The sequence below is a fragment of the Gottfriedia acidiceleris genome (genome assembly GCF_002128425.1).
GTDB lineage: Bacteria > Bacillota > Bacilli > Bacillales > Bacillaceae_G > Gottfriedia > Gottfriedia acidiceleris.
In genome coordinates this window covers 1-115343 of sequence record NZ_NESS01000004.1, presented here as the reverse complement: position 1 = coordinate 115343, position 115343 = coordinate 1, and the positions used below count along the sequence as shown (strand labels likewise).

Sequence of the window (115343 nt, the reverse complement as noted above, 5' to 3'; positions counted from 1 at the left end):
ACGTCCAGGAGTTCCAGAACCAATTAAATTTACAATTAAACGCGATGATATTCCAATGTATACAGTGTTTAGTTCAGTGAAAGATGTAAACAATGAAAAAATCGGATATATTCATATAACTTCATTTAGTGAAAAAACGGCTGATGAGTTTAAGAAAGAATTGAAAAAGCTAGAGGGTCAAAACATTCAAGGCTTAACAATTGACGTTCGAGGAAATCCAGGCGGATACTTACAAGCTGTTGAGGGCGTTTTAGAAGAATTAGTTGTAAAAAGCGAGCCATACTTACAAGTTGAAAATAGAAATGGCCAACGTGAAAAGTACTATACTAAATTAAATAAAGCGAAACCATATCCAATCGATGTATTAATTGATAAAGGAAGTGCATCTGCGGCTGAAATTTTAGCAGCAGCATTAAGTGAAGCTGGGCATTATGAATTAGTCGGGGAAAAATCATATGGTAAAGGTACTGTACAATCTACATTAGATTTCAAAGATGGTAGCAATATTAAGTTAACACAATTCAAATGGTTAACTCCGGATGGCACATGGATTCACAAAAAAGGTATTAAACCAGATGTTGCTGTGAAACAACCTGATTATTTCTACGCAACACCTATTGATAAAAAGAAAACATTTAAATTCGATGATAATGATGAGAATATTAAACAAGCTCAAATCATGTTAAAAGGTTTAGGATACGATCCAGGCCGTAAAGATGGATATTTCAGCAAGCAAACAGAGACAGCAGTTAAGAACTATCAAAAAGCTGTAGGTATTACTGTTAACGGTAAGATTGATCCTCTAACTTCAGAAAAACTTGAATCATCATTAATTGATAAAATTAAAGATGAAAAGAATGATCTTCAGTTAGAAAAAGCTTTAGATATGGTAGCCCAATAACAATACACAAAGAGGACGAAACTTATTTCGTCCTCTTTTGACATAATTCCCGGGAAATAGATTTGAAATTACAATCCATGCAGGAGTTTTAGTTTAGTATGTCGAAAGTACACTTTATGGAGAAGTGTGCTTTTTTCTTGTTTTATAGCGTTTCTCTTTGAAAAAATTTCAATAAACCGATAACATAAGTATATCAATCTATTAATAAAAAAAGGTGGTGAATGTTTATGTGGTCAAATTTATTATCTGAACTCTTAGTTGGATTAGGTAAGCTATTTTTAAATCCATTTACTTATATATTTTTCATCGCATCAATTTTATGTGGCAATTTACGTGTGAAACGAGAACGTAAGCATTTTTCAGTCCGAAATTTTAATGTAACGTTTGAATGGAAAACTTCAATATGGTATGGGTTATTGATTGGATTAATGCTTTCCGTTATAGCGTTGATAGCCGGACTTAGTGTTCCAATTGAAATGGTTTATTTATTGAGTGTATTAACGATTATTTGTGCACTGATTTTACAATTCAGATGGATGTCCCCAGCTTATCTTTTTGGATTAGCCTTAGTAGCTTTACCTTTACTTAATAGAGGACAAGATTCATTACCTTTTTTGAAAAATTTTGTTCCAAACAACATGAGTGCTATGCTTCCTGCTATAACAATTTTACTAGCCTTACTTTTATTAGCTGAAGGAATTTTAGTTCAGCGTAATGCTGCAAATCATACAACCCCTTTATTTATAGAAAGTAAACGTGGGAAAAGAGTAGGAGCACATGAAGCAAATAGATTATGGATGGTACCATTATTCTTATTAATACCAAGTGGTTCAATAGTTAGTGACTATTCATGGTGGCCAACCCTTGCTTTAGGTGATAGTGGGTATTCGATTCTTTGTGTACCATTTGGAATTGGGTTTTACCAGTTAATTCAAGGAATGCTACCAAAGGAATCAATTAAACTTGTCGGTAAACAAATAGTAGCGTTAGCAATTATAGTTTTTGTAGGCGGAATCTTAAGTTATTTTATTGGATATGTATCATTTATTGCTGTATCGATCGCAGTAGTAGGGCGAGAAGCTATAAACTATATTCATAAAAATAGAGATAGTAATACACCGTCATATTTTACAGTTAAATCAACGGGGCTTATTGTTTTAGGGATTTTACCGAACTCTGTAGCAGATAAAATGAACATTAAAGTAGGCGAGAGCATTACAAAAGTAAATGGACAAAGTGTCTCTACTGTTAATGAGTTTTATGAAGCACTACAAATTAATCGTGCGTACTGTAAATTAGAAGTAGTTGATTTAAATTCTGAAATCCGTATAACTCAATCTTCCGTCTATGAAGGTGAGCACCATGAATTAGGATTTTTATTCCCAGAAGAAGAATCTAAATATAGTGGACAGGTTGGTTAGGAGCAGTAGGTCCAAAGCTTTAATATCTACAATATAAAATCAAAAGGAACGTATTCATAAATTTGAATATGTTCCTTTTTTATTTCAATACTTTTTAAATAATGTCGATTTATGAGTCTTATGCACTGTTGTTTTTTATAGGTAGTATGTCATGTTTTTGAGTGTGTTGGTAGACCTATTGCTTAGGTGGATGAAATCTAGCATTCTATTAAAAGTAGGGAGATCTTATTTTGTCCTTTTAAATTTTGTCGCATTAGTAAGCGACAAATATGAATATTCATTTCATTGTATTGATACTGTAAGCGTTTTATCATTTAAATATAAGCTTTACAGAGGAGGTAGGATTTTGAATACAGATAAAAATAATAATATAAAAGTAAAAATACAACGCTTTGGTAGCTTTCTAAGCGGTATGGTAATGCCAAACATTGGTGCATTTATTGCATGGGGATTAATAACAGCACTGTTTATACCTACTGGGTGGATACCGAGTGCAAAATTGGCAGTATTAGTAAGTCCAATGATTACATATTTATTACCATTGCTAATTGGTTTTACTGGCGGAAGAATGGTACATGATATTCGAGGCGGAGTTGTTGGTGCTATTGCAACAATGGGGGTAATTGTTGGTGCAGAGATGCCGATGTTCTTAGGCGCTATGATTATGGGACCACTTGGTGGTTTGGCTATTAAGAAATTTGACCAAGCTATACAAGGAAAAGTTAAGTCGGGATTTGAGATGTTAGTTAATAATTTCTCAGCGGGAATTTTAGGAGCAATTTTAGCAATAATTGGTTTAGTAGGTGTTAATCCAGTTGTATCGACACTAACAGAAGTATTAGCTAATGGCGTAGATATGATGATAAAAGCAAATGTCATTCCGTTAGCAAATATATTTATTGAACCAGCAAAAATATTATTTTTAAACAATGCCATTAACCATGGAATTTTAAGTCCAATTGGTCTTGAACAAGCAAAATCAGCTGGAAAGTCACTTTTATTCTTACTTGAGGCTAATCCAGGACCAGGCCTAGGCGTACTACTAGCATATACGATATTCGGAAAAGGCACAGCTAAACAAACTGCACCAGGAGCGGTGATTATTCACTTCTTAGGCGGGATTCATGAAATTTATTTCCCGTATATTCTAATGAGACCTTTATTAATCTTATCGGTTATCGCTGGTGGTGTAGCTGGTACATTTACTTTTAATATTTTAGGTGCGGGTCTAGTAGCAGCAGCTTCTCCAGGTAGTATTATTGCAATATTAGCAATGGCTCCAAAAGGAGGATACATACCAATTCTTGCGGGGGTAATTGTTGCAACAGCCGTTTCATTTATTGTTTCAGCTGTAGTTCTAAAATCATCAAAGTCAGTTGCATCAGATGAAGATTTAGAAAGAGCAGCTCAAAAAACTCAAGATTTAAAAGGGAAAGAAAGTAAAGTAACTAGTCTATTACAGACCGAAAAAGAGGTAGCTAGTTCTCTTGGTATTGATAAAGAAGTGAAGAAAATTATTTTTGCCTGTGATGCTGGTATGGGATCTAGTGCTATGGGAGCATCAATATTACGCAAAAAGGTAAAAACAGCGGGAATAGAATTAGAGGTTACGAATGTAGCAATTAATAATTTACCAAATGATGTAGATGTTGTAATAACTCATAAAGATTTAACAGATCGAGCAAAAGCAAAAGTACCAAATGCAGTTCATATCTCAGTAGAGAACTTCTTAAACAGTCCAAAGTATGATGAACTAGTGAATTCTTTATTAAAATAATAAAAATTTTAAAGAGGTATATATGTATATATCAGCAAGAGAAAGAGAAATCATTAATTTGTTGTTGGAGCATCCAAATGGGATTAATGTTCAAGAAATTGCAGAGAACTTAAAGGTTAGCAGTCGAACCGTACAACGAGAACTAAAAGGAGTCGAAAGTATTGCCTCTGCTCATAGTCTTTTCTTAAAAAAAGTATTAGGTGTCGGAATGTATATTGAAGGGACACCTGAACAAAAAAATGAGCTTCAAATTTCAATATTAAAAAGTGGGCAAGAGTTTACTCAAAAAGAAAGGCAGGAGTTAATTCTATGTTCCTTATTGAAAGAACCAGAATCTATTAAACTAAGCTCGTTAGCAAATGATCTACACGTCACTGTTGCTACAGTTAGTAACGATCTCAATAAAGTAGAAGAATGGTTAAGAGACTTTGGATTAGATCTTATAAGAAGGAAAGGGTACGGTATTGCCTTATTAGGTTCTGAGCGAAAAAAAAGAAAAGCCCTAGGGCATTTGATCGCACAGCAATTAAATGAATATGAGTTTTTATCTGTAGTGGAAGATGAGTATGAGTCAAAGGATAAATTCTCAAATGGATTATTAGAAATAATAAAACTAGAAAAGCTCACCATGATCGGAAAAATGATTCGGGATATTGAACAAAATTTACCTTATTCTCTAGCTGATAGTGCATTTATGACATTTACTATTCACTTATCATTAGCAATAGAAAGAATTATTCAAGGCGAAGTAATACAAATGGATCAAGAGGTTCTTGAGGAATTAAGTACCTCTAAGGAATTTAATTTCGCTGGCCAGATTGTGAATGAATTAGAAGAAGTGTTCAAAGTTAATATACCAAATGCAGAAAAAGGGTATATTACGATGCATTTATTAGGTGCAAGGCAGCGACAAGAGAAAAATGATTGGTTAGAAGGAAGCAGTACGGAAATCGTAGTAGGTTTAAAAAAATTAATCAACTATGTATCTAAAGAACTCAAGATTAATTTTGAAGAAGATCAAGCCTTATTTGAAGGACTAATTACTCATCTTGAACCAGCAATCTATCGAATTCAAAAAAAACTAGATGCAAATAATCCTTTAGCAAGTCAAATTCAAGAGGATTATCCTGTACTATTTAAGATCATTCAAGAAGGATTAATAGAAGCTTTTCCACCGATTGTTTTCCCAACTGAGGAAATCGCCTATCTTGTCCTACATTTTGGTTCATCTCATGTAATCTACGATAACAGTAAAGAAGTTAGAGCGCTTGTATTATGTTCGAGTGGGATAGGTTCTTCTAAAATGTTGGCGAGTCGAATTAAAAAAGAGATAAAAGAAATAACTGAAATCGAAGTATCATCTTTAGCAAACTTAAGAAATATTCAAATTGAACAATATGACATTATTTTATCTACCGTTGAGATGCCGGGATTTTCCAAAAAGTATATTACTGTAAATCCTTTATTGCCAAAAAATGAGGCTGAGAAAATTCGTGATGAAATAAAGCGTAATACACTTACAACAGAAGCGACACTACTAAGAAAGATTCATAGCAAAAAGTATCAAAAACAAGTAAAACTAGAGACGCCAGAATTAATCAAACAAAATCTTGAAGTGGTTCATCAATACTCAGAAACGGTACTTTATATTTTGAATACATTTGAAACGATTTCATTACCGTTTATTCCAATCTCTTCAGTTTTATTATTGGAAGTATGTAAACAAGCAAATGTTAGAGGATTAATAGGTGATTATTTTGAGGTAACTAATCAACTCACTGAAAGAGAAAAGAAGGGTGGCCTAGGGATACCAGGCACTGACATAGCACTGTATCATTGTCGTTCAGAGTATGTCATGCAACCAGTGTTCTTATCCTTTGGGCTTCATGAATCGATGGTAGTGAGAGCGATGGACAATTCATCAATAAAGATTAATACATTATTACTATTACTAGCTCCGATTGATATGCAAACAGGTCAATTAGAAGTGTTGAGCACGATTAGTTCAACAATTATTGAAGATGAAGAATCAATACGGATTTTTACATCTAATAACTATTCAGATATATATAACAAATTAAGCTATGCATTATATGAAAATTTACAGAAAAGATTTAAGAATTGAGGGATTAATAATGATTCAAACAGTATTACCAACAGATAATGTTTTATTAAATCTAGATGTGAAAACAAAAGATGACGCTATTCGTTTAGCAGGAAATCTTTTAGTAAAAAACGGTTATGTAAAAGAAAGTTATATTGAAAAAATGATTGAAAGAGAAGAGTCTTTAACAACTTATATGGGGAACTTTATTGCAATTCCACACGGAACTGAGGAGTCAAAACAAGAGGTAATTTCATCTGGAATTTCAATTCTTCAAATTCCTAACGGAGTAGACTTTGGGAACGGAAATATTGTAAAAGTAGTATTCGGTATTGCAGGCAAAGATAATGAACATCTTGATCTTTTATCTCAAATTGCGATTCTTTGTTCAGAGGAAGAAAATGTACATAAATTGGTTGCAGCAACATCAAAAGAGGAACTAATTTTAATGTTTAGCGAGGAGGAGTAAGATGTTAGCTGTACACTTTGGCGCTGGAAATATAGGAAGAGGATTTATAGGACAATTATTACACAAGGCAGGGTATGAGATTTGCTTTGTTGATGTTAACGAAGAGATTATTAATGAAATGAATGAGAAGAAAGCCTATACTGTCATGCTTGCAGATCGTACTCAGGAAGAAATAAAGATAACAAATGTAAGAGGTATTAACAGCCTGAAGGATCCAGTAGAAGTTGCAAAAGTAATTTCACAGGCTGATATTGTAACAACAGCAGTAGGTCCCTCAATTCTTCCTAAAATAGCAAAGCTAATTGCAGAAGGATTAATTGAAAGAGTTGAGAATTCAGATAAAGCGTTAAATATAATTGCATGTGAAAATATGATAGGTGGAAGTACTTTTTTAAGAGACGAAGTTTATTTAAATATGACATTATCTCAGAAGAAAAAAACTGAACAGTCGGTCAGTTTTCCCGATGCTGCAGTAGATCGAATCGTACCAATTCAAAGTCATGAAGATAAATTATTAGTTGCAGTAGAACCTTTTTATGAGTGGGTTATTGACCAATCAAAAATGATAGGTGAAGTTCCAGCAATTGATGGTGTAACTTATGTAGCGGATTTACTTCCTTATATTGAAAGAAAACTATTTACTGTAAACACTGGTCACGCAGCGACTGCATATTTAGGAAATTTCTACGGATATAAAACGATTAAAGAAGCAATTTCTGATGAGAATATTAGAAATACTGTTAGTTCTATTTTAGATGAAACAGGTAAGTTATTAGTTAAAAAATATAACTTTGACTTAGATCAACATAGCACCTATATAAAAAAAATAATAGGAAGATTCGATAATGAATATATTTCAGATGAATTATCTCGTGTTGCTCGTTCTCCAATACGTAAATTAGGTGCAAATGACCGTTTTATTAAGCCAGCAAGAGAGTTAATAAACTTTGGGGTAACACCTAGCTATTTAGTTAAAGCAATTGCAGCTGCTCTATACTATAAAAATAATGATGATCATGAAGCAGTTGAACTACAAAGATTCCTCCAGGATTACTCTGTGGTAGAGTTGCTTGTTAAATATTCAGAATTATCAGATTACAAAGAGCTAATCAGTTTAATTCTTGATGAATACAATCAGTTAGAGAAGGACTTACTTGTACATTAATTTTACTAGACTCTTTCGAAATCACTGAAGAGGACAGATTCAAAAAGAATCAGTCCCCTTCTATGATTTAGCTATATAGATTTCCCTTAATTACCATTAATAAACATATCTCCAGTATGTACTGCTTTTTCATATTGTTTATTTTTAACATAGTAGTTGTAAAGCAACTTTGCATACTTAATTGAATGTGTGACATGATGATGTTTTTTAAAGAATGGAAATGCTGTTTGTTCCATGTAATTATAATATTCATCATATTTTTCGTTAAAACGTAAAATTAAAAGGGTAAAGAGAATGTTATATAAATCATTCGTCGCCTTTTGTGAGAGAGCAAGTCCTTCATTTGCTTCTTCCAGCAATTCATTTGTTGATAAGAGCTTTCCTTCTTCAGCATTATCTAGATAGTTATACAAACGATTTAAATAAGGTAATGATTGTTTATCAGCTTCTTCAACTGATTTTTTATAAAAGATATGTGCATTTTTGAAGTCTTGCTTCCAAAAATACATTAGACCTAAATTATGTAGGATCATTCCTCTTTTATCTAAAAGACCTAAGGCTTCGCTATGCTCAATCAAACTCTCATACCTGTTTACAATTTCTTCAAAATCTAGTTGTGCACTGTCTTTTAATTGTACTAGCATTAAAGATTCTGCCAAAATTGCTCTTGCGTAATTATTTGTTTTATTAAAATATCTGAATGCTTTTTCGCCATAGAAATAAGCCATTACTTTATAGCGTATCCAGTGATAGGCTAATCCTAAATGATAGTAGTATTCTTTATTTCCATATTCTTCTATGTTGACCTTTTTTAATTCTTGCAATGCATTTTGTTTATTTACATTTTCTAGACGGATATATTGTGCTAAATAATATATTCCTCTGACATGATGAAATAAGTTCTTTTCATAAGATGACATAGGAGGAGAATCTTTTTCAATTCGTTTAATAATGAGATCTGCTTTTTCTATGTTTTTACATAAAATAAAATATCGGGCTAATAAAAGTTGAAAATAGATTGCGTAATTGGATGCACTAATGTAGTGAATGCTTTCTAATTCTTCTTTTATTTTTATAATATCCTTCATTCGCTCTAAAATAATTGCATTGTGCCATTTTTGGAGTTTCTTTTCAATATTTTGAACAGCGTCTATCTCATTTTTAATGTCAATCTGAAGACGTTGAGAGAACAGTTGAATGATTTCTTCAGAATATCGAGTTTCCCCTCTTTCAATTCTACTTACATGGGTAGCGGTACAAATGTCTTTTCCTAACTCCTCTTGGGTCAATCCCGCTTTTTTACGATAAAATTTAATGATCTCGCCTTCAAGCATATGTTTTCTCCTTTTCTAATTCCAGATGATTAACTATGAAGTTTTTTGCGTCAGTGCAAGATTACATTCCTACAATTTGCGAATGTCTATTGCAACGCAAATCTAAGAAACTAGAAAGTACAAAGACTTTGAAATACCTATTAATTTATTATAACTAGAAATTTTTAAAGTCAAATACTTTCAATTTAAATTAAAAATAACACAAATTTTCCAGCAAAATTTCATGCTTTTTTAATATTTAATGAAATTTCCTTTCATTTTTCAATACTTTTTAGTAAAAATATCCTACAAAATGACCGGAATTTCGATTAAAAATAACACAATATGCTTTTTCCCTAAATGCTATTACTATTGAAATAGTAAGAATTTTTTAACTATACAGAGAAAAATGGGGGATGAAGTTTATGAAGGTAACAACATTAGCAAAGCACTCGGCAGTACTTGCCCTTTCAACGAGTCTGCTTATTTCACCTTTCAGTGCAAGATCATACTTAACAGCAAAAGCGGCAACTTCTAAAGCAGAAGATATTTTAACTTCAATTACACCAGAGCAAAGAGAAGCATTAAAAAAATTAGAACTAAACAATCAAGAAGGACTTCAAGGCTTCGGGGAAGGTGAACTGAATTCTGATAAAGATATTTCTGTAATTGTTCAGTTCAACTCGGATCCAAGTAATGTTGCAGTAATAGAAGCAGCGGTTGATGGAAAGTCATTAACAAAAAAATCAGCACAAGCACAAGTTGACAAAGAGCACAAGGTTTTTAAAGAAGATGTAGGAAAGTTCGTTAAGGCTAAGGAAAAGAAAAACGCTCCTTTTATTACAAAAACATATAAAACAGCATTTAATGGTGCAGCGATTACACTTCCTGCAAATCAAGTAAAAGAACTTTTAAAATCAGATGCTGTTAAAACGATTTATAAAGATGTAACTTTTAATATTGATCCAATTAAAGAAGATGTTCCAACAGATGTTGCAAGAAAAACAACTACATCAGTAGATAGTATTCCTTATTTAAACGTGGACAAGCTACATAAAGGAGGAATAACAGGTAAAGGTGTTAAAGTAGGGGTTCTAGATACTGGTATTGACTATAACCACCCTGATTTAAAAGACGCTTTTAAAGGCGGATACGATTTTGTAAATAATGATAATGATCCAATGGAAGCTACTTACAAAGACTGGCAGGCATCAAACCAACCTGAAAGTAATGGTAATGGTACTTATTATACTGAGCATGGTACACATGTATCAGGGACAATTGTGGGTCAAAATAAAGGTGAAAGTGGAGTGTCGGTAGAAGGTGTTGCACCTGACGCTGATTTATATATGTACCGCGTGTTAGGTCCATACGGAAGTGGATCTACTGAAAATGTAATTGCGGGGATTGATAAAGCAGTTCAAGATGGAATGGATGTTATTAACCTTTCATTAGGCGCAGCTATTAATGATCCATATTATCCAACGAGCACGGCAATAAATTATGCAGTATTAAATGGAGTAACAGCTGTAGTTTCAGCAGGAAACAGTGGACCTAATGCTTACACTTTAGGCTCACCAGGTACAGCAGCATTTGCTCTAACAGTTGGAGCTAGTGATGTCCCAACTTCAATTACAACATTTAATGGAAAAGTGGCAGGTGGATGGTCAACGGATCTCGTTAGTATGGCTAGAAGCTTCGCTGATAGTTTTAATAGTTTAGAAGGAAAATCTCTTGAACTAGTAGATGTTGGTTTAGGGACATTAGATGATTACAAGAATAAAAATGTTGCAGGAAAAATTGCTTTCGTTCACCGTGGAAATTTTGCTCTAGTAGATAAAGTGAAGTTTGCAAAGCAAAGTGGAGCAAAAGCTGTCATTATGTACAACAATGTCGATGGTCATGTTGGATATAACTTAGGTGAATCAATGGAATATATTCCTGCATTCTCAATGACAATGAAAGCAGGAGAAGAATTAAAAGAAAAAATTGCAAATGGAAATACAACATTTACATTTTCTAATCTAAAGGAAATCTTAACTGAGGGAGATAAATTAGCTGACTTCAGTTCAAGAGGCCCAGTTAATGGTAACTTCCAAATGAAGCCAGAGATTACTGCACCTGGTGTAAGTGTTCTATCTACAGTTCCTTCTTATATTGCAAATCATGAAACACCAGAAGACTATAGATATGCATACCAAAGAATGGATGGAACGTCTATGGCATCACCATTTGCAGCTGGTGTGGCGGCATTATTAATCGGACAGAATCCAAACCTTGAGCCGACAGATATTAAGTCAATTCTAATGAACACTGCTGATCAACTTAATGGAGACTATAGCGTTTTTGAAGTAGGAGCAGGTCGTGTAGATCCTTATCAAGCTCTTCACACTCAAACAGAAATTAAAGTACAAGATGAAACATTAATCCCAGTCGGCAACCAATTATTAAAAGCAGAGAATGAAACAGGTGGGTTAAGTTTCGGTAAACAAGTGGTTAAAGCTGATTCACAAGTAAAAGTGAAGAAAGACATTGAGTTTACAAATAATAGCAATAAAAAGAAAACATATGATGTAAAAGTAGTAGATAATGCAAATGGAAAGAATGGATTACAAGAGAACGGAGTGGTTCTAGATATAAGTAATTCATTTAAAGTGAACAAGAACACAGTTAAAACAGTAAAAGCAAGCTTAACCGTTCCATCTACAGCGAAAAAAGGTTTTTATGAAGGCTATGTTTTAATTACAAATAGCGAAGATAAAACAGAACAATACCGCATACCATTTAGTTTCAAAAAATCAGATGAAGGCTTTGATATGCTTGATTTACTAACGCCTGCTATTACACCATCTTATTATAATCATGCGTATGACGGCTATCGTAACACCACGGCCTTGTTAAAATTCAACTTAGGTTCACCAATTAATACACTAGATGTAATTTTACAAGATGGAAAAACAAATGAAGATTTAGGCTTAGTCGGTACTCTTAATTTAGAGGGAAGACCAACGGACAAAGACTACTTCCTTCAAGCGTTTGGTGGGGAATATAACAAGTTTACTGGAGATAAAAAAAATCCTATTTCTGAAGAAACAACGATTGCTAAACCTGGACACTACAAATTAAAATACGTTACTACTTTACCTAATGGAAAACAAAAAATATACTTTGACAATGTATTTATTGATATCGATACACCTAAAGTAAAAAGTTCATTAGATGGGGATTCACCGTTTATTGAGTATAAACCTGGACAAAAGACAGTTCCATTTGAAATGGAAATTAAGGATGACGCTTTAACAGAAATGCAGAAGGCTGGTATTGATTTAGACGAAACATCGAATTTTGCAGTCTATACGTATGGTGCTCCTTTTCCAAATGGACCAATTAAAATGGACAAAAACGGCAAGTGGATTGATGAAGTAGAAATGGTTGATACAGTTCCAGTATTACCATTTAACTTAATTGGTTACGATGCTGCAGGAAATCAAGCAAACTGGAAGGAATACTATTTTGTTAAAGAAGGTACACCAGTTGCATACGCTAAACATAATGTAGAACTAGCTAGATCAGGTGACATTCTTTCTGCATCTTTAGTATTAGATAACTTACAAGGTGTAAAAGAAGCTACTTGGAATTTTGATGATGCTCAAACTGTGGGGATTCCTTATGTTAATCTTGTTGATGCTGCTTTAACGGATAAATTCAAGGATAATGCATCCATTCAAGTAACTGGTAATAAGATTAAAGTAGCCTTTAAAGAAGGAATGGTATTTGACCGTGCAGAAATCGTAAATGTAAAAGTAAAAGTACAGGATCAAATTTTCTATCCAATAGGTTATATTAACCCATCTGCTAATATAGTTGATGCTAATGGTCAATCAGTGAAGCTATTAAACGCAGGTAATCGATTCCAGTTAAAACCAAGATTTAATTATGTGCAAGGTTATATTTCACCAGAGGGGTACCTAGTTGAAGGTCAATCATATACTGGATACCGTGACTGGACAAAAGTAGGCGCAATAATGAAAGTAACAGATGGGGCCTATAATCTAGATGCTACTAATTTAATTAGAAGTGGTGGGCGATTTGAGATTGAACCCCTACCTCTAAGCAAAGAGGCATACACATTTGAAGTGAATGTACCAGGACATTTTATTACGAAGAAAACAGAGAAATTCGGTTTTGAATATAAAGGTGAATTATACGGAAAATCGCAATCAACAAACATTAACTTAATTGGTGGAGATGTTAATCAGGACGATGTAATCGATATTCAAGATGCACTTTACATTCAAACATATTGGGGCACAAACAAACGAAGCGCTGATATTAACTTTGATGGAACTGTAGACAGAAAAGATTTTGCATTAGTAGAGAAAAATTATTTACAACAAAATCCATCTGTGCAAAATGCGCCAACACCAAAAACAATCTATAAAAACCAAACGTTAGAAACAATTAAGAGTCAATTAGGCTTATAATCTTAAATCCCAAAGAAACTACTATTAAATATTACTTAATAGTAGATTCTTTTTTTTTTGTGGGGAAATAAGTCATACAAATATATGCATACTCTTTACTGAGTAAAAAAAGAATAATTTCAATTTATTTGAATCAGTCTTTTTTAAAGTTCACCATTCATTTGGTTCGTAATTTAATTCTCTAAATAACTGAGTTTTTTCTTTCTTAGATAAGTCTCTCCATTGACCTATTGGCAGATTGCCTAGATGAATATTCATAATTCGGGTTCTTTGTAATCGATAGACTTCATATCCAAGCGCTTCACACATACGGCGAATTTGACGATTTAAACCTTGTGTTAAAATGATTTGGAAATCAAATTTTGAAAGCTGTTTAACTTCACATGGTAATGTTTTCGTACCTAATATTTTTACCCCTTCAGACATTTTTGTTAAAAAGTCAGGCGTTATTGGTTTATCTACTGATACAATATATTCTTTTTCATGCCTATTTTCAGCTCGTAAAATTTCATTTACAATATCGCCATCATTTGTAAGGAGAATCAAACCTTCAGAATCCTTATCCAATCTTCCAATATTAAAGATACGTAATGGATGGTTTACGAGATCAACAATATTCCCTTTAACACCTTTTTCAGTAGTACTTGTTATACCAACTGGCTTGTTAAGGGCTATATAAACATGATTTCGAGCTAGTCTAATATGTTCACCATTTACAATTACTTCATCACCAGGTTCAACTTGATCGCCGACTTTTGCTACTCTACCATTTAATTTTACGCGTCCTTCACTAATTAACTTATCCGCTCCACGTCTCGAAGCCTTTCCGGATTCACTAATAAATTTATTTAAACGAATGTTAAACAACCCCTTAAATTCTAAATTATACTTTCAGAATAACATATATAGCTTTTTATTGAGAATACCTACTATTTTATCCACATTTATTATATTATTTTCTAAATTATATAACAAAAATGTTTTTTATTGACAGACTTTAAGGCAGGTCGTATGATAGAAAAAATATATTAATATTTTCTCATATAAACTTGAAAATAAGGTTCAAGAGTTTCTACCTAGCGCCCGTAAACTGCTAGACTATGAGGAAGAGCTCTGGATTTTTGTTTTCTTTACAATGTAAAACTGCCTGCTTTTTCTCATGAAAAGCGGGCAGTTTTTTTATTTTAATATAATAAAGGAGTCATCATATGTTTCAACTTAAAGAACGAAATACTTCAGTTAAAATTGAAGTATTAGCTGGTTTAACTACATTTTTAACTTTGGCGTACATCATTATTGTCAATCCAATGATTTTAAAGGATGCAGGTGTACCGTTTAATCAGGCATTTTTAGCTACTATTCTAGCAACAATTATTGGTACTTTAACGATGTCATTAATAGCTAATTATCCAATCGTTATTGCGCCTGCAATGGGATTAAATGCCTATTTTACTTATTCTGTAATTGGGGGACATAATCTCCCATACTCAGTAGGTTTTTCGGCTGTTTTTATTACGGGAATTTTATTTTTACTACTTTCCTTAACATCTTTCCGAACAAAATTGATTCAAGCAATTCCTGCTAACTTAAAGCATGCAATTGCTGCTGGAATTGGATTGTTTATTACATTTATTGGTTTGCGTTTATCGGGTATTGTCGCAGATCACCCTACTAATCTAGTTCAAATTGGTGATTTTAGTTCCCCTAAAGTTGCACTTACATTGATCGGTTTACTAATAACAATTGTATTTATGGCACTTAACTTAAATGGTGCGTTATTTCTAGGGATGATTACGACAGGTCTAATTGGATATTTTACAGGTCAGTTAAATTTTGCAAATGGTTTTGTTGCTATGCCTCATTTACCAAAAGGAATTTTAGTATACAACCCAATTGATTCAGTGAAAGACATTATAGAATATGGACTTTATAGTGTCATTTTCTCATTCTTACTTGTCATGTTATTCGATACAACAGGAGCTTTACTAGCAATCGTTAAACAAGCAGGTCTTATAAAAAATGGTAAGTTAGAAAAGGGAGGAAGTGCATTCTCTGCTGATTCAATTGGAACAATTGTTGGTGCAATGTTAGGAACAAGTCCGACTGCAGCAACTGTAGAATCCTCTGCTGGTGTTGGTGCTGGTGGAAAAACCGGTTTAACATCATTAACCGTTGTAGTTCTATTTGTAATCGCAGCATTTTTTAGCCCAATGATTGGTTCTGTATCAGAAGTTGCCGCAATTACAGCACCTAGCTTAATTATTGTTGGTTGTTTTATGATTAAAAGTATTTCGGAGATTAAATGGGACGATTTTGAAGAAGCATTCCCAGCATTTTTAGTCATCGTTAGCATGCCATTAACATCAAGCATTGCAAACGGTATCGCATTAGGCTTTATTTCATATCCGATCATGAAAATCGTTAAACGTAAATTTAAAGAAGTACATCCGTTTGTTTATTTATTCGCAGTATTATTTTTAGTTCAATTAGTATTTTTTGCACATAAATAGTTTATGGCAGGAAAGGCAAAAAAAGCAGGTAAAAGAGATTAAAATCTTTTACCTGCTTTTTATCATATCAACTTGCTTTATATTCTTCATCACTTTTAATAGTAGACTTTAGTTTCCAATAAACAGGTAAACCAACAATTGCAATACCAATTGATACAAGTGCATCGATTGGTGCATTTATGATCGTACTACAAACGATGTAAAGTGTACCTAAAATTGCCACTATCGGAGTGAAAGGATATAAAGGCACTTTATATAATTTATTTCCACCTTTATCTTGTTTACGTAATATGAAGATTGCATTAAATGCTAGTCCATAAAATAAGAAGACTGCAAATATAGCCATATCAGAAAGTCGATCTGGGTTCCAGAATATCATCATTGCTAATGCCAAAACAATTTGTAATACTGTTGAGGCTACAGGAGTATTAAATTTAGGATGAATACTAGATAATACTTTTGAACCAGGTAGGAAGTTTCGTTCTGCCATAGCAAATGTAACCCTAGGGAATGTTAGAATTTTGCCATTTAAACAGCCAAAGATGGATACTAAAATTCCAATCGCAAGAATTTTCCCACCAATACTACCAAATAGTGAAGAAGCTGCTGCAGTAGCTGCATTAGGACCTAATTCAACAATTTTACTTGCAGATAAAACATGTAACATTGCGATATTAACAGAAAGATAAGCTAAAATAACAATAACAATACCAAAAATAATAGCTCTAGGAAGAGTCTTTGAAGGATTCTTCATTTCTCCTGCCATAAAACCTACGTTCATCCAACCATCATAAGCCCATAAAGTCGCTAATACTGCTGCTCCCATACTAATTGCTTGAGTAGAACTACCACTCTCTGCATTAAAAACTGATGCGTCCCCTTGAAGAATACCAAAAACAGCAATTAAAATAATAGGAACTAGTTTTCCTGCAGTTGAGATTGTTTGAATAAATCCACCAAGTTGAGTACCTAGTATATTTAGACCACCAAGTAATATAATCGTGATAATACCAATAACTTTGCTACTTCCATGAAAACCGAAAAAATCTGCCATTAATGAGCCGAAATAAAGACTAAGTGCGCCCATAACAGCTGGTCCATAAACGAGGGTTTGTACCCAACCGCATAAAAATCCCCACTTCTCACCATAAACCTCTTCTATGTAAGCATATAAACCACCAGTTCTTGGGATTTTTACACTTACTTCAGCGATCGTTAATCCACTTGCTAGTGTAATAACCCCACCGATAATCCACGCTAAAAGAGCCATAGTAGAGTTAGCAGTTGAGGACAGTACGATCCCAGGCTTCATAAAGATTCCAGAACCGATTACTGTACCGATTACTAAAGACGTTGATACGAAAAAGCCAATATTTTTCTTTAAATTTAGTTCTTTTTCCACGTTAAACGCTCCTTCCAGGACTATATTTATAAAATTAGAAAGATTATAGCATATTAATTTTCTAATCTACTTTTTTCTGAAAAGTTAAAATTATGTCTTTTGTATTTTGGGTATAGTGGATAAGGCCTATTAGTTATGATAAATCTTTCAAAATATTTATTCATTAAGACTATATAACAAATTGTTAAAAGGTTATTAGTCGTATAGATAGAACACTATAATGTAGGTTTTTAAGACCGATTTTTATTAAATCATGGAATCGATATAGTCGGAGGTAAAGTCGTGGAAGTTTCTTTTGAGCGTGTAGTAGATAACATATATGCATTAGTTATATGGGATACCGAATGGAAGTCATATAATAATTGCTATTTTATTATTCAGGATAAAGGAGTTACTCTCATTGATTCAGGAAAAAAAATCCATTCAAAGTATCTTGAAAATGCCTTAATTGAACTAGGTAAAACCCCTGAAGATGTGAAACTCTTTTTAGCTACACATGGGCATGCGGATCATATTGAGGGTTCAGCTATATTTAAAAATGCTAAGAAGTTTATTCATTCAAATGATAATGATTTAGTTAATTCACTCGATATAAATCAGTTCAGTAATGACCTGGAAGCTTTTGAAGTGAGAAAGGAGTTTGATTATGCTTTAGTAGGATACCATACTCCAGGTTCTGTCGTTTTTTATCATCGCCCATCAAAAACTGTTTTTACAGGTGATTTCTTATGTTTCTTCGGTGATCCTATATCAAAAGATGGACTAGTCTCTAAAGGAAATGACCTTAGAAATGAGTGGGTAAAATATTTGAGAGATGGTGGAGTCTCAAAAGAACATTTAGATTGTTTTCTTGAGGGACTAAAAAAAATAAATCAGTTTGATAGTATTGTGATGTGTACTGGACATGGTGGTGTACTAGTAGGAAACATGAAAGAGTTTATAAGCGAATTACTAGATGTCGGAGTTCAATATACTAAAAGTATAAATTAGGCTGATTTTTTATAAATCAGTCTTTTTTTATAGATAGTAGTGTATTGAAAGAGCCTAAAATTTTGCACTTTTAAAAGGTTAGAATGGAATATTCTTACCAATAATGAACTATATAAACTGTAAAAGGGTTTCTATAAAATACTAAAATTACTTCGGGAGTGTATTGTAATGAAGTTAAAAACATTAATTGGACTATTATTAGGTTCATTGACAACATTCTTCATTTTAAGTCTTCTAAGTAATAAACTAACTAATAAAGAGTACTGGTTTTATGCATCAATCTATCTAGTCTTTATGGTTATAGCATACTCGGCAATTAATGTAATACGAAAAGTTAAATCATCTAAAAAGACTGATTCATTTTGAATCAGTTTTTTTTTACCTGTTTTGTCAAATTTCTTATTATAAGAAAAATAAATGATTATAATATTGATAATAAGTAATTCTGATACTAGGAGATGGGATATGGATCAAATTCTTTTAGTTTTTATGGAGGTCGCTGAAAAAAGAAACTTTTCAAGAGCGGCAAAAGAGCTACATATGACTCAACCATCCGTTAGTCAGCAAATTCAATTACTAGAGAAGCATATCGGTGCGAAGCTTTTGATTAGAACGAATAAGTATGTTCAGTTAACGAAAGCTGGGGAAATTGTTTATTTGCATGCAAAGGAAATAACTAGTTTATACAAGCGTATGTCGACACTTGTAAATGATCTGATGAATGAGGCTAGTGGTCATCTTAAAATAGGTGCAAGTTATACATTTGGGGAATATGTATTACCTCAAATTTTAGCGGAAATGAAAAGACTTTTTCCGAATGTCATCCCATCTGTGCAAATTGGAAATACTCGAGAAATTGTACAAGCAGCGCTAAGTTATCAAATTGATATTGGTATAGTTGAGGGAGAAGTGACTCATACAAATTTAAATATACAGCCTTTTGCAAATGATGAGATGTACATTATTGCTGGAACTAAAAGTGAAATATATGCAATTGAAGCTGTGACATTGAATCAAATTGAAAATGAAACGTGGATTGTTAGGGAAGAAGGATCTGGAACAAGGGAAGCAACTGAACGATTATTTGAATTATTAAAGATTCGTCCTAAAAATATAATTGAATTTGGTAGTACACAATTAATTAAAGAATCTGTAGAAGCTGGTATGGGTATTACCTATCTATCTGAGCTAACAATAAAAAAAGAAAAGCAGTTAAATACGATAGATTACCTTAAAGTAGAGGGGACACCTATTCAACGAGAATTTTCAATTATAACAGATAAATTTGAACTTCAAACGAAATCGATGGAACTATTTATTGAGTTAGTTAAAAAATATTACGACAATTAGAGTAAGAATCCTTTTTTTATTTAGTTGAACATATAGTAAAAGAAAAGTGTTCAAACGATAAAAAGATAAAGGATAATCAAAATGAATTTCAAAAAACAAAAGAGTAAAACAGTATTAATTACCGGACCAACGGAAGGGATCGGCTATGAGTTAACTTATTTATTTGCAAAAGATCATTTCAACCTAGTTTTAGTTGCAAGAAATAAAATTAAATTAGAAAAAATGGCGATTTCATTAATGAAGCAATTCAATATAAAAGTAATGGTTATTTCAGAAGACCTTTCTAAAGAAAATTCTGCTCAGTCTATTTTTGATCAAGTTTTAAAATCACAAATGGAGATTGATATTCTAGTAAATAATGCTGGAGTTGCCTTATACGGAGAATTTTGTCAGACTGATTTAAATAAAGAGTTAAAGATGATTCAGCTAAACATCGTTACTTTAACAGAGTTAGTAAAATACTTTCTACCAAATATGATTCAAAAAAAATCGGGCCAAATTATTAATATTGCATCAACTTCAGCTTTTCAACCAGGTCCAAAAATGTCTGTCTATGCAGCCTCAAAGGCTTATGTACTATCATTTAGTGAAGCTCTTTCAGAGGAATTAAGACATACAGGCGTTAGTGTTACAGCTGTTTGTCCGGGACCTACTAGAACGGGAATTATAAATTCATCCGGTGGAAATAATTCAAAGCTATTTAAAGGCAAAATGATGACCCCAAAAAAAGTTGCGAAGTTGACTTATGAGGCCGCTAATAAGAAAAAAACTGTTGTTATTACGGGTATTAAGAATAAAATGTTAGCACAGTCTGTTCGATTCATTCCACGATCGATCGTTCGAAAACTTGCAAAAATACTATTAGATGAGAGATAAAAAAATACAGTCTAATTAGGCTGTATTTTTTAGTTACTATTTAATTACGCGTTACCCATAATAATCTGTTCAAGTGTATTTGCTACATCTTGTGCACTATCAGAAACTGATTCTAACATTTCATAAATCTCTTTAAACTGAATTATTTTGATCGGATCTTTTTCATTTTTAAATAACTCTTTAATGGAAGTGCGTAATAAAGCATCACATTGTGACTCATAATCTTTTACTTGAATTGCATGAACGCGCATTTCTAATAATTTCTTCCTTGAAAGTAACTGAATTGCTTTTAATATTTCATTTGCAGCACTACGAATATTTTTAACAAATTTCACCATGAATTCATCTATTTGTACGATAGAGTACATTTCAAACGTTGCTGAACATTGCTCCATTCCGTCTAGAACATCGTCCATTTTATTAGCAAGTTCTAGTATATCTTCACGTTCAATTGGTGTAATAAATGTTTTATTTAATTCAACGATAATTTGATGGATATATGTATCACCTTTTGTTTCATAAGCCTTCATTTCTGTAGAGAATGTTTTTAAATCAGTAGCATTTTTTATTTTAAAGTCATCAAAATAAATCGAACTTTCATTTACATTATTTGCAATATTTAAGAGCATTTCAAAAAATGTATCATTTTTTTTACCTAGTCTCAAGTACGATTCCTCCTAAAAAACAGATTGATTCTATCTTTCCATTATGTTGCTCAAGAGAATGAGATTTTATAAATATTGTCCTTTAAAAAACAGGTCCAGTTCGATCAATTTTTGCTTTTACTGAAGTTTTGAATTTAACATTCTTATATTCTTTGTCCCAATTTATTTTTTTCCATAAATCTGGATAAGAGCTAGCTAAAATTCCTCCAATTCCTAATGCGTCACAATTAGCTTCCAATAATGATTTATTGATTTCATCAGACTGTTTAGTAAGAATTTTTGAAATTTCCTTATTTAATTTGTCCTTATTTATCTTTTCGCCTACCTTACCTGTATAACTAATAATTGTTAAATCAAGAGTTAGCTTTAGCTTACAAGTTATTTTTTTCGTCTTTTTATCTACTTTTACATCGATATCCCTTTTTATTTGTTTTACTCTATAAGAAATTGATCGTCGTTCTCCTAACTCTATAACCATTTCACTATATTTAGCTAGTCGATCCATTAGTAATAATAAAAGGCTTCCTTTTTCATTAGGTAAGCTAATTCCTGAAAACTTATCCCCATTAAATAGGTCCACTCCACCGATTGTAATTTTATCATTTTCGTCTTTTGTTACAAAAGGTAAAACGATATCTCGACCCGTATCTGTAACTTGTGTCCATGCTGTAAAAGCAGTTTCTTTCGGAATCTTTGTTGTATCCTCAGCAGCCTCTAGGCCTTTTAATATGACAAATGCGATTGGGCTAGTTCCAGGGTTGAGTGTAATAATGTCTGAAGCCTTATTTTCTGCAATGACAACTCTAGTAGAAACATAGGCTTGTCTAGGTCGATAAAAAAGCTCTAAATAAGGGTAAATTCCTTTTCTAGCAAGTTCTCTTCCGATTAAAATAATATGTGCTTTACTTACATCAATTAAGCCAGGTAGTTTATTATTAATGTCAACTTCCATTCCAGATACAGTAGGCCGCTTTACTTTAACAAGTTCGTCATTAACTTCAAACTGTCCTCCACCTTTATTTTCAATATTTAATGCTCTAACTGTAGCTAATACATTATCATCTTGATCTAAATCGAAGCTAATGCCATTAACCATTTTTTTATTTACAAGTAGATTTTGGTCCCAACAGCTTGTTAAAAAAAAGGTAAACAAACATAAGGTTATCAAAAATGATTTTCTTATAATTGTTCACTCCTTTCAGTTTTTGAAATAATGAAAGATAGACAAAACAAAATGAAGGGAAGTCCAAATACAACCACATAGCTTAAATAAGTTACATATTTATCAAAGATAACTAGTTGATCCTCATCAAATGGTATGATTGTTATGAAAAAAATTAAGATTCCACTAATAAATACATTTTTTTTAAATGATTTTTCATTGCTGATACTTTTAGCCGATAAAAATAAGTAAGTGATTAGCGAAGTTGTCATTGGAACAATCCAGACCGATAAAAAGATCAAATCTAAACGATCGATCATTTCAAACGAAAGTGCTTTAAATAAATATAAAACGGGCTCCCTAATTTGCAAAAGTTGTGTTGGACTAAAAATTATTAGACAAAGAAAGGTGAAATAGGAATAGAATAATGTCACAGAGAAATTGGCAAGACTCACAGTTTTTAAAATTCCTTTTTCGGAATCAAGTACAAAAGGAAAAATTAATAGAAGACTTTCAAATCCGAGCATTGAGAGTAATGATTTGTGACTTCCTAAAAGGATATTTTTCACACCTGAATGCCCAACCGGTAGTATAAAGCGAAATTCCTTCGGTAAATAAAAGGTAAAGAACGATAACAAAAATAGTAAGATGATTAAAACCGATGCTAAAACAAAAAATCTTGAAATGATTCTTAGGTCACTAATTGTTAAATAAATGCTAGATAAAATAATAATTAGCGATAGTATCCACATAGGTGTAAGCGGTAGTAACCAAAGAGTTATACTTCTTATAAAAAGAGCACAAGCCAGACTTCCAATCATAATAAAATAGATATAGATAAATAAGTTACAGAACTTTCCTACATATTTACCTAAAATTTTTTTTGTAATATCAGTATATGTAGTATATGGATATTTTCTTAGTAAAAGCCAATAAATGATTAGTGTAATTTGGACTGCTACACCTGCAATTAAGGTGGAAATCCACCCATCACCTTTGGCTGTACTTTGAACAGCGTTTGGTAATGCGAGTAGTCCAATACCGATTTGACTTTGCATAATAAAAAAATAGAGCTGCAATTTAGAAATCGAATTACTATTTGTTATCATTTTTCTTCCACACCCTAGATATTCTTTGTTGTGCAATCTTTTGGGGACGTGCATCAGTTGGTCTTGTATTTTGTTTCCATGAAGGGAGTCTAAAGAAAGTATCCTTTATATCTTCCTTCCGAAATGGTGCCATCGGAGAAAAGTAAGGCATGCCAAAAGATTTTAATTTACACATATGCATAAAAATTAACATTAAAGTTAGTGTGATCCCAAAGAAACCTAGTATCGAAGCCATGATCATCGTCGGAAAGCCTAATAGTCTCATACTAGTACCCATTTCACTAACTGGTGCTACAAACGAAGCAATTGCTGTAAAACCAATTACAACGATCATCGTGTTTGATACTAAATGCGCTTCAACAACAGCCGTACCAATAACTAGCCCACCAACTATACCAATTGTTTGAGCGATAGGAGAAGGTAGTCTAATAGCGGCTTCCTTTAGTAGCTCTAATATAATTTGCATTGCAAAAGCCTCGACGAGAGGGAGAAATGGTACAAACTCTAACGAAACTCTAATTGAATAAAGAAGACCTAGTGGTAGTACTTCAGAGTGAAAGGATACGATCGCAATGTAGATGGCAGGTAAGCTAATTGCAATAATAAAGCTAAATACCCTAATAATTCTAAAAAATGAACCAATCAACCATCGATGATTATAATCATCGGGAGCTTGATAAAAAGCAAAAAAGGTAATTGGGACAATAGAAACTGTTGGATTCCCATCTACAAGTAAATTTATTTTACCGTCTAAAAGATAAGATGCAGCCCGGTCTGGTCTTTCTGTATTTAATACTTGTGGAAATGGTGAAAACGTACTATCCTCGATCAATTCTTCTAGTTGTCCTGAAGAACGAAGACTGTCTAATTCAAGACCTGAAATTCTTTCTTCTATGACATCCACAAGTTTTCGGTTTACGATTGAATCGATATAAACCATAGCAACTTTAGTATTCGTAATCTTACCAATCGTAAAATACTTAACCTTTAGATCAGGTGTATGTATTCGTTTTCTTAGTAATTGTATATTTGTATTTATACTTTCTACAAAACCATCATGAGCACCATTAATATTTTGTTCATTAGCAGGTTCAGAAATTGCACGTTCCTTATCATCTGAAGCTGCTGCCAGAATTCCATTAGAACAATTTTCTTCTAAAATTAGACAAAACCCGTCTAATAAACTATCACCTAATTCTGAGATTTTTTTTGAGTTTTTAATCGCATATGATTTGACGATATTACCTGTTTCATCTTTTGTTTCTCTTAAAATAGGTTCGATAATAAAAGATTGAAGTGCCTCAATTTTTACCATCGATTCAAGAAATAAAATAGCAAAAATCTGGACATTTTTATGGATAATCTTAACAACCAAATCTTCTGTATGACTTAAATAATCTTGAATCATTTCAATATTATTTTTAAGATCATTTGATAAAATTTCTTCTTTATTTGACTTAATTGTTGTTGTATTGGTTCGCATATTGATACCTCTTTGATGGAAGGTCTAATTGGGCTTAGTCTTTCCAAAATTAGGTTGTGTATGCAACGAAGACTCCATATGAAAATTATTTTATAGCTTTTTTTAGATTAACAAAAACGTAGGATATCAGTTTTCTAAAAAGTAGAAAAATCGAATTTTGTAGAAATAAACTTGTTGACTTTTTATTTTTTGCATAATAATATAAGGACAATTAATTTAAATAAACATCCATAATTACTTTGCGTTGACGAAGAGTAGTAACGATTACGGAAACTAAAAGAGAGCTGATGGTTGGTGCGAATCAGTGTGAAAGTAATCGCGAATGGACTTCCGAGCATTCAAACCGAACCTTAAATAAGTAGTAGGCTTTGGCGAGTAGTCTTCTCGTTACAAAAGACGGGTATTCATTGGAAAGTTGATTGGATACCGACAAAGTGAGCTGTTAAATCAGCTAATGAAGGTGGCACCACGGGTCTCTCGTCCTTTTTTAAGACGGGGGGCCCTTTTTGTATTTCTTTAAAATTAAATAATAATAAATCGCTGAGTAAGAAGAGTAAATATTGGTGAATGTTACAGAGAGTTAGACAATGGTGGGAGTCTAATACAGGAACCTTTATCGAATGGGCTTACGAGAGGCATCTTGAACATGAAAGTAGGGATGCACGGATTTCCACCGTTAAAAGGATAGGGTATCGGAATTATTTAAGTAACTTATTCCCGTATCCGAAAAGTGGGATTCAGATAAATCTGATCCAATCTGAGGTGGTACCGCGGTAGCAACTAATCGTCCTCTATATGCACAATCTTTGTGCGTATAGGGGACTTTTTTTATATTCAACATTAAATTTTTGGAGGTCGAACAAATTGTCAGTACAAAACAAAGCAGAAATAGTCATTGAAACGATAATGGGGGATTTGTTTACACCGATTTCATTATTTAAGAAATTGACCGCTAGCAAAAAGTTTTTATTTGAAAGTTCATTTAAGCATAAAGATTCTGGCCGTTATTCATTTGTTGGTTCAAAACCTGCTTTTGAATTGATTGGGACAAATCAAAGTGGTCAAATCATCTATAAAAATGGCCAAAAAGAAGAGTTTGTTGGAAATCCTCTTTTAAAACTGAAAGAGTTAATACCAAAGCAGGATTATTTAGAGGAATTGGATATCCCTTTCATTGGTGGGGGAATTGGGTATGTAGGATATGATATGATTCGCCAGTTTGAAGAGATCGGTGATGAGTTAGAAGATGTTATCGGAATGCCAGATCTCCATTTAATGTTTTTTGAAGTCATTATTGTATTTGATCATTTGGAACAGAAAATTCATTTGGTTGGAACAAAGCTTTCTGATGAAACAACATTAGAAGATTTGAAGGGCGAAATTCAAAAGTATAAGCAAGTAATTTTATCCAACTCAAATCAAGAGGAGGAAGTAAAACCAGTTCTATTTTCTACTTTTGAGTCTGAAGTTAGTAAAGCTGACTATATGTCCAAAGTAGAAAAAGCAAAGTTATTTATTCAAAAAGGAGATATTTTTCAAGTCGTTCTATCACATCGAATGGGAGCAAAATTTGAAGGGAATCCATTTGATTATTACCGAAAATTACGAATCCAAAATCCGTCACCATATATGTATTATATCGATTTTGGTGATAGCGTTGTTGCCGGTACTTCCCCTGAAAGTTTAATAAAAGTTAAAGGTAATCAGGTTATAACGAATCCAATTGCTGGTACGAAACGAAGAGGTAAAACAAAAGAGCAAGACTTAATCATCGAAAAGGATTTATTACAGGATGAGAAGGAACTCGCTGAACATAAAATGCTTGTTGATTTAGGAAGAAATGATCTAGGCAAAGTTTGCGAGTTTGGAACAATCAAATTAGAAAAATATATGACCGTTGAGAGATACAAATATGTAATGCATATCGTTTCTGAAGTTAGCGGGGAATTAAAAAAAACACATACTTCACTTGATGCTCTTATTGCTTGCTTACCAGCTGGAACCGTATCTGGTGCTCCAAAGATTAGAGCAATGGAAATCATTAATGAATTAGAGCGTTCAAAGCGAGGGGTATATTCTGGTGCAGTCGGCTATGTCTCTGTTAATGGAAATCTTGATTTTGCATTAGCTATTCGAACGATGATTTTAAAAAATCACATGGCTTATATTCAAGCAGGAGCAGGTATTGTTTATGACAGCAAACCCGAACACGAATATGAAGAAACCATTAATAAATTAAAAGCTTTTTTGGAGGAAAATCATGATTTTAATAATTGATCACTATGATTCTTTTACTTACAATCTTTATCAATTTTTAGGAGAGCTTGGCGAAGAAATGAAAATCGCTAGATATGACAAAATTTCGATTGATGAAATAAAAGAAATGAATCCAAGAGCAATTATTCTTTCTCCGGGACCAGGTAAACCCGAAGAGAAACAGGAAACGAATGAACTCATTCAAACTTTTTATAAGACTATCCCAATACTAGGCATTTGCCTAGGGCACCAAGCAATCGGTTATGCATTCGGCGCAAAAATTATTAGAGCTAGACAAATCAAACATGGAAAAACATCGAAAATTAGGCATGATGGTAGCAATTTATTTGCTTACATGTCTCAACCGTTAGAAGTTATGCGATACCATTCACTAGTAATTGAAAAGGAAACTATACCGCCTTTATTCGAGACTTTAGCATTCGCTATGGACGATCAAGAAATTATGGCGATTAAACATCGAAAATATCCAATCTACGGTATGCAATTTCATCCGGAATCTATAGGAACAGAATACGGAAAACAACTTTTATTAAACTTTTTAAATGAAATAAAGGAGGAATTAGTAGATGAAAGAGTACCTTCAACGCTTAGCTAATCGCGAGTCGTTTACAGTAGAAGAAATGCAAGTAGCTGTCGGGCGGATTCTACAGGATGATCAAATATCAGATAGTGAAATCGCAGCATTTTTAGTTGCTTTAAAAACAAAAGGTGAAACAGTAAATGAAATCGCAGGACTAGTTAATGCGATTCGAAATCATACAGTAGGTTTTACTAGGAAGTTTCATAATGTCATTGATAATTGTGGGACAGGAGGGGATAACTCATCGAGCTTTAATGTGAGTACAACATCAGCGTTTGTTATTGCTGGAAGTGGGATTCCGATTGCAAAGCACGGTAATCGTAGCATGTCCAGTAAAACAGGTAGCGCCGATGTATTAGAACAACTAGGTGCGGAGTTATCGATTCCAACTCAGGCTTCCGAAGAGCTTTTAGACGAAATAGGAATTACATTTTTATTTGCACCATATGTTCATCCAAGATTGAAAAAAGTTATGAAGGTAAGACGCGAGCTAAAAATTCCGACCATTTTTAACTTAATTGGACCTTTAACAAATCCAGTTGAATTAGAGACCCAACTATTAGGAATTTACAGAAGAGATTATTTAGAGGTATTTGCAGAAGTGCTAAATAAACTAGGACGTAAACGAGCGATTGTATTAAACGGTGCAGGGCATTTAGATGAAGCATCGTTAGCTGGTGAAAATCATATTGTCCTACTTGAAAATAGTGAGCTGAAAAAAATGACACTTCATCCAGAAGAAGTTGGATTAACATATTACCCAAATACAGAAATCAAGGGTGGAGATGCAAAGAGGAATGCAGATATTCTTCTTCGAGTTTTAAAAGGAGAAAAAGGAGCTTTTAGAGATACCGTTTTATTAAATGCTGGTTTAGCAATCTATACTTCAGGTATTGTCAACCAAATTACAGACGGTATTAAAAAGGCAGAGGAGAGCATAGATTCAGGCGCAGCTTATGAGAAATTACAAAAACTAGTCGAAAAAACTAGCAAACTAAAAAGAGAGGTTATTTAAATGGAAACCATTTTAGATCGAATTATTTCTCAAAAAAAAATCGAAATTAAAAGTTTAAGAGCGATTAGTCGAAAAATAACTAATCAAAGAAAGAATTTATCATTAATTGAACAGTTAAAAGCTGCAGACCATTTATCGATCATTGCAGAGTTTAAACGAGCATCACCATCAAAAGGTGATATTAATACAAATCTTAATCCCGCAGAACAAGCAAAGAAATATGAAGAAAATGGAGCTGCCGCAATATCTGTTTTAACTGATACAACTTTCTTTAAAGGTTCCTTTAAAGATCTGAAAATCGTACGAGATACCGTTAATATTCCGATATTATGCAAAGATTTTATAATCGATCCAGTTCAAATAGATATTGCGAAAGAGCATGGAGCAAACATTATTTTACTAATTGCTGCTGCATTACCTTTTACAGAACTAAATCATTTATATCAATATGCCAAGCAGCATAACCTTGAAGTATTGATGGAAGTACATGATGAGGAAGATTTAGAAAAAGCACTAAAAATTGGGCCAGCGCTATATGGCATCAATAACCGAAACTTAAAAACATTTGAAGTGAACCTAGGTGTAACAGAAAGATTAGCACCACTTATTCAAGCAGATGGTGGTTTCATTATTAGTGAAAGTGGCATTTTCAATCAGTATGATGCAAAACGTGTGAGAGATGCTGGGGCAAATGGAATTTTAGTCGGAGAGGCATTAATGAGAAGCAATGAATTATCATCAAATATGAGAGAGCTTATGGTTCCTATTCTAAAGGAGGCTAAGCAGTGAAAGTGAAAATTTGCGGCATTACCGATTTAAAAACAGCTAAATGTGCAATAAATGCAGGAGCTGATGCCATTGGATTTGTATTTGCAGAAAGTAAGCGTCAAATTGAAATTTCTGAGGCAAAGAAGATCGTCGAATCACTGCCAGTTTCGGTATTGAAGATTGGCGTTTTTGTAAATGAAACAAAGGAGACATTAGAATCCATTTACCAGGAAGTTGGTTTAACGCATCTTCAGCTACATGGAGATGAAACGCCAGAATTTTGTCGTTCATTATCCTTTCCAGTAATCAAAGCATTACGGGTTCAGTCGGAAAAGGACGTTGAAAAAATCGCTGAATATGATTGTGATTATATTTTAGTTGATAGCCCGAGTGGAAAATATCGTGGCGGAAATGGAACAACATTTAACTGGGAACTTGTTCAATCAAAGAAAATAGATAACTTGATTTTAGCTGGTGGCTTGACGATTGAGAATGTAATACCTGCAACTAGCGTCGTAAAACCAATAATGGTTGATGTAAGTAGTGGAGTCGAAACGAACGGAAAAAAAGATGAAGAAAAAATAAAAAGTTTTATAAAAAAAGTTAAATTAGGAGGAATTTAAATGTCTACGTACACACTTCCAGATGTAAAAGGTCATTTCGGTATGTATGGAGGGAAATATATACCTGAAACGCTTGTCCAAGCCATAACTGAATTAGAAGAAGCATATTCAAATATTAAAGATGATCCAACATTTATTGAGGAAATTGAAAGATTGTCAAAAGACTATGTAGGTCGTCAAACACCTCTTTACTTTGCAGAAAATTTAACTAAGCATGCAAACGGAGCTAATATTTATTTAAAACGTGAGGATTTAAATCATACTGGTGCTCACAAAATCAACAACGCGATTGGTCAGGCATTACTTGCGATTCGAATGGGTAAACGAAAAATCGTTGCTGAAACAGGAGCGGGTCAACATGGTGTAGCAACTGCAACAGTTTGTGCTCTGTTAAATTTAGAATGTGTTATTTTCATGGGTGCCGAGGATGTTCGAAGACAAGAACTGAACGTTTTCCGTATGGAATTACTAGGCGCAAAAGTGATTAGCGTTGAATCAGGAAGTGCGACGTTAAAGGATGCAGTAAATGAAGCACTTCGTTACTGGGTTGCAAATGTAGATGACACTCATTATCTATTAGGATCTGTAATGGGGCCACATCCTTTTCCAATGATAGTACGAGATTTCCAAAGTGTAATCGGAAAAGAAACACGACAACAATTTTTAGCAAAGGAAGGTAAACTTCCTGATGCAGTAGTAGCTTGTATTGGCGGAGGAAGTAATGCGATTGGTATGTTCCATCCATTTATAACGGATGAAAGTGTAAAGTTATTTGGAGTTGAAGCGGCCGGTCATGGAATCCATACAGATAAACAAGCAGCTTCGTTAACAAAAGGTGTGCCAGGCGTATTACACGGTGCACTAATGTACTTACTTCAAGATGAAGACGGTCAAATACAAGAAGCCCATTCAATTTCTGCAGGACTTGATTACCCAGGTGTAGGACCAGAGCATTGTTATTTGAAAGATATTGAGCGAGTGAAATATGAATCGATTACCGATGAAGAAGCACTTGAAGCATTCCAATTACTAGCAAGATTAGAAGGAATTATCCCAGCATTAGAAAGCGCACATGCAGTTGCATATGCAATAAAACTAGCAGCAACTATGAAGAAAGAGGAAAATTTAGTCATTTGTTTATCTGGTAGAGGCGATAAAGATGTGCATACCGTTCGAGAACGATTAAAGGAGGGGAAATAAAATGATGAATCGAATTGAATTCCAATTTTCAGAACGACTTAAAAAAGGTGAAAAGCTATTTATTCCTTATATAATGGCAGGTGACGGAAGTCTAGAAGTTTTAGGAGGAAGACTTGCTTTACTAGAAAAATTTGGCGCATCAGCAATCGAAATAGGTATACCGTTTTCTGACCCAGTAGCAGACGGTCCAGTAATTCAACAAGCGGGAATCCGAGCATTACAAGCTGGTACAACTTTAAAAGCTGTACTTGAAAAAATAAAAGAAGTACGTAAGTTAATCTCTGTACCTTTAATCGTCATGACTTATATGAATCCTGTTTTAGCTTATGGAATTGACAGATTTGTATCTGACCTTCAGAAAGCAGGAGTAGACGGCTGTATTATTCCTGACCTACCAATCGAAGAAGAAGAAATTATTATTCATAAACTTGAAGAATTTGGAGTAGAACTAATACGATTAGTCACAATGACTACACCAAAAGATCGAATCATTAAAATTGCTGAAAAAGGAAGAGGCTTCTTATACACAGTAACAGTAAAAGGGATTACTGGTGTTCGAAATGAACTAGATAAGAGTTTATCATCATTTTTAAAAAGTGTTAAAGAAATTAGTAATAAACCTGTAATAGCTGGATTCGGTGTATCCAACCCAGAACAAGTAAAGGAATTAAGCCAAGATTGTGATGGGGTCATTGTTGGAAGTAAAATTGTTGATTTATTTAATCAAAATAAGATAAATGAAATTAAACTTTTAATGGAATCAAGTCTAATAAGCCAGGAAGTATTTTAATATAAAGTTATATCAGGCTATTTAATGGCCTGATTTTTTTATGGTATTTATGTAGTTGCAGATTTACTATTTTTAATTGTGATTCTCAGCTTTTAATTGTAGATTTGGCATTTTAAATTGTGATTTTCTGATTTTATTTGCAGTACCTAAATAATTGCAGAAAAATATATTTAATTGTAGATTAGGAAAATTTAATTGCGACTCTTCAGATTTAATTTGCACTTAGCACCCTAATACATACCAACTTATCCACAATATTTTACAGTCTACCAAAAAAATCGATTACAAACTATTCACTAATTTTTGCATTTTTCCACAATTTTATGGAAAGTTTTCCACATAATATCGGAGTATCCACAAAAATCTTACTCCAAAAAAATAGATCTACAAATTATCCACAAAAAATTAATACACACAGTATCATCTAAGTTTTCCACAATTGCATGGTTCGTACATTTTTCTCTCTAGGACATATGTCCTTCCCAAACAACCTTCCAATATCGTTTAATAATGAAGAAATCAATATGTCAGGAGAGAAAAATATGAAAGGAATCCTATTAGCAATTGTTGGTGGAGCACTCATTACACTACAAGGAGTTGCAAATTCACAAATTAGTAGTGATATTGGAACTTGGCAAGCTGCTACAATTACGCAGTTTACAGGTTTTATTGTAGCATTATTCGTATTACTATTAATAAAAGATAAAAAATTAGCTGAAGTTAAGAAAGTGCATCCAATTTATTTAACAAGTGGGGCATTTGGAGCATTTATTATTTTTTGTAATGTAACAGCGATACATCTCAATGGGGTTACATTTTCAATTTCAACACTTTTAATTGCACAGTTAAGTTTCACATTTATCAATGATAGTAGAGGTTGGTTCGGTGTGAAAAAGTTAAATATTAGTACGGCACAATTTGTGGGTATTGGTACGATGATCATTGGTGTAATCGTGCTAGCATCTTAAAAGTAATTGCAGGAGGTGAAGTTAACTTGAAAGTCACTAGTGATATTGAACAAATTAATCAATTTTTAACTGAACTTCATATTGAAGAAGTCTTTAATGAGGATTTAAAAGCTCATATGACTATTCATCGATTCATGCAAGGAGAACTTATTTGTTCCCAAGGAGACTCACCACAATCTTTGTTTGTTTTAGTAAAAGGGAAAGTCAAAGTTTATACAACTTCAGCAGAGGGAAAAACATTAATTCTATCATTTAAAAAGCCTCTTGAATTAATTGGCGACATTGAATATGTAAGAGGTTCAAATTATATAAATACGGTTGAAGCTGTTTCTGCGGTTGAAATGATTGCCGTAGATTATCGCTGGCTAAAAAAATTTGGTAAAGACTATGCACCATTGCTTCAGTTCTTATTAGAGATCATAACGGAAAAGTTCCATATTAAGTCGAATGCGATGAGTTTTAATTTAATGTATCCAGTAGAAGTCCGGCTAGCGAGTTATTTATTATCAGTTTCATACGATGAAACGGATTCTTTACTAAAGGACAATTTAAATTCGATTAATATCAAAGATGCAGCGAATCTAATCGGAACAAGTTATCGACATGTTAATCGAGTTATTCAACAGTTCTGTAAAGAGGACTTAGTAGAGAGAAAAAAAGGAAGTATTCTTATTAAAGATCGGGTAGGTTTGAGTATTCTAGCAGGAAATAATATTTATGAATAAGTTTTTTGGAGGTGTAATTTTATGTTTCTTGGTTTAATTTTATCCTTAATTGCAGGAGCACTAATTGGTTTACAAAATATATTCAATAGTAAGGTCAATGAGCGGACAGGAATATGGGTAACGACAACATTTGTATTAGGAATGGGCTTTTTAGCTTCTTTCGTAATGGGTCTAATATTTGATGGTAAGCAATTATTTGTTTTGCATGATATGAAAAATTGGTATTGGATTAGCGGAATTGTCGGTGTAGGTGTTGTATTCTGTTTAACGAAAAGTACTAGAATTCTAGGACCAACTTATGCTATATCAATTGTTCTTACTTCTCAATTAATGTTTGCATTGTTATTTGATTCTAGAGGATGGCTAGGACTTGAGAAAGTTCCGTTTTCTTCTAAGCAATTAATTGGTGTTTTGCTTATTATCAGTGGTATATTAATTTTTAAATTTAGCGGAATAAGTTTTAAACGAATTAAGCAACTAATTTAGTTTAAAATCAATCTAGAAAAATATGATTAAATAAAATAGAGAAGGGGAAAATGTTATGAAAACATACAAAACTTTATTATTAGATGTAGATGATACATTATTAGATTTTGGAGTAGCAGAAAAAGTAGCATTACAATCTCTATTTAAAGATCAAAAATTACCATTAACGGATGAAGTTAAGTCAAGGTACAAAGAAATTAACCATGGACTGTGGAAGTCATTTGAAGAAGGTAAAATAAGCCGAGACGATGTGGTGAATACACGTTTTTCAACTTTATTTAAAGAGTTTGGTATTGAAGTTGACGGTTTTCTGCTGGAACAGACTTACCAAAGTTACTTAGGAGAGGGAAATCAATTAGTTGAAGGTGCATATGAATTACTAACAAGTCTTCAGCATGAGTTCGATTTATATATTGTTACAAATGGAGTTTCAAAGACGCAATATAAACGTTTGAATGCGGCGAATATTTATCCTTTCTTTAAAGACATTTTCGTTTCTGAGGATACTGGTTATCAAAAACCAATGAAAGAATACTTTGATTATGTATTTGATCGAATTCCTAACTTTGAATTAGATAAGACATTGATTATTGGAGACTCACTTAGCGCAGATATAATTGGCGGGGCTGGATCAGGAATCGATACTTGCTGGGTCAATTCAAAAATACTTTCGAATGATTCCGATGTAGTTCCTACTTATGAAATTCAAAAACTTGATGAGCTGTACAACATCTTAAATATTGAACAAAAGGTTTTGGTTACTTCATCTAATCAATGACCGCTTAAAAAGCAAGGTCTGAATAGTTGATGTTTAAACCTTGTCTATGTACTAAAAGCAAAAAGTATTATACTTTTTGCTTTTTTTATTTCGCTTTAAGAAACTATAAATTGACAAAGAGGAAGGTAATTCGACATAGTTACCAATTTTAGAAATAAAGTGTAAGTGCAACTACGCCTCTGTCTTCACCTAAAAGGCTCGCCAATCGGCTATTTTTTAATTTCTAAATTAGAAAATAATGGAATAATAATTATTGACAATGATAATCATTATCATTTAATATGGTAAGGTGTTTAGTTGTGATAATAATTATCATTATCAACTACTTAAACATAAATGAAAATCATTAGAGGATGTGTAGAAATGATTAATATTCAGAACAAAGATGAACTAACAAATTATGATCATTTAGATCAGGAAGAGTTAAAAACTTTGGAGTATTTAAAAAGTGAAAAAACTGAATTATTGGTAGGCTATCTTTCTAATGTGAAAGCAGGAAGAAAAGGAATTTTTCAACGCCTATTCCAAGCATTTATAAGAGAAAAACTAATACCAGAGGAAAGAATTACTTGGATAAATGATGAGGTGTCAAAAATTAATGTTGATCTACCTAGTGGGAGACATCTGCAAGTTTCTGTTTCCAAATTACACTCACTTGGAAGATTCGATCTAACTGGTGATGTAATCGTAATTGACGAAACATTATCTAACGAACTAAACCATCCTGTTGAGCTGATCGAGTTATTAAAAAATGAAGGTATGTTGGAGGAAGCAACTACAGAACAGTATGAACGATTTAAGCATGAAATTCAAAACGGTGTTGCAAACCTAACGTTGGCCCTAACAGGTGCTACGATCAATCATCATGAATTAGCGGAAAAGGCTAAACAATTTTCGGTTCATTCTTCAATAGAATGGGCTATACATCAAAAGAATCAGGATAAAAAATTTAGTCCACTTGCATTTTTTGAACAATGTGTAGTTGAAGGGCATCCTTTACATCCTGGAGCAAAAACAAAGTTTGGCCTTAGTGTCGAAGAGGTAATTCAGTATTCACCTGAATGGGGTGGCAACCCAGAAGTGATCGTAATTGCAGTATCAAAAGACCTTTGTAAAACGACAGCTATTGATCAGACTACTATCACAAATTGGTTATATAAAGAGTATGAAAATTTACAGCCTGCTGTTGAAGCGGTTTTACATAATAAAGGTTTACAGCTTAGTGATTTTGAATTGATACCAGTTCATCCATGGCAATTTGAAAATACACTAAATACATTCTATGAAAAAGAGATTGAGCAAGGAAAAATAATTCCAATCAGTGATTTTATTATTCCAACTCAATCATTAGTGTCATTTCGATCTTTAGCTCCGATTCAAAATTTAGGAGAGAAAAAACATCATATAAAAACGGCGGTTAATGTGCAAACAACAAGTGCCATTCGTACAGTCTCACCTAATTCTGTCGTGAATGGTCCAATGCTTTCAAAAATATTTAAAGCAATACAAGAAAAGGAATACGGATTTGATGGGAAATTTATAGTGCTAGAAGAACGAGCGGGAATACATTTCCAACCCGGAAATCTAAATCTTACTGAGGATGAGCAATGGAAACTTCAGGCAAATTTAGCTTCTATTTTAAGAGAAAATCCCGAAAACTATGTCCTACTTGAGGATGAAATTCCAATGGCTGCAGCATCATTAATTTCGGAATCTCCAATAAGTAAAAAGCCAATTGTTATAGAGTTAATTGAACAATTAGCTAATGTAAATCATTTAAATGATATAAACGAGGCTACTAAACTATTTATTCGTAAATATGCAAGAACTTCTCTAACTGGTTTTTTAACAATGATGGTACGTTATGGAATCAGCCTAGAAGGTCATATGCAAAATAGTGTCACGATCTTTAGAGAAGGTGAGCTAGTACGAATTTTAGTGAGAGATTTTGGAGGAATTCGAGTACTTCCATCAAGATTGTGGAAGCAAGGTTTTGAAGCAGAATTTTATCCTGGCTCTTCAATTGTTACGGATGAGGAAAGCCAGTTGCGTAATATTATTTCGTATTCAGTTATGCAGAATCATTTTGCCGAGTTAATAACTTGTATAGTTCGTACTTTAGAGATCGAAGAAGAAGAGCTATGGGAAGAAGTAGTTCTAGTTAGTAGAGACATATTCAAGGAATTAAAAAAGGATCCCTCGATTAAAGTACAAGCAGCTTCGGATGAAAAAGCATTTTTCCAACCAATGATTAACTTAAAAGCTTTAGCAACGATGCGATTACAAGGAGATAGTACTGCTTATTCATTTATGAAAGTTCCAAATCCAATGAAGCACTAAGAAAGGAGAAATCAAGAGAATGAGTACAAGTTTAACCCAAGTATTAGAAAAAGATTTTTTATATGAATCATTTGAAAAGCTACGTAACGGAGAACTATTGGCTGATGAAGCGGAGAATCTTACTTTTTTAGTAAGCAATATGCCAAACTTAATTCCAAATTTTATGGTAAACCTGGAAAAAGGAAGACGCGGTATTTTAAGCCGTCTCGTCGGTTCGATGTTAAGAGAAAACATACTTAATTTTTCTGCTAATTCACATGATTTATATATTATCGATTCGATTTATGCATTAAATATACCAGCTATCACAAGTTTTTGGAGAATGGTTATCCAACAAGTTCAAGCCTATAACCTACAATCAGGCAAAACTTATAAATTATATGCTCTTAACAATCATGAATGTTTGGTGATTCCAGTAAGTCGTACGTATGCATTTAATCGAATTGAAGTCGATGGTGAAATATTATTTGTTACTGAGAATGAAGTAAAAACTATAAATCACTCGGTTGAACTGCTGGAAATTGTTCGTCACAAAAAAGAGTTTAAAGACGAAATTGAAAAATTTGCTTGGGAGCAGCTTGCAAAGGAACTAATTAATGGAAGTGCGAATCTTACATTATCCTATGCGTATTGGGAGCAAAAGAAAAAAGAGCTTCAAAAGAGAGCTTCAGAATTTAAGATTACGAATGTTTTGGACTGGGTGCTGTTGCAGAAAAAATTAGATTCAGCATTCGACAGTAGCTTATTTTTTGAACAACTTTCGGTTGAGGGGCATAATCTTCATCCTGGAACAAAGACGAAAATAGATATGAAAGCTGAAGACGTTTTTCAATATGCACCGGAGTTTGATGGAGTAGCTACAATTCAATTTGTCGGCGTTTTAAAAGAGCATGCTGAGTGGTGTGTGAAAGATGAATTTGAAGAGGATGCAAATAAATTTCTATTTAGTGCATACCCTGAATTAAGAAAAGCAGTTGAGCAGCAATTTCAGCTACAAGGCCATCAAGTAGAAGAATATGTAATCGTACCAGTTCATCCATGGCAACTAGAAAACGCCATTCCAGTGGTTTATAAGCAAGAATTGATTGATCAGATTGTTGTTCCAATCCGTTCATTTCACGTTCCTTGTGGTTCAACGTCTTCTTTCCGAACTGTTGTACCACTTGAAGGTGATAATGAAATGAACTATGCAATTAAAGTTGCAGTTAACAGTCAAATGACCTCAACTGTTCGTACAATATCTGCAAATACAACAAATAATTCTACGATTTTTACTAGATTAATACAGTCCATTATGGAAAAAGAACAAATTTTAAGCAAACAGTTTGTACCAGTTTATGAAGTTGCTGGCTACAATTTCAAAAAAGAAAATGATAAGCAAAAAAATAGAAATTTATCTGCCGTATTACGTGAAAATATTGATTCGTTTATTAGCAAAGATGAAGTTGCAATTGTCGGCAGTTCATTATTTTCAGAATCACCATTTTCAGAAAAGAGGATCGTCACTGAATTAATTGAACAATATGCGAAAGCTACAAATGAATCCTCAATTAGACAGGCTGCTTACCAATTTGTTTTTGAATATGCAAATATTGCGTTACCTGGGTTTTTGACATTGTTAGTTAAGTATGGCATCGGTTTAGAGGGACATTTGCAAAATAGTGTGATGATATTTAAAAACGGTCAACCTATCCGGATGCTATTCCGTGATTGGGGTGGTCTTCGAATTTATAAGGAAAGACTTAAGAAAAGCAATCTACATGTGGAGTTTTACCCCGGTTCGATAACGGCGACAGATAACTTAAAGGAAGTGCATAATAAATTATTTTATACGGTATTTCAAAACCATTTTGGAGAGTTAATTTTACAAGTTTGTAAGGAATTTGGTCTTAATGAGAGAGAACTATGGCATGAAATCCATCAAATATGTAATCGAGTTTTTGACAAATTAAAGTCAGACCCGACGTACGCAGAAAATGTGGCATGTGACCGAGAAGCTCTTTATCAAATGAAGGTTGAGCACAAGGCACTTGCAAAAATGCGACTAGATCCTACGAAGAAAGGATATTCTTACGCAATAGTTCCAAATCCTCTTCATGAATTTAAGTAAAAGGGAACGAATTATAATGGCACAAATCGAAGCACAGAACATAAAAAATCCACGTTTTGCTTTTCAATCAAAAACATTCAATATTTTTATGTTGGGAAGCTTAGTTTCAAGAGTTGGTGATTGGATGGATTTAGTTGCATTAAATTGGGCTGTCTTGCAATTTACAAATTCTCCAGTTCATTTAGGCATTATGAACGCTTGCAGATTAGTTCCAACATTTTTATTAAGTGTTCCAGCGGGGATAATGGCTGACAGGTTTGATCGTCGAAAATTGTTAATATGGCTTCAAGTAGTAATGATGCTGTTAACATTTGTGATAGGGTTTATTGTTGCAAAGGGTCCGTCATTTTGGCTTTTTGCACTAATTGTGACGATACGATCAATGTTTGCAGCTATGGATCCACCAATTCGAAATGCGCTAATTCCAAATCTTGTACCTGAGAGTTCAATGGCGAGCGCACTTGCAGTTAATACAATGATTATTAATTTATCACGAATTATTGGACCTGCAATTGCAGGTATCTTGTTAGGCATTACAAATATAGCAAACTTATTTTATATCAATGCTTTGGGTACATTTGCTGTCTTAATCTCTTTAGCTATTATTCGAGCAGACTTCCAATCGATTAAAAATAAAGATAAAGATGAAAAAATAACAATAAAAGAAGCTGTCGATTTCGTAAGGAAAAAGCCATCTGTCCAATCTTTACTTATATTAGCAATTGTTCCAATGGTATTTGGTTTTCCATATACGACAATGACGCCACTGTTTGCTAAAGAGTTATTGCATCTCGGTCCTGAAGGATTTGGTATTTTATTATCGATTTCTTCCATTGGTGCAATAATTGGGACAAGCTGGTTATCCATTGGAAAAGAGATGATCGAAACGGGTAAATGGCTAATTTATTCAATTATAGGATTTGGTATATCACTGCTATTATTTATTGGAACAAGTAATTATCTAATTGCAGGTTTAGCAATGTTTCTTGTTGGATTAACGAGTCAAACATACAGAACGTTGAGTCGGATTACACTTCAAAAGCAGGTACCAGACCATCTCAGGGGAAGAATTATGAGTATAGCTTTAATGGATCGGGGATTTATTCCATTAGGTGCATTATTAATTGGAGCAATAGCCTCAAATTTGGGAATTCTTTGGGCGGGAAGTGTAATGGGGTTTGGTTGTATCTTAACTACTTTAATGATTGTGTTAAAAAGAAGAGAAATCTTAAAAATATAACTTTATTATCCTTAGGAGAGTATGAAAATGATCGCAAATATTGTGCAATCACAAAGTCGGGAGCAAGATAGTCCTTTTTGTGCATATATATATGACCTAACAAAATTACGAAATCATGTAAATGCATTAATGACAACTCTTCCTTCAAGCTGTCAATTATTTTATGCAATAAAAGCAAATTCTGATGAAATGATTCTTAAAGCATTGGCACCAATTGTAAATGGTTTTGAGGTGGCCTCTTTAGGAGAAATCGAAAAGGTAAGGAATATTGATCGTAATATACCAATCTTATTTGGTGGCCCTGGAAAAACACGTCATGAAATTGAAATGGCAATAGAGTACGGAGTAACCTTGCTTCATGTTGAAAGCTTACATGAGTTAAAACTAGTTAACTATGTAGCAAAACAAAAAAGTGTCTCCGTTTCAATTTTATTACGCGTTAATTTACGTCATTCTGTACCATCAGCTAAATTAAAGATGGCTGGTGTACCAACACAATTCGGTATTGATGAGACAGATATAGACATGGCAATTTCATTAATAGAAGGATTACCGAACTTAAAATTACAAGGGTTTCACTTCCATGCTATGTCGAATAATACGGATTCAAAATCGCATGCTTCTTTTGTAGATCATTGTTATGGATTGACAAAAGAGTGGAGTAACAAGTGGAATTTAGATATTACATACGTAAATGTCGGTGGAGGAATTGGGATTAATTACTTAGAATTAGATGAGCAATTTGATTGGGCAGATTTTATGGAACGATTAGAAAAAGTACTTGAAAAGCATAATGACACAAGTTGGACTACTTTGTTTGAGTGCGGACGATATATTACTTCTTCATGCGGCTATTATGCAGCTGAGGTCCTAGATATTAAGCAAAATCACGGCGAATACTTTTGTATTCTTCGAGGTGGAAGTCATCATTTAAGACTTCCTGCAGCTTGGAAGCAAAGTCATCCATTTACTGTAATCCCAACAGAAAAGTGGCCTTATACTTTTGAAAGACCTGAAGTAAACGATGCAAAAATTACAGTAGCCGGAGAACTATGTACACCTAATGATGTATTAGCTAGAGAAGTTATCATTTCTAAATTACGGGTAGGTGACATTTTACTATTTAGCTATGCCGGAGCATATGGCTGGGCAATTTCACATCATAATTTCCTAAGTCATCCACATCCAGAACGAATTTATTTAGACAATGATTCTTTATTTAGACAGTATGATTTTATAAACGAAGGGATGTCCTTCGAAGCACTAAGTTAACTAATACGTAATACCGAATGTAAGCAAAGTTGGGGGATTTTTCCTCAACTTTTTTTGTTTGTCGAATGTTAACCTAAATATTAAAAATAGTTAATAAAAAAATAATTGACTATAATCTGAAATAACCTTATTATCAAGAGGTGATAATGATTATCATTTATATTTAAGGGGAAAACCAACGATGAAGCAGACTCTTATTAAAGTAACTTTAACAGCTTTACTATTACTAGTTTTACCATTTAAAACTTTTGCGGCAAGCCCTGAAGAGGATTTAACACATGCAAATTCTTTTGTAGAAAGTGCAATCCAAGCTGCACAAAAAGGAGATTTTAAATCTACTGAGCATGAATATAAAAAATTCAACGACGAGTGGCTTGATAAAGAGGATGGAATAAAAAATAAGTCGATTGATGCGTATGGCAAAATCGAGGAAGCTATGGGAATGGTTCAGTATAACCTAGCACAAAAAACAGTAAATCAAAATGCACTCGTTATTGCACTTAAAGAATTAGAAGAGGTAAATGAAAAATTTATTTCTCATCAGTTCGCTAGTTCAAAATTAGATTCAAAAAGTACAGGTAGTGTAGAAGATTTAATCGAAATATTAAACAAAGCATTATCAGATTTAAAAGATAATAATGTATCAGGAGCAACTTCGGAGATTAATCAATTTAGAAAATCTTGGATCAATATTGAAGGTGTTGTATTAACACAATCTCAAACAGTTTACACTGATGCTGAAAGAGATATGGTTACGTCCTATGCAATGCTTACTGCTAAAACGCCAGATGTGAAAGCGGCAACAAAAACAATTACAGATATGCGTGATTATCTTTTACCATTGGCGTCAAAAACTAGTTATACAATGTTAGATGCTATTACAATCTTACTGAGAGAAGGATTAGAAGCATTACTAGTAGTTGTTGCATTACTAGGATTTATTAAAAAATCTGGACAAGAAAAGAAAAGCAAGTGGATCTGGTTTGGTGTTGGTGCTGGATTATGCGTCAGTATTATACTAGGTGTTATTGTAAATATATTATTCTCAGCAGGTGCATTTGGAAGTAATAACTTCTTAATCGCTGGCTGGACTGGAGTATTTGCTGCTGTCATGCTTTTATATATGAGTTATTGGTTACATAGCAAATCTAATACGAAGCAATGGCAACAATATATTAAAACTAAGAGTGATAAAGCATTAAATACAGGTAGTTTATTATCTTTATCAATTCTTGCGTTTTTAGCAGTTTTCCGTGAGGGAACCGAAACTGTATTATTCTTTATTGGAATGGCGTCATCAATAAAACTGTCGTCATTATTACTAGGAATTGGGTTAGGATTCGCAATTTTAGCAATACTAAGTTACTTAATCTTAAAGGTTGGCCTTAAAATTCCAATGAGACCGTTTTTCCTTGTCTCAAGTATTTTAATGTTCTATTTATGCTTTAAATTTGCTGGCATGGGCATTCATGGTTTACAACTTTCAGGATTACTTCCGGCGACGCAAGCCCCTATTCCAACAATTGATTTCTTTGCGATTTATTCAACTTGGGAGAGCTTTATACCTCAAATGATTTTGTTATTAATAGCTTGTATTGCTGTTATTTATAATAGATTCTCAAATAAAAATAATAAAAAAAGTAGTAAAAATTCAGGGGGAACGAAAAATGTTATCTAATAAAAAACTAATCGCTGCAATGGCTTTAGGATTATCTCTAACATTATCTGCATGTGGAACGAAAACAGACGATGCTATTAAAACTGGTTCTGATGATATGATCAAAACAATTTCAGAATTAAAAACACAAATTTCAAATAATGATGAAGCAAAGGCAAAAGATAGCGGAGAGGCCCTTGAAAAATCATGGGAAAAATTCGAAGACTCGGTAAAAGATAAAGACAAAGCACTTTATGAAAAAGTTGAAACGCCACTTCATATTATTGAAGCAGGAGTAAAAGTATCCCCATTGAATGCAGATACACTTAACCAAGCTGGTGACCAATTAGAAAGTGTATTAAAAGAAGTTAAAGATTTAAAATAATAAAGATAAATAAATCATCGTTTTCTAAAAAAGCCTACATAGAGTTTATCTTTGTGGGTTTTTTCTGGGCTTTTTATTCACACGGTTTTGGGAATTTTTTCTTAAGTTAACCTTTTCATAAAAGCAGGTAGACAATTAACTTGTATTAACTTAAGATAAAGATGTTGATAAGGATTATCATTATTGATTGTTTATATATAATAAGTTTTGATCCGGGGGAATCACTTATGTTACTTTCAGAATTAAAAAAAGGCGAAAAAGCAAAAATAACAGATTTGTCATCACTAGCTGAGGCAGTGAAGAGACGTCTTTTAGATCTAGGGATAAGTGAAGGGTCTATGGTCTGCCTGCAATGTACAATGCCGTTTAAGGGACCTTGTATGATTGAAAATTGTGGACAATCACTTGGTATTCGATTTCTAGATGCATCGGGGATAAAGGTAGAAAAAATATGTTAAATATAGCGCTTATTGGAAATCCAAATACAGGAAAAACTTCTCTATTTAATAATTTAACAGGTACATACCAATACGTAGGAAATTGGAGTGGCGTTACCGTTGAAAAAAAGGTAGGGACTATTAAAAATAAACTTGGAAATCTAATTGATTTACCAGGTATCTATTCTCTAAGCCCTCTTTCAAAAGATGAGGCCGTTGTTTCACATTTTTTTGTAAATGAAACATTTGATGGGATGATTAATATTGTTGACGCGGCTCAATTAGAAAGAAATTTAATGCTCACTCTTCAACTTCTAGAGTTTAATAAATCAATGATTATTGGTCTAAATATGGTTGATGTTGCTAAAAGGAGAGGTATTTCAGTTGATCCTTCCAGTATCTCAAAGATATTACAAGTACCAGTTATTCCAATTGATGCTAGATCGGGTAAGGGAACAAACGAGGTAAATGAATTAATAGAGACAATTCCTCAATCTGAAGTTGAGTTTGAAATTGATTACGGAATTATTATTGAAGACAGTATTAAAAATATTATGACTCTATTACCTTCAACTTTATCTATTCCTAAAAGATGGACTGCGATACAAATCTTAGAGGGTAATAAAGAGGTAATAGAATTTATAGCTTCATCCTACGATTTTAGTAAAATTGAACAAGTAATTAACATAACAGAGGAACAATTAAACAGTGAACAAGGTGTATCACCCCCAAAATGGATATATTCTGTAAGAAAAGAAGTCATTTCAAATTTAATTGGTAAATCTGTGGAGAAAGAATCTAATGAAGCAGTTACATTAACTGATCGCATTGATCGATTTGTGACACACCCGATTTTAGGTATTCCTATTTTCTTAGTGACAATGTTTTTAATGTTTAAGCTTACTTTTGATTGGTTGGGGCTACCCTTATCTGATGCATTAGATGGGTTTTTATCAGGACCTGTAACAGGCTGGCTAACAAACGGCTTAAATGCAATACATGCATCTGATTTTATAAAAGCAGTTGTTCTTGATGGTATTGTTGCTGGTGTTGGTGGAGTTTTAGTCTTTGTTCCACAAATTTTTATTTTGTTTTTACTAATATCATTCCTTGAGGATTTTGGATATATGTCTCGAGCGGCTTTAGTAATGGATCGTTCGATGGAAATGGTTGGTTTAACCGGAAAGGCATTTATTCCAATGATTATTGGATTTGGTTGTAATGTACCTGGAGTTATGGCTGCTAGAACGATTGAACAGCCTAGAGAGAGACTACTTACGATTTTGTTAACACCATTAATGTCTTGTTCAGCGCGTTTACCGGTATATGCACTATTCGTTGGCGCTTTTTTTGCCAAAAATCAAGCAATAGTTGTTTTTTCACTGTATATACTCGGAATAGTAGTTGCATTAGTATTAGCTAAGGTTTTTTCATCTACTATATTAAAAGGTGAGTTTTCATTATTTGTCGTAGAGCTCCCACCATACCGTATGCCACAAGGTAAAGCTTTGTTTAGAAGCACATGGGATAAAGGTAAAGGGTTTATTCGAAAAGCAGGTACGTTTATTTTTGGTGGTTCTGTAGTTATATGGTTATTATCTTATATGGGACCAAGTGGTTTAGGTGTTTCGATGGATGATAGCTTTTTAGCGATGATTGGTGGCATACTTACACCAATACTTGCACCTTTAGGCTTCGGGACATGGCAAGCAGGTGCTTCTTTACTAACAGGATTTTTGGCTAAAGAGGTTGTCGTATCTGCTATGAATATTATCTATCACGTACCAAATGCAAACTCTTTACAAGGAATATTGTCAACACAGTTTTCTGCACTTTCTGCTTTTAGCTTTATGGTATTTGTCTTATTGTATGTACCATGTCTTGCAACTGTTGCGACAATTCGTAAAGAGACAGGTTCAGCTAAATGGACGTATTTTTCAGTTGGATATGCATTAGTTATTGCGTATATATTAGCGCTAATTATCTATCAAGTTGGAAGTCTATTAGGCTACTAAGGAAAGGGGTATCTACTTATGATTGTCAATATTATAATAGGGGCTCTAATTTTTGGATATGCAGGATGGACACTTTTACGATATGTAAACAAAACAAAAAAAGGTAAATGTGGTTCTTGCTCAATCGCAAAAACTTGTAGTTCAAATTGTGATACAAATTATTCAAAATAGAAATATAGCGTTAACTAAAAAGATAAAATTTAAAGTAATCTGTCTAAATACTTGAATAAAGTAGAAGGATTAATTAAGATGATAAAGTAATTAACTTTAATAATTGAATAGTACTAGGGGTGCCGTAAATGGTCGGCTGAGATTAAGACACGGGAAGTCTTTGACCCTTTAACCTGATCTGGATAATGCCAGCGTAGGAAAGTGAACGGTAGAATACATATTTTGTATTCATAACATTGATTTGTTCGAGCACAAGTCCTTATGGGATTTGTGCTTTTTTGTATTTGAAATCAAGTTTCATCTTCTATCTGTAAGATCAAAGAGTTCTATTCATGAAATAGGGGGAAGAGAATTGAAGAAAGTATTAACGATAGCAGGCTCTGATTCAAGTGGTGGTGCAGGTATTCAAGCGGATTTAAAGACGTTTTCAGCTCATCGTGTTTTTGGAATGAGTGTTATTACAGCAGTAACTGCTCAAAATACGCAAGGAGTGTTTGCAGTACAAGATATGACACCAGAGATTATTGCTAGTCAGTTAGATGCAATTTTTACTGATATTGAAGTAGATGCTGTAAAAATAGGAATGGTATCTCAAATAGAGACGATTAAAGTAATTGCTGAGAAACTAAAGCAATATAAACCAAAGCAAATCGTAGTTGATCCAGTTATGGTTTCAAAAAGCGGATTTGACTTATTAAGTCCGGATGCAAAGGAAGCTTTAATTCAAGAATTGATTCCGTTAGCAACTGTTATTACGCCAAATCTTCCAGAAGCAGAAGTTATTACTGGAAGTAAAATTACAACGATTAAAGAGATGAAAGAAGCTGCTATTCAAATTCACTCATTAGGTGCTAAAAACGTCCTTGTAAAAGGCGGTCATCTAGAGGGTGAGGCTACTGATATTTGTTTTAATGGTGAGGAATTTTCAAGCTTTAATAGCGTGAGAATTAATACAATTAATACCCACGGTACAGGTTGTACTTTATCTTCAGCCATTACATCTAATTTAGCAAATGAACTTGAATTAAATGAGGCAATTAGAGAGGCGAAAAACTATATAACATTAGCAATCCAACATTCCTTTTCAATCGGAAAAGGGGTAGGTCCTGTACATCATTTCTACTCATTGTATGAAAAGGCAGGAGTTCAATATGTCTAATCAAAATGCAAAAATGACTAAGTGGAACTTTACAACACTTTGGTTTGGAGCGGCAGTTTCTGTAGCAGAAATTATGACTGGTGCCCTAGTAGCACCACTAGGTTTTAAGAAAGGTTTGACGGCCATTTTAGTAGGGCATTTAATTGGAACATTATTACTGGTATTAGGTGGAGTCATTGGTTCTCAGCAAAGATTGTCAGCCATGGAATCTACAAAAATTTCATTTGGTAGCTATGGTAGCTATTTGTTTTCGATTTTAAATGTTCTACAGTTACTAGGCTGGACAGCAATTATGATTTTAACAGGAGCTCGCTCAATCAATTTAGTTACAATAAAAGATTATCGGTTTGACCACCTATGGGTTTGGTGTTTAGTAATTGGAGTATTAATAGCAATCTGGTTGTACTTTGGACAAAATGCTTCAAAAAAACTAAATAGCTTAGCTGTTTGTTTATTATTTGTTCTAACAATTGTACTTTGTTTTGTTATTTTTAAAAGTGATAAAATCTTAACTCAACCAAGCACTTCTGGATTATCTTTTGGGGAAGCAGTTGAATTATCGGTAATTATGCCATTATCGTGGATTCCTTTAATTAGTGATTATACTCGATTTGCGAAGTCAACAAAGGATGGTGCAATTGGTAGTTTTATAGGTTATATGTTTGGTAGCTCATGGATGTATATTATTGGGCTAGGCGCAGCATTAGCATTTAATGAAGTAGACCCGGTTGCTGTTTTAATGAGCGCAAATCTTGGATTATTCGCAGTTGGTATCGTCGTCTTAGCGACTGTTACAACAACTTTTATGGATGCTTACTCTGCAGGAATATCGGTTACAACCATTTTTCCAAAACTAAATGGAAAACATATAGCTCTTATTATTACTGCTATTGGAACATTATTGGCCGTTATTTTCCCAATTGAGAAATATGAAGGATTTTTATATACCATTGGTTCATTTTTTGCACCGCTATATGCAATTTTATTAACGGACTATTTTATTCTAAGAAGAACAAGTATAAGTAAATCATTGAAAATTGATTGGATCGCGTTTATCACATGGATTTTAGGCGTTTTTATTTATCGTAAGTTTGTACAATTAGACTTTTTCCTTGGAGCTACTGTTCCAAGTATGATTTTAATTTGTGTTATTTATATTGTTGTTCAATTTGTCATAAATAAGTTTGTTCCAAAGCAAATAGGGGGAGAAGAAAATGTTAACTATAAATGAAATGAGTCAAATACTTGAAAGCGTGAAAGAGAAAAAGCCTTTAGTTCATCATATTACGAATTATGTAACTGTAAATGACTGTGCAAATATGGTGTTAGCTCTAGGTGGATCACCTGTTATGGCAGATGATTTAGCCGAAGTAGAAGAAATGGTATCTTTTGCTTCAGCTCTTGTTATTAATATTGGTACATTAAATGAAAGAACTATTGAATCAATGATTAAAGCTGGTAAAAAGGCTAATCAATTAGGTGTGCCAGTTATATTAGATCCTGTAGGAGTAGGAGCAACAACTCTACGTACAGAAACGGTTGCTAGATTATTGAAAGAAGTACGTTTTGCAGTTGTTCGTGGAAATATGTCAGAAATTAAAATGATTGCTGGTTTAAATGTTCAAATTAAAGGTGTCGATTCTGTAGCTGATGAAGAAGACGGTATTGAAATTGCTAAATCTCTTTCAGCAAAATTAGGCTCAGTAGTCGCAATCACAGGTGCGGTAGATATTGTTGCAGAACAAGAGCGAGTATGTACAATTTCAAATGGAGATAAAATGCTAGCTGATGTAACTGGAACTGGTTGCATGAGCACATCATTAATCGGAACTTATGCTGGTGCAACGAATGATTATTTCCTTGCAGCTGTATCGGGTATTACTACAATGGGGCTATGTGGAGAGCTTGCTAAGGCACGCCTAACTGAAGGGCAAGGAATCGGTACATTTAAAGTAAACTTATTTGACGAAGTATCTAAAGCTTCCGTTAATACACTTCTAACAGGAGGAAAAATCGAATGGCTATAACAAAAAGTAAAATAGATTATAAGCTTTATTTAGTGACTGATCGAGATGTATTAGGATCAAGAGACTTAGTTCAATCTGTTGAGGAAGCCATTAAAGGCGGAACAACAATTGTACAAATAAGAGAAAAGAATTGTAGTAGTCTAGATTTTTACAAAATTGCTATGCAAGTAAAAGAAGTAACTTCAAAATATAATGTTCCATTGATTATTAATGACCGATTAGATATCGCCTTGGCAATTAAAGCAGATGGCTTACATATCGGCCAAGAAGACTTACCTTTATCTGTAGCTAGAAAGATTGTTGGTGACGATATGATTATTGGCGTATCTGCAAGAACCTTGGAAGAAGCAATGCTTGCACAGGAACAAGGTGCAGATTACGTCGGTATTGGCTCGGTGTATCCAACGAGCACAAAACTGGATGCGAAGTATTTAACGCTAGACGAATTACGAAGCATACGCGAAGCAGTAAAGATTCCAATTGTAGGAATCGGAGGTATTAATGAAGAAAATGTTTCAGAATTAATAGAAACAAATATTGATGGTGTTGCGATTGTTTCTGCGATTTTAGGGAAAGAAGATATTAAATTGGCTGCTGAACATTTGAGTATGTTGGTTAATAAATAATAAATTACTGGGGGTATCTATTACATCGTGATTTGATGGATAGATACCCTTTTTTGTATTTCTAAGGGTTAAATAATTTGTAAGGGAATATACAACTTTTTGATAATTAATGTTAGGACTTACCGATATAATCGCCTCTTCCTTTAAGTAAATCATAATAAGGTTTACGCTTTACAAGATCATCTTTATGAATCCCTCTTTCAGTTACAAGTTAAGATTTCACATTTAATAAAAAAGGTGTAAACATACCTATTTTCAAAATAATATTATTTTTCATTAACATACCGACGGTCGGTACATAATATAATCTTATAAAAAACAAACCAACAGTCGGTCTTTCTAAAAATAGCTTAAGAAAAATTTTATTTATGAAAAAAACAAAACAGCATTCGTATCAAAATTCTTTATTAAAAAATAAGTTTAAAGGGATGATCTTATGTCTAAAAGAATGTATATTATTTTCACATTAGTAATTAACGGTATTTTACCTTGGGTTATTTATGTAGTGTTATCTGATTATATGAGTAGTATTTTAGCTCTTTCGATTGCAACTCTTATTCCATTAGTTGATAATGTAGTTCATTTATGGAAGCATAAGAGGCTCGATGCTTTTGGAGGTTTAATGCTTTTTACACTTATTCTAACTCTTTTATTAGTCTTCCTTGGTGGCAGCGAAAAGATTTTACTAGTAAGAGAATCATTAATAACGGCTTCAGTCGGTATCATCTTTTTAGTATCGCTATTCTTTAAACGACCTATAATGTTCTACTTAGGAATGCGATTTATCCAAAATAATCGATTTGCTGAAAACTGGAATATTAAATATTTTCGTTTTGTTATGCGATTAATGACATTTGTTTGGGGGATTATGCTGTTAGCAGAAGCAATCGTTCGAATCATTATGGTTTATAATCTATCAACTGAAAGATATCTACTTTTCTCAAATTATGTCCTTTATGGATTTATAGGTGCTGCAATTTTATGGACTATAATTTATCGAAGAAAGTCAGCATCAAGGCTTCAAGAAATTAAATCACAGTTAACAAAGTAATCTATAAAAGGAGTGCAACAGAGATGGAAATTATTCCTATTCAAAGGGCACATCAAAAAAGTGTCTTAAGCCTTTATAAAACCGTCACGAAACACTTGCTTAGCATTAATAATGATCAATGGAACCTACTTTATCCAAATAGATTTGTTATTCAAAGCGATTTAAGTAATCATAATTTATACGGAATAGTAGAAAATCATGTCATTATTGGAGCTGTTGTACTCGATGAAAAACAAAGTGAAAAATATAAACAAATCGATTGGAATGATATAAATGGAAACCCGGTCTGTATACACAGACTTGCTGTGAGTCCTGATTACCAAGGAAGAGGAATTGGAAAATTACTATTAAATTATGTGGAACATTTGGCGGTACTAAGAGGCTATACAAGCATTAGATTAGATGTTTATTCTGCTAATGAAGGGGCAGTAGGTATGTATACCAAATATGGTTACGTCAAAAAGGGAGAAATCGAATTTCCTTTACGTAAATATCCCTACTACTGTATGGAAAAACAATTAAATAGATAACAATGGTATTGCCACAGGAGGTAAACATGAAAGAAAATCCACAGCTAAATTCAAGTTTTCAATTGATATTATCAGCTACAGAACAGCTCATCGAGGAAAAAGGCTGTAGACAAACAACGATGCAAGATATTATTGATCGAACAGGACTTTCTAAAGGGGCCATTTATCATTATGTTACTGGAAAAGATGAACTGTTTGGATTGATATTGAAAGCAAGAATCGAACAAGTTAATGCAAAATTTTTTGAAGTAGTTTCGAGAGAAGAAACAGTAGGAATTAATGACCCACTCAAAGTAATAGCAAGTGGCGTAGCTAAACATTCTACAGAACAAGATGTAACCACTAAAATATTTATTTATTTACTAGGTCGAATGGACAGCCAGAAGGTGGAAGAAATCTTAAAAGATGTATATTCGCATAGTCTAGCGACGTCAACAAAATGGATTGAAGTAGGGCAAGCAGAAGGTGCGATTCCGTTAGTAGTTGACGCAGAAAAAATGGCTACTATATTTCTAACATTCATGTATGGTTTGCGTGTTCAAAATACAGTTATTAAAGACAGTTCTAAAATAGATATGAGTGATATATTTCAAGTTATGTTCCGTTCTTTACAATAGTAAATAATTGTAATTAATAAGTCCATCTTATTAGAACTCATAATAAATTGTTATTTTCCGTTACTTTATTCTTGCAGGTAAAATAGTAGTAATGAGTATAAGTGAGGTGGAGATTGTGAAGGCAGTTGTTGTGACTGAGTTTGGAAAACCTGAAGTTTTAAAAGTTGTTGATATGGATGTACCATCAATTAATTCTAAACAAGTATTAATTAAAGTGGAAAAAGCCAGTGTAAACTTTGCAGATGTAAAGGCAAGATACGGGAAAAAGGGTAAAGGAAATTTTCCATTTATCCCTGGTCTTGATGCAGCTGGAACAATTGAAGCTGTAGGTACCGATGTGCAACGGTTTCAGGTTGGACAACGGGTTGTCGCTTTTCCAGTAGGTGGTTCATATGCTGAATATGTTGTAGCAAATGAAAATTTAACATTTCAAATCCCTGATTCAGTTGAATTCGATGTAGCTGCAGCTTGTCCGACTGTATCATTTCTTTCTTATAAACTTTTGGCTGATATAGCTAGAATTGAAAAAGGAGAAACAGTATTAATTCATTCTGCTGCAGGTGGTGTAGGTACAACGGCTATTCAAATGGCAAAGATTTTAGGTGCCGGGAAAATTATTGGAACAGTGGGAAGTGAACAGAAGATAGCGTATGCTTTAAACGCTGGGGCAGATCATGTGATTTGTTATGAAAAAGAAAACTTTTCAGAGAAAGTAAATGAGTTAACAGACGGTATTGGCGCTAATATCATTTTAGATTCAGTTGCAGGTAGAATTTCAGAAAAAAGCATAAATTGCTTAGCTAAATACGGGCGCCTAGTTCATTTTGGAAATTCAAGTGGTGAAGTCGGCCATTTTAAAACAAGTGAATTACATTCAAGCTGTCGATCTGTCCTTGGCTTTAGTTTAGGTACGACAAGGAAAGAACGGCCAGAATTATTAAGAGAAACAGCGGAACAAGTATTTAAGTATATTAATGAAGGACTTTTAAACATAAAGATAGGGCATCATTTTTCTTTAAAAGACGCTGCCAGTGCACATAGATTAATAGAAAGTAGACTAAGTACTGGTAAAATTATATTAGATATAATTGATTAACGAAAAAGACCCTAATTGATAACGGAGCCAATTACTTTGCACTTAATATGGAAGTCTCTTTTTTATTTGTCCATTTTATAGGGAATGCATTTCTAATCGCATAGAATAGATCAGTCTTATAGGATCTCATAGCTAGAATTAAAAAGGGGCCATTGGTGGCCCTTTTGCTCTTATTATTCACTTAACATCATGAAACCATAAGAATAAATAGACTTCCCTCTTTTTTGCGCTTGATTCATAATCTCTTTTATACCTGTGATTTCTTGTTGTGCTACTTGTTTTCCTGTTTGAAGATTATAAACGTCTATTGTATACTTTTCGCTTTTTGGATTAAATCTAAAATAATAAACATGTTCATCTTGGAAGTACACTTGCTCGTTATAACCTACTCTAGTTTTATCAGCATCAATAAGTGAGAATTTTTTTTGAATTTGTTCTGTTTTTGTATTAAATGTATAAACATCACCCAGTCCATCAACAAAATAAAGCTCATCTTTAAAGATGTATGCAGACTGCCTAACATTAAATACGATTGTTTCTATTACATCATTCACTCCAGTATAGTGAACAAGTGGAAATAGATCTTGTTTCTTTGTTTGTTTATTTATTCTTATTAAAAGGTCGTCTTTATTGTGGTCATCTTTTGTAGCGCCCATAATGACATAAAAATAATTTTGATCAGCTAACACTTCCGATTCTGCAGCTACTTCACTAGGTGTTTCAATCTTAGCCAAATCCTTAACGCCAAATTCGTTCTCTAAGATTACTTCCTTTAATTCAAACTCTTTAGGTTTAGATTGATCGTTAGCTAAAACGTAAACATTGTCTCCCTCTATACCAGAAGATACAATGTAATTAGGTATCGTTCCTGTTTTAAAACCATTTGCATTTCCATATCGAACATCGGAATCATATCCGCCGTTTTTATTAAATCCCGTATTATAAATGCTAAAGAATAAATCTTTACCGTGTAAATAGCCAGAGCGTTCTCCTGTATACTGGCTTTTCTTTATATGAAAATCCTTGTATTTCTCACCTATAAGTTGTATTCGATTTTTATCTTCTAAAAATACTTGATTCGAACTTTTAGAAATGTTCCCCAACTCTAAACCTTCCATTTTAATACTGTTTGCTTGTCCTTTCTCATCAACGAACATTGCATAACTCATACCCCCACCATTTGAGTCCTGGTCAGCGGTAGTTGAAAAGTAAATTACAGCTCTTTTATCTTTTAAGAAATTAGCATTTGTCAATTCATCTTCGTTTACAGCAGTTTTTTCACCTTGGTCCCATGCGTACACATAAAATCCATAACCTCCACCTAAAATGAGAGCAACTATTAGACTAGTAAGTATCATTTTAAATTTCATAATTCCTCCAACATATATTGGTAATAAACGGACTAAATATTCGCTACTCCTATACTTATGTTTTAAATTTAGTAGTTTCCTTCGCACCGCACAAATCTCGTGGACTATTTCTCCTTAATTAAGAACCATAGAATGCACTCTCAGTAAGAACATTTACTATTATATTTAGTATATTTCAATAAAACTAGCAATTTTTAACAATTAACCTAATATTCCCTTCCTATTTCTGTCTAAATTTGTCGAAAGTAGATTAAAGGGAAATAGTAGAAAATATCGAATATTATCAATTGTAAGACTAAAATATTTATTTCTTATAGATGAAATATGGGACTCCACTGCTATTTGCTGCAGTTGGAGACATTCTTACGTTTATTAAAATGTACCTAAATATTAGAAGGAGAGTGACTAACACATGGATTTTTTATTATCTAAAGAACAGCAAATGATTCAAGAAATGGTACGAGACTTCGCAGCGAAGGAAATAGAGCCTTTTGCAGAGGAACTTGATCGTGATAGCAAATTCCCGATTGAAACGTTCAAAAAAATGGGTGAATTAGGTTTATTAGGAATTCCGTTCCCTGAAGAATACGGCGGTAGCGGTGGCGACACAATTAGTTATGCGTTAGCTGTAGAAGAAATAGGGCGTGCATGTGGAGGAACAGGTTTAAGTTTTGCTGCAACTTGTTCACTAGGAGCTTCTCCAATTTACTATTTTGGTACAGAGGAACAAAAGCAAAAATATTTAGTTCCAATGGCGCAAGGAAAAACACTTGGAGCTTTCGGTTTAACTGAGCCAAATGCGGGTTCTGATGCTGGTGGAACACAAACAAAAGCAGTTTTAGAAGGTAATGAGTATGTGATTACTGGTGAAAAATGCTGGATTACAAATGCTCAGTATTCTAACACAATTATCGTAACTGCTTATACTTCTATTGATGAAAAAGGAAAGAAAAATATTTGCGCGTTTATTGTACCAACTGACTCAGAAGGATTAACAATTACAGATCCTTATGACAAGATGGGTGTTCGTGCATCTAATACGACTCAAATTGTATTAGATGGTGTACGTGTTCCAAAAGAAAATATTCTTGGCAATCCTGATAAAGGTTTTGGCCAATTCTTATATACATTAGATGGTGGTAGAATTTCAATTGCAGCACTTGCTGTAGGTATTGCACAAAAGGCTTTTGATAAAGCATTAGTATATGCAAAAGAACGTAAACAATTTAAACAACCTTTATCTAGTTTCCAAGCTATTCAATTTAAATTAGCTGACATGGCTATGGGAATTGAATTAGCAAGAAATATGGTGCATAAAGCTGCTTGGTTAAAAGACAATGGAAAACCTTTTACAAAAGAAGCGGCGTTCGCTAAGTTATACGCATCTGAAATCGCTTCCAAAATTGCGAATGAATCATTACAAATTCATGGTGGATATGGCTATATGAAAGAGTATGGTATCGAACGTTTAGTACGAGATGCTAAGTTACTTGAAATTGGTGAAGGTACATCAGAAATTCAACGTATAGTAATTGCACGTCAATTAGGATGCCGATAAGGAGTGAGACTATGATCAAAATACTTATTGCAAACCGCGGGGAAATCGCATGTAGAATAATCGAAACATGTAAAAAGCTTCGTTATCAAACTGTAGCAGTTTATTCAGATGCTGATAAAGAAAGCTTACATGTTAAGTTAAGTGATGAAGCCTTTTCTTTAAAAGGGAATCATACAAAAGATACGTATTTAAACGCAGATTTAATTATAAAAATTGCAAAAGAAAATAATGTAACAGCAATTCATCCTGGATATGGCTTCTTATCAGAAAATAGCGATTTTGCTAGAAAATGTAAAGAAGCAGGCATTTTATTTGTTGGTCCTAAGCCAGAGCATTTAGAGATGATGGGCGAAAAAATTAGAGCTAGACAAATAATGGAACAATTAAACATTCCAGTAATTAAAGGGAATTCTCACCCAATCCAATCTGTTGAAGAAGCAAAGGAAATAGCAGAACAAATTGGCTATCCTGTTATGTTAAAAGCTTCTAGCGGTGGCGGCGGAATTGGTATGAAGTTAATCGAAAACGAAGCACAGCTAGAAAAAGAATTTTTAACAACACAAACTAGAGCTCTTCAATTTTTTGCGAATGATGATGTATTCATTGAAAAAGCGATTATTAAACCTAGACATATTGAAGCACAAATCGCTGCTGATTCTCATGGCAACGCTGTTTTCTTATTTGAAAGAGACTGTTCAATTCAAAGAAGAAACCAAAAAGTTGTTGAGGAAGCACCATCGCCATTCCTTTCTCCACAAGGTAGAAAGAAACTTGAAGAATATGCGCTTACGATTGCTAATCAAATGAAATATGTAAATGTGGGAACAATTGAATTTTTAGTTGATGAAAAAGAAAATATTTATTTCTTAGAAATGAATACTAGATTACAAGTTGAGCACGGTGTAACGGAAGGAATTACAGGAATTGATCTAGTTGAATGGCAGTTCCGTATCACATTTGGTGAAACACTTCCAATTCGTCCTACTCATGTAGAAATGAATGGTCATTCTATCGAAGTAAGGGTATATGCTGAGGATCCTAAAACTTTCTTCCCATCGCCAGGAACAGTTCAACATTGTAACTTCCCAGAGGAGATTGGTGTACGTATTGATACACATCTTTATGATGGTTGGGTTGTATCACCATTTTATGATCCACTATTAGCAAAAGTGATCGTAACTGCAAATACAAGAAAAGAAGCAGTAATTCAACTGCACAATTATCTTAAAAAAGTAGAAATTGAAGGTATTAAAACAAATGTGCCGTTTTTGATTGATATTCTATCAACGAATGCATTCCAAGAAGGTAACTATACAACAAGCTTTATTAGTGAATATCAAAAAGTGAAATGAGGTAATTAAATATGGAAAACTTAACTGCAATGATGGCTGGAAGCGTATGGAAATGTCTTGTATCTGTAGGGGACGAAATTAGTAGTGATCAAGATTATGTAATCTTAGAATCTATGAAAATGGAAATTCCGCATGCTGCTCCTTATAAATGTAAAGTCGTAAATGTGTTCGTTAACGAAGGTGACTTTGTAAACGAAGGCGACTCTTTAATTCAAGTTGAAAAACTAGGTTAGGAGTTATTAGTGATGAAGCTACCTCAATCGGCTTTTATAAGAGAAGTAGGTCCACGCGATGGTTTGCAAAATGAAAAACAGTTTGTTTCAACTGAAAAGAAGCTTGAGTGGATCAATTTATTAGTAGAAAGTGGTTTGTCTTATATTGAAGTTTCTTCGTTTGTGAGACCAGACTGGATTCCTCAATTAAGTGACTCAGTAGATCTATTTACGAAGCTTAAGAAAAAAGATGGGGTTACTTATGCAGCTCTTGTACCTAATAAAAGAGGGTTAATGAGTGCATTTGAAGTAAATGCAGATGAAATTAACTTCTTTGTATCTGCTAGCGAAACACATAATTTAAAAAACAAGAACGCGAGTATCGAGCATTCAATGAACGATATTCGCTCAATGATTACAGAATGTAAAAATAATAAAAAAACGACTAGAGCATATATTTCAACTGTATTTGGTTGCCCATATGAAGGTGCTGTAGACCAAATGAAGGTGATTAAACTTGCAAATCAATTACTTGAATGTGGAGTAGATGAAATTTCCTTAGGTGACACAATTGGAATTGCTAACCCGCTTCAGGTAAATCAGTTTTTAGAAAATCTAGTTAAAGAAGTACCAGTTAATCGAATTGCGATGCATTTCCATGATACATATGGTCGTGCTGTTGCAAATCTTTATACTTCTTTACTATTTGGAATTGAAAAATTTGATTCATCAAATGGTGGACTAGGTGGTTGTCCATATGCACCAGGAGCTAGTGGAAATGTAGCTACTGAAGATGTTGTTTCATTACTTCACAGTTTAGGTATTTCAACGAATGTGGATGAAAAGAAACTTCAACAAGCTACTTCATATATCTCTGAACAAATGAACTTAACACCAGTTAGTAAGCTATTTTCCGTATGGAATGGTTCAAAGGAGAGTATTTAAATGGAATCAAGTTTATTAGTAAGTGATATCGGTCATATTAGAATTCTTACATTAAATCGTACAAATGCAGCTAATTCATTATCACGTGAGTTATTAGATGCTCTTCATAGCCAAATGGATGAGTTAAAGAAATCATCTATACGTGCTGTCATATTTACCGGTAGTGGATCATCTTATTTCTGTAGTGGTGCTGATTTAAAAGAAAGAAGAGGCATGACTGAGAGTGAGGCTCGAGAAACTGTTGAAAAAATCGGGACACTTTTTGAAAAGGTTGAAAGATTACCTATGCCAACAATAGCTGCAATTAATGGTGTTGCCTTAGGTGGAGGACTGGAGCTTGCTTTAGCTTGCGACTTAAGAATTGCTCATAAAGAAGCAATCGTCGGTTTACCTGAAACATCTTTAGCGATTATTCCAGGTGCTGGTGGTACTCAAAGGCTTCCACGATTAATTGGACTTGGAAGAGCGAAGGAACTAATCTTTACTGGCAAACGCTTAAATGCACTTGAGGCTGAAGGCTACGGCATTTTAGAACATGTTGTTGAAATAGATGAATTACAAAATAAGGCGCTTGAAATGTGTGAAACGATCGCAAGTAAAGGTCCACTTGCTATCCGTGCAGCGAAAAAAGCTATTCAACGCGGTTTCGATCTTCCCCTAGATTTAGGGCTAAGATTAGAAATTTATGAGTATGAAACTTTACTGCATACAAACGATCGTATGGAAGGTTTAGTAGCATTTCAAGAAAAGCGTAAGCCGCAATATAAAGGAGAGTAATTGCATGTCAAACGAAGCAACATACCAAGCTCGAAAAGAACAAATACTTTCTGGTGGGAAAGAAAAATATCATGAGAGTAATGCCAAAATTGGAAAGCTCTTTGCAAGAGAAAGAATTAATCAACTTTTAGATAAAGACAGTTTTGTAGAAGATGGTTTCTTTGCAAACTGTATGAATGACGAATTTCCAGCAGATGGTATCGTAACAGGAATCGGTAAAATTAATGGCCGTACGGTTTGTGTAATGGCAAATGATTCAACTGTAAAAGCAGGTTCATGGGGTGAAAAAACAGTAGAAAAGATCATCCGTATTCAAGAAACATGTTTAAAAATGCTAGTACCTCTAATTTATTTAGTTGACTCAGCAGGAGCACGTATTACGGATCAAGTATTCATGTTCCCAGGTAGACGTGGTGCTGGACGTATATTCCACAACCAAATTAAGCTATCAGGTCAAGTACCTCAAATCTGCTTGTTATTTGGACCTTCTGCTGCAGGTGGAGCTTATATTCCTGCATTTTGTGATTCTGTATTTATGGTCGAAGGTAATTCTTCAATGTACTTAGGATCACCTCGTATGGCTGAAATGGTAATTGGTGAAAAAGTTACACTCGAAGAAATGGGTGGAGCTAGAATGCACTGTTCGGTTTCAGGCTGTGGAGATGTATTGTGTGAGTCAGAAGAAGAAGCGATTGCTAAGTTAAAAGATTATTTATCTTACTTACCAACTAACTTCAAGCAAGGAGCTCCTGTTGTTGAGGCTAAAAATCCTGTACAAAAGGAGAAGTCTTTATCAGAGATTATTCCAAACAATCAAAACGTGCCATTTTCTATTTATGAATTTATTGACCGAGTAGTTGATGAAGATTCATTCTTCGAAATTAAAAAGCTATTTGCACCTGAACTAGTGACTGGTTTTGCTAGATTGGATGGCCGTAGTGTAGGAATTATCGCTAACCAACCGAGAGCTAAAGGCGGCGTATTATTCCCTGATTCAGCGGATAAAGCAGCTAAATTTATTAATTTATGTGATGCTTATCATATTCCTTTATTATTCTTAATGGATGTACCTGGTTTCATGATCGGTACAAAAGTAGAACGTGCAGGAATTATCCGTCATGGTGCAAAAATGCTTTATAGCATGAGTAATGCTTCTGTTCCAAAAATCTCAGTTATCGTTCGTAAAGCCTACGGTGCTGGACTTTACGCAATGGCAGGCCCTGCATTTGAAACGGACTGTGTAATTGCATTCCCATCTGCTCAAATCGCAGTAATGGGTCCTGAAGCAGCTGTAAACGCAGTATATGCAAATAAAATTGCAAGCTTACCAAAAGAAGAACAAGCTGCCTTTATCCAAGAGAAACGAAAAGAGTACGCTGAGGATATCGATATTTACCGCTTAGCATCTGAGCTAGTAGTAGATGTAGTCATCCAACCAGAAGAGCTACGTGCAGAGCTAATTAAACGTTTTGCATATTACTCAGAGTCTTATGAAACGCCTGCTACAAAAAAGCATGGTGTTTATCCGGTTTAATAGATGATGAAACAGTCCTAGAGATAGGGCTGTTTTTTGTATGCTTACGTATGGGGTTAATATTCGTGAATTTATGGAAAATTAATTACATAAGGTTGTTTTGTGAAAGTGACAAAATCGTCACTTTAGTTCATGTTAAATCGATGGTTTGCGATATGAAGTCGGTTTATAGTTAACATGAACAGGAGGTATTAAGGATGAAAACGGTGATTCAAGCTAAAAACTTATCAAAAAACTATGGAAAAACAACTGTATTAAAAAATGTTGATTTAACAATTCAGTTAGGTGAATTTACAGCACTGCAATTTTACGTCTTAACCGAACCTCATACTGCCATTTCCGTAATGTTTCCGAGACAATTTTACGTATTTTTTCATCATCTTCTACAATCATGATTTTAAACAATAAAGAATCCTCCTTAATGAATGTATGTGCAATACGAGATATATGTTAGTCCAGAATATATAAACTGTTTGAATTTATGAAAAGACTAACATATTAAGAGCGGGTGGACAATATGGACAATATTTCTAAAGTTCTTAGTGTGGAATCTGAATTAAACAAACGTTTGATTAAACATATTCACCAAAATTTTTGAATTAGAGGTAATTTATGTTTTATTAAGAAATTATAATAATAAAGAAGTAGATTTATAGGTTGCTACTAAAAGGGGGGAATATAAATGAGCAAATTAGACCAAAAGCTAAAAGAATGGCACAAACATAACTTACTAGATGAAGACTCATTAAATCGAATACTGGAGTATGAAAGGCACAGAACGAAAGCTGAAAAGCAATCGTTTTTAGGGGATATTGTGCCATTTTTAATTGCACTACTCGTAGCATTTTCAATCCTAGCACTTGTAGGCAGTAACTGGAACGATTTTAGTCAAACCATGAGACTAATCATTATTTTTGGAACACTATTAGTTTTCCATGCAGTTGCATTTATAAGCTATCAAAAGGGTAAAGAGTTGTTTGGGCATTGTTTAAACTTTATTAATGTAATTGGATACGCATGTGCTTTTGTTTTAATTGTACAAATGTATCAATTTACTAGTGATAGTCCAGTATTTCTAATCACTTGGACAATACTCGCGTTCCTTTACTATTATATGTTAAAGCACAATATGTTTTATTATCTTTTCTTAGGAATCGGATTGTTTAGTTTGAGCTATAGTGCTGGAATAGAAACGGCACATGTTTATCTTCTTCAAGTTCCTTTGTTGCTTTGCTCAATTTTTTTCTTAAAAATAATGAAGAGTCGATGGAATGCTAGCTTTAATTACACATTTCTAAGTTATATTGTAATAATGTTTTTTCAGACATTTTCAGATCGCCAGTATATGACTCCGATTATACTAGTTGTGTTTATTCTTTGGTATTTAAATGAACGTGGGATTATTGATTATGTTCTTTTACCTGTATTTACTCTATTCATATGGCTATTCACATTTTTCACTTCATTATTTGGAGGATCTTATGATGCAGTTCACGAGTTACAAAAGGAATTTTCACATGGATTTTTAAAGCCGATTGCAGTGCCACTGTTTAATACAATTATTCTATTAATCCTTATATTAGCAATCTATACTGCGTACAAGAAGTGGAAGGACAATGTATCGTTTAATAATTATCTTTGGATCTTCTTATTTATATTCTTATTACCAATATTAGGCATTAAAGATACATTAGCGAATATGATTGTAGGCGTATTAATATTGTTTGCATATTCATGTATACGTTTATTTAAAGGTGTATCAAGCCAGGAAAAAGGAAGCATTATTATCGGGTTTATTACATTTGCCACACTCGTTATTGGAATTTATTCAGGATTCGCCATTTCATTTATAAGTAAATCAATTTTGTTTATTATCCTTGCAGTAGTTTTATATTTTGTCTATACCCAATCGAAAAAAGCAAGAGGTGATGAACATGCAAAATAAGAAAAAATTACTTTTGCTTTCAATCGTTCAATTGATCTTATTACTAGCTTTACTTGGAAACATTATGTACTTTAAACAATCAGCCGATACGTTTAAAATAAAATCACAAAGTTTGGATCCAGTAGAACCTTTATTAGGACATTATGCAGCCTTATCGTATGATTTTGATTCAATAACAATGAAGGATTGGAAAGGTGAAGCTAAGCCGAAAGATGGGGAAAAAGTTTATATCGTCTTTCAAAAGGGACAAAACGATATTTATCAATTAGATTATGTAACGGATCATCGTCCAAAGCATTCAAAATACATTAAAGCAACTATTCAATACACATATATTGGAGTAGAAGAAGAAATTGTAATCAACCATAATCTAAGTCGTTTTTATATTCCGGAAAGCCAAATGGACAGATACAATCAAGGCGGAACTAAATACATCGTTACTATCCAACATAAGGGAGATCGAGCAGTCGTTAAAGCTGTTGATGTTCAATAATACAATCTTTTAAAATAAAAAAGAGCTCAAAAATGAGCTCTTTTTGTATTACGCTGAAATTTCATCACGTTTTAATAAATTAGCTTTTGCTAAGCGTTTTCCAATAATAACACCTAATGCAGATGCTACATATGCTTTAACTAATCCAAGAATAATGAAAGGATAAAAACCGAAAGCCATTGCATCATGCCAGCTTAGAGAAGCCGCAATTTTTAACCACACAGTACCAAAAATTAGCGTAACAAACATTCCGATCGTGTTTGCAATCATCGCATTTAAAACCGTGAATCTTGTTTTTTCAATATAGTAAGCGATTATGAAAATAGTTGGAATAAATCCAATTAAATAACCACCAGTTGAACCGACTAGTACGCCAAATCCCGCAGCACCACCTGCGAAAACCGGTATTCCGATTGCGCCAAGTGCTAAATAAAGTAGTAACGAGATTGTTCCGTATTTTTTACCTAAAATCGTAGCTGCTAAGCCGATTGCTAATGTTTGTCCTGTGATTGGTACAGGAGAAAAGGGCAAAGGAATAGATACTTGAGATAGAATACCAATAATTGCTGCAAATAAAGCTGAATTAATAAGCATTTTTAATCTTTCTTGTTGCATTACTAAATCTCCCTTTCTTTATGTTAACTCATTTTATTAATTAGTTAACATATTATAAATTAATTATATTTTATATAAGAAGATTGTCAATATGTATAAATATTAAGGGGAATAGAATCTATAATTTTAAGGTGGAATTTTTTATGAATAGAAAAAAATATTAGTGAGGAAGAGGTGAAAATTGTGACAAGAACAAATGTGTTGATAAAAAATTATGATCCTAATTGGGAACTACAATTTGAAGAGGAAAAGGGGAAAATCCTATCCGTTATACCCAAAAAAATAATTCAGATCGAACATATTGGTTGTACCTCAATTAAAGGTTTAGGAGCAAAACCAATTATTGATATGATGATTGGCGTAACAAAATTAGAGGATTTTGAAGAGCTAATTCAACCATTAAGTACAATTGATTTCGAATATGTCTCAAAGCCGGAACTTACAGATAGAAGATTTTTTAGAAAAGAATTATGGGGACATGGTACATGTCATTTACATATTTGTGAACATAAAAGTAAGGAATGGATAGAAAAATTATTATTTAGAGATTACTTGAGAGAGAACCCTAAAGTTGCAAAAAATTATTTGAATCTAAAAAAGAATCTCGCTAAGGAATATCAATATGATTGTCAAACTTATACAAAGAAAAAAGAACCATTTATTAGAGAAGATATTAAGTGCGCTAAAAATAAGTTTTATTAAAATAACATTTTTGTTGAGTCCTATGTGGGAGTGAGATAAATATTAAAATGAAAATATAACATTTTAATACTATTAACTCCGTATATTGAGTGTTAAATCACTGTATAGGCTGTAAAGAGTAAGTGAATAAATGTGTTGTTTTTATCTAAATTAAGATAAGATTTCCATAATTAATTCTAAAGAGAATAATTTTAATTATATTAAGATAGTAAAAATCTCTAAAAAAACAAAAGAAGAAAAGTGTTGACATTTACGAAGAATAGGAATAAAGTATGTATTAATTGAATCGCGAAAAGCAATGATAGGAATTTTAGTAGTGGAGTTTTCCCTGTAACAGAGAGCTGGTGGTTGCTGCAAACCAGTACATAGAACACATGAATTACGATCCTAGAGCATCTTCTTCGAAACGAATTGTGAGGGGAAGACGGTGAAGAGCCGTTATGAAATGAAGATATTAGTATAGTTTTTTATACTAATAATTTAGGGTGGTACCGCGAATAGACTATTTCGTCCCTACTGTGCAAACAGTAGGGACTTTTTTAATTTTAAAAAAATAATTTAAATAAATAATGTTAAGCAATGAATGGAACTAAAGTAGTGAAGTTTTCCCTGTAGCAGAGAGCTGATGGTTGGTGCAAATCAGTACATAAAACGACATGAATTACACTCCACGAGCATCTTCTTCGAAACGAATTGTGAGGGGAAGACGGTGAAGAACCGTTATGAAATGAAGATATTAGTAAGTTTTAGTAAAACAGCTAATAACTAGGGTGGTACCGCGAATTTATAGTTCGTCCCTACTGTGCAAACAGTAGGGATTTTTTTATGTTCAAAAATCTTGGATGCATGTATAGATGGAACTGAATAAGCTACAAGAGTGAGAAGAACTTAGGTGAAATACAAGCTTGTCTTGTTTTGAGTTGTCTAGTTCCAGGTGTTAGCCCCTCGAGGTCATAAGCCAAAATCCAATAAAGGTAAAAACCAACCTTTATCGGCCTTTGTCTTATGCTTGTTGGGGCAGAGCAAACGCCTTCCATATTTCGGATTTGAAAGGAGTGATGTGTTTGGTTGATTACGACTATATACACCGAATAAAAAAAGATTTTGTAGAAAGAAGGAGTAATTTGGAAAAAGTAGAAATGGTTAAATGATGGAAACCTGCTTAAAAATGCTCAAAAAAGCTTTTAGCAAGATATAGATAGAACGGGTATTTTTAAGAAAGTAGAGTAATAGATTTTTAAGTGAAATAACTTTAAAAAAGGGGAATTGATGACATGAAAGAAGCAGCTTTTGAAACAAAAATAATACCACCTCATTTGAAGCAATACTTATCGGAGCAAAATTATGATCTTTACACGCCAATTGATCATGCTGTATGGCGTTATGTAATGAGACAAAATCATCATGAGCTAAAAGATAGAGCACATTCCGCATTTGTCGATGGACTAAAAATGTCAGGAATTGAAACGGAAAAAATTCCAAATGTAGCTGAAATGAACGAGTGCCTTTCAAAAATCGGTTGGGGTGCAGGAATCGTTAATGGATTAATTCCAGGCGCTGCATTTTTTGAACTTTTAGCAAATGGTATTTTACCAATCGCTACTGAAATTAGACAAATAACGAATATAGAATATACACCAGCTCCTGATATTATTCATGAGGCTGCAGGACACGCGCCAATTCTTTTTGATCCTGTATTTAGAGAATACGTACAAAAAATTGGTTCAATTGGTGCAAAGGCATTTGCTACAAAAGAGAAACAAGAACTATTTGAAGCAGTTAGAAATTTAACGATTGTAATGGAAGATCCGAAATCGACTCCAGAAGAAAAAGCTGCTGCACAAAAATTAGTTGAAGAAAGACAAAAAGCAATTGTTGGCATTTCAGAAGCTGAAAAAATATCACGCGTATTCTGGAGAACAGTTGAATATGGACTAATTGGTGAAGTAGACAATCCAAAAATTTACGGTGCTGGTTTATTATCATCAGTAGGTGAAAGCACACATTGCTTTACAGATGCGGTAGAAAAACTTCCATTCTCAGTTGAAGCTTCTACAACACATCCGAAAAATATAACTGAAATGCAAGCACAACTATTTGTATGTAAAGACTTTGATGAGTTAATGCAAGGCGCTGAAGAATTAGCAAGCACTATGGCATTCCGTGTAGGTGGAACAGAAAGCTTAGATAAAGCTCTTAAATCGAAAAGCGTTGCTACATTTGAATTAAATTCTGGATTAAGTGTAACTGGTATTGTTCATGCAATCATAAAAGACGCAAATGGTGAAGCAATTTACGTTAATACAACTGGCGAGACAGCACTTTCTATTAACAATAAACAATTAGAGGGTCACGGAAAAGACTACCATGCTAAAGGATTTGGCACACCGATCGGACTTCTAAAAGGAAATATTGAATTAGAAGAATGTGATGATGCTGCACTTAAAAATTTAGGAATTGTCATAGGAAACTTTGTTGATTTAGAATTCTCAAGCAATGTAAGCGCTTCCGGTAGAGTTGTGAATATCGTTAAAAATGAAGACAAAGTTGCATTAATCTCATTTGAAGATTGCACTGTTACTTACGAAGGAAAAGAGTTATTCAAAAAAGAGTGGGGAACTTTTGATATGGCAGTTGGTTCTCGAGTTGTATCGGCATACCCTGGAGCAGCTGACCCAACGTCTTACTTTAGTGATTCAATTAAAGAAGTAGAGTTCGTAATGGAAACACCTGCACCATTAACTGAATTAGAAAAATTATATAAAGAAGTTAGAGTAATTAGAGAAAAGAATACATTCTGTGATGACTGTATTTCGAAGCTAATTGCTGTGCATAACGAGCTCAATCGTGAACACCAAAATGATTGGTTATTACGATTAGAATTACTTGAAATTGCAACAGTTAATTCTAAATTAGAGCAAATTGTTGAGCCGCTAAAAGCTGAATTGGAAGCATTAAGAAAAGAAGACTCTTTAAAGAATCTTATTACAAATGGCTTAAAGCTAGTTTGATAAATTGGAAAATTGGGAAAAGCGTTACTTTAAATAGGTAATGCTTTTCTTATTTTTTAGATCTGGTAATCTAAAGATATAAACTTTTCATAATGAGAGAGATGTGTTATCGATGGAATTTGAAATAAAAGGAATTGATCATATTCAATTAGTTTGTCCAAAGGGTGGAGAAGAAGAAGCTAGAAGATTTTATAATGAAATTTTAGGTATGAAGGAACTGCCGAAGCCGGAAAATTTAAAAGGCAGAGGTGGATGCTGGTTTATTTGTGGTAATCAAGAAATTCATATTAGTATACAAGAAGATTTTATAGCACCTAAAAAAGCTCATCCTGGTTTAATTGTCACAAATATTGAGACGCTAAGAGAACGACTAATTCAACTCAACTTAGAAATTAAGGAAGAACCACCAATAGCAGGTAGAACTCGCTTTTTTGTAAATGATCCGTTTGGAAATAGAGTTGAGTTTTTGGAATTTCATTAAGAAATATTATTTTACCACTGTACTTTGACAGTGGTTTTTATTTTTAATTGAATTAAATTGTTAATTTTAAGAAAAATGGTGTATTTAATTATCAAATACAAAAGAAGGTGCTCTATGGTTAAACAATTATAATTACCTAAAGAGTTACAAATTTATAAAGAAGCAATTGAGTCTACTGTTAAAGATTCAGTTGAAATTGAACCAATAGTAAGAAAGACTTCTTTAAAAAAGAGGATCTAGTAAAAAAGGATTTCACTAATGTCCTATACACATGGGATTGTTGTTGAATATTACTAGATGAAAAAGAGCATTATCCCGCTATAAGCAGGAAGTAATGCTCTTTTTATGGAACTAGTAATGAGTGAATGAAAAGATAATTTAAGTAGTTTCACTTGTAAAAGTTGCAAGGAGGTTTGTTATGAAATTTATTGCGTTCGAAAATATACACTTAGATGAAGCGGCTAGTCTTTTGGCTATCCGTCATATGTATGACCGAAGTATAAACCCTGAATTACCATCTAAATTTGAAGAGGCTAAGTATGCGAAGAAAGCTATTGAGGCGCTTTTTAATGAAAAGAATAGTTTTGGTATTGCAGCGATGAATGATTCCGAGTTAGTTGGCTATATGATTGGGTCAATTCAAACAGATAAAAATCGAGAGCGTCATACTTGGATTAAGTATGCAGGAATGGCCATAGCAAAAAGTGAAGATGCAGAATTATATCGTGAATTATATGCAGAGTTTGCCAAGAAAATGGTAGAGCTTGGTTCATTTAATCATTATGTTATGTTACCAAGTGGAAATAAATCGACTTTAGATGCTTGGCTTCATTTAGGATTTGCTTATGAGCAGGTTCATGGAATACGTGATCTGTCAGTTTCGACGGATAAAGTATTTGAAGATATACAGATTCGAGTGGCTACTAGTGAAGATGAAAAAAGAATACGTGAATTAGCAACTGTGATCATGGAACATCAAGCTAGGTCACCGGTATTTGCACCAGGTTTTATTGAAGAAAGAGGAGACTATCAGGAAGGTTACGCAGAGATCATCAATGATGAAGCTGCAACTTTATGGATAGCGCTCTATAAAAACGAGATTGTAGGTTTTCAAGTATTTGAGCCAGCGGCAGCATCTGACGAGAATTTATTAACACCTGAATCTTGCATTAGTTTAGTAGTAGGAGCAACAGTCGAATCTTCTCGTGGAATGGGTGTTAGCACGGCCTTATTACAGCATGGACTTGCTTTTGTTGAAAAAGAAGGCTATAAACTTTGCGAAACAGATTGGAGAATAACGAATTTAGAATCCTCGAGATTCTGGCCAAAAAATGGTTTTAAACCGATAGCGTATCGTCTAGTCCGTAAAATCGATCCAAGAATACTATGGGCAACAGGCGTTTAAAAAGTTAGGAAAAGCAAGGAGTGCGAAAAAGATGAAATTAGTTGGGAATAATATATATTTAAGACATTTAGAAGTAGCAGATGCTGAGGAATTTTTATCATACGAAGTTCGAAATAGAGAGTTTTTTAAACCTTTTACATATATAAAAGACGAGAGTTTCTACACTTTGGAAGCTCAGCAGGAACGTATTAAGTCATATAAAGAGAAAAGCGACAATGATCTGTATTATGGCTTTGGTATCTTTTTAAAGGAAACGAATGCCTTGATAGGTTTTTCAATGCTTTCAGAGATTTTAAGGGGAGATTTACAAAGTTGTTTTGTTGGCTATTCTTTAGATGAACAGCAAAATGGTAAAGGATATACAACTGAAGCTGTAAAGCTAACTGTAGAATATGCCTTTAATGAATTGGCACTACATCGCATTGAAGCAGGTGTAATGCCGCATAACATTGGTTCAATAAGAGTATTGGAAAAAGCGGGCTTCCATAAAGAGGGAATTGCCAAGAAAAATGTCCGTATAAATGGGAAATGGGAAGACCACCAAGTACTAGCTATTATTAATGAAAATGAATAAAAAATGATTTCTGGAGGTATTGTTATGAATATTATTAGTTACCCAGATTTATCGAGCAGACCAAATAGTCTCACGGTGGAACGAGTAATGGAAAATTCATTAGATGTATTGTATGAAGCTTGGACAAAAAGATTCGGTGATTGGTTTGCTGCGCCAGGTTCGGTAATTATGAAGGCAGAGGTTAATTCTGTATTTTTCTTTGAGACGCATTTTGAAGATAAACGTCATCCTCATTATGGCCGCTTTTTAAAGCTTGAGCACAATCAACTTGTTGAGATTACTTGGTTCACATCAGGTTCAAAAACGGAGACTGTAGTTACTGTAGAGTTTTCTACAAATGAAAGTGGAGCAGCAGTTATTAAATTGACACATGCAGGTTTCCCGGATGAATTATCAAGAGACCAACACGAGCAAGCGTGGCCAATGGTGCTTGAACAACTTGATCGTAGAATGACGGAATTAGCATAGTCATGAAAAAAGAATCATTTCTTTTAGAGCTACAAGTATTAAAAGAAATTGCGGAAATATTAAACGAGGGTACTGATTTACACAGTACCCTCAATTGTGCCTTAGCCAAATTAGTTCAAGTCACGGGTCTAGATACAGGATGGATTTTTTTAATTGATAAAAATGGGGACTTCGAATTAGTCGCTTCACATGAATTACCTCCAGCTCTTATGAACGAAGAAGCTAAGCCAATGTGTAATGGAGATTGTTGGTGTGTAAATAAATATAATACCGGTAGACTCAATAAGGCTTCAAACATAATGGAATGTAAAAGATTAGAAGACTCCGTTATTTATAATTGGGGAGAAACAAATAGTGTCACTCACCATGCGACTGTACCATTGCAAGCAGGGGAAGAATCGTTTGGTTTATTAAACGTTGCTGCTTCTAATAAATTAAAATTTGATCAAGAAGAATTGAATTTACTAGGTGCAGTTGCGTTGCAAATTGGAACGGCAATTAAACGAATTCAATTAACTGAGAAGGTAAAAGAGTTTGAGTTGATTCAAGAAAGAAATCGTCTTGCGAAAGACTTGCATGACTCAGTTAGTCAATTATTGTTTTCGATTAATGTAACTGCTAAAGCAGGTGCAAATGTATCCGACAGCCCGAAGTTAAAAGATACATTTAATCATATTCAACAAATTGCCCAAGAAGCACAAGCAGAAATGAAAGCTTTAATATGGCAACTTAGACCACAGGGTATTGAAAAAGGAATAGTTAGTGCATTAATTAACTACGGTGAAATGCTAGGATTAAAAGTAATTAGTAATGTAAAAGGTACAACAATATTACCATCTAATATAGAAGAAACGTTATGGCGTGTAGGTCAGGAAGCGTTTAATAATTGTAGAAAACATTCAGGACAAAATACAGTATATTTACAGTTATCAATCAGTACAAAGAAAGCAAAAATGACGATTCGAGACCAAGGTGTAGGATTTATATGCCCAAAGGATGTACAAATCCCAACATTAGGTTTGAGAAGCATGAAGGAAAGAGTTGAATCGATAAAAGGGTCGTTTTTAGTTGAAAGTGATTTAAATAAAGGAACTAAAATTACAACGAGTATTCCTTTTTGAGAAGGAGGGTTTTATGTCTATTAGAATATTAATTGCTGATGATCATCATGTAGTGAGGAGAGGACTTAGTTTCTTCTTAAATACGCAAGATGATATCGAGGTCATTGGAGAGGCATCGAACGGAGAAGAGGCATTAAACTTAGTAAAAGAATTAAGACCTGATATTGTCATCATGGATTTAGCGATGCCAGTTCTAGATGGAATTGAAGCAACTAAAAGAATAAAAATAGAGGGCATAGCTGTTAAGGTGATGATATTAACTAGTTTTTATGATCAAGATCATATTTTACCTGCTATTGAAGCGGGTGCAGCAGGATATTATTTAAAAGATAGTGACCCAGATGAGCTCGTTTCCGCAATACGAAAGATACACGATGGAGAAAAACAGTTTCATTCGAAAGTTACGACTCAACTAGTTACTGCTTTGACTGGGAAAATAGAAACGAAGAATGAGACATTTCAAGATAAATTAACGAAACGAGAAATGGATGTTTTGAAGGAAATTACGAGAGGAAAGAGTAATAAAGAAATAGCAGCATCTTTATTTATTACAGAAAAAACTGTAAAAACCCATGTTTCGAATATTTTAGCAAAGACTCAGCTTCAAGATCGAACCCAACTGGCACTTTACGCAGTTCGAAACGGAATTTTGAAAGAATTTTGAAATAGACATTAGCGAGTTACAGATTTTTAATTTTTAATAGAAAGGAAGAGTGTTATGCGAATTCTTGTATTAGGAGCTGGAGGAGTTGGCGGTTATTTTGGAGGACGCTTAGTAGAAAAAGGAGAAGATGTCACTTTTCTAGTACGCGCTAATCGGAAAAAACAGCTAGAGGAAACTGGCTTGGTCATTCGTAGTGTTAATGGTGATTTTTCATTTCAACCGAATCTAATTACAGCAAACAGTCCTGCCGAAGTTTTTGACATCGTACTTTTCTCGACTAAGTCATACCATTTAGGCAACGCTATTTTGGATGTAAAACCGTTCGTAGGTGATCACACTGTTATTTTACCTCTTTTGAATGGCATTGCTCATTTAAATCTTTTAAAGCAGGCATTTGGTGAAGAAAAGGTAATCGGTGGTTTATGTTTCATTGAGACAACTTTGAATGAAGCTGGGGAAGTTGCTCAAACAAGTAAAGCAGCTAGACTTGTATTTGGCGAATTCTTAAGCAAAGAAACTGACCGTATTAAAAGAATTGCTGATGCATTTAGCGGTTCAAAAGCTGACTTTGTCCATAGTAAACAGATTGAACGTGATATGTGGCATAAATATTTGTTTATTACCGTGATGTCTGGCGTTACGTCTCTTATGCGTGCCCCAATTGGTCCAATTAGAGAGAGTGAAGGTGGAAGAGCTACTATCCGCGAATTATTTGAAGAATGTGCCAATATTATGAGGTCTCATGGTGCACCTATTTCTGAAAATATTGTTGATGAGCACATGAAATCAATCGATGCAATTGGTTATGATATGAAGTCCTCTTTGCAGAGGGATATGGAAAAAAGTTCATTGGTAGAGGGAGATCATTTGCAAGGGTATTTACTAGAACTTGCAAATAAAAATGGTCAATCTGCTAAATTGCTTGAATTGGTTTACCAAAATATTAAAGTTTATCAAAAAATGTACGAAGATAATGGTAATCGAGTAAACGAAAGGCTGTCAGTCTGAAAACCAAGTTTTTAGGACTTTGTCTACACACCTAAATCTACAACTTTAGTTGTAGATTTTTTTTATTTTTATATACACCTAAACGTGTAGAAAAGTTCTATCAAACGACTGAAGTTTGGACTTTATCAATTGACTATACTAAAAGTACAAATCAAAGGAGTGGAAAACATGAATATTATAATGATTAATGGTAGTCCAAGAAAAGAAGGACGTACGGGTAAATTAACGTCAATTATCTCGAAAAAATACAATGTAAAAACAATTGATTTAAGTGAATTAGTATTGCCAATCTACAATGGACAAGAAGAGCAAAATGAAATAGCAAATATCCAAAAACTAAGATCACAATTAGAAAATGCTGATGCTGTAATTGTTGCAACACCAGAATATCATGGTGGAATGAGTGGAGCATTAAAAAACGCCTTTGACTTTTTAGGGAGCAAACACTTTAAAGATAAGCCAGTTGCAATATTAGCTGTATCCGGCGGAGGAAAGGGTGGAATTAATGCACTTAACAATATGAGAATTGTTTTAAGAGCATTATATGCAAATGTATTATCGAAGCAAGTTGTGATTGATCCATCAGATTTTATATCAGAGGGTACAGCGTTAGGGGAAAATACATCTTATTTAGTGGATGGCTTGATTCAAGAATTGAAGCTCTACACACAAATATCCAAAAAGCTAAATGATGAATGGGCAGCATCAAGTTATTAAGGGATCAGGTGATAACAATGAAAAACTGGGTTCAGTTTAGAATTGCAAGACCTACAAACAAATTACAAGAAATAAGTAAGTTCTATGGAGACGGGCTAGGCTTAAAACGTGTAGGCGGTTTTCAAAATCACGATGGGTATGATGGAATCATGCTCGGATTACCCGGTGTTGAATACCATTTAGAATTTACTCAACATATTGACGGAAGTCCTTGTCCTGCTCCAACAAAGGATAATCTATTAGTATTTTATATAACTAATAAATCTGAAATAGATCTAGTCAAAAACCGATTAAATAATTTGGGGTATTTTGAGGTTGAACCAGAGAATCCTTATTGGCTCGAAAAAAGTATTACATTCGAAGACCCGGATGGATGGAGAATTGTGTTGATGAATACTGAAGGATTGAGGAATACTTAGGATTTCATAAAAAAGGGTGTCCCAAAAATCTAACTTTTTAGGGAACCCTCGTTTTTATAACAGAAATAATTTGAAAAATAAAAGAGGGGTATCTAGCCGTCAGTTAACCTGACTTATGAGACAGCCCCTTAATTTATTCAGAATAAAAATTATGTATATTATTTTTAATGAAATATACATAAATTGATTTTTATGATTTCTTATACTAATGGTCTATCAATTAAAGTTGCGAATTCAAGATTGTGTTCATGATCATCATTGATCGTTGTCATTCCTTTTACAAAATGAACATGCTTACCGTTTCCTACCGGAATAGGGGGACCTGTTTCAATAATAACCTCGTGATGATGATCGAGAAAATCTGTATTTACTATAATTCGATGTATATGACTGTGTCTTCCTACTGGAATAACCTCACTTGTAACGCCAGCAAAACGATGATTATGACGGTCGTCACCTTCCTCTGCCAATTTAGTACTTGCCACAAATTCATGTACATGTGTTTGTGGTCTTTCTTCTTTTTGTTTTACTTCTTTCTCTTCATTAGATTCTCTTTCATTTTCTTCATTAAACTCTCTTTCTCTTTCTCGTTCTCTTAGTCTTTTTCGATATTCAAACGGGTCTCTTTTCATAAAATGACGCCCCTTTCGAAAAGATTGTCTTCCTTTTTCATCTTATTAAGATTAGTAAATAAATATGTTTATTAAAATCTAATAATTAGAAAGATTTGTATTTGAATATATTGAATTACTTTCATAAAATAAGTAAAATTAAATAAAACTTATAATAAGAAGGTATTTTAAAATGGATTCTTACGATTTGAAAATTATTAATCGATTGATGGATAATTCTAGAATAAAGTGGGCGGATTTAGCTAGTGAGGTTGGATTGTCAGCTCCAGCTACTGCTGAACGTGTAAACCGATTAATTGAACAGGGTGTACTTAAAGGATTTGGTGTGCTAGTTGATCCTGAAAAAGTTGGAAGTGAATTAACTGCGTTTGTAGCTGTCTCACTTGAGCGACCTGACAATAGAGCTCCTTTCTTAGAGCTTGTTAATCAATTAGAGGAAGTACAGGAATGTCACCATATTGCAGGTGAAGATGATTATTTATTAAAAATAAGAAGTAGAAATACAAAAGACTTGGATCGCGTAATTAGTCTTGAAATCAAAGGTTTAAAGGGTGTAATAAGAACAAAAACAACAATTGTAATGGATACAACGAAAGAAACTTTTCGACTACCACTACAAAAACATAAATTTTCTATAGAGTAAGGAGTGTAATATGAATCTTGAATTTTATATTAAAGGATTATTAATTGGCCTATCAATTGCCGCACCTGTTGGTCCAATTGGAGTACTGTGTATACGGAGAACTCTAGCGTATGGAAGAATGGTTGGTTTAGTTTCTGGTCTTGGTGCAGCTACAGCTGATGGTATTTATGGTTTAATTGCAGGCTTTGGATTAACTGTCATTATGAATTTTTTAATTGGTCAGCATTTTTGGATTCAGTTAATCGGTGGTTTTTTCCTCTGTTATTTAGGTGTAAAAACACTTATTTCAAAAGCTAGCTTTACTCAATCCGATACGCAGAAGAAAAATATTATTAATGCGTTTTTATCAGTGTTATTTTTAACGCTGACAAACCCAATGACGATTTTATCATTTATCGCCATTTTTGCCGGATTAGGAATTTCGAATTCAGATAGTAATATTGTTTCATCTGTCATTTTAGTAGTAGGTGTTTTTTGTGGTTCAAGCTTATGGTGGATAATATTAAGCAGTGGAGTCGGACTATTTAGAACTCGTATTAATGATCGGTCTTTAACATTAATTAACCGTTTATCTGGTATTATTATCATTATTTTTGGTGGCATAGCTTTATATGGATTAATGTAAAGTAAGCGTAAGAGGGCAAGTTTGTTTCGAAATAATGTCACAACTCACTTAGGATTAGTAAATAAAATTGCTAGTTTTATTGATAGGTGTTTTAGGAATTATGTCATTTATTGCGTAAAGAAAGAAGCTATTTTTTAATAGCTTCTTTCTTTTTAAGTCTTTTTATTTAGTGTAAAAAAACATTACGTACCAAATTCCAATCGTTAGGAACGCACCTAAAGCAATAAATATCGATTTATATACCCAATGAGGCAAGAAGAATAATATAGCACCTATTCCACTAACACCATTTCCTCCAACTCCACTATTTTTTAAACCCGCATGTGCTTCTTTTTTATACATGATTCCAAAGACAAGTAAAAACAAACCTATTAACGTAAAGCAAATTAGATAAGCGATATCATTTCCATTCATGTTTTTCACCCTTTTTATTAATCTTCGTACAAGTTAATGTTAAATTATTTACTAATGTTGCACAACCAATTTTTTCCATTTTTGCTAGTTATTCTGGCTACTGAGGCACTAATCTAAGTGCTTTATTAAATAAAAAAATATATTCGCTCAAAAGTTAGTGTAAAATAAATATTATTGACAATTAATAATAGTTGTAACTATAATGGTTACATCGGAGGTTGAATCCTATGAAAATCAGTAGTCGTTTTACCGTTGCTGTTCATATTTTATCTTTGGTCACGATTGAGAATAGTACGCTTTGTACTTCCGAATGGATTGCAGGAAGTGTGAATACTAATCCGGTCGTAATTAGAAGAGTGATGGGAAAACTTAAGAATGCTGGCTTAATTCAAGTCCGTCGAGGAACCGGTGGAGCTTCACTTCAAAAGCCTTTAAATGAAATTACTCTTTTAGATGTTTATAAAGCAGTTGAAGTTGTAGAAGAAGGGGAACTTTTTCAATTTCATGAGAAACCGAATCCGAATTGTCCAGTTGGTGCAAATATTCAAGCAGTGCTAGAACTGATCTTAAATCGAGCACAAGAAGCAATGGAAAAAATACTGGATGAAATTACTATGGAAGAATTAATTACAGTATTAAGCAAAAAAATTGGATAATATCATTCAATTTTTTTTGTAAGCGATGTAACTGTTTTTGTTACATCTTTTATATTTTTTCAAATTAGTTGTAACTACTTTAGTTATACGATACATTCAAAAAAATTTAGGAGGAAGAAAAGATGAAAATTGGTATTATTGGAGCAACAGGAAAAGCAGGGAGCCTTATTTTAAAAGAAGCAGTGGACAGAGGGCATGAGGTAACAGCAATCGTGAGAAATTCTTCTAAATTAACAAATAAAACAGTATCAGTATTGGAGAAGGATTTATTTGATTTAAATTCAAATGACATAAAGCAATTTGATGTTGTAGTCAATGCATTTAAAGCAGCTGATGGTCAAGAGCATCTTTATATTGAAGCTGGGAATGTCTTAATTAATGCTTTAAAAGGTGCTAAAGACACTAGACTAGTCGTAGTGGGTGGTGCAGGAAGCTTGTATGTTGATGAAGAAAAAAAGATTCAATTAGTTGACACTCCTGAATTTCCGAAAGAATATTTTGCTACTGCTTCAAATATGACAAAAGGTCTTTATGATTTACAAAAAGCAACTGATATTAATTGGACGTTTATTAGTCCAGCGGCATTTTTTGATCCGAACGGTAAACGAACTGGAACTTATCAAAAAGGAAAAGACAATTTTATTGTTAATAAAAAAGGTAACAGCTACGTAAGTTATGCTGACTATGCCATTGCATTACTAGACGAGGTTGAAAATCCTCAGCATTTAAATGAACGTTTTACATTAGTTTCTGAAGCAGAATAAGATTTTATAGACAGTCTTATAATCAATCAATGTATACACTCTGGAGCGATTCTTTAAAAGAGAATCGCTTTTACTCTTTAAAAAAATAAAAAGGACCCCGTAAATTGAAGTCCATTTAGCTAATAAACGTATAATTATTATCTATATTTGTTTCTTTTTATAACTATAAAAATACATACTTAAAGGCCACCAAATGACTGCAAAAATTGGATATACTGCCCAAATTGTATCTGGGGATGAAATGACATTTACAATGATAAAGAAAATACTAATTAATATGCTAGCTGTAAATGAAAATGTTACAAACGATTTTCTTTTCGCATGATAAATTGCTAATGGCCACCAAATAATTGCAAATGCTGGATAAATGACCCAGGGATACTCTGGGGAAGCAATCAAATTTAAAAAGCCATAGTATGCGATCGTAATAATACTACCAAGGAGAGCAATCGATAATGTTCTAGCTCTTTTACCTAAATGCATGAGGATTGGCCAGCTAATAATTGGAAAAGCTGCATAGAAAAACCAAAGATAATCTGGTGAGTGAATTAAGTTCTCCGTTAACAAGAAAGCTAGAAGTATAATGCTACTAAAGAGTGAGAATTGCTTCATCGATCTTTTTCCAATGAAATATAAACTAATTGGCCAAAATAAAATGAAAAAACATGGGTAAATGAACCAAATTGTGCTAGGAGATGTAATAAAATTAACAAGCATAAAAAAAATCATCGTCATAATACAGCCTGCAGTTGCAAAACCGATATAATTTTTCACTGTTTTTCACCTCACTTTTTACGTTGCCAGTAGAAATACATTGAAAGAGGCCACCATAATAGACCAAACGTTGGGTACACAAACCAAATAGTCTTTGGAGTATAGTAAAAATTAATAAATAAGAAGAAAGCGATTAGTAAGCCACTGCCCCAAATTGAATAGGATAAATTTAGCTTTGCGAAATTTGCTTTTTTGCTATCAGGTTTTTTAACACCAAGTTCTTTCTTTAACTCCTCAATGTCACCAAAATCTACGATTGCTTTGTTTATAGCATCTTCTTCTTCCTTACCATTTTCCATTAAAAACATGACTTTTTCTTCTAAGTTCTGAATGATCTCCTGTTTAACTATTTCTGTTTGCTCTATCTTAGGAACATCCTTAAATAGTTCTTCAATATGGTTTCTAATTTTTTTCATTGTAACTCCTCCATGAATAGATCAATAATTTCTTTTACTTCCTGCCATTCTTTTACTAATTCACTTAAATATGCTTTTCCTAATGAAGTAATTTTGTAATATTTTCTTTTTCCACCATGCGTAATATCACCAAAATATGCTTCCACTAGTTCCTTTTTTTCTAAGCGTTGAAAAACAGCATATAGTGTTGCTTCTTTAATTTGAAACCGATTGTCTGTCCGTAACCCAATTTCTTGAGAGATCTCATATCCATAGCGGTCTTTCTCAGAAATTAGTTTTAATATGATCGAGTCAAGATGTCCCCGTATGATGTCACTTCTAACCATAAATCCACCTACTATATTATTATTCTACCTGATAGAGTAATGTTAACAATAATTACTCTATCTGTCAAAGTAATTTTATGTTTTGATGCAATTGACTATTCGTTGTAAGTGAAGAAAAGCCTGTCGAAGCCTAAATAAAAAATTATTTTCATCATTTCTAATATTTGTCTTTGTCCTGCTCTACTTTATGTCACATTTTTTGAGATTCATTCGTCTTAATTAGTGAAGAAAACGAAAGGGAGAGATAATTTATGAATTTAAATCAAATAGATGGTCAAAAATGGGATGTTACTGTATTAGGTGGTGGCATTGCTGGATTAACTGCATCAATCTATTTAGCTCAATCAGGTAAAAAAGTACTTTTATTGGATAAAGCATCTAAATTAGGTGGGAGAGGTATTTCTAATTCAATTGGAGATGCACATTTAAATCTTGGAGCACACGCATTATATACAAACTGTATCGATATTTTAAATGAAGTAGGTGTTAATGTTTCTGGCAAGTTTCCAAAATTGAGTGGTGCATTTATTCTTGGAGATCAATCTAATCAAATGAAAGTAGTCGAGGCATTTAATTTATTTTTAGGTAATCATTTAAAATGGAAAGAAAAAATGGAATTTATACGTTTTTACCGACATATTCGTAAAATGGATTTGGATGCAATCAATCATATTAGTTTAGAAGAATATTTAAATAGTAAAATAACAAGTCGTCGTGTAAAGAATTTAATTTTAGCCTTTATACGGGTAACTACCTTTACAAGTAATTCAGAAATGATAAGTGCTGGAGTAGCAATTGGTCAGCTTCGTAGTGCAAAAGTAATGTATATAAACGAAGGATGGCAATCAATTGTTAATGACCTAGTTAAAAAGGCGAATCAACTTGGTGTTACGATTCAAAATAATACAATAGTGTCTAAAATTACGGGCTCTTATCCAAATATTAATCTAGTCTTGAAAAACGATACTAGGATCAACACTTGCTGTTTGTTATCAACAATTAACCCAATTGATTTAGTTAAGTTAATAGATGAGCCAATCGCAGATTCATTTTTACAAAAATGTAATCAAATGATTCCAGTAAAAGCTGCCTGCCTTGACCTTGTGATGAATAGTTTACCAAATCCAAAACTCAATTTTGCTGTAGGTGTAGATGAACCATGGTATTTTTCAAATCATTCTGCAGTAGCTAAATTATCGAATAACGAGGGCGAAATTGTAGTTCATATAATGAAATATTTAAACTCGGTCAATGAAACAGATTCAGCAAAAGATGAGGAAGAACTAGAAGGTTTACTTGATTTACTTCAACCAGGTTGGAGAGACTATGTGATTTCACGTCGTTATCTTCCAAAGCTTGTTGTTTCTAACGATATAAAAAAGCCATTTAATAAATTAGACAACAATTTATCAAATAATGAAGTAGGCATAGAGGGCATTTATGTTGCAGGAGATTGGGTAGGGAAAACAGAACTTTTATTGAATGCATCACTAACGAGTGCAAAAAATGCTACTAAATTAGTAAATGAAAAGCTTGAACTTCAACTAATTTAAAATAGAGGAGAAGATACTTCATGGAAGTAGATGATTTATATTCTCAATATAAACCACTATTATTTTCAATTGGATATAGTATGTTAGGATCGGTTGAGGATTCGGAGGATTTAGTACAGGATACTTTTCTCACAGTTCAAAAGATGAATCAATCCACCGTAAAAGAAGAGCCGAATAATATAAAAGCATTTCTATGTAAAATTATGACAAATCGTTGCTTGGATCTATTAAAATCCTCAAAAAATAAACGGGAAGTCTATATAGGACCGTGGCTTCCTGAACCGATTATTCAAAACTTACCTGAAGTTTTACATGATGGACCGATGGAGAAGATGATTTTAGATGAAATGATAACCTACGCATTTTTAGTTTTACTAGAACAGTTAAATCCAACTGAAAGAGCAGTATTTGTGTTACGAGAAGCCTTTGAGTTTGACTTCCGTACAATCGCAAATATTTTAAATAAAACTGAATTAAATTGCCGGAAAATATTCAGTAGGCTTAAACGCAAAATCCAAAGTAAGGATGTAGCTGAAAAACGAAATCTAAATCAAGAGCTAACTATTGCAAAACGATTTATTGAAGCTGCAGAAACAGGTAATTTAGATATGCTAATATCACTTTTAACTGAAGATATCGTACTAATTACTGACGCCGGTGGTAAAACGAAGGCTGCGCTACGTCCAATCAATCTACAGAAAAATGTTGTTGCATTCCTTGCTGGGGTAAGGAAGAAAATAAAATCTCCTTCCGAAATCGAAATTGCTTTGATCAATAATCAAATTGGTTTAATTATTAAAAGTGAAGACGAAGAGCCAACCGTAATTTGTTTTGAAATAGAAGGAAATCGTTATCGAAGTATTTACATGGTTCGAAATCCTGAAAAGATAAGATTTTTAGGTTGAGTAGTAAGAACATATTAAAACTTAGAATAGGGGTCCCACTTTTTATGGGATCCCTTGTTTTTATAAAGCAAGAAGATGAAATTCATAAATGGAAAATGAGTAATTAAAAAAGTAGGAAGATGAAATATAGTAACTAATAGAGGGGTTATGAGTAAGGAAAAAAGCAGGAATATGTAATATAGTAACTCATGAGGGGTTCATGAGTAAGTAAAAAAGGAAAAATATGAAATATGGTAACTCATAAGGGGTTCATGAGTAAGTAAAAAGCAAAAGTATGAAATTTGCTAACTTATTAGAGGATTCACGAGAAGGTTAAAAAGGAAAAATTCTTTATATATAAAATAAAAATCTGCTAATTATCTAAAAAAATATGGAGGCGCTAATTTGTTTGTTAACCTGACTTATGAGATAGCTCCTTTTTTATTTTTGGTTTTTTTTACAAAAGGCATTATAGTTTTAGTAGGCACTATGTTTAGATTAAAAATTTTAGGAGTGTTTATGGAAACGAAAGAGTATCTAATAACGCAGCTTAATGAAATTGAAAAATGGGAAAAAGACCAAAAAAGCGTATTTTTTTGGGAGAAAATCGGTAGGATTCCATTTATGCTCTTGGATAAAATTACACCGAAGTTTATTCACGATAAGATCGGAGTTATTTTAGATGAACTATCAAAATATGTGAATGCTGGTGGTCAATATTTAGTTAGTGTTCCGGCAACTTTATCTAGGATGAGTAAGGAGCTTTCTATTCAAGAATTAACCGAAGTGGAAATGGTCAATCAACTTAGTCTTGAACAAATGGATCTTGTTTCGAATAGTTTTATTGCTAGTCGTAAACAATTTGCAAAGGTTCAAGGAGCAACGACAGGTATTGGTGGAATGTTTACGATTGCGATAGATATTCCAATTTTATTAGGACTGACATTAAAGACGCTTCAAGAAATAGCGATTTCTTATGGATATGATCCGAATGATCAAATGGAGAGAGTTTTCATTATTAAATGCTTACAATTTACCTCGGCTGATATAGTTGGTAAAAAGGCGATATTAGAAGAGTTAACAAATATCGAAGGAAAAAAAGCCTTTTCTCAAATTGAAGGTTGGAGAGAAGTATTCTATACATACCGTGACAACATGGGCTGGAAGAAGCTGTTCCAAATGGTTCCGATTGCTGGTTTAATATTTGGTGCATATGTTAATAAACAATCAATAGAGGACGTTGGCGAAGCTGGAAGAATGCTCTATAAAAAAAGACGGATTATGGAAAGATTGCATGATTTAAAATAAGCAAAAAAAAGATGAATTTAGTAAGAGCTAAATTCATCTTTTTTGTTAAATTCATAAATCAAACGTTTGTTTAAGATTTAAATTTATTTGGGAATTGCTTAATGATGCCTGAAGACAGTGCATCTGCTAGAACGATTATGTGGTGAAGACCATCATCAAATGCTTTTACATTCCCGTCCCAATCCATTTTTATTCTTGTTACAACTTCATTTGTGATTATTTTTAAATGTGTATAAAGTAAGTTTTTTAAAGCTTGATTTGTCCAATTTGGATTTGCTTTACTTAAAAATGCAGCAATATCGTCTGCATTTTTAAACCATTGATCATTTAATGTTTTTAGAGTTGCCATATCATTCACTTTGGCAGCATCAATAATTTTACCTGCCAGTACAATATGGTCGGTCAATAGTTTAGCAAGCTGATCTCCTGCTGCAGCACCATAATAAGGTTTAACTGCATTTCCAATATCTTGCTGATTTCTTAAAAGTCGAGTAAGTACTTTGTCCTTATCTGGTAATCCAGCAACCGCGCTAACAATATACTTACTTGTCCAAATTGTATGATCCATCCAAAGCTTTCTCATATCACCTTGGAATTTACACGCGGATTTACTTACACAATTTCCATGAACTCGAGTATGAATTTCCTCTGCACTTGATTTTAATGGCGATAAAATTAGTGCAAAACATAATATAAGAGTAGTTATTTTAAGTAATTGTTTCTTCATCTAGATGCCTCCTTTGAGACTTTTTCAAAATGTTCCAATATTATTTTGGATTTTTTTTCAAGTTATATTCATCAGATTTTATATTCATTTCATTTTTGAAGTAAATATTCTAGTGAAAAAATCGAAGAACTCAAGAATGATTATATTTTCATATATATAAAATAATGATTTTAATATAATATTAAAGTGTTAATGGTTAAAAATGGAAAAAGATTTTAAGAGTAGTATTTAATCCTTGGAAGGTGAAAGGAGGAAATCTTTGTTAAATTATTTATATCCTAGTATTTTTATAATGGCTTTTTTCATTTTATTCTTTGGATATCGATTCCTAAAGAGTAATATTACTTTACAAAAATATTCCTATTGGATAATCTTTGGAATCTACTTTACATTCCTAGTAGATCTAACTTTGTTTCCATTTCCTTATCAAAAATATTTAATAAAAATCATGATAGAGGGTAACTTGGGTTATTTAAATAATTTTGTTCCTTTTAAAGGAGTTATCGATTTAATAAAGTATGGCTCATTTACAATTGCTTTAAAACAACTTGGTGGAAATATTTTATTATTTATTCCATTTGGATTAGCATGGCCGATTCTCTTCCCAAAGATCATGAAACTTAAAACAATCTTAATTGGTTTTTCTGTGAGTCTAGTAATTGAATTAACTCAAGGGATTACTGGATTATTCTTAGGATACAATTATAGATCTTGTGATATTGATGATTTGTTATTAAATACTTTTGGAACGGCAATAGGGGTTTTACTCTATCGTTTAAGTACTAATTCTTATATTAAATCAGACTTAGTTGAAGAAAAAAGTTAACGCGAAATTAAAAAGACAAGTTGCATAATGCTACTTGTCTTTTAATTTCTGAAGTTCATTCACTGTGACAAACTTATATCCATCTTTTGTTAATAAATCTAATATCTCTTTAATTGTTTCTAATTCTTTACCGGTATCATCATACATCGGATGAATTAAAATGATTGAACCCGGTTTTATATTTTTCTTTATATAATTTAATTTTTCTTCAGGACTTGTGTAAAAAGTATCTGGTTCGATATTCCATGTAATCGTTTCTCGATTATGTTTATGTAAGTAATATGGTAATCCGAATAATTTTTTTCCATTCGGTGGACGGAAGTCAATTTCACCTTTATAGCCTGCTTTTCGAATCAACTTGTCTGTCTTTTCGATTTCACTTTTGATATATGAAGGTGATTTAAGCACCATTCTGTTATGAGAGTATGTATGATTTCCAACTTGATGTCCGGCAGCCACAATTTTTTTAGCTTCCTCAGGATTTTTTTCGATTTCATTACCGACTAAAAAGAAAGTTGCCTTTGCATTGTATTCATTCAAAAGTGGAAGAATGTCATCAACATTTTTTGTTGGACCGTCATCGAATGTTAAAGCCACTACTTTTTGATTAGTATGTACTTCGTTTGTTAATCCTCCAAAAAGCTGAAAAGATCTAGCATTCATTAGCTTATACAATCCAAATAAGATAAGAAATAAAATTAGAATACTTGCGCATATTTTCAGTAGTCCTTTTTTCACATACTTTACCTGTCTTTCTAGTTATTGAAATTAAACATAATTATATCATTACTAAATAAAAAAAGAATAAAGGAAGGAAATTAAAGGGAATTTAAGAGCGTTGAAAGAAGTAGTGTAATACAGAAATTTAAGTTATGAAATTGATAAGATAGTTAAGACCGAGACGATTTTCTTTTTCGAAAGAAATTTTTTATAACAGGTATTTATTTAGACAAAACCATTTACTTGCAAAGTTATCAGTTTAGTATTAAACTGATAACAAGATCGATCAAAGAGGTGCAAAAATGTTAAATAGTCATAATGAAGCTTCTTCGAATAAATCAAAAAATTTGGCAGTATTACTTTGGTTTCGATTAGCTCGTTTTTATCTTAAAAATGTTAGAGAATCAAATAATCAATTGAAAAAGTGGGGACTGACGACTGCTCAATTTGATGTAATTGTTCATGTTGGGAGAAATAAGCGTCTTACTCAGCAAGAGTTAGCTGATAAATTAGTTGTTACAAAAGGAAATGTGACTCATCTATTAAAGAAAATGGAAGAGCTTCAGTGGATTAAAAGAGAAGTAGAATGGAAAAACAAATATCTCTCTTTAACAGAGATAGGTCAAAAACTGTATGAAGAAATTGTTCCTACACAAGAGGAGTTTCAACAAGCTCAATTCAGCAAATTAACCGAAGAAGAGCAATTACAATTACTTACGTTATTAAGGAAATTAAATAAATAATAGAACGGAGGATATTTATGGAAAAAATGAAAGGCATACATCATATCACTGCAATAGTTGGTGATCCACAAGAAAATATGGATTTCTATGCTGGAATTTTAGGCTTACGATTTGTGAAGAGAACAATTAATTTTGATGATCCGGGTACGTATCACTTTTATTTTGGAAATGAAGGTGCCGAACCAGGAACGATAATGACGTTTTTCCCTTGGGCAAATGCATATAAAGGAAGAGTCGGAAGTGGTCAAGTAGGAATTACAACATTTTTAATCCCAGCTAACGCTATGGCATTTTGGGAAACTCGTTTAGCCTCATTTAATATAAATACAAAAAAAGTAAGTCGATTTGGAGAAACATTTCTTCAATTTGAAGACTTTCATGGTTTACAGCTTGAATTAGTAGAAAGAGAAGCTGGTCAAGAAAATAATTGGGAATTTAATGGTGTTACAAAGGATGTAGCGATTAAAGGGTTTGGTGGTGCAGTTTTATATTCTGGAGCACCAAATAAAACAGCTGAACTGTTGGAAAACATAATGGAATTAGAATGCTTAGGCCAAGAGGGTAACTATTTACGTTTTAAGGCTGCTAGTGAAATTGGAAATATAATCGATATTGAATTAGCAGCAGTAGGAAGAGGCGCTATGGGAGTAGGAACTGTCCATCATATTGCATGGAGAGCAAGTAATGATGAAGAACATGTTAAATGGCAACATAAGTTATATGACAATCATTATGGAGTCACTGAAGTAAAAGATCGAAATTACTTTAATGCAATTTATTTTCGTGAAAATGGTGGGTTATTATTTGAAATTGCAACTGATCCACCAGGATTTATGATCGATGAGAATAAAGACCATTTAGGAGAACAGTTAATGCTACCAAAGTGGCAGGAACCAAATCGTGAAATAATAGAAAATAACTTACAACCTATTGTTGTTAGAGAAGTTAAAGGAGAATGAAGATGAAGCACGTATTTAATAAAGGTAGTAATCCATCAAAGCCAACATTCTTATTATTACATGGTACAGGTGGGAATGAACTTGATCTATTACCAATTGCAGGTATGATCGATGATGAAGCTTCTGTTTTATCTGTAAGAGGAAATGTGAGTGAAAATGGAATGCCACGTTTTTTTAAGCGATTAGCTGAAGGTGTATTTGATATGGAAGATTTAGTTTTCCGTACAAAAGAATTAAAAGAGTTTATTGAATCAGCGGCCACAGAACATGGATTTGATTCAAACAATATGATCGTAATTGGTTATTCAAACGGTGCAAACATTGCTGGAAGTCTACTATTCCATTATGAAAATGTATTTAAAGGAGCAATGCTACTGCATCCAATGGTACCGATTCGTGAATTAGAATTGCCAAATATGAAAGATGTGTCAGTCTTCATTGGAGCTGGCAAAAATGATCCGATCTGTTTACCACAAGAAACAGAAGAATTAGCATCATTGTTAGACGGTGCTGGTGCAAAAGTCGTAACACATTGGGAAAACATGGGGCATAGCTTAACTAGATCAGAAATTGAAGCAGCAACTGATTGGTACAAAAATAACTTTTAAGGAGTAGCAAATAATGATGAAATCTTTTTCTCCAGCAGATTTAAGTGATCGTGATAATTACAAGTTCTTAATTGGTGGAATTATTCCAAGACCAATTGCTTTTGTTACAACTGAATCAAATGAGAATGTCTTAAATGGAGCACCATTTAGTTATTTCAACATCGTAACGTCTAATCCACCTATGATATCTGTATCTGTTCAACGACAAAATGGTCAACAAAAAGATACAGCTAGAAATGCGATAGAGAAAAAAGAGTTCGTCGTCCATATTGTTGATGAATCAAATGTTGAAGCGATTAATAAAACAGCAGCAGCTTTGCCACCTACTGAGAGCGAAGTTAAATTAGCAGGCTTAACACCAGTGGAAAGTGTAATGGTTTCAGTTCCAGGAGTGAAAGAGTCAAAAATTCGAATGGAATGTATTTTAGAACAGGCAATTCCATTAGGGAAAGATAATGAGGCTTGCGATTTATTGATCGGCAAGGTTGTTTATTTTCATATAGAAGATGAAATTTATGAAAATGGTCGTATCGATGCTAATGGCTTAAAAGCAGTTAGTCGTTTAGCAGGGAATGACTATGCTAAAGTTGGAGAAATGTTTACGATTGATCGTCCGAAATAAAGTTATTTGGAAAGAAGGGTGAAGCAGAAGGTGCTTTACTCTTCTTTTTGTATGAAAAAAATTATTTAAATAATGCTTATCACAAAATGGTAAGTTTTACCATTAAATTGAATACTTTTTTCTCGCACGTAGCTTGTACAACTCGCATTTATTATATAGATAGTTAATTTAGGAGGTGAGAAGTTTGTCAGGAGATTCTAAGAAGAAGCACCACGACAAAGAACATGGTCATAAGAATGAACCAGTCCTCGGTTATGTCTCATTTAGTGCGACTGGTGGAATAGTACTGGGACCAAATACAATTATCCCATTAACCAACGTAATTATTGCAGAGAATATTGATGTTTCTCCATTAGGAGGACTTGTAATAAAAAAATCTGGTATCTATGGAATAACTTTTAATACAAATTTAGCTTCTGGTGTGACAGCAGAATATGAAATCTACGCTAACACTAGACTTATTGCTTCGGTTTCAAACCCGCCTGGGTCGACTTTGGCTAAAGTTGCAAAAATTGTAGCCCAATTGGAGAAAAATGAGGTTCTGCAGGTTAAAACTACTGCAACAATAAATCTTTTTGACGCTAATCTTACTGCTGCAAAGTTAGACTAGAGCTTTGACGGTCACATTACTTTTTATTTTAGGAGGTGAAGTCTAGATGTCTGATTCTAAAAAAGAAAAAGAACATCATCATCATAAAACATTAGTACTAGGATACGTATCGTTTAGTGCTCCTACTACTGGTGGCACAATCTTTGGACCAGATGCACTGATCCCGTTAAACAATCAAGTTTTTGCATTGAATATTGATGTTTCTCCTCTTGGTGGACTTGTGATAAGAAAATCTGGAACTTATGGTATTACGTTTAACGCTAATTTAGCAGACGGTGCACAAGTGACTCCAGTAATTTTTGAGATATTTACGAACGCGCGTTTTATTACTTCAGTTACTGTTTCACCTGGGTCAACTTTAGCAAAAGTAGCTATCATAACTCATTTAGAGGAAAATGAGGTACTGCAAGTTAAAACAGTTACTAGTGTTAATCTGTATGATGCTAATTTAACTGTAGCGTTGTTGTCCTAATGGAACTGGTTAATAATATATAGCAATAGAGACTGTCAATATTTGATAGTCTTTTATTTTTGTACAAGCCAACATCGATTTTTAATAATTTTTCATAGCCATTAGTTTACGAAAGAAAAAAATAAAAGAAAAATGAACGATTTGTAGAACCTAATCGTATAACAAATGAAAACTAAATAAATATTGAATAAGTTAGCTAGGAAGGAGGAAGAAATGGTTGATTTAGATGAACTAGAAATTATAAAGCATGCTCAGCAAGGTGACCAAGACGCATTTGCTAAACTTTTTCAAATCCATTATTCCTTTTTATATAAATATGTTTTAAAGATGACGCTAAATCAACAAACTGCTGAAGATTTAGTGCAGGATACGATATTGAAAGCTTATGACAATATAAAGAAATACAACGGTTTATCCAAGTTTTCAACTTGGCTAATTACAATCGCTACTAGACTTTATTTAGATCAACAAAGAAAGAAAAAGCGCGAATGGTTTTGGCAAAAAAATGAGTCTGAAAAGCTATCACGCTCCTTAAATTGGCAGCTAGCTTATAAAGGGTTTGAGTGGAGTGATGTTATGGAGGGTTTTGAAAAGCTTAAATCAGAAGTCCGAGCGGCCATATTATTAAAGCATTACTACGGCTATACGAATGAAGAAATTGGAAATATGATGGGAGTTCGAGAAGGAACGGTTAAATCAAGAATTCATAATGGAATGAAGGAATTAAGAAAGGAGTTAATAAAAGATGGATAAAGAAGAAATTGTTTCAGCATTTAAGCAGTTTGATGAATTAACGAATGTACAGGAACCTTCAATCAGTGCGATGACAGAAAAAATTAAATTACATCAGGAAAAAAAGAAAACCATATTTCTCAAGGAACTAATCGTATTCATCTGTGTAGCATGTAGTTTGTTCATCGGTGCACTTCTTATAGCTTTAAAGGCACCAGTAAGCATTGTCATTATTCAAGGTTTAGGTTTTATTGCACTACCAATTATTTTTAAACGAGATAAAAAGAAAATAGAAAGTGAGTGGATGTAAAGTGGAATGGACAACGGAAAATATCATCATTTTAGTTTTAGTCTTTATAATTTTAATAACTCAAAGTATCACACTTTTTACAAACGCTAAAAAAAGAAATCGTTCAGCCTGGTTATGGGGGCTGTTAGGAATGATTCAATTCCCTTGGCCAAGTGTTTTCTTTTACTTTTTAGTTGTACGAAAAGATCGAAAAAAACTAACTTAATTAAGCGAGCGTTTATGTAAAATACTAGACTAATTGGAACGGTTCAACTTTAGTCTAGTATTTTTAATTTTGTAATTGACAATTTTAGTGTATTACATGTATAGTACACATATAAGGTGTATCAATTGAGTAATACACATAATTATGTGTTAAGTGTATGAACTAAGTAGTACACACACGAACTACAAAGACGTATAAAGAACGAGGAGGTGAGTTGATGGAATTTATAGTGAATAATCGTGAACCGGTTTATCTACAGGTCGTTAGGCATTTTAAACAACAAATTGCAAAAAGATTATTAGAAGCCGGTCAAGAAATACCATCAAGAAGAGAATTAGCTGTTCAATTTAATATAAATCCCAATACTGTACAAAAAGCATACAAGGAAATGGAGGAACAAGGATTGATTACGACTGAACGAAATTTCCCTAGTAAGATTACGACTGATGTAAACGTGTTAAATGGTGTACGTAATGAATTGATTATGGAAGCTGTAAATGAATTTGTAGATTCAATTAAAGTGATAAATGTTCCTGTTGAAGAGTTACTTACAATGGTCAAACAAAACTATGAACAAAAGATAAAAGAAGAAAAGAAAGGAGAGGCTTAAATGATACAAGTAAAGAATGTTTCAAAAAAATATGGTCGGAAAAATGTTTTACGTGATATTTCTTTCACTGCAAATAAAGGAGAAATCACATGCTTAATTGGTATTAACGGTGTTGGTAAGTCTACAACGATGAAGGCGATTATGGGGATTACGCCAATCGATCGTGGTGAAATATTAATAGATGATAAAAAAATGAATCATACAATGTATGAAAATATCACGTTTATTCCAGATACACTTACAATGCTTCCTAGTTTTACAGTTGGAGAAGCAATGCAGTTTATGAAGGATTTTTATGTAAATTGGAATCCAGTACGTGCAAAAGAATTACTTGGATTTTTCCGTTTAAAGGAAGATGAGAAACTAGGTGAGCTTTCAAAAGGGAATGCTGCAAAAGCCAATTTACTTTTTGGATTAGGTCTAGATGTAGATTATGTTCTGATGGATGAACCTTTTTCTGGTATCGATATGTTTAGTAGAGAGCAAATTGCAAAAGTGTTTACGAGTCACTTAATTGAGGATCGAGGCGTGATTATAACAACTCATGAAATTAGTGATATTGAGCATTTAATCGATAAGGTCGTCTTATTAGATAACGGCGAAATTCTGAAAGAGTTTTATACAGAAGAGATACGATTAGAGGAAGGTAAGTCAGTGATGGACGTAATGAGAGAGGTGTACGAATCATGAATCGATATTTAAAACTAGTTAACTTTGAAGTTAATCGATTTTTTAAATTATATATAGGGTTACTTATTATAGTAGCTATTTCACAGTTTGTAAGTTTATTTTTAGTAAAGTCCAAATATATGCAAGCTGCTAACGATGCAAACTATGCAAGTTCTATGAAAGCAACAGAGCAGTTTATCTCTTCAAATGGGTTACTTACCTTTAATCAGGTTGCTAATCATTTTCTATTTATTGGTCCAATTGTCATATGCATAGCTTTAATGATGTTCTATGTTTTTATCATTTGGTACAGAGATTATTTTGGGAAAAACACGTTTATTTACCGTTTATTTATGCTGCCAACTTCAAGAATGACAATTTACTTTGCGAAAGCAACTACAATCTTAATTATGGTGTTGAGTTTGCTCGCATTTCAATTAATACTTTTACCGATTGAAATAAAAGTATTTCAACAAATAGTTCCAAGTGAACTTTTAGGAAAAATGAATATGGTTAGTCTTGTTATGGGTCCTAATATTTTTCAAATGATTTTACCAAGTAATTTTATGGATTTCATTTTTAGGTATCTTATTGGAATGGGACTAGTGTTTACCCTCTTTACATTCATATTATTGGAGCGTAGTTATCGTTGGAAAGGCATAATTTTTGGAATTTTATACGTGATTGCAATTGCAGGTTTACTTTTTATACCAGCTTTTATTGAATCTTATTTGTTAGGAGACGATTTTTCATTTTATCCTAGTGAAGTGTTCTATATGGAATTAGGCCTTTTTACAATCATCATTACAGGTTCAATCTTATTTAGTAAATATTTATTAAAAAACAAAGTATCGGTTTAAGGAGGAGTTAGAATGAAGCGATATCGTAATTTGGCAGTAATAGCCGTTGTCACGACAATTAGTTTAGGTACGTTTTTTACGAAAGTGGCTATGTCAGAAAGCAAGTTGCCTAAATTTTATTTAAAGACTGAAAATGGAGATTCAAAATATGTTAAAGATTTAATTATTAGCGCTGGATATGGTCAGAGTGGAGGTAGAAGTTTAACTATTACTACTGATGGAAGTGATTATATAGACAGAAATTCAATGCTTAGTGAGCTTGATAGTGACTATTATGATTTAAAGAAATTAGATGATTTAAAAAAGAAAGAAAGAAACTTTATGCGCGGAAAACTTTCTTCTTCTCAATTTTATATCGATAAAGATTACGCATGGCATGCTGATGTAAAAGGTGGAAAACTTGGTGGTACGTATGAGCACCAAAATAATCATTTTAAAATGTATATAGATGGTCTTGATCTTCATAATAAAGACCGTTTTAAATTTAAACTCGATATTCCAGAGGAAGAAAACTACTCATATATTTATGTACAAGATGTACAATTAATCGGTAAAGATTTAATTGTCACTACTTATCAAAATAAAACGGAGGTAGTAAAGGATAAAACTACAAATTCAAATATAAATGTCGATCAAAATGAATTAGTCATGTATCGAATTAATGTAAACCAAAAGAAAATTGTTGATCGTACAGTCATTAATAAATCATCCAATGATCAAAATACTCATACACATACTGACATACAAAATCTGATACAAGAATCAGATGAAACTATTCCTTCTAAATTCAATGTATACAAAAAAGTAAAACTAAAGGATACAGTTCAAGCAAATGGAGAAACGGAAACTGAAGAACTTAGTAATGAAGTAATCATATTTAATTTAGAAACTGGTAAAGAAGAAAATTTAAATTTATCGAATGATCAAAAAGAGCAATTAATGCAGAGTAATGTAATTCTTGATAAAGATAACTTGTATTTTATAACGCAAAGTGATAAAGATCATTCAGTTTTAAAGTATAATCTAAACAATAAAAAGGTCGAAGGTGAAACAGTACTCATAAAAAAAGTAAATGGTAATAATCTTTCAAATTATAAAGTCATCGACGGAAAACTATATGCAATTACGAATAGTACTGAAAATCCTGGCAAGTACAATAAAGATTTGATTGTTGCTGATTTAGCAAATGGACAAAGTGTTTTCGAAGGCAGAATTGAAGTGAAAAATGGTAAAGGAAATACTAGTAAAGCATTAAAAAAATTAGAAGTTTATGATTTTCAGTTTAAATAAATAGGGCAGGAAAAAGAAAAGAAGTGGGTTATAGGAAAGAATTTTATAAATCTTATAAAATTTTTCCTACTCCTTCTCTTTTTTTATTCCTGTTCTTTTTTCTATAATTTCCTCCTTCTTATGTACTTTTTTCTTCACTTTAAGAATATACGTTCTAGTTTAATTACTTGAATTCGTACTAAAACATCGATAATATGTAAAGATGATTAAATTTTAAAGGACGTTTGTTCTGTTTTTGATTGATTTTTGAAATTTTGTGGTAAAATAGAAGGATAGGTATGTTTTGGAAATGGAGGCGGGGAAGATGGAGCAGAAATTCGAGGTAGTTTCTAATTATTCACCTCAAGGCGACCAGCCAAATGCGATTAAGCAGCTAGTTGAGGGGGTTAAAAATGGTAAAGAGCATCAAGTTTTATTAGGTGCAACAGGTACGGGAAAAACATTTACCATTTCAAATGTAATTAAAGAAGTCGGAAAACCAACATTAGTATTTGCTCATAATAAAACGTTGGCAGGGCAATTATATAGTGAATTAAAAGAGTTTTTTCCTAATAATGCAGTTGAGTATTTCGTTAGTTACTATGATTATTTTCAGCCAGAAGCATATGTACCTCAAACGGATACTTATATTGAAAAAGATTCAAGTATTAATGATGAAATTGATAAATTACGTCACTCTGCGACTTCCTCCCTTTTTGAACGTAAGGATGTCATTATTGTAGCGAGTGTTTCTTGTATTTATGGTTTAGGTTCTCCTGAAGAATATCGTGAATTAGTTTGTTCTCTTCGTATTGGAATGGAAATTAGTAGAGACGACCTATTACATAAACTAGTAGATATTCAGTATGCGCGTAATGATATTGACTTCTCACGTGGTACATTCCGAGTTCGTGGAGATGTTGTAGAAATATTCCCGGCATCACGAGATGAGCACTGTATTCGTGTGGAGTTTTTTGGCGATGAAATTGAGAGAATTAGAGAAGTGGACGCATTAACGGGTGAAATTTTAGGCGATCGTGAACACGTTGCAATTTTCCCGGCTTCCCACTTCGTTACACGTGAAGAAAAAATGAAAATTGCCATTAAAAATATTGAAGTTGAGTTAGAAGAACGATTAAAGGAAATGAGAGATAACGGTAAGTTACTGGAAGCTCAAAGACTTGAACAGCGAACTAGATATGATTTAGAAATGATGAACGAGATGGGATTTTGTTCAGGAATTGAAAATTATTCCCGTCATCTGACGCTGAGACCACCAGGTTCAACGCCTTATACATTATTAGACTATTTTCCGGAAGACTTCTTAATGGTAATTGATGAGTCACATGTTACGGTTCCACAAATTAGAGGAATGTTTAACGGGGACCAAGCTCGAAAGCAAGTATTAGTAGATCACGGGTTCCGATTGCCTTCCGCATTGGATAATCGACCTTTAAAGTTTGCAGAGTTTGAGGAGAAAGTTCAACAAACTATTTATGTAACTGCGACACCTGGGCCATATGAGTTAGATTTGTGCCCTGAAAAAGTAGAGCAAATTATTCGTCCAACGGGTCTATTAGATCCTACAATAGATGTTCGTCCAATTGAAGGTCAAATTGACGATCTAATCGATGAGGTTCGTAATCGTATTGCTAAAAATGAGAGAGTACTAATTACTACTCTTACGAAGAAAATGTCTGAGGATTTAACGGATTATTTAAAAGAAATCGGAATTAAGGTTAACTATTTACATTCTGAAATTAAAACACTTGAACGAATTGAAATTATTCGTGATCTTCGTTTAGGTAAATATGACGTATTAATTGGTATTAACCTTTTACGTGAAGGGATTGATATTCCTGAAGTTTCATTAGTCGTGATTTTAGATGCAGATAAAGAAGGATTTTTACGATCTGAACGATCATTAATCCAAACTATTGGTCGAGCTGCAAGGAATTCAAATGGTCATGTTATTATGTATGCTGATAAAATGACGAATTCGATGGAAATTGCTATTAATGAAACGAAACGTCGTCGTGAAATTCAAAAAGAATATAACGAAAAACACGGAATCACGCCTAAAACGATTATAAAGCAAGTACGTGATGTGATTCGAGCTACTTCTGTTGCTGAGGAAGAAGAAGTTTATGAAAACGGCATTAGTGCTAAATATAAGAAAATGAACAAAAAAGAACGTCATTTATTTATTCAATCAATTGAAATGGAAATGAAGGACGCAGCGAAGGCGCTTGATTTTGAACGAGCAACAGAACTTCGTGACTTAATATTAGAATTGAAGTCTGAGAGGTGAATAACTTGAAAAGTATGAATGAAATAATTATTAAAGGGGCCAGAGCACATAATTTAAAAAATATTGATGTAACGATCCCGCGTAATCAATTAGTAGTTGTGACTGGTTTATCTGGATCAGGTAAGTCATCTCTAGCATTTGATACGATTTATGCAGAAGGTCAACGCAGATATGTAGAATCACTATCTGCGTATGCTCGTCAATTTTTAGGTCAAATGGATAAACCTGATGTTGATTCAATTGAAGGACTTTCTCCTGCGATTTCTATTGATCAAAAAACGACTAGCCGAAATCCTCGTTCGACAGTTGGTACTGTAACGGAGGTTTACGACTATTTACGACTTCTATATGCTCGAATTGGAACTCCGATTTGTCCAAATCACGGCATCGAAATTACTTCTCAAACAGTTGAACAAATGGTAGACCGTGTGATGGAGTATCCTGAACGAACGAAAATTCAAGTACTTGCTCCAGTAGTATCTGGTCGTAAAGGTACTCATGTAAAAGTGTTTGAAGAGATTAAAAAGCAAGGGTTCGTTCGCGTTCGAGTTGATGGTGAGCTATATGATGTATCTGATGAAATAGAATTAGAGAAAAATAAGAAGCATTCGATCGAAGTTGTAATTGACCGAATTGTTGTAAAAGATGGTGTAGCATCTCGACTAGCTGATTCTCTTGAAACTGCATTAAAACTAGGAGAAGGTCGAGTCATTATTGATGTAATAGGTGAAGAAGAATTACTTTTTAGTGAACATCACGCATGTCCACTGTGTGGTTTCTCAATTGGTGAATTAGAACCGCGCATGTTTTCGTTTAATAGCCCGTTTGGAGCTTGTCATTCTTGTGATGGTTTAGGAACTAAATTAGAAGTCGATTTAAGTTTAGTCATCCCAAATGATGAATTAACACTCAAGGAAAATGCTATAGCACCGTGGGAATCAATTAGTTCGATGTATTATCCTCAATTACTAGAAAGTGTATGTAATCATTACGGAATTGATATGAATATTCCATTTAAAGACATACCAAAAGATCAACAAGATAAAATTCTTTATGGTAGTAATGGAGAACAAATCTATTTTAAATATGATAATGAGCAAGGGCATGTACGTGAAGCGATGATTGAATTTGAAGGTGTTATTTCTAATGTAGAAAGACGTTATAAAGAAACATCTTCAGATTTTATTCGTGAGCAAATGGAAAAATACATGGCGCAACAAAATTGTCCAACTTGTAAAGGGCATCGTCTAAGAAAAGAGGCTCTTGCAGTATTTATTGGTGGCTTGCATGTCGGTGAAGTAACGAAAATGTCAGTTAAAGAAGCGTTTGATTTCTTTGGATCACTTGATTTAACACCAAAACAAGAAAAAATTGCAAATCTAATCCTTAGAGAAATTAGAGAGCGTTTAGGCTTTTTAGTAAATGTAGGCTTAGATTACTTAACACTAAACCGAGCAGCTGGTACATTATCAGGTGGTGAAGCTCAACGAATCCGTTTGGCAACTCAAATTGGCTCGAGACTGACTGGGGTATTATATATTCTGGATGAACCATCAATCGGATTACACCAACGTGATAATGATCGTTTAATCTCAACGTTGTTAAATATGAGAGACATCGGAAACACATTAATTGTTGTAGAACATGATGAAGATACGATGCTAGCAGCAGATTATTTAATTGATATCGGACCGGGAGCTGGAATTCACGGTGGACAAGTCATTTCACAAGGAACACCAAGTGAAGTAATGAATGATCAAAATTCATTAACAGGGAAGTACTTATCTGGAGAGAAGTTTATTCCTGTACCGCTTGAGCGTAGAAAAGGCGATGGACGTGAAATTAAAATTGTTGGAGCAAAAGAAAATAATTTAAAAAATGTATCAACTTCATTCCCATTAGGTACGTTCGTTGCAGTAACAGGTGTATCAGGTTCAGGGAAAAGTACATTAATTAATGAGATTTTATATAAATCGTTAGCTCAAAAATTAAATGGTTCGAAAGTACGTCCAGGGGAGCATAAAGAAATTAAAGGGATTGAACAATTAGAGAAGGTTATTGATATTGATCAGTCACCAATTGGTCGTACTCCTCGTTCAAATCCAGCTACTTATACTGGAGTATTTGATGATATTCGCGATGTGTATGCCGCTACGAATGAGTCAAAGGTACGTGGTTATAAGAAAGGTCGTTTTAGCTTCAACGTCAAAGGCGGTAGATGTGAAGCATGTCGAGGCGATGGAATTATTAAAATAGAAATGCATTTCTTACCTGATGTTTACGTCCCGTGTGAGGTTTGTCATGGTAAGCGATATAATAGAGAAACTTTAGAAGTAAAGTATAAAGATAAATCAATATCTGAAGTTTTAGATATGACAGTTGAGTATGCAGTTTCATTTTTTGAAAATATTCCAAAGATTAAACGTAAACTTCAAACGTTAAATGACGTAGGTTTAGGGTATATCACATTAGGTCAACCTGCCACGACTTTATCGGGCGGAGAAGCACAGCGAGTAAAACTAGCTTCCGAGCTTCATAAACGTACGAATGGAAGAACTTTATATATATTAGATGAACCTACTACAGGGCTTCATGTTGATGATATTGCACGGTTATTAGTTGTTTTACAAAGACTAGTAGATAATGGAGACACTGTACTTGTAATCGAACATAACTTAGATGTCATTAAAGCAGCCGACCATTTAATCGATTTAGGACCAGAAGGTGGAGACAAAGGTGGTACGATCGTAGCAACCGGTACACCAGAGAAACTATGTAAAGTCGAATCATCTCATACAGGGAAGTATTTAAAAGCTGTATTAGAGCGTGACAAAGCTAGAATGGAGAAAAGATTGGCATTGATGGAATCTTAAAAAAGCCTCTTTTTATAAGTGTATAGTTATTGAAATATTGATGTGATAGAGTAGTTGATTGAACGAAAAGGGTGCACAACTTCAGTTGAATTAGCTGGATAGCGAGCATTCTGGAACAGAAATCAACTATTCTTCTTTTTATTTGTCAAAGTGTTGAAATATAAAAACGGTCAATAGGAAAACGTATTTTAAGTGATCATTACTGATGATAATAAAATCAATTTTTAATGAGTTGAAATAAATGTTTATATGTTTGAACAATTTTATTTTACCAACAAACTCTAGTAATCGTTTATTCTTGAGAAGTTAAAAATATTTATGAGCAATAGCTATAATGCTATTCTAAGTAAAAACTATTTGATTAGGATTTATTGCAGACTTTTTTTTGATGAATAAGTTGATTGGAACGGAGGGGTGCTCGACTCCTATGGGATAAGCGGGAAGGCTAGACCCCGCAGGCTCGCCGAGGAGGCTCAGGTCTCGCCCCATGGAAAGCGAGCATCCTGTAGTGGAAATCAACCTCACTAAACTCCTTTTAAGAAAATTTGGTCAATAATTGACAAGGCTGTTTTTGATCAGCATGACAAAAAATAGGAGCTAAACTCCTTTTCTTTGTATTTGTTTTTATTTAGGATTTGTTAATGATTCTTGTTCCTTTTACTTGAAAAGTAGTCCACATTTCTTTAATGTTTTAACATAGAATAAATAATGAAATAGAAAAACTTGTATTGATAAAAAAATGATGGCGTATCGATAGAGAGGAGATTTTTGTGAAAAAACTATATCGATCTTCTAAAGATTCTATGCTTGCGGGTGTCTGTGGTGGATTAGGGAAGTATTTTAATTTAGACAGTACATTAATCCGTTTACTTTTTGTTATATTATTTTTTGTAGGTTTTGGAGCACTTCTATTTGTTTATTTAATTTGGATTTTTGTTGTTCCAGAAGAAGGTGACGTGAAATAAATGAGATGGTTATTTTCATTAGCTATTAATAGCTTAGTTTTTATTGTAGTAGCAGGGTTTCTGCAACCTGACTTTTATGTAAAAAATGTTCCAACGGCTATAATTGCTGCGTTGGTATTATCAATCTTAAATACAATTATTCGCCCAATCTTAATTTTAATAACTTTACCTGTAACCATTTTTACAATGGGACTATTCCTGTTTATCATTAATGCATTTACACTAGAAATTACTGATTATTTATTAGGTGATGCATTACGAGTAAATGGTTTTGGAACTGCTATTATCGCATCGGTACTTATTAGTACATTCAGTATGTTAATTCAATATTTTGTGTTTGGTTCAAAAGACAAAAAAAAGAATAGTCATCGGTAAAAAAAGAGGAGTCTCTTAAGTTAAAGTACTTTTGAGAGTCTTTTTTTTGTTTTCTTAGATTAATGAGAAATTTGAACAAAATGTGAACTCCGTTGTTATATGACTGTTGATTGTTGCTATAATCCTAAAACTAGTAGATAAGTTACTAAATACCGTTCTTAAATTCTCTTTTACATTAATGATTTTTAATCGTTTAAGCGCAGTTAGTGACTTGTCGACATTTTCCCACAAAGTTTAAAAATGGTACAATATGAGAGATAATACATAATTATTAATCCTTAGGAGGCTTGTATGGCTAAATTACGTACAAAGAATTTAGTTGAGTATTTTAAATTAGAGGTCATTAGTGGAAGTGCGGGTTTGAATCGTTCGATTAACACGACTGACTTATCTCGCCCAGGTATAGAGGTTGCAGGATTTTTTACATACTATCCATCTGATCGAGTACAAATATTAGGGAAAACAGAATTAACTTTTTATCATAACTTAACTGACGAAGAAAAACACAATCGTTTAAGAAAGCTTTGTGCAGAGGATACACCTTGTATCATCGTAACACGAGGTTTAGAAATTCCACCTGAATTAATCGAAGCAGGTGAAGAAACTGGAGTACCTATTTTACTATCAAACAGTAAGACAACTAAAATGTATAGTAGACTTACGAGTTATTTAGAGGCTAAACTTGCTCCAACTACAGCATTACACGGTGTACTAGTTGATATTTACGGCGTCGGTGTATTAATTACTGGAAAAAGTGGCGTGGGTAAAAGTGAAACAGCTCTAGAGTTAGTAAAACGTGGTCATCGATTAGTAGCAGATGATTCAGTAGAGATTCGTCAAACTGATGAGGATACGCTGATTGGTTCATCGCCAGAATTGATTGAGCATTTATTGGAAATTCGTGGGTTGGGAATTATCAATGTAATGACTCTTTTCGGAGCAGGATCTGTACGTAATTACAAACGTATTACGTTGAACATCGATTTAGAGACTTGGGACTCTCAAAAAGTTTACGATCGAGTTGGCTTAGACGATGAAAAACTTAAAATATTAGATACAGATATTTCGAAAATCACATTGCCAGTTCGACCTGGTCGAAATTTAGCTGTTATTATTGAAGTAGCAGCGATGAATTTCCGTTTAAAAAATATGGGTGTAAATGCAGCACAGCAATTTGCAGATCGTTTAGAGAAAGTAATTCAAGGTGGTAATAACGTTAGTGATTTAATTTAATGATAAAGTGGGGAAATTGGAATGGAGTCAAATATTCAGCCATTAGATAAAGTATTTTTACACTTAGGTCCTCTTTCAATAAAATGGTATGGGGTATTGATTGGATTAGGTGTTGTGTTAGGATTATGGTTAGCAATTCGTGAAAGTAAACGTCGTGGAATACCTGATGACACATTTTTGGATCTTATTTTAGTAGCTCTACCTTCAGCGATTATAGGGGCTAGAATTTACTATGTTCTCTTTGAGTGGAGTTACTATTCTAAGCATGTTAGTGAAATACCTGCTATTTGGCATGGTGGATTAGCTATTCACGGTGGTTTAATTGGAGCATTTATTGCTAGTTACTTCTTTGCGAAGAAAAGAGGTATTTCATTTTGGAAGCTTGCAGATATTGCAGCACCAAGTATTTTAGTAGGCCAAATGCTAGGACGTTGGGGGAACTTCATGAACCAAGAGGCTCATGGTGGACCAGTAACTAGATCATTTTTAGAAAGTCTTCATTTACCTACTTGGATCATTAATCAAATGTATATTGATGGAACGTATTATCATCCAACGTTTTTATATGAATCATTATGGAGTTTATTAGGGATTATCTTCTTACTAATTTTAAGAAGAGTGAACCTAAGACGTGGTGAAATGTTTTTAACTTATTTGATTTGGTATTCAGTTGGACGTTACTTTATTGAAGGGTTAAGAACAGATAGTTTAATGTTAACAAATACAATTAGAATGGCTCAATTTATTTCAGTCGTAATTATCGTACTATCTATTATTATTCTTGTTTATCGTAGAGTTAAAGGGTTATCGAATGAGCGTTATTTAGACGCATAAGTTTGTAAAACAGGAGTGGGGAGCACGTTGGAAACTTTAAAGAGAGGGTTACTTGTTGGTTTACAAACTTCTTGGAAAATAGGGAAAATTATTTTCCCTATTTCTTTCATTTTAACGCTTGTAAAAGAAACTGCACTAATGGACTGGTTTGTTAATATTCTTGAACCATTAATGAGTTTTATCGGTTTAAAAGGTGATGCAGCATTAGTATTAGTTTTAGGAAATGTATTAAATTTATATGCTGCTCTTGGAGCAATGCTACCGATGGATTTAACTGTTAAAGAGGCATTGATTCTTGCAGTTATGTTAAGTTTTTCTCATAATCTATTTGTTGAAACGACAGTAGCAACTGCTGTAGGGGTTCGAGCATCTTTTGTTGTTTTAGTAAGAATAGGATTTGCCATTTTATCTGCTATTTGTATCCATTTCTTTTGGTCTGGTGGTACAGAAATTGTTCATAAAGGCATAGCAGTTGCAGAAGTGACTAACCAGTCAGGATGGGATATTGTTTATACTGCCATTATTTCGTCATTAATGGGTATTTTAAACCTTATTAAAATTGTTTTTCCATTAATGTTAGTTATTCAAATTGCAAAAGATTTTGGATGGATGAAATATATAACAAAAGTACTGTCTCCATTTACTAAATTAATTGGTGTTGAAGCAAAAGCTGGAGTTACATTAGCTGCAGGATTGTTTTTTGGATTAGCTTTTGGAGCAGGTGTTATGATTCAAGCTGTTAAAGAAGACGGTGTTTCGAAACGTGATTTATATCTCGTTTTCTTATTTTTAGTAGCTTGTCACGCTGTAGTAGAAGATACACTTCTCTTTATTCCTTTAGGGATTCCGGTTTTATACTTATTTTTAATTCGTTTCTTGGTAGCGTTAGTTGTTACTTGTATAGTTGCAAGAATAGTAGGAAGAGCTAGAAAAACTGAATCAAGTTTAAAAGTTGAAGTGAAATAGAAAGGAAATTCTTATGAAAATAAATACGATACTATTTGATTTAGATGGTACTTTAATCAATACAAACGAATTAATTATTGCTTCATTCTTGCATACTTTGAATAAATATTATCCTGAACAATATAAACGTGAACATGTTATACCTTTTATGGGACCAACTTTAACTGAATCATTCTCTACGGTAGATGAAGAAAGAGTTGATGAGTTGATTGCCGAATATCGCCGTTTTAATATGGAGATGCATGATGAATTTGTTGAAGAATATGAAACGGTTTATGAGACGATTGAAACTTTACACAGATTAGGCTATAAAATCGGAATTGTAACAACAAAAGCACGAAACGTTGTTGAAATGGGCTTAAGTTTTAGTCGATTAAAGCAATTCTTTGATACTGTTATTACAATTGATGATGTGCAAAATGCAAAGCCACATCCAGAACCGATTCAATTAGCTTTAAAAAAATTAAATTCTATTCCTGAAGAGAGTATAATGGTGGGGGATAATTACCATGATATTGAAGGTGGACAAAATGCTGGAACGAAAACAGCAGGCGTCGCTTGGTCACTAAAAGGAAAGGAATTTTTAGCAACTTTTAAACCTGATTTTATGCTTGAAAAGATGAGCGATATCTTACCAATTTTAGGAATTGATGAGAGTTGAGGAAAACGAAACGATACTTAATTGAAGGTGAGAATTCACTTTGGCAAGTGTACAAGACTGTTTCATTTTGGAAAACATTTCGAAATGTCATTGTAATTGAAATTGCACGTTATATTCCTTTCTTTAGACTGAAAAATTGGATGTATAGGAATCTGATTGGAATGAAGGTAGGAGAGTATACATCCTTCGCGTTTAAAGTAACGCCTGATTTAATGTTTCCAGAATTAATTTCAGTTGGTAGGAATTCGATTATTGGCTATAATACAACAATCTTGGCGCATGAATATTTAATTAATGAATATCGATTAGGAGAAGTCATTATTGGTAATAATGTGTTAGTTGGTGCAAATACGACAATCCTGCCAGGTGTCACAATTGGTGATGGTGCGAAAGTTTCAGCTGCAACACTTGTTAACAAAGATGTTCCAGCTGGTGCATTTGTTGGAGGCAATCCTATGGTTATTATATCATTACCTAAGTCTGAAACTACTATTTAAGCTCTTTAAAAAAGTGGTTTTCAATGTTTTTTGTATCGGTTAAAATAATACTTTGACAACTTATTTAGATAATGTGGAAATTGGACGTTCGTTTAAAATTCTTATAATTTGGACGGCGACTATTTCCTCTTTTTATGTGATATACTGTGATAAGCTTGAAAAACTGGAGGATCGAATGTCTGAAAATTTGGGGAATCAAACAAATCAATTTCATAATGTCGTTTCGTTCTCGTTACCGAAAGACTATTTCTACGAAAAAGGTATGAAAGCTTATAATAGTAACGATTCTGAGCAAGCGATTTATTATTTAAAAAAAGCTGCTGAAAATGAAGAAAATCAAACAGTTCTTATAGATATTTCTAGAAAGCTTTTATCATTACATCAATATCAAACTACTATTACAATTTTAGAATATATTTTAGATAAATATCCAACAAATGAGGATGTATATTATTTATTAGCATTTGCATTTTTTGAATTAGGATTGTTCCAAAAAGCCAATTTGTATGCGCAAAAGTATTTAGAAATTGGTACGGATGAAGAGCAATTAGAAGAACTAGAAGACTATTTAGATATTATTCATAGCGAAGAAGATGATGATTTAAGTATTAATGATGATTTATTAGTGCTTCAAGAGCGGGTTACAAGCTATTTGGCAAATCATGATTGGAAATCAGCTAAAACAACTTTACTTAGTATTGTAGATAAGTATCAAGAGTTTTGGCCAGCTTATAATAACTTAGCTTTAGTAGAGCTTCATTTAGGTAATCCCGAGGAAGCTGAAAGAGTATTACAATATGTTTTAGAACAAAATCCAGGTAATTTATCAGCTTTAATTCATTTAACAATGCTAAAAAGAATATTAAATGAACAAGAAATTGCTATTCAATATTTGGAAAGCTTATCAAATATTGTTCCGATCTCTGAAGAGCACCGCCACAAGCTTGGTGTACTTTTCTACCAATTCAAAAAGTATGAAGAAGCCTATAAGTTATTTAAATTACTTTATATGGAACGACCAGATCGTGAAATACAGTTTTATTATATGTTCTGTGATGCAGCTTACCGTTCTGGAAGAATTGAAACAGCGGAGCGCATTTGGAATTTAGAAATGACAAATGAATTTGATGATCATGAGGAATTAGCACCTTGGGCTGAAAAGAAACATACATCAAATGAAATCGAACAATTAATGGCTGAAACAGAGTACCAAGCAAAATACTCCAATTCGAATAGTGAGAGATGGGGATTAATCTATTTTATGAAGGAATATTATTATGAACAAAAATTTAGTTCAATCCTTCAAGATTTAGAGCCATTAGAAAATATTGGTCTCGATGAACAATTAGAACAAGTTCTTCTAAATAATATGTGTTATCTAGAGCCCCATCCATCATTGAATATTGCGATTAACGGTGCAAAGAAAGTACAGGCAACTTGGGAAGAAGATTATATAATACTACGTAATCATCTTCAATTATGGTTTTTCGCTACTTGTGAGCTTACATTAAAATATAAAGAATTACCTGTAGATGAAGATGTTTTATTAGCTGCTACACATTATCTTGTTGAAAATGAAGTAAAACGTGTATCACAAAAGAAAATTGCAGCAAACTATAATATCTCTACCTATTTATTAAATAAAGGCATTAGCGCCATTCGAAGCTTGTTTTAATACCAGATGGTGTTAATGCAAGCTTTCTTTATTTCAGATTAAGGTAAGTATAAATTGGCAACAAGGATCCAATTTTAAGAATTAAGTATAAGTGCAACTAAGCCTCTGAATTAGCCTAAAAGCCTGTCAGTCGGCGAGTTTTCTTTATTATGAGCATATGATTTGTTGTTTTATGTCGTCGCGTATTAGGATAGTGATAGTTAATGAAGTAGGGCAATTAGCCATTTAAATACAAGGAGTGATTAAGACATGGAAGAAAAAATTTATGATGTTATTATTATTGGAGCTGGTCCTGCAGGGATGACTGCAGCTGTATATACATCTCGTGCAAATCTTTCTACATTAATGATGGAACGTGGTATTCCTGGTGGACAGATGGCAAACACGGAAGAAATTGAAAACTACCCAGGTTTTGATAGTATTTTAGGTCCAGATTTATCAAATAAAATGTTTGATCATGCGAAAAAATTTGGTGCTGAGTACGCTTATGGAGATATTAAAGAAATTATCGATGGTAAAGAATATAAAACAATAATTGCTGGTAAAAAAGAATACAAAGCACGTGCAATTATTATTTCAACTGGTGCAGAATACAAAAAAATTGGTGTACCAGGTGAGCAAGAGCTTGGAGGACGTGGTGTATCTTACTGTGCTGTTTGTGATGGAGCATTCTTTAAAGATAAAGAATTAGTTGTTATTGGTGGTGGAGATTCAGCTGTAGAAGAAGGTGTGTATTTAACTCGATATGCTTCTAAAGTTACAATCGTTCACCGAAGAGATCAATTACGTGCTCAAAAAATTCTTCAAGACCGTGCGTTTGCCAATGAAAAAATTTCATTTATTTGGAACTCAACAATTAAGGAAGTTAACGGAACTGATGGTAAAGTAAGCAGCGTAACGCTTGTAGATACTAAAACAGGTGAAGAATCTGATTTTAAAACAGATGGCGTATTTATCTATATTGGAATGCTTCCATTAACAAAACCATTCTTAAGTTTAGGTATTACAAATGAAAATGGATATATCGAAACAAATGATGTAATGGAAACAAAAGTACCAGGTGTTTTTGCTGCTGGTGATGTTCGTGAAAAAACTTTACGTCAAGTTGTAACTGCAACAGGAGACGGAAGTATTGCTGCTCAAGCAGTACAACATTATATTGAAGAATTAAAAGAAGAATTAGCTAAAACTAACTAATTTAAATAAAAAAGAAAAATAAATTTACAAAATTTAGTTTTAGATAATTGTGAACGAAATTGTAATATTCTGAAACTTACATGTAATTAGGGTGTAACTCTACTGAAATATAGTTGCTGTAATATAGACAATAACCAGAGAGCCCCCTAATATATATAGGAACATGGATATGCGCTTGTCCATGTTCCCTTTTTTTGTCTTCAAAAGTGTAGAACTTATTCCTCTTTTCTAATTCCAGCTCACAAAATCTTTTCCTATAGCTTAGACTTTTCTACCCATAATTCCTACTCTTAACAAGTTGTTGTCTGACTAGTTTAACGGTATAATATAGATTGGGCAGTTTCAACCAACTGCAAGTCCAAATTGTAAGTGAGGTATAAGAAATGCAAAGAGTTACACATTGTGTTTTGGTAAATGAAAATAATATCCTCTTGCTACAAAAACCTAGAAGAAACTGGTGGGTTGCACCCGGCGGTAAGATGGAGCCAGGTGAAAACATTAGAGAAGCAGTTGTTCGTGAATATCGTGAAGAAACAGGTGTTTACTTAAAAAACCCAAAATTAAAAGGTGTTTTTACAATTATTATAGAAGAAGATGCTAAGGTAGTAAATGAATGGATGATGTTTTCATTTTTGGCTACCGAGTTTGACGGTGAAAATCAAAATGAGTGTGAAGAAGGAATTCTTCGCTGGCATGCAATAGATGAAGTGAAAAATCTTCCTATGGCAGCAGGTGACTATCATATTATTGATTATTTATTAAAGGGTACAGAAATTTTACATGGTACCTTTGTATATACACCGGATTTTGAATTATTAAGATATCGTTTAAATCCTAGTTAAGTTAAATTCATAGAAAGGGTTGAGTTAAATGCCTACAAGATCACATGTAAAAATGGTTATTATAACTGGAATGTCAGGTGCTGGAAAAACTGTTGTCGTTCAAGCGTTAGAAGATATCGGTTATTTCTGTGTTGATAATCTTCCTCCTGCTCTACTTCCAAAATTTGTAGAGCTATTAAAGGACCCGGACCACAATACAACGGATAAAGTTGCTCTTGTAATGGATTTACGAGGAAGAGAATTTTTTGATCAGTTAGGGAATTCATTAGATCAATTAATGTCTACTCCTTCAATCATCCCTCAAATATTATTTTTAGATGCAACGAATGCTGCACTTGTTACTCGCTACAAAGAAACTCGTCGTTCACATCCTCTTTCTCCAACAGGATCTCCATTAAAAGGAATTGAGATGGAACGTACCCTTTTAGCTGATGTAAAAGGGCGTGCACAATTAATTTATGATACTTCAGATTTAAAACCTAAAATTTTACGAGAAAAAATAATTGAACAGTTTAGAGAAAATGAACAAGAAGGTTTCTCAGTAAATATTATGTCATTCGGTTTTAAGTACGGAATACCGATTGATGCGGATTTAGTATTCGACGTACGTTTTTTACCAAACCCATTTTATATTGAATCAATGCGTCCTTTAACTGGCTTAGATGAAGAGGTTTCTTCATATGTTCTTAAATTTAATGAGACAACTGAATTTATGTTGAAATTAATAGATTTAATTAGTTTTATGTTACCTCAATATAAAAGAGAAGGTAAACGACAACTAATCATTGCGATTGGATGTACAGGTGGTCAGCATCGCTCTGTTACTTTAGCAGAGTATTTAGCTAACTACTATAAGGATCAATATGATACGAATATTAGCCATCGGGACGTTGAAAAAAGGAGTCATAAGTAATGGTTAGTCAACGTTCGAAAATAGTAATAATTGGAGGCGGAACAGGACTATCTGTTTTAGTTCGTGGGTTGAAAAAACATCCCGTTGATATTACCGCTATCGTTACAGTTGCAGATGATGGAGGTAGCTCTGGACGCTTACGTGACGAGTTGAAAATTCCACCGCCTGGCGACGTACGAAATGTACTTGCAGCATTATCAGATGTGGAACCGATGTTGGAAGAACTATTCCAACATCGATTTGCAACATCTGGAGACCTTTCTGGACATTCTCTTGGTAATTTAATGCTAAGTGCAATGACTGCGATTACAGGTGATTTTTATCGTGCTATCATTGAAATGAGAAGGGTATTAAATGTTAGAGGGAAAGTTATACCAGCAGCTAATCAAAGTGTCGTATTAAAAGCTGAATTAGAAGATGGTACAATTGTTTCAGGTGAATCAAAAATTCCGTATTCTGGTAAGAAGATTAAAAGAGTCTTTTTAGCACCAGGAAATGTTGAACCTTTAAAAGAGGCGCTTGATGAAATTAATCGTGCTGACTTAATTGTAATTGGACCGGGCAGTTTATATACGAGTATCCTTCCTAATCTGTTAGTTACTAAAATTGGGAAGGCTGTTGTAAATTCTAAAGCTAAAAAAGTATATGTATGTAATGTGATGACTCAAGCTGGTGAAACTTTACATTATACCGCTAGCGATCATGTAAAGGCTCTATACCAACATTTAGACTCGAGTTTTATCGATACAATTATTGTAAATGAAGGCACAATGCCTAAAAATATTTTAGAACTTTATAAAGAAGAACACGCTCAGCAAGTAAAACTAGATATAAATGAGCTAACATCTTTAAATCTTGAAATTGTTCATAAGTCGATCGTTAAATATGATGATAATGTGATTAGGCATGATACAGTAAAGTTAGCTGAAATCTTATGTGACCTAATCCCGACAAAGATAAAAGAATAATGAAAAAATAGAAGGAGGGGGTGATTCAAATGTCCTTTGCATCAGAAACGAAAAAAGAATTAACAACGATTGAGATTAAAGATTGTTGTTCAAAATCTGAGCTATCCTCTTTAATTCGAATGAATGGTTCATTATCAATTGCGAATCGCCAATTTATTGTAGATGTAGTTACTGAAAATGCAGCTATTGCTAGAAGAATATATGTATTAATTAAACGTGTTTATGATGTGGACGTTGAATTGCTCGTTCGTAAAAAAATGCGTCTTAAAAAGAACAATGTATATATTGTTCGTATAAAAGAAGAAGCGAAACATATTTTAAATGATCTTTATATAACTGGTGAAGGATTTACCTTTACGAATGAAATAGCGAAGGAGCTAATCGCAAAGAAATGTTGTAAACGCTCCTATTTAAGAGGTGCATTTCTAGCTGGTGGTTCGGTAAATAATCCAGAGACGTCTTCATATCATTTAGAAATTTTTTCACTATATAAAGAGCATACTGAAGAAATTTGTCGTCTAATGAACGAATTCGGATTAAATGCTAAAACACTGGAGAGACGTAAAGGTTATATTACTTACTTAAAAGAAGCAGAAAAAATTACTGAGTTTTTAAACGTTATTGGTGCACATTCAGCTTTATTAAAGTTTGAAGATATCCGCATTGTAAGAGATATGAGAAACAGTGTTAATCGTCTAGTAAATTGTGAAACTGCGAACTTAAATAAAACGATCAGTGCAGCCTTCAGGCAAATTGAAAATATACGTTATATCCAAAGCTCAGTTGGTTTAGATATATTACCGCCAAAGCTACGTGAAATTGCAGAACTTCGAGTAGCGTATGAAGATGTGACATTAAAAGAGTTAGGTGAAATGGTGTCTAGCGGTGCAATTAGTAAATCAGGAATTAATCATCGACTACGTAAAATTGATGAATTAGCTGATAAACTAAGAGCGGGAGAATCAATAAAAATAAAATAATAGTTAAGAGGGAAGAAAAAATGATTGAGAAAAAAGGGAGAGTACTATTAGAAACTGGTATACAGGCTCGTCCAGCAGCACAATTTGTTCAAGTTGCTACGAGATTTCGTTCAGAAGTATTATTAGCTTACAAAGGTAAGCAAGTAAATGTTAAAAGTATCATGGGCGTTATGAGTCTTGCTGTACCATACGGAGAAGAAATAGTAATTACTGTTACTGGCGACGATGAGGTTGAAGCAATGGAAGCAGTAATGGATTTTATTGGAGAAGAAATTTGATGTAATTGGACATTCACAAGATGGATGTCCATTTTTTTTCATAAAAAAACTAGCCGAAAAATTACGGCTAGTTTTTTATCATTATTTAATAGCTGCAGTATTAGAAATTACTTTATCAATTAATCCGTATTCTAATGCACGGTCTGCAGTCATAAAGTTATCACGCTCTGTATCACGCTCAATCGTATCTAATGGTTGACCAGTACGATCTGCAAGAATTTTGTTTAATTTATCGCGTAAGAACAAGATTCGCTTAGCAGCAATTTCGATTTCAGTAGCTTGACCTTGAGCACCACCTAATGGTTGGTGAATCATAACTTCTGCATTTGGAAGGGCATATCTCTTACCTTTTTCCCCAGCAGCTAATAAGAAAGCACCCATTGAAGCCGCCATACCGATACAAATTGTAGATACTTGAGGCTTAATAAAATTCATCGTATCATAAATAGCCATACCAGCAGTAATACTTCCCCCTGGACTATTTATGTATAATGAAATATCCTTATCTGGATCTTCTGCTGCTAAAAATAAAAGTTGTGAAACAATCGAGTTAGCTACGTTATCATCAATTGCACTACCTAACATGATGATGCGGTCTTTTAATAGACGAGAGTAAATATCATACGCACGCTCACCACGACTTGTTTGTTCAATAACTGTAGGAATTAAATTCATTTTTTCTCCTCCTTGTTTAAAACAAATGAATGATTAATACAATAATACCTTTAAGGTCAGAAAAGGTCAAATAAAAGAGATGATATATTTAATGTATTATTTAAACTAAAAAATATTGACCTTTTATAACATATTTATTTATCTAATACTTCAACATCATTAACGACTTTTCCTATTATTAAACGTAACTTTATGTAGTTTTTCTTTTGATAAGTTGAAAAACTAGTAAAATGATTGGAGCTTATTTTATGTTTATGGACTGAACGTAGTCCTTCCAAGATGAGAACGAAAGAAAGAAGCAAACCATAAAAAAAGTCCCCTATAAACAGAGGACGTCATGAATTTATATTTTTTTGTTTAAATTAAATTTTTGCTTAATTTTTCTTATTAATTTCATACATAAATAAACTATACCACTTAAAATACCAAGTATAATTATTAAATTTAATAAATTTATAAAGCCCATTTTTTATCTCCTTTAGTTTTAAAAAGCATACAAATTAAAACTACCTGATGTGGTATTAACTGTAACATACGCATTTGTATATGTATATACAACTAACGCAGCACTATATTTTTTAGTTTTATCCATAGCTATACTTTTTCCAGTTAAACTAGTACTAAGATTAGAATCGTGTACTAATCCAACATAAGTACCCCCACTACCTACTACTCCATAAGCAGAGTGTGTTGTAACCAATTTCATACTTTTTACTTTAGAAGAACCTGATGCAATACTAGCCTTAATATTTCCTTTATACGAATTTGTTAACAAACCTGAAGTATAATATACCTTGCCTGAAAAATTAACATTTACTCCTTGTGATGTTTTAGATTTATTAAAAGATTTATTAACTGTGCCTCCCAATGGCACCCATTTTATAGAACGGCCTTGTATAGTAGGTTCAGCTGAAAATTGAGCATAATTTTTTATAAAATCTGTATCAGAATTATTAAATGGTTCCCCAACCTTATAAGTAGAATTAATTAAATTAAAACGTTCTTCAATTTGTTCAGGAGTCAAATCAAGATTTTCAGAAAAAAGTCGCAAATCTACTGAGCTATCATTATTTTCTGCATGAGATGAGTTAGGAAACAGAAAGAAAAAACCACATAAAATTAAAATAGGAAATAAATATAATATTTTTTTCATACAAAATCTCCAATTCAATTAATTTGGAAACGTTCCCTAAAATAATTTTAGCAAAATTTAACAAAAAAAATGGAGATAAATGTGTCAATATATCAAAAACTAAACATTCGTTATTAATGAGTAAGCTAGAGGTAATGAAAAAATGATCCGTATATATACTAGTCAAAGACAACGAAGAAAAAGGCACATAAAACGTCTCAAGAAAAAATGATTTTACAGGTATCAACAAGTCATCAAAAAACGGAAAAAACCTATAAAATAATGATCATCAAAGATAATTTCGTACTCAAATAGAAACCTAAATTATTGCGGTCAGAACATTCTAACGATATAATAAAACATAAGATTTTCTTATAAACTTACGAATAAGCTACAAAGCGAAACATTAGCGCACCAATCGAGCCGCTCCTTGCATAAACCTACTGAGATTGGGGCGACCAAACGATATACATATTTACCTATATATTAAAATGCGTTCGTAGCTCAGTGGATAGAGCACGATCGAATAAGCTACA

At 33.2% G+C, this 115343-nt stretch carries 115 protein-coding genes, 2 riboswitches and 4 other annotated features (1 of these 121 running past the window's edge); of the genes, 97 read left to right on the top strand and 18 right to left on the bottom strand.

Going from position 1 to position 115343, the window contains the following annotated elements:
• From B6K90_RS09160 to B6K90_RS09135, 6 genes are all read left to right on the top strand, one after another.
• Window positions 1-901, top strand: partial view of a S41 family peptidase gene (locus tag B6K90_RS09160; protein WP_088012441.1) — the 3' portion only. It extends 533 nt beyond the left edge of the window; only the last 901 of its 1434 coding nucleotides appear in the window; the start codon falls outside the window, past its left edge; it ends in the stop codon at window positions 899-901.
• Window positions 902-1128: 227 nt separating this feature from the next.
• On the top strand, window positions 1129-2322 hold the full coding sequence (locus tag B6K90_RS09155; RefSeq protein WP_088012440.1) for a PDZ domain-containing protein: 1194 nt from the start codon (window positions 1129-1131) through the stop codon (window positions 2320-2322).
• A 343-nt stretch (window positions 2323-2665) separates the two neighbouring features.
• Entirely contained in the window at window positions 2666-4099 is a 1434-nt protein-coding gene (locus B6K90_RS09150; protein WP_268875890.1) for a PTS mannitol transporter subunit IICB, read from the top strand.
• A gap of 22 nt (window positions 4100-4121) precedes the next feature.
• Complete coding sequence (locus B6K90_RS09145) at window positions 4122-6224, top strand: BglG family transcription antiterminator (protein ID WP_088012438.1); 2103 nt, start codon at window positions 4122-4124, stop codon at window positions 6222-6224.
• A 10-nt stretch (window positions 6225-6234) separates the two neighbouring features.
• Window positions 6235-6672: a PTS sugar transporter subunit IIA gene (locus B6K90_RS09140; RefSeq protein WP_088012437.1), complete on the top strand. Its 438-nt coding sequence runs from the start codon at window positions 6235-6237 to the stop codon at window positions 6670-6672.
• Between the two features lies 1 nt (window position 6673).
• Window positions 6674-7837 (top strand): mannitol-1-phosphate 5-dehydrogenase, encoded by a 1164-nt coding sequence (locus B6K90_RS09135; RefSeq protein ID WP_088012436.1) that lies wholly within the window; start codon window positions 6674-6676, stop codon window positions 7835-7837.
• An 86-nt stretch (window positions 7838-7923) separates the two neighbouring features.
• Here B6K90_RS09135 and B6K90_RS09130 read toward each other — a convergent pair whose 3' ends face one another.
• Window positions 7924-9171: a helix-turn-helix domain-containing protein gene (locus tag B6K90_RS09130; protein WP_088012435.1), complete on the bottom strand. Its 1248-nt coding sequence runs from the start codon at window positions 9169-9171 to the stop codon at window positions 7924-7926.
• Between the two features lie 404 nt (window positions 9172-9575).
• Here B6K90_RS09130 and B6K90_RS09125 point away from each other — a divergent pair, with 404 nt between their 5' ends.
• On the top strand, window positions 9576-13634 hold the full coding sequence (locus B6K90_RS09125) for a S8 family serine peptidase (protein WP_088012434.1): 4059 nt from the start codon (window positions 9576-9578) through the stop codon (window positions 13632-13634).
• Between the two features lie 150 nt (window positions 13635-13784).
• Here the strand turns inward: B6K90_RS09125 and rluF are convergent, their stop codons facing one another.
• Window positions 13785-14501 (bottom strand): 23S rRNA pseudouridine(2604) synthase RluF, encoded by a 717-nt coding sequence (gene rluF / locus B6K90_RS09120; protein WP_170927383.1) that lies wholly within the window; start codon window positions 14499-14501, stop codon window positions 13785-13787.
• 152 nt (window positions 14502-14653) lie between these two features.
• Window positions 14654-14755: riboswitch (purine riboswitch) on the top strand.
• Window positions 14756-14842: 87 nt separating this feature from the next.
• On the opposite strand from rluF, the gene B6K90_RS09115 reads away from it, so the two are divergent.
• Window positions 14843-16144, top strand: coding sequence for an NCS2 family permease (locus tag B6K90_RS09115; RefSeq protein WP_088012433.1), 1302 nt, complete (start codon window positions 14843-14845; stop codon window positions 16142-16144).
• A 67-nt stretch (window positions 16145-16211) separates the two neighbouring features.
• Here B6K90_RS09115 and B6K90_RS09110 read toward each other — a convergent pair whose 3' ends face one another.
• Window positions 16212-17546, bottom strand: coding sequence for an APC family permease (locus B6K90_RS09110; protein WP_088012432.1), 1335 nt, complete (start codon window positions 17544-17546; stop codon window positions 16212-16214).
• 282 nt (window positions 17547-17828) lie between these two features.
• Here B6K90_RS09110 and B6K90_RS09105 point away from each other — a divergent pair, with 282 nt between their 5' ends.
• The 4 genes from B6K90_RS09105 (at window position 17829) to B6K90_RS09090 (ending at window position 20762) form a co-directional block, all read left to right on the top strand.
• Window positions 17829-18536: an MBL fold metallo-hydrolase gene (locus B6K90_RS09105; protein WP_167555322.1), complete on the top strand. Its 708-nt coding sequence runs from the start codon at window positions 17829-17831 to the stop codon at window positions 18534-18536.
• 168 nt (window positions 18537-18704) lie between these two features.
• Window positions 18705-18902, top strand: a complete 198-nt coding sequence (locus B6K90_RS09100; RefSeq protein ID WP_088012430.1) for a hypothetical protein — start codon at window positions 18705-18707, stop codon at window positions 18900-18902.
• A 99-nt stretch (window positions 18903-19001) separates the two neighbouring features.
• A complete protein-coding gene (locus B6K90_RS09095; RefSeq protein ID WP_088012429.1) occupies window positions 19002-19886 on the top strand; it encodes a LysR family transcriptional regulator in 885 nt (294 codons plus the stop codon).
• Window positions 19887-19967: 81 nt separating this feature from the next.
• Window positions 19968-20762 carry an SDR family NAD(P)-dependent oxidoreductase gene (locus B6K90_RS09090; RefSeq protein WP_088012428.1) on the top strand — a complete coding sequence of 265 codons (795 nt, stop codon included), beginning with the start codon at window positions 19968-19970 and terminating at the stop codon, window positions 20760-20762.
• Window positions 20763-20806: 44 nt separating this feature from the next.
• On the opposite strand, the gene B6K90_RS09085 is transcribed toward B6K90_RS09090, so the two are convergent.
• From B6K90_RS09085 to B6K90_RS09070, 4 genes are all read right to left on the bottom strand, one after another.
• The gene (locus tag B6K90_RS09085) at window positions 20807-21427 is read right to left on the bottom strand and encodes a DUF47 domain-containing protein (protein WP_088012427.1); all 621 of its coding nucleotides are present in this window, start codon (window positions 21425-21427) and stop codon (window positions 20807-20809) included.
• 82 nt (window positions 21428-21509) lie between these two features.
• Window positions 21510-22595 carry a Ger(x)C family spore germination protein gene (locus tag B6K90_RS09080; protein ID WP_268875884.1) on the bottom strand — a complete coding sequence of 362 codons (1086 nt, stop codon included), beginning with the start codon at window positions 22593-22595 and terminating at the stop codon, window positions 21510-21512.
• Between the two features lie 11 nt (window positions 22596-22606).
• Window positions 22607-23698: a GerAB/ArcD/ProY family transporter gene (locus B6K90_RS09075; protein WP_167555320.1), complete on the bottom strand. Its 1092-nt coding sequence runs from the start codon at window positions 23696-23698 to the stop codon at window positions 22607-22609.
• Window positions 23685-25181, bottom strand: a complete 1497-nt coding sequence (locus B6K90_RS09070) for a spore germination protein (protein ID WP_088012424.1) — start codon at window positions 25179-25181, stop codon at window positions 23685-23687. The genes B6K90_RS09075 and B6K90_RS09070 overlap by 14 nt, the downstream gene beginning before the upstream one ends.
• Window positions 25182-25416: 235 nt before the next feature.
• Window positions 25417-25669: a binding site (T-box leader), on the top strand.
• A 43-nt stretch (window positions 25670-25712) separates the two neighbouring features.
• Window positions 25713-25976: a binding site (T-box leader), on the top strand.
• Between the two features lie 111 nt (window positions 25977-26087).
• Here B6K90_RS09070 and trpE point away from each other — a divergent pair.
• From trpE to B6K90_RS08930, 28 genes are all read left to right on the top strand, one after another.
• The gene (gene trpE / locus B6K90_RS09065; RefSeq protein ID WP_235821773.1) at window positions 26088-27458 is read left to right on the top strand and encodes an anthranilate synthase component I; all 1371 of its coding nucleotides are present in this window, start codon (window positions 26088-26090) and stop codon (window positions 27456-27458) included.
• Window positions 27442-28053, top strand: a complete 612-nt coding sequence (locus tag B6K90_RS09060) for an anthranilate synthase component II (protein WP_088012422.1) — start codon at window positions 27442-27444, stop codon at window positions 28051-28053. Before trpE ends, B6K90_RS09060 begins: the two co-directional genes overlap by 17 nt.
• On the top strand, window positions 28025-29053 hold the full coding sequence (trpD, locus tag B6K90_RS09055; RefSeq protein ID WP_088012421.1) for an anthranilate phosphoribosyltransferase: 1029 nt from the start codon (window positions 28025-28027) through the stop codon (window positions 29051-29053). The genes B6K90_RS09060 and trpD overlap by 29 nt, the downstream gene beginning before the upstream one ends.
• Window positions 29054-29842, top strand: coding sequence for an indole-3-glycerol phosphate synthase TrpC (gene trpC / locus B6K90_RS09050; protein ID WP_088012420.1), 789 nt, complete (start codon window positions 29054-29056; stop codon window positions 29840-29842).
• Window positions 29839-30444: a phosphoribosylanthranilate isomerase gene (locus B6K90_RS09045; RefSeq protein WP_088012419.1), complete on the top strand. Its 606-nt coding sequence runs from the start codon at window positions 29839-29841 to the stop codon at window positions 30442-30444. The genes trpC and B6K90_RS09045 overlap by 4 nt, the downstream gene beginning before the upstream one ends.
• Complete coding sequence (trpB, locus tag B6K90_RS09040; protein ID WP_088012418.1) at window positions 30445-31644, top strand: tryptophan synthase subunit beta; 1200 nt, start codon at window positions 30445-30447, stop codon at window positions 31642-31644. It begins immediately after the preceding gene.
• A gap of 4 nt (window positions 31645-31648) precedes the next feature.
• A complete protein-coding gene (gene trpA / locus B6K90_RS09035; RefSeq protein ID WP_088012689.1) occupies window positions 31649-32434 on the top strand; it encodes a tryptophan synthase subunit alpha in 786 nt (261 codons plus the stop codon).
• Window positions 32435-32976: 542 nt separating this feature from the next.
• A complete protein-coding gene (locus B6K90_RS09030) occupies window positions 32977-33402 on the top strand; it encodes a DMT family transporter (protein ID WP_088012417.1) in 426 nt (141 codons plus the stop codon).
• A 26-nt stretch (window positions 33403-33428) separates the two neighbouring features.
• Window positions 33429-34127 carry a Crp/Fnr family transcriptional regulator gene (locus B6K90_RS09025; RefSeq protein ID WP_088012416.1) on the top strand — a complete coding sequence of 233 codons (699 nt, stop codon included), beginning with the start codon at window positions 33429-33431 and terminating at the stop codon, window positions 34125-34127.
• 21 nt (window positions 34128-34148) lie between these two features.
• Window positions 34149-34613 (top strand): DMT family transporter, encoded by a 465-nt coding sequence (locus B6K90_RS09020; RefSeq protein ID WP_088012415.1) that lies wholly within the window; start codon window positions 34149-34151, stop codon window positions 34611-34613.
• A 55-nt stretch (window positions 34614-34668) separates the two neighbouring features.
• Entirely contained in the window at window positions 34669-35391 is a 723-nt protein-coding gene (locus B6K90_RS09015; protein WP_088012414.1) for a YjjG family noncanonical pyrimidine nucleotidase, read from the top strand.
• A gap of 363 nt (window positions 35392-35754) precedes the next feature.
• Window positions 35755-37731 carry an IucA/IucC family protein gene (locus B6K90_RS09010; protein WP_167555319.1) on the top strand — a complete coding sequence of 659 codons (1977 nt, stop codon included), beginning with the start codon at window positions 35755-35757 and terminating at the stop codon, window positions 37729-37731.
• Between the two features lie 19 nt (window positions 37732-37750).
• Window positions 37751-39841, top strand: a complete 2091-nt coding sequence (locus B6K90_RS09005) for an IucA/IucC family protein (protein WP_088012412.1) — start codon at window positions 37751-37753, stop codon at window positions 39839-39841.
• A 16-nt stretch (window positions 39842-39857) separates the two neighbouring features.
• On the top strand, window positions 39858-41081 hold the full coding sequence (locus B6K90_RS09000; protein ID WP_088012688.1) for an MFS transporter: 1224 nt from the start codon (window positions 39858-39860) through the stop codon (window positions 41079-41081).
• 27 nt (window positions 41082-41108) lie between these two features.
• Window positions 41109-42353 (top strand): type III PLP-dependent enzyme, encoded by a 1245-nt coding sequence (locus tag B6K90_RS08995; protein ID WP_088012411.1) that lies wholly within the window; start codon window positions 41109-41111, stop codon window positions 42351-42353.
• Between the two features lie 181 nt (window positions 42354-42534).
• Window positions 42535-44031 (top strand): FTR1 family iron permease, encoded by a 1497-nt coding sequence (locus B6K90_RS08990; protein WP_088012410.1) that lies wholly within the window; start codon window positions 42535-42537, stop codon window positions 44029-44031.
• Window positions 44021-44395 (top strand): hypothetical protein, encoded by a 375-nt coding sequence (locus tag B6K90_RS08985; RefSeq protein WP_088012409.1) that lies wholly within the window; start codon window positions 44021-44023, stop codon window positions 44393-44395. The genes B6K90_RS08990 and B6K90_RS08985 overlap by 11 nt, the downstream gene beginning before the upstream one ends.
• Before the next feature lie 227 nt (window positions 44396-44622).
• The gene (locus B6K90_RS08980) at window positions 44623-44853 is read left to right on the top strand and encodes a FeoA family protein (RefSeq protein WP_088012408.1); all 231 of its coding nucleotides are present in this window, start codon (window positions 44623-44625) and stop codon (window positions 44851-44853) included.
• The gene (feoB, locus tag B6K90_RS08975; protein WP_088012407.1) at window positions 44847-46847 is read left to right on the top strand and encodes a ferrous iron transport protein B; all 2001 of its coding nucleotides are present in this window, start codon (window positions 44847-44849) and stop codon (window positions 46845-46847) included. Before B6K90_RS08980 ends, feoB begins: the two co-directional genes overlap by 7 nt.
• A gap of 18 nt (window positions 46848-46865) precedes the next feature.
• Entirely contained in the window at window positions 46866-47018 is a 153-nt protein-coding gene (locus tag B6K90_RS08970) for a FeoB-associated Cys-rich membrane protein (RefSeq protein WP_088012406.1), read from the top strand.
• A gap of 105 nt (window positions 47019-47123) precedes the next feature.
• A riboswitch (TPP riboswitch) is annotated at window positions 47124-47235 on the top strand.
• 135 nt (window positions 47236-47370) lie between these two features.
• On the top strand, window positions 47371-48177 hold the full coding sequence (gene thiD / locus B6K90_RS08965) for a bifunctional hydroxymethylpyrimidine kinase/phosphomethylpyrimidine kinase (protein WP_088012405.1): 807 nt from the start codon (window positions 47371-47373) through the stop codon (window positions 48175-48177).
• Window positions 48170-49408, top strand: a complete 1239-nt coding sequence (cytX, locus tag B6K90_RS08960) for a putative hydroxymethylpyrimidine transporter CytX (protein WP_088012404.1) — start codon at window positions 48170-48172, stop codon at window positions 49406-49408. The genes thiD and cytX overlap by 8 nt, the downstream gene beginning before the upstream one ends.
• The gene (gene thiM / locus B6K90_RS08955; RefSeq protein ID WP_088012403.1) at window positions 49392-50204 is read left to right on the top strand and encodes a hydroxyethylthiazole kinase; all 813 of its coding nucleotides are present in this window, start codon (window positions 49392-49394) and stop codon (window positions 50202-50204) included. The genes cytX and thiM overlap by 17 nt, the downstream gene beginning before the upstream one ends.
• A complete protein-coding gene (gene thiE / locus B6K90_RS08950) occupies window positions 50195-50830 on the top strand; it encodes a thiamine phosphate synthase (RefSeq protein ID WP_088012402.1) in 636 nt (211 codons plus the stop codon). Before thiM ends, thiE begins: the two co-directional genes overlap by 10 nt.
• A gap of 436 nt (window positions 50831-51266) precedes the next feature.
• Window positions 51267-51881 (top strand): VC0807 family protein, encoded by a 615-nt coding sequence (locus tag B6K90_RS08945; RefSeq protein WP_088012401.1) that lies wholly within the window; start codon window positions 51267-51269, stop codon window positions 51879-51881.
• 23 nt (window positions 51882-51904) lie between these two features.
• On the top strand, window positions 51905-52411 hold the full coding sequence (locus B6K90_RS08940) for a GNAT family N-acetyltransferase (protein WP_088012400.1): 507 nt from the start codon (window positions 51905-51907) through the stop codon (window positions 52409-52411).
• Between the two features lie 26 nt (window positions 52412-52437).
• Entirely contained in the window at window positions 52438-53028 is a 591-nt protein-coding gene (locus tag B6K90_RS08935) for a TetR/AcrR family transcriptional regulator (RefSeq protein WP_167555318.1), read from the top strand.
• Between the two features lie 115 nt (window positions 53029-53143).
• The gene (locus tag B6K90_RS08930; RefSeq protein WP_088012398.1) at window positions 53144-54124 is read left to right on the top strand and encodes a quinone oxidoreductase family protein; all 981 of its coding nucleotides are present in this window, start codon (window positions 53144-53146) and stop codon (window positions 54122-54124) included.
• Window positions 54125-54297: 173 nt separating this feature from the next.
• Here the strand turns inward: B6K90_RS08930 and B6K90_RS08925 are convergent, their stop codons facing one another.
• On the bottom strand, window positions 54298-55494 hold the full coding sequence (locus B6K90_RS08925) for a hypothetical protein (RefSeq protein ID WP_088012397.1): 1197 nt from the start codon (window positions 55492-55494) through the stop codon (window positions 54298-54300).
• 412 nt (window positions 55495-55906) lie between these two features.
• On the opposite strand from B6K90_RS08925, the gene B6K90_RS08920 reads away from it, so the two are divergent.
• The 9 genes from B6K90_RS08920 to B6K90_RS08880 all read left to right on the top strand — a co-directional run bounded on the left by B6K90_RS08920 (window position 55907) and on the right by B6K90_RS08880 (window position 64310).
• On the top strand, window positions 55907-57052 hold the full coding sequence (locus B6K90_RS08920) for an acyl-CoA dehydrogenase family protein (RefSeq protein WP_088012396.1): 1146 nt from the start codon (window positions 55907-55909) through the stop codon (window positions 57050-57052).
• Between the two features lie 11 nt (window positions 57053-57063).
• The gene (locus B6K90_RS08915; RefSeq protein ID WP_088012395.1) at window positions 57064-58404 is read left to right on the top strand and encodes an acetyl-CoA carboxylase biotin carboxylase subunit; all 1341 of its coding nucleotides are present in this window, start codon (window positions 57064-57066) and stop codon (window positions 58402-58404) included.
• 11 nt (window positions 58405-58415) lie between these two features.
• The gene (locus tag B6K90_RS08910) at window positions 58416-58637 is read left to right on the top strand and encodes an acetyl-CoA carboxylase biotin carboxyl carrier protein subunit (protein ID WP_025568303.1); all 222 of its coding nucleotides are present in this window, start codon (window positions 58416-58418) and stop codon (window positions 58635-58637) included.
• A 12-nt stretch (window positions 58638-58649) separates the two neighbouring features.
• Complete coding sequence (locus tag B6K90_RS08905; protein WP_088012394.1) at window positions 58650-59561, top strand: hydroxymethylglutaryl-CoA lyase; 912 nt, start codon at window positions 58650-58652, stop codon at window positions 59559-59561.
• Window positions 59562-60338: an enoyl-CoA hydratase-related protein gene (locus B6K90_RS08900; protein ID WP_088012393.1), complete on the top strand. Its 777-nt coding sequence runs from the start codon at window positions 59562-59564 to the stop codon at window positions 60336-60338.
• A gap of 4 nt (window positions 60339-60342) precedes the next feature.
• Entirely contained in the window at window positions 60343-61872 is a 1530-nt protein-coding gene (locus tag B6K90_RS08895; RefSeq protein ID WP_088012392.1) for an acyl-CoA carboxylase subunit beta, read from the top strand.
• Between the two features lie 197 nt (window positions 61873-62069).
• A complete protein-coding gene (locus B6K90_RS23930) occupies window positions 62070-62267 on the top strand; it encodes a hypothetical protein (protein WP_088012391.1) in 198 nt (65 codons plus the stop codon).
• A gap of 287 nt (window positions 62268-62554) precedes the next feature.
• On the top strand, window positions 62555-63817 hold the full coding sequence (locus tag B6K90_RS08885; RefSeq protein ID WP_088012390.1) for a DUF2157 domain-containing protein: 1263 nt from the start codon (window positions 62555-62557) through the stop codon (window positions 63815-63817).
• A complete protein-coding gene (locus B6K90_RS08880; protein WP_167555317.1) occupies window positions 63807-64310 on the top strand; it encodes a GDYXXLXY domain-containing protein in 504 nt (167 codons plus the stop codon). The genes B6K90_RS08885 and B6K90_RS08880 overlap by 11 nt, the downstream gene beginning before the upstream one ends.
• Before the next feature lie 48 nt (window positions 64311-64358).
• On the opposite strand, the gene B6K90_RS08875 is transcribed toward B6K90_RS08880, so the two are convergent.
• Window positions 64359-64925: a biotin transporter BioY gene (locus B6K90_RS08875; protein ID WP_088012388.1), complete on the bottom strand. Its 567-nt coding sequence runs from the start codon at window positions 64923-64925 to the stop codon at window positions 64359-64361.
• Window positions 64926-65108: 183 nt separating this feature from the next.
• Between B6K90_RS08875 and B6K90_RS08870 the strand changes: the two genes are divergently transcribed.
• The 11 genes from B6K90_RS08870 to B6K90_RS08820 all read left to right on the top strand — a co-directional run bounded on the left by B6K90_RS08870 (window position 65109) and on the right by B6K90_RS08820 (window position 75495).
• Complete coding sequence (locus tag B6K90_RS08870; protein ID WP_088012387.1) at window positions 65109-65627, top strand: GrpB family protein; 519 nt, start codon at window positions 65109-65111, stop codon at window positions 65625-65627.
• 289 nt (window positions 65628-65916) lie between these two features.
• Window positions 65917-66145: a binding site (T-box leader), on the top strand.
• A 52-nt stretch (window positions 66146-66197) separates the two neighbouring features.
• Window positions 66198-66429, top strand: a binding site (T-box leader).
• Between the two features lie 472 nt (window positions 66430-66901).
• Complete coding sequence (locus B6K90_RS08865) at window positions 66902-68638, top strand: aromatic amino acid hydroxylase (RefSeq protein ID WP_088012386.1); 1737 nt, start codon at window positions 66902-66904, stop codon at window positions 68636-68638.
• 112 nt (window positions 68639-68750) lie between these two features.
• On the top strand, window positions 68751-69119 hold the full coding sequence (locus B6K90_RS08860; RefSeq protein WP_088012385.1) for a VOC family protein: 369 nt from the start codon (window positions 68751-68753) through the stop codon (window positions 69117-69119).
• Window positions 69120-69537: 418 nt separating this feature from the next.
• Complete coding sequence (locus B6K90_RS08855) at window positions 69538-70524, top strand: GNAT family N-acetyltransferase (RefSeq protein WP_088012384.1); 987 nt, start codon at window positions 69538-69540, stop codon at window positions 70522-70524.
• A 31-nt stretch (window positions 70525-70555) separates the two neighbouring features.
• Window positions 70556-71098 (top strand): GNAT family N-acetyltransferase, encoded by a 543-nt coding sequence (locus B6K90_RS08850; RefSeq protein ID WP_088012383.1) that lies wholly within the window; start codon window positions 70556-70558, stop codon window positions 71096-71098.
• A 24-nt stretch (window positions 71099-71122) separates the two neighbouring features.
• Window positions 71123-71566 (top strand): SRPBCC family protein, encoded by a 444-nt coding sequence (locus B6K90_RS08845; protein ID WP_139840704.1) that lies wholly within the window; start codon window positions 71123-71125, stop codon window positions 71564-71566.
• A 2-nt stretch (window positions 71567-71568) separates the two neighbouring features.
• Window positions 71569-72687 carry a GAF domain-containing sensor histidine kinase gene (locus B6K90_RS08840; RefSeq protein ID WP_088012382.1) on the top strand — a complete coding sequence of 373 codons (1119 nt, stop codon included), beginning with the start codon at window positions 71569-71571 and terminating at the stop codon, window positions 72685-72687.
• Between the two features lie 13 nt (window positions 72688-72700).
• Complete coding sequence (locus B6K90_RS08835) at window positions 72701-73351, top strand: response regulator (protein WP_088012381.1); 651 nt, start codon at window positions 72701-72703, stop codon at window positions 73349-73351.
• Between the two features lie 54 nt (window positions 73352-73405).
• The gene (locus B6K90_RS08830; RefSeq protein WP_088012380.1) at window positions 73406-74359 is read left to right on the top strand and encodes a ketopantoate reductase family protein; all 954 of its coding nucleotides are present in this window, start codon (window positions 73406-73408) and stop codon (window positions 74357-74359) included.
• Between the two features lie 168 nt (window positions 74360-74527).
• Window positions 74528-75076 carry an NADPH-dependent FMN reductase gene (locus B6K90_RS08825; protein ID WP_088012379.1) on the top strand — a complete coding sequence of 183 codons (549 nt, stop codon included), beginning with the start codon at window positions 74528-74530 and terminating at the stop codon, window positions 75074-75076.
• 17 nt (window positions 75077-75093) lie between these two features.
• Window positions 75094-75495: a VOC family protein gene (locus B6K90_RS08820; RefSeq protein ID WP_088012378.1), complete on the top strand. Its 402-nt coding sequence runs from the start codon at window positions 75094-75096 to the stop codon at window positions 75493-75495.
• 200 nt (window positions 75496-75695) lie between these two features.
• On the opposite strand, the gene B6K90_RS08815 is transcribed toward B6K90_RS08820, so the two are convergent.
• Window positions 75696-76127: a YmaF family protein gene (locus B6K90_RS08815; RefSeq protein WP_088012377.1), complete on the bottom strand. Its 432-nt coding sequence runs from the start codon at window positions 76125-76127 to the stop codon at window positions 75696-75698.
• A 172-nt stretch (window positions 76128-76299) separates the two neighbouring features.
• Between B6K90_RS08815 and B6K90_RS08810 the strand changes: the two genes are divergently transcribed.
• Window positions 76300-76770, top strand: a complete 471-nt coding sequence (locus B6K90_RS08810) for an Lrp/AsnC family transcriptional regulator (RefSeq protein WP_088012376.1) — start codon at window positions 76300-76302, stop codon at window positions 76768-76770.
• A gap of 10 nt (window positions 76771-76780) precedes the next feature.
• The gene (locus tag B6K90_RS08805) at window positions 76781-77395 is read left to right on the top strand and encodes a LysE family translocator (protein ID WP_088012375.1); all 615 of its coding nucleotides are present in this window, start codon (window positions 76781-76783) and stop codon (window positions 77393-77395) included.
• A 162-nt stretch (window positions 77396-77557) separates the two neighbouring features.
• On the opposite strand, the gene B6K90_RS08800 is transcribed toward B6K90_RS08805, so the two are convergent.
• Entirely contained in the window at window positions 77558-77809 is a 252-nt protein-coding gene (locus tag B6K90_RS08800) for a hypothetical protein (RefSeq protein ID WP_088012374.1), read from the bottom strand.
• Between the two features lie 227 nt (window positions 77810-78036).
• Between B6K90_RS08800 and B6K90_RS08795 the strand changes: the two genes are divergently transcribed.
• Window positions 78037-78465: an Rrf2 family transcriptional regulator gene (locus B6K90_RS08795; RefSeq protein WP_088012373.1), complete on the top strand. Its 429-nt coding sequence runs from the start codon at window positions 78037-78039 to the stop codon at window positions 78463-78465.
• A 122-nt stretch (window positions 78466-78587) separates the two neighbouring features.
• Entirely contained in the window at window positions 78588-79229 is a 642-nt protein-coding gene (locus tag B6K90_RS08790; RefSeq protein ID WP_088012372.1) for an NAD(P)-dependent oxidoreductase, read from the top strand.
• 141 nt (window positions 79230-79370) lie between these two features.
• Here the strand turns inward: B6K90_RS08790 and B6K90_RS08785 are convergent, their stop codons facing one another.
• From B6K90_RS08785 to B6K90_RS08775, 3 genes are read right to left on the bottom strand one after another with little or no spacing between them, the layout of a single operon-like run.
• Complete coding sequence (locus tag B6K90_RS08785) at window positions 79371-80003, bottom strand: hypothetical protein (protein WP_088012371.1); 633 nt, start codon at window positions 80001-80003, stop codon at window positions 79371-79373.
• Between the two features lie 11 nt (window positions 80004-80014).
• Window positions 80015-80419: a permease prefix domain 1-containing protein gene (locus tag B6K90_RS08780; RefSeq protein ID WP_088012370.1), complete on the bottom strand. Its 405-nt coding sequence runs from the start codon at window positions 80417-80419 to the stop codon at window positions 80015-80017.
• Window positions 80416-80745, bottom strand: coding sequence for a PadR family transcriptional regulator (locus tag B6K90_RS08775; protein WP_088012369.1), 330 nt, complete (start codon window positions 80743-80745; stop codon window positions 80416-80418). Before B6K90_RS08775 ends, B6K90_RS08780 begins: the two co-directional genes overlap by 4 nt.
• 251 nt (window positions 80746-80996) lie before the next feature.
• Here B6K90_RS08775 and B6K90_RS08770 point away from each other — a divergent pair, with 251 nt between their 5' ends.
• The 3 genes from B6K90_RS08770 (at window position 80997) to B6K90_RS08760 (ending at window position 84490) form a co-directional block, all read left to right on the top strand.
• Window positions 80997-82298 (top strand): NAD(P)/FAD-dependent oxidoreductase, encoded by a 1302-nt coding sequence (locus tag B6K90_RS08770; RefSeq protein WP_088012368.1) that lies wholly within the window; start codon window positions 80997-80999, stop codon window positions 82296-82298.
• Window positions 82299-82318: 20 nt separating this feature from the next.
• On the top strand, window positions 82319-83203 hold the full coding sequence (gene sigJ, locus B6K90_RS08765; RefSeq protein ID WP_088012367.1) for an RNA polymerase sigma factor SigJ: 885 nt from the start codon (window positions 82319-82321) through the stop codon (window positions 83201-83203).
• Window positions 83204-83701: 498 nt separating this feature from the next.
• Window positions 83702-84490, top strand: coding sequence for an EcsC family protein (locus tag B6K90_RS08760; protein ID WP_088012686.1), 789 nt, complete (start codon window positions 83702-83704; stop codon window positions 84488-84490).
• Between the two features lie 70 nt (window positions 84491-84560).
• Here the strand turns inward: B6K90_RS08760 and B6K90_RS08755 are convergent, their stop codons facing one another.
• The gene (locus B6K90_RS08755) at window positions 84561-85217 is read right to left on the bottom strand and encodes a glycosyltransferase (protein WP_088012366.1); all 657 of its coding nucleotides are present in this window, start codon (window positions 85215-85217) and stop codon (window positions 84561-84563) included.
• Window positions 85218-85476: 259 nt separating this feature from the next.
• Here B6K90_RS08755 and B6K90_RS08750 point away from each other — a divergent pair, with 259 nt between their 5' ends.
• Window positions 85477-86043 carry a VanZ family protein gene (locus B6K90_RS08750; protein ID WP_088012365.1) on the top strand — a complete coding sequence of 189 codons (567 nt, stop codon included), beginning with the start codon at window positions 85477-85479 and terminating at the stop codon, window positions 86041-86043.
• Window positions 86044-86073: 30 nt separating this feature from the next.
• On the opposite strand, the gene B6K90_RS08745 is transcribed toward B6K90_RS08750, so the two are convergent.
• The gene (locus tag B6K90_RS08745; protein ID WP_088012364.1) at window positions 86074-86781 is read right to left on the bottom strand and encodes a polysaccharide deacetylase family protein; all 708 of its coding nucleotides are present in this window, start codon (window positions 86779-86781) and stop codon (window positions 86074-86076) included.
• A 284-nt stretch (window positions 86782-87065) separates the two neighbouring features.
• Here B6K90_RS08745 and B6K90_RS08740 point away from each other — a divergent pair, with 284 nt between their 5' ends.
• The 29 genes from B6K90_RS08740 (at window position 87066) to B6K90_RS08600 (ending at window position 113000) form a co-directional block, all read left to right on the top strand.
• Window positions 87066-87506: a MarR family winged helix-turn-helix transcriptional regulator gene (locus tag B6K90_RS08740; RefSeq protein WP_088012363.1), complete on the top strand. Its 441-nt coding sequence runs from the start codon at window positions 87066-87068 to the stop codon at window positions 87504-87506.
• 17 nt (window positions 87507-87523) lie between these two features.
• Window positions 87524-88465 (top strand): ring-cleaving dioxygenase, encoded by a 942-nt coding sequence (locus B6K90_RS08735; RefSeq protein ID WP_088012362.1) that lies wholly within the window; start codon window positions 87524-87526, stop codon window positions 88463-88465.
• 2 nt (window positions 88466-88467) lie between these two features.
• Complete coding sequence (locus B6K90_RS08730) at window positions 88468-89073, top strand: alpha/beta hydrolase (protein ID WP_088012361.1); 606 nt, start codon at window positions 88468-88470, stop codon at window positions 89071-89073.
• 16 nt (window positions 89074-89089) lie between these two features.
• Window positions 89090-89695 carry a flavin reductase family protein gene (locus B6K90_RS08725; protein WP_088012685.1) on the top strand — a complete coding sequence of 202 codons (606 nt, stop codon included), beginning with the start codon at window positions 89090-89092 and terminating at the stop codon, window positions 89693-89695.
• Between the two features lie 184 nt (window positions 89696-89879).
• Entirely contained in the window at window positions 89880-90305 is a 426-nt protein-coding gene (locus tag B6K90_RS08720) for a hypothetical protein (protein WP_088012360.1), read from the top strand.
• 46 nt (window positions 90306-90351) lie between these two features.
• Window positions 90352-90777 carry a hypothetical protein gene (locus B6K90_RS08715; RefSeq protein ID WP_088012359.1) on the top strand — a complete coding sequence of 142 codons (426 nt, stop codon included), beginning with the start codon at window positions 90352-90354 and terminating at the stop codon, window positions 90775-90777.
• Window positions 90778-90990: 213 nt separating this feature from the next.
• A complete protein-coding gene (gene sigY / locus B6K90_RS08710; protein ID WP_088012358.1) occupies window positions 90991-91530 on the top strand; it encodes an RNA polymerase sigma factor SigY in 540 nt (179 codons plus the stop codon).
• A complete protein-coding gene (locus tag B6K90_RS08705; protein ID WP_088012357.1) occupies window positions 91523-91819 on the top strand; it encodes a YxlC family protein in 297 nt (98 codons plus the stop codon). The genes sigY and B6K90_RS08705 overlap by 8 nt, the downstream gene beginning before the upstream one ends.
• Window position 91820: 1 nt before the next feature.
• The gene (locus tag B6K90_RS08700; protein ID WP_088012356.1) at window positions 91821-92024 is read left to right on the top strand and encodes a transcriptional regulator; all 204 of its coding nucleotides are present in this window, start codon (window positions 91821-91823) and stop codon (window positions 92022-92024) included.
• 217 nt (window positions 92025-92241) lie between these two features.
• The gene (locus B6K90_RS08695; RefSeq protein ID WP_088012355.1) at window positions 92242-92634 is read left to right on the top strand and encodes a GntR family transcriptional regulator; all 393 of its coding nucleotides are present in this window, start codon (window positions 92242-92244) and stop codon (window positions 92632-92634) included.
• The gene (locus B6K90_RS08690) at window positions 92635-93324 is read left to right on the top strand and encodes an ABC transporter ATP-binding protein (RefSeq protein ID WP_088012354.1); all 690 of its coding nucleotides are present in this window, start codon (window positions 92635-92637) and stop codon (window positions 93322-93324) included.
• Window positions 93321-94163, top strand: a complete 843-nt coding sequence (locus tag B6K90_RS08685; RefSeq protein ID WP_088012353.1) for a hypothetical protein — start codon at window positions 93321-93323, stop codon at window positions 94161-94163. Before B6K90_RS08690 ends, B6K90_RS08685 begins: the two co-directional genes overlap by 4 nt.
• 12 nt (window positions 94164-94175) lie before the next feature.
• Window positions 94176-95453 (top strand): hypothetical protein, encoded by a 1278-nt coding sequence (locus B6K90_RS08680; RefSeq protein WP_088012352.1) that lies wholly within the window; start codon window positions 94176-94178, stop codon window positions 95451-95453.
• A 304-nt stretch (window positions 95454-95757) separates the two neighbouring features.
• Window positions 95758-97743: an excinuclease ABC subunit UvrB gene (uvrB, locus tag B6K90_RS08675; RefSeq protein WP_088012351.1), complete on the top strand. Its 1986-nt coding sequence runs from the start codon at window positions 95758-95760 to the stop codon at window positions 97741-97743.
• 14 nt (window positions 97744-97757) lie between these two features.
• Window positions 97758-100616: an excinuclease ABC subunit UvrA gene (uvrA, locus tag B6K90_RS08670; RefSeq protein ID WP_088012684.1), complete on the top strand. Its 2859-nt coding sequence runs from the start codon at window positions 97758-97760 to the stop codon at window positions 100614-100616.
• Between the two features lie 770 nt (window positions 100617-101386).
• Window positions 101387-101581, top strand: a complete 195-nt coding sequence (locus tag B6K90_RS23925; protein WP_025568734.1) for a PspC domain-containing protein — start codon at window positions 101387-101389, stop codon at window positions 101579-101581.
• Window positions 101582-101956: a phage holin family protein gene (locus B6K90_RS08660; RefSeq protein WP_088012350.1), complete on the top strand. Its 375-nt coding sequence runs from the start codon at window positions 101582-101584 to the stop codon at window positions 101954-101956.
• Window positions 101957-102247: 291 nt separating this feature from the next.
• On the top strand, window positions 102248-103189 hold the full coding sequence (hprK, locus tag B6K90_RS08655) for an HPr(Ser) kinase/phosphatase (RefSeq protein ID WP_088012349.1): 942 nt from the start codon (window positions 102248-102250) through the stop codon (window positions 103187-103189).
• Window positions 103190-103210: 21 nt separating this feature from the next.
• Window positions 103211-104023, top strand: a complete 813-nt coding sequence (gene lgt / locus B6K90_RS08650) for a prolipoprotein diacylglyceryl transferase (RefSeq protein ID WP_088012348.1) — start codon at window positions 103211-103213, stop codon at window positions 104021-104023.
• Window positions 104024-104050: 27 nt separating this feature from the next.
• Complete coding sequence (locus tag B6K90_RS08645) at window positions 104051-104989, top strand: nucleoside recognition domain-containing protein (protein WP_088012347.1); 939 nt, start codon at window positions 104051-104053, stop codon at window positions 104987-104989.
• A 13-nt stretch (window positions 104990-105002) separates the two neighbouring features.
• A complete protein-coding gene (gene ppaX / locus B6K90_RS08640) occupies window positions 105003-105650 on the top strand; it encodes a pyrophosphatase PpaX (protein ID WP_088012346.1) in 648 nt (215 codons plus the stop codon).
• The gene (locus B6K90_RS08635) at window positions 105647-106147 is read left to right on the top strand and encodes an acyltransferase (protein ID WP_088012345.1); all 501 of its coding nucleotides are present in this window, start codon (window positions 105647-105649) and stop codon (window positions 106145-106147) included. Before ppaX ends, B6K90_RS08635 begins: the two co-directional genes overlap by 4 nt.
• A gap of 175 nt (window positions 106148-106322) precedes the next feature.
• Window positions 106323-107822: a tetratricopeptide repeat protein gene (locus B6K90_RS08630; protein ID WP_088012344.1), complete on the top strand. Its 1500-nt coding sequence runs from the start codon at window positions 106323-106325 to the stop codon at window positions 107820-107822.
• Between the two features lie 249 nt (window positions 107823-108071).
• Entirely contained in the window at window positions 108072-109019 is a 948-nt protein-coding gene (trxB, locus tag B6K90_RS08625; protein ID WP_088012343.1) for a thioredoxin-disulfide reductase, read from the top strand.
• A gap of 383 nt (window positions 109020-109402) precedes the next feature.
• A complete protein-coding gene (locus B6K90_RS08620; RefSeq protein ID WP_088012342.1) occupies window positions 109403-109861 on the top strand; it encodes an NUDIX hydrolase in 459 nt (152 codons plus the stop codon).
• A 28-nt stretch (window positions 109862-109889) separates the two neighbouring features.
• Window positions 109890-110774, top strand: coding sequence for an RNase adapter RapZ (gene rapZ / locus B6K90_RS08615; protein WP_088012341.1), 885 nt, complete (start codon window positions 109890-109892; stop codon window positions 110772-110774).
• Window positions 110774-111742 (top strand): gluconeogenesis factor YvcK family protein, encoded by a 969-nt coding sequence (locus tag B6K90_RS08610; RefSeq protein WP_088012340.1) that lies wholly within the window; start codon window positions 110774-110776, stop codon window positions 111740-111742. The genes rapZ and B6K90_RS08610 overlap by 1 nt, the downstream gene beginning before the upstream one ends.
• Window positions 111743-111771: 29 nt before the next feature.
• Window positions 111772-112722, top strand: coding sequence for a DNA-binding protein WhiA (gene whiA, locus B6K90_RS08605; RefSeq protein WP_088012339.1), 951 nt, complete (start codon window positions 111772-111774; stop codon window positions 112720-112722).
• 20 nt (window positions 112723-112742) lie between these two features.
• Window positions 112743-113000 carry an HPr family phosphocarrier protein gene (locus B6K90_RS08600; RefSeq protein ID WP_088012338.1) on the top strand — a complete coding sequence of 86 codons (258 nt, stop codon included), beginning with the start codon at window positions 112743-112745 and terminating at the stop codon, window positions 112998-113000.
• 81 nt (window positions 113001-113081) lie between these two features.
• On the opposite strand, the gene clpP is transcribed toward B6K90_RS08600, so the two are convergent.
• On the bottom strand, window positions 113082-113675 hold the full coding sequence (clpP, locus tag B6K90_RS08595; RefSeq protein WP_088012337.1) for an ATP-dependent Clp endopeptidase proteolytic subunit ClpP: 594 nt from the start codon (window positions 113673-113675) through the stop codon (window positions 113082-113084).
• 484 nt (window positions 113676-114159) lie between these two features.
• Window positions 114160-114828, bottom strand: coding sequence for a hypothetical protein (locus B6K90_RS08590; protein ID WP_088012336.1), 669 nt, complete (start codon window positions 114826-114828; stop codon window positions 114160-114162).
• Between the last annotated feature and the right edge of the window lie 515 nt (window positions 114829-115343).

What these genes read in the sequence shown, in the direction of transcription:
- B6K90_RS08850 (WP_088012383.1), top strand. Translation starts at nt 70,556, where the DNA reads ATGAAATTAGTTGGGAATAATATATATTTAAGACATTTAGAAGTAGCA.
- B6K90_RS09005 (WP_088012412.1), top strand. Translation starts at nt 37,751, where the DNA reads ATGAGTACAAGTTTAACCCAAGTATTAGAAAAAGATTTTTTATATGAA.
- B6K90_RS08630 (WP_088012344.1), top strand. Translation starts at nt 106,323, where the DNA reads ATGTCTGAAAATTTGGGGAATCAAACAAATCAATTTCATAATGTCGTT.
- B6K90_RS09000 (WP_088012688.1), top strand. Translation starts at nt 39,858, where the DNA reads ATGGCACAAATCGAAGCACAGAACATAAAAAATCCACGTTTTGCTTTT.
- trpA (WP_088012689.1), top strand. Translation starts at nt 31,649, where the DNA reads ATGAATCGAATTGAATTCCAATTTTCAGAACGACTTAAAAAAGGTGAA.
- B6K90_RS08805 (WP_088012375.1), top strand. Translation starts at nt 76,781, where the DNA reads ATGAATCTTGAATTTTATATTAAAGGATTATTAATTGGCCTATCAATT.
- B6K90_RS09010 (WP_167555319.1), top strand. Translation starts at nt 35,755, where the DNA reads ATGATTAATATTCAGAACAAAGATGAACTAACAAATTATGATCATTTA.
- B6K90_RS08740 (WP_088012363.1), top strand. Translation starts at nt 87,066, where the DNA reads ATGTTAAATAGTCATAATGAAGCTTCTTCGAATAAATCAAAAAATTTG.
- B6K90_RS08815 (WP_088012377.1), bottom strand. Translation starts at nt 76,127, where the DNA reads ATGAAAAGAGACCCGTTTGAATATCGAAAAAGACTAAGAGAACGAGAA.
- ppaX (WP_088012346.1), top strand. Translation starts at nt 105,003, where the DNA reads ATGAAAATAAATACGATACTATTTGATTTAGATGGTACTTTAATCAAT.
- trpE (WP_235821773.1), top strand. Translation starts at nt 26,088, where the DNA reads ATGGGGGATTTGTTTACACCGATTTCATTATTTAAGAAATTGACCGCT.
- B6K90_RS08910 (WP_025568303.1), top strand. Translation starts at nt 58,416, where the DNA reads ATGGAAAACTTAACTGCAATGATGGCTGGAAGCGTATGGAAATGTCTT.
- B6K90_RS08825 (WP_088012379.1), top strand. Translation starts at nt 74,528, where the DNA reads ATGAATATTATAATGATTAATGGTAGTCCAAGAAAAGAAGGACGTACG.
- B6K90_RS08905 (WP_088012394.1), top strand. Translation starts at nt 58,650, where the DNA reads ATGAAGCTACCTCAATCGGCTTTTATAAGAGAAGTAGGTCCACGCGAT.
- cytX (WP_088012404.1), top strand. Translation starts at nt 48,170, where the DNA reads ATGTCTAATCAAAATGCAAAAATGACTAAGTGGAACTTTACAACACTT.
- B6K90_RS08680 (WP_088012352.1), top strand. Translation starts at nt 94,176, where the DNA reads ATGAAGCGATATCGTAATTTGGCAGTAATAGCCGTTGTCACGACAATT.
- B6K90_RS08915 (WP_088012395.1), top strand. Translation starts at nt 57,064, where the DNA reads ATGATCAAAATACTTATTGCAAACCGCGGGGAAATCGCATGTAGAATA.
- thiM (WP_088012403.1), top strand. Translation starts at nt 49,392, where the DNA reads ATGTTAACTATAAATGAAATGAGTCAAATACTTGAAAGCGTGAAAGAG.
- B6K90_RS09115 (WP_088012433.1), top strand. Translation starts at nt 14,843, where the DNA reads ATGTTTCAACTTAAAGAACGAAATACTTCAGTTAAAATTGAAGTATTA.
- B6K90_RS08885 (WP_088012390.1), top strand. Translation starts at nt 62,555, where the DNA reads ATGAGCAAATTAGACCAAAAGCTAAAAGAATGGCACAAACATAACTTA.
- B6K90_RS08820 (WP_088012378.1), top strand. Translation starts at nt 75,094, where the DNA reads ATGAAAAACTGGGTTCAGTTTAGAATTGCAAGACCTACAAACAAATTA.
- B6K90_RS08855 (WP_088012384.1), top strand. Translation starts at nt 69,538, where the DNA reads ATGAAATTTATTGCGTTCGAAAATATACACTTAGATGAAGCGGCTAGT.
- B6K90_RS08895 (WP_088012392.1), top strand. Translation starts at nt 60,343, where the DNA reads ATGTCAAACGAAGCAACATACCAAGCTCGAAAAGAACAAATACTTTCT.
- B6K90_RS09015 (WP_088012414.1), top strand. Translation starts at nt 34,669, where the DNA reads ATGAAAACATACAAAACTTTATTATTAGATGTAGATGATACATTATTA.
- B6K90_RS08715 (WP_088012359.1), top strand. Translation starts at nt 90,352, where the DNA reads ATGTCTGATTCTAAAAAAGAAAAAGAACATCATCATCATAAAACATTA.
- B6K90_RS09030 (WP_088012417.1), top strand. Translation starts at nt 32,977, where the DNA reads ATGAAAGGAATCCTATTAGCAATTGTTGGTGGAGCACTCATTACACTA.
- B6K90_RS08900 (WP_088012393.1), top strand. Translation starts at nt 59,562, where the DNA reads ATGGAATCAAGTTTATTAGTAAGTGATATCGGTCATATTAGAATTCTT.
- B6K90_RS08760 (WP_088012686.1), top strand. Translation starts at nt 83,702, where the DNA reads ATGGAAACGAAAGAGTATCTAATAACGCAGCTTAATGAAATTGAAAAA.
- B6K90_RS09070 (WP_088012424.1), bottom strand. Translation starts at nt 25,181, where the DNA reads ATGCGAACCAATACAACAACAATTAAGTCAAATAAAGAAGAAATTTTA.
- sigY (WP_088012358.1), top strand. Translation starts at nt 90,991, where the DNA reads ATGGTTGATTTAGATGAACTAGAAATTATAAAGCATGCTCAGCAAGGT.
- B6K90_RS08735 (WP_088012362.1), top strand. Translation starts at nt 87,524, where the DNA reads ATGGAAAAAATGAAAGGCATACATCATATCACTGCAATAGTTGGTGAT.
- uvrA (WP_088012684.1), top strand. Translation starts at nt 97,758, where the DNA reads ATGAATGAAATAATTATTAAAGGGGCCAGAGCACATAATTTAAAAAAT.
- feoB (WP_088012407.1), top strand. Translation starts at nt 44,847, where the DNA reads ATGTTAAATATAGCGCTTATTGGAAATCCAAATACAGGAAAAACTTCT.
- B6K90_RS08970 (WP_088012406.1), top strand. Translation starts at nt 46,866, where the DNA reads ATGATTGTCAATATTATAATAGGGGCTCTAATTTTTGGATATGCAGGA.
- B6K90_RS08920 (WP_088012396.1), top strand. Translation starts at nt 55,907, where the DNA reads ATGGATTTTTTATTATCTAAAGAACAGCAAATGATTCAAGAAATGGTA.
- B6K90_RS09145 (WP_088012438.1), top strand. Translation starts at nt 4,122, where the DNA reads ATGTATATATCAGCAAGAGAAAGAGAAATCATTAATTTGTTGTTGGAG.
- B6K90_RS08705 (WP_088012357.1), top strand. Translation starts at nt 91,523, where the DNA reads ATGGATAAAGAAGAAATTGTTTCAGCATTTAAGCAGTTTGATGAATTA.
- B6K90_RS08865 (WP_088012386.1), top strand. Translation starts at nt 66,902, where the DNA reads ATGAAAGAAGCAGCTTTTGAAACAAAAATAATACCACCTCATTTGAAG.
- B6K90_RS09140 (WP_088012437.1), top strand. Translation starts at nt 6,235, where the DNA reads ATGATTCAAACAGTATTACCAACAGATAATGTTTTATTAAATCTAGAT.
- B6K90_RS08835 (WP_088012381.1), top strand. Translation starts at nt 72,701, where the DNA reads ATGTCTATTAGAATATTAATTGCTGATGATCATCATGTAGTGAGGAGA.
- B6K90_RS08690 (WP_088012354.1), top strand. Translation starts at nt 92,635, where the DNA reads ATGATACAAGTAAAGAATGTTTCAAAAAAATATGGTCGGAAAAATGTT.
- B6K90_RS08840 (WP_088012382.1), top strand. Translation starts at nt 71,569, where the DNA reads ATGAAAAAAGAATCATTTCTTTTAGAGCTACAAGTATTAAAAGAAATT.
- B6K90_RS08980 (WP_088012408.1), top strand. Translation starts at nt 44,623, where the DNA reads ATGTTACTTTCAGAATTAAAAAAAGGCGAAAAAGCAAAAATAACAGAT.
- B6K90_RS09135 (WP_088012436.1), top strand. Translation starts at nt 6,674, where the DNA reads ATGTTAGCTGTACACTTTGGCGCTGGAAATATAGGAAGAGGATTTATA.
- B6K90_RS09060 (WP_088012422.1), top strand. Translation starts at nt 27,442, where the DNA reads ATGATTTTAATAATTGATCACTATGATTCTTTTACTTACAATCTTTAT.
- B6K90_RS08790 (WP_088012372.1), top strand. Translation starts at nt 78,588, where the DNA reads ATGAAAATTGGTATTATTGGAGCAACAGGAAAAGCAGGGAGCCTTATT.
- B6K90_RS08995 (WP_088012411.1), top strand. Translation starts at nt 41,109, where the DNA reads ATGATCGCAAATATTGTGCAATCACAAAGTCGGGAGCAAGATAGTCCT.
- B6K90_RS08775 (WP_088012369.1), bottom strand. Translation starts at nt 80,745, where the DNA reads ATGGTTAGAAGTGACATCATACGGGGACATCTTGACTCGATCATATTA.
- B6K90_RS08660 (WP_088012350.1), top strand. Translation starts at nt 101,582, where the DNA reads ATGAGATGGTTATTTTCATTAGCTATTAATAGCTTAGTTTTTATTGTA.
- uvrB (WP_088012351.1), top strand. Translation starts at nt 95,758, where the DNA reads ATGGAGCAGAAATTCGAGGTAGTTTCTAATTATTCACCTCAAGGCGAC.
- B6K90_RS08990 (WP_088012410.1), top strand. Translation starts at nt 42,535, where the DNA reads ATGAAGCAGACTCTTATTAAAGTAACTTTAACAGCTTTACTATTACTA.
- B6K90_RS08795 (WP_088012373.1), top strand. Translation starts at nt 78,037, where the DNA reads ATGAAAATCAGTAGTCGTTTTACCGTTGCTGTTCATATTTTATCTTTG.
- B6K90_RS23930 (WP_088012391.1), top strand. Translation starts at nt 62,070, where the DNA reads ATGAAAACGGTGATTCAAGCTAAAAACTTATCAAAAAACTATGGAAAA.
- rapZ (WP_088012341.1), top strand. Translation starts at nt 109,890, where the DNA reads ATGCCTACAAGATCACATGTAAAAATGGTTATTATAACTGGAATGTCA.
- trxB (WP_088012343.1), top strand. Translation starts at nt 108,072, where the DNA reads ATGGAAGAAAAAATTTATGATGTTATTATTATTGGAGCTGGTCCTGCA.
- whiA (WP_088012339.1), top strand. Translation starts at nt 111,772, where the DNA reads ATGTCCTTTGCATCAGAAACGAAAAAAGAATTAACAACGATTGAGATT.
- sigJ (WP_088012367.1), top strand. Translation starts at nt 82,319, where the DNA reads ATGGAAGTAGATGATTTATATTCTCAATATAAACCACTATTATTTTCA.
- B6K90_RS08755 (WP_088012366.1), bottom strand. Translation starts at nt 85,217, where the DNA reads ATGAAGAAACAATTACTTAAAATAACTACTCTTATATTATGTTTTGCA.
- B6K90_RS08860 (WP_088012385.1), top strand. Translation starts at nt 68,751, where the DNA reads ATGGAATTTGAAATAAAAGGAATTGATCATATTCAATTAGTTTGTCCA.
- B6K90_RS08610 (WP_088012340.1), top strand. Translation starts at nt 110,774, where the DNA reads ATGGTTAGTCAACGTTCGAAAATAGTAATAATTGGAGGCGGAACAGGA.
- B6K90_RS08935 (WP_167555318.1), top strand. Translation starts at nt 52,438, where the DNA reads ATGAAAGAAAATCCACAGCTAAATTCAAGTTTTCAATTGATATTATCA.
- B6K90_RS08875 (WP_088012388.1), bottom strand. Translation starts at nt 64,925, where the DNA reads ATGCAACAAGAAAGATTAAAAATGCTTATTAATTCAGCTTTATTTGCA.
- trpC (WP_088012420.1), top strand. Translation starts at nt 29,054, where the DNA reads ATGGAAACCATTTTAGATCGAATTATTTCTCAAAAAAAAATCGAAATT.
- hprK (WP_088012349.1), top strand. Translation starts at nt 102,248, where the DNA reads ATGGCTAAATTACGTACAAAGAATTTAGTTGAGTATTTTAAATTAGAG.
- thiE (WP_088012402.1), top strand. Translation starts at nt 50,195, where the DNA reads ATGGCTATAACAAAAAGTAAAATAGATTATAAGCTTTATTTAGTGACT.
- B6K90_RS08925 (WP_088012397.1), bottom strand. Translation starts at nt 55,494, where the DNA reads ATGAAATTTAAAATGATACTTACTAGTCTAATAGTTGCTCTCATTTTA.
- B6K90_RS08845 (WP_139840704.1), top strand. Translation starts at nt 71,123, where the DNA reads ATGAATATTATTAGTTACCCAGATTTATCGAGCAGACCAAATAGTCTC.
- B6K90_RS09100 (WP_088012430.1), top strand. Translation starts at nt 18,705, where the DNA reads ATGAAGTTAAAAACATTAATTGGACTATTATTAGGTTCATTGACAACA.
- B6K90_RS08590 (WP_088012336.1), bottom strand. Translation starts at nt 114,828, where the DNA reads ATGAAAAAAATATTATATTTATTTCCTATTTTAATTTTATGTGGTTTT.
- B6K90_RS08620 (WP_088012342.1), top strand. Translation starts at nt 109,403, where the DNA reads ATGCAAAGAGTTACACATTGTGTTTTGGTAAATGAAAATAATATCCTC.
- B6K90_RS08810 (WP_088012376.1), top strand. Translation starts at nt 76,300, where the DNA reads ATGGATTCTTACGATTTGAAAATTATTAATCGATTGATGGATAATTCT.
- trpD (WP_088012421.1), top strand. Translation starts at nt 28,025, where the DNA reads ATGAAAGAGTACCTTCAACGCTTAGCTAATCGCGAGTCGTTTACAGTA.
- B6K90_RS09125 (WP_088012434.1), top strand. Translation starts at nt 9,576, where the DNA reads ATGAAGGTAACAACATTAGCAAAGCACTCGGCAGTACTTGCCCTTTCA.
- B6K90_RS08770 (WP_088012368.1), top strand. Translation starts at nt 80,997, where the DNA reads ATGAATTTAAATCAAATAGATGGTCAAAAATGGGATGTTACTGTATTA.
- B6K90_RS09075 (WP_167555320.1), bottom strand. Translation starts at nt 23,698, where the DNA reads ATGATAACAAATAGTAATTCGATTTCTAAATTGCAGCTCTATTTTTTT.
- B6K90_RS09095 (WP_088012429.1), top strand. Translation starts at nt 19,002, where the DNA reads ATGGATCAAATTCTTTTAGTTTTTATGGAGGTCGCTGAAAAAAGAAAC.
- B6K90_RS08940 (WP_088012400.1), top strand. Translation starts at nt 51,905, where the DNA reads ATGGAAATTATTCCTATTCAAAGGGCACATCAAAAAAGTGTCTTAAGC.
- trpB (WP_088012418.1), top strand. Translation starts at nt 30,445, where the DNA reads ATGTCTACGTACACACTTCCAGATGTAAAAGGTCATTTCGGTATGTAT.
- B6K90_RS08730 (WP_088012361.1), top strand. Translation starts at nt 88,468, where the DNA reads ATGAAGCACGTATTTAATAAAGGTAGTAATCCATCAAAGCCAACATTC.
- B6K90_RS08695 (WP_088012355.1), top strand. Translation starts at nt 92,242, where the DNA reads ATGGAATTTATAGTGAATAATCGTGAACCGGTTTATCTACAGGTCGTT.
- B6K90_RS08780 (WP_088012370.1), bottom strand. Translation starts at nt 80,419, where the DNA reads ATGAAAAAAATTAGAAACCATATTGAAGAACTATTTAAGGATGTTCCT.
- B6K90_RS09130 (WP_088012435.1), bottom strand. Translation starts at nt 9,171, where the DNA reads ATGCTTGAAGGCGAGATCATTAAATTTTATCGTAAAAAAGCGGGATTG.
- B6K90_RS08685 (WP_088012353.1), top strand. Translation starts at nt 93,321, where the DNA reads ATGAATCGATATTTAAAACTAGTTAACTTTGAAGTTAATCGATTTTTT.
- clpP (WP_088012337.1), bottom strand. Translation starts at nt 113,675, where the DNA reads ATGAATTTAATTCCTACAGTTATTGAACAAACAAGTCGTGGTGAGCGT.
- B6K90_RS08830 (WP_088012380.1), top strand. Translation starts at nt 73,406, where the DNA reads ATGCGAATTCTTGTATTAGGAGCTGGAGGAGTTGGCGGTTATTTTGGA.
- B6K90_RS08985 (WP_088012409.1), top strand. Translation starts at nt 44,021, where the DNA reads ATGTTATCTAATAAAAAACTAATCGCTGCAATGGCTTTAGGATTATCT.
- B6K90_RS08800 (WP_088012374.1), bottom strand. Translation starts at nt 77,809, where the DNA reads ATGAATGGAAATGATATCGCTTATCTAATTTGCTTTACGTTAATAGGT.
- B6K90_RS08880 (WP_167555317.1), top strand. Translation starts at nt 63,807, where the DNA reads ATGCAAAATAAGAAAAAATTACTTTTGCTTTCAATCGTTCAATTGATC.
- B6K90_RS09155 (WP_088012440.1), top strand. Translation starts at nt 1,129, where the DNA reads ATGTGGTCAAATTTATTATCTGAACTCTTAGTTGGATTAGGTAAGCTA.
- B6K90_RS09090 (WP_088012428.1), top strand. Translation starts at nt 19,968, where the DNA reads ATGAATTTCAAAAAACAAAAGAGTAAAACAGTATTAATTACCGGACCA.
- B6K90_RS08600 (WP_088012338.1), top strand. Translation starts at nt 112,743, where the DNA reads ATGATTGAGAAAAAAGGGAGAGTACTATTAGAAACTGGTATACAGGCT.
- B6K90_RS09020 (WP_088012415.1), top strand. Translation starts at nt 34,149, where the DNA reads ATGTTTCTTGGTTTAATTTTATCCTTAATTGCAGGAGCACTAATTGGT.
- lgt (WP_088012348.1), top strand. Translation starts at nt 103,211, where the DNA reads ATGGAGTCAAATATTCAGCCATTAGATAAAGTATTTTTACACTTAGGT.
- B6K90_RS08725 (WP_088012685.1), top strand. Translation starts at nt 89,090, where the DNA reads ATGAAATCTTTTTCTCCAGCAGATTTAAGTGATCGTGATAATTACAAG.
- B6K90_RS08945 (WP_088012401.1), top strand. Translation starts at nt 51,267, where the DNA reads ATGTCTAAAAGAATGTATATTATTTTCACATTAGTAATTAACGGTATT.